This is a genomic window from Shewanella sp. 5S214, assembly GCF_041439795.1.
GTDB classification, from domain to species: Bacteria; Pseudomonadota; Gammaproteobacteria; order Enterobacterales; family Shewanellaceae; genus Shewanella; species Shewanella vesiculosa.
The window spans coordinates 1-115,343 of sequence record NZ_JBGOOV010000007.1 but is presented as its reverse complement, the minus strand read 5'-3'; the positions used below and the strand labels follow the sequence as shown (position 1 = coordinate 115,343).

Here is a 115,343-nt window from a genome sequence, read left to right as displayed (position 1 = left end):
TTTGGTTGGCGCTGTTGTTATTGATAACCATTGGCGGCAATTGTAACTTGTTGGCGTGTTCGTCGGTTAAGCATAAACACACAATGCCGCTGCATTCGCGGATCATTAATGCCATTTGGGCTGTGGTTAAGTGCTCGACAGAATAAATAATGTCGCCTTCATTTTCGCGGTCTTCATCATCGAGTAGTAATACGCCTCGGCCTTCTCTAAGCGCTGCTAATGCATTTTCTACACGGGTGATTGGTTCGCCAAATTCGGCAAGTAGTGATAACTGATTCATGGTTGTACTCCTAAAATGACCAGAATCAGGGCTTGTAAAGAGGGATCTAAATCCAAAACAAATTGCATCAATAGCCTAGGCTAATTGATGTATCTCTATTCTCTCTCATCCGGACTATAACCGTCGGCTCTGGACTGTTAGACATTACTAATGAGTAAATACCTAAGTCACCAGATCTGCTGACCTCGACGAATCGAGCGCTCGCGGGCTCACTTTTTCAAGTATACCGCCGGTGGGGAATTGCGCCCCGCCCTGAGAATTAAAAACAATATGTGTGTGTTAAACATCTAAGCTCAGACTGCTGGCTCAGCAAAACACGCAACTATGTTAATCAGTTAAGATTAAGATGAAAAGGGATATCGGTCTCATTAATGTAATAAAGCATTACTAATGCTCATTTTACAGCGTAGCAATACCTAGGTTCAGTTATCTTAATCACTGGATGCAAATATCTATTGTTTAATGAGTTGAACGAGCTTGCTCACTGGTATGACCTTTGTTAGCCTGATGCGTTTATATCAGGAGTCACAGTTAATGAATTTGTATTTTCGTTTTATTTGGTTGTTTATATGGCGGATAGGACATTGTAAACGCATCGGTTTTTTAGGTACTAGCCGGATTGATTATCGTGTGTTGCCATTAGATTGTGACATCAATTTACACCTGACTAACTCCCGCTATCCAGCCTTTATGGATCTAGCCCGCACTTATTTGATAGCCGAAATGGGCTTGATGAAGGCATTTTTAAAAAACAGATGGTTACCCATTGTGAATGCTGCTGAGTTTACTTATATCCGCGATATTAAGCCATTTGAAAAATTTACCATAAACACCAAAATTGTCGGCTGGGATGAAAAGTATTTTTATATTGAGCATCGGATGCACACCGAGCGCGGCTTACATTGTATTGCTCATGTACGCGGTGTATTTATGTGTCGCGGTAAACAAGTGCCGATAGAAACCTTAATTGCGGCAGCCGGTTTCACTGGCGATGTGCCAGAGATGCCAGCGGAAGTGGTTAAATGGAAACAGTTTTTACAGCTTAAAAAACAACGTAATATTTAATTATCATTATGTGAATAACATTCTAAAGTAAACTGGATGGTACCAGATTACGTACCAGTGATGAGTGTTTATATAATTGATATTGTAGTGAGGGTGAAGCGTGGCAAGGTTAGAAAAATTCAGCGATATTTGGGCTCGAGCCTGTGAGCGTAAAGGCGGACCTGCAGTAGTGAAGTCGATGTTACCGGATACTCTCGATATTGACGAAATCAGCCAATATACTGATGCTCAATTGCTGTCTGTGATGAGCAAGCGGGTGTTTCAAAGTGGATTTGTGTGGCGAGTGGTTGATAACAAATGGCCTGCCTATGAGAAAGCTTTTTTTGGTTTTGAGCCGATGAAGGTACTGATGCTGTCACCTGATCAAATTCAACAGCGTGCAACCGACCCTGAGCTTATTCGTCATCAAAAGAAAACACAGGCGATTGTTGATAATGCCTATATGATCCAACATATTAACCAAGAGCATGGAAGTTTTGCGGAGTTTATTGCTCATTGGCCAAGCGATGATATTACCGGTTTATGGCAAGTGCTTAAAAAGCGCGGCACTCGTTTAGGCGGTAATACAGGGCCCTATTTTTTACGGGCAATTGGTAAAGATACCTTTTTATTAAGCCAAGATGTTCAAGCCTATTTAACTGGCCATAACGTGGTTGATGCTGGCTTTACATCGCAAACGGCTTTACGCCAAACCCAAGCGGCTTTTAATCATTGGCAACAAGAATCTGGCATGACATTAGCTCAAATAAGCCGAATTATTTCACTCGGCGTCGGCGATAACTATGTGTAGAAGTGATAATCAAGTGCTCTAAAAAATAACTTTCGTGGTCGGGCAATGCCAAAATATTATTGAGACTTTACTTGCTGTGAATTAAATCATACCCTACTACTCATGGAGTCTTAAATTAACGTTATAAGGAAATAACGATGTCCTGGTCTCAACTGAATAAATCAATCAATGCTCACTCGGTAATGGCGCTCGATGCCCATTCTTGTCGCGATTATGGCATTAGCCTTTCTTTTACCTTTCCGTTTGATAAAGTTAGATTTACCTGCCAAGCATTAGCCATGCTGTCTCAGTTAAATGATTTCGACCAAAAAATGGTTGAGAAGGATATTAAACAGATTTGCCATCACCCAAACGCTAAAAATGCCTTAAAGCATAGCCGCAATCCATTTAAACGCATTTGGCGTACTCAATATCCATTCCGGAACTATCATTTTTTAATTAGATATGACATACAACCAAGTGCAATCAGCATTACCGACATTTTATTTGACAAACAGCTTAGCGGCCCAAAAGGTAATTTTGCAGCAGAACGGTCTATGTTGTACCAAGTTAATAGAAAAACAATCGCTAACTATAACAAAGCGCTGGATAAAGATAAAATTGGTGAATTAGAAGGAGCTTGGGATGATGACCCTCAACCAAGCGCTCAAGTAAGAACCAGCCATGCTGCTGTTAATGGCATGCAGAATCAGTTAACCAAAGCTGCATGGTTAATGGGCACTCATCTAGACGCTGCTTATCAAACTGATACTATTAAAGCCTACACGTTATTTCATAACCCGACCGACAATATCGCTTTAGATGGAATTGAATGTGTATTTGACAAACGGCTTGGACAAAAATCACACAACGCCCAACATTTAGCCGCCGTATTAGCACAAAATAACCAACAAGGTAAACAAGTCAAATGGGTTGCCCACAGCCAAGGGGCTATAATTTTTTGCGCCGCCCTTGAGCATTATCGGATTAAATATGGCAAACCGTTAACCACCCAACAATTAGCCGTTCATGGTTCAGGCGCTAATTTAGACAGATTAAAGCAGGTAGCCCAAAATACAGGGTTAACCATTAACAGTGTCCGTAATAACCCCTATGATTTAGTGCCTAGTGTCGCGGGCCGAAATGACCTTTCAGCCAGTAGTTTAGCGCGGGCTTATAAATTTAGAGGGTTAGTATTTGGCGATGAGGTTGGTGCAAGCCCACATACCTTACCCTTTTTGGGGTTAGAAACCTATGCCGACCAGTTACAACTGCTAGGGGAAGATAAAAAAGCCATTATTGTTAGAAGATTTATCAAATCTTTGCCAGCAGGTGATAGTAGAATATGATTAAACTGATTAGCGCCTATTGGCGCGGCTTTGTCGGTGGCCCTGATTTTACCCGAAGCATCAACTATAGATTCATTTTAGAAGATAAATTACTGAGCGTGAGCATACCCGACAGTAATGTGGCGGCGGTGCCCAGTGTGATTGATGTGAGCTTTCCACATACTTCTACTAGTTGGTTTAAGCAACATACAAAAATTTACGACCAGCATCAATTTGTGCGGATCATCACCGAGAACTGGATGTACATGCCGCCGATTGCCTTTGCCCCGAGCAGTGAATATGGCATGTTAACTTGTCAACTTCGAATTAAGCAGACCGACAAAATTAATGTGCAAGATAAACACGCCTTAGCCGAATTTGTCATTCAACAATATGATGACTTTCATAACGGACCGGAGGGTAAAAACACCCAAATTCGTCAAGAAATTACTGAGCAGTCCGCAAAAATGGCCGTACCATTTGATCCTGATGAACTAGAAGAAGAAATAGCCGGGTGGATTGAAAATAGAGGAAAACCCCCTATACCACAGGCTCAAATAAAACGCTTTAATCACACTGACTGGGTATTTTACCAAGAAAGTAAAAGTAATAGGCGCACTCATATTAATTATTATTGCTTACCACTCAGTCCCACAAGCTTTTTAGAAGTGAAATTTAATTGTCGAGTGGATTTAAATCATAAATTTAAAAAGTGGTCGCAACATGCACAGGAGTCACAAGAACGTATTATGGCCTCGATTCAGTTAACTGAAATAGAAGCGGAACAAGACCATTTATTACATGACTTAGATACAATATAAATATGATCCATTTACCACTGAACATGACCTATTATATAGACGAAGCATTACAGCAGATATCAGTAATTAACTACACATGAGCATGACGATACTCAAAGAATTGCTGAGGTTGAAAAGTACAGTCTATTACCTTTGAAAGACAAAGATACTCTTTTATTGTTTTATGCGTTTATTTGATAGCGACATAAAAACACTTTAACGATTTCGGCAGCGTGCTGATCTTTCTCTTCATCAGTTAAAGGCTCAATAATTTGGAAGATTAACGGCCAAAAGCATTGGCCTTTAATTAAACTATGGACTTGGTCTTGGGCCTGCTCAATATTATCAACATTAATTCGACCATCTTTGTTAGCCGCTTTAATCCAACGTAAAATCGCGGTTTCTTGTTTAATTATTTTTTTGATTTCTTGCTGCATTTCAGTGGTATAGAACAAATGACCAATTAACATACGCGACACTTCAATGTGTTCTTTTGATTGTAAGTAGTCCATATCGTCACGTACTAACTGCTGTAATTGTGCTTCTAAAGGTTGATGCGCGTCATACGCTACAGTGGGTTGAGATAATGCTTGCTCCCACAAATCAGTCATTAAAGTCATGACTAACGCTTCTTTAGTCGCAAAGTGATTATAGACTGTTCGTTTAGACACCCCAGCCACTTCGGCTAACTTATCCATACTGGTAGCCGTAACCCCTAATGATTTAAAGGTTGTTCTGGCGGCCTCTATAATCGCAGCACGTTTTAATTGGCTACGTGTTTGTTTTTCTGAGTTCATTGGTTTCATCTAAGCGATCTTATTATAATATTTTACACTGAGCAGTTTACTTTTCAATAATGGATTATTAAACTACACTGTGTAGTTTACTTTTAGAAGCAATAGCTAAAAATAGTTGCAGATTTAATGGTGATAAACACTATCATTATGTTCCACAAACTTTTAATCAGACTGCTTTGAGCTATTGGTGGTGGCAGAGGATCATCTTAGTCAGTCGCAAAGGGATTGAAATTAAATCGCCTGATGGCATGTAAGGCTAATGGCATAATGTATTGTTTAACAGTGGCTATTTTAATGGCTTTTACAAATTGATGACTCTTTTTGGCTGTTTGACTCAGCATGTTTGCTATGGGCGCCTATAATAAATTACCACGCGATATCTAGATGTTGTCATTGCCATGCTCACAGACGCATATTGATGTTAACGCTAAGGTGATAAAGTCAGTAAAATAGCCAGTTTAATTTACCATTACATGATTGGTTTGAGTCTTTTGGGCGTATCAGTCAATTAACTAAATATAATATGAGCTTGCTGACTTTTAATGATGCTCAAATGGTTGGCTAATTATCAAGCTGGCGAGTAATGCTGGCTATAGTATGCTTGCAGTATAAAAGATTGATGGTTTAAATAAGCTTGTCATCAACAACCACTAGGTTAGTGTATTACTGGTGAACATTGGTGCGGTTGTTAACCCACAAATTGATCCTGCTGAGATGTTAATAAATAGTGTTAAGAATGAAATAATTGATCGAGCTTGTTTTATTACTCACTCGAATAGCACAATTTGTTAACTTTTTAAGTATATATAACGTAAGCTTATTATTTATTTACAATTTATTCGCATCAGCTAAGTTGTTTGAATTTTATACCTATGCGATAAAGTACACAGAAAATTTTAAAGTTTAATATTAGCTATTTTCAAATCGGCTACTCAAGATCGAGTGGCGCATATTGAAAATAAATTGGAGTAGGAGCACTCATGCACAAAGCATTGAAAGTCGCCGCAGTTATTTCTGCTGCATTATGGATTACCGCTTGTGGTAAAGGGGATGAAAATGCCCAGTCACAACAACCGCGGCCACCTACACCTGTTGGCGTGATGACCGTTGAAGCGATTTCGCAAGCGATTCAAGTTGAGCTACCTGGCCGCAGTCGTGCGTATTTAGAAGCCGAAGTACGACCGCAAGTCACAGGTATTATCACTAAACGTGCCTTTACTGAAGGGACTGAAGTTAAGCAAGGTCAATCACTGTATCAAATTGACGCCGCAACCTATAAAGCAGCACTGGTAAGTGCGCAAGCCGATCTTGCGAGTGCCAATGCTGGTTTAGCTTCCGCTAAAGCCAAAGCAGCGCGTTATGACAAGTTAGTTAAAACCAATGCGATCAGTAAGCAAGATTTTGACGAGACTGAAGCGGCATATAAAGAAGCACAAGCTGCGGTTGTGGTTGCTAAAGCCGCGATTAATACTGCGACAATTAACACTGAATATACTGAAGTTAAAGCACCGATTTCTGGTCGTATTGGCAAATCATCAGTGACTGCCGGCGCCTTGGTTACGGCAAACCAAAGCAATACGTTAGCGACAATTCAACAGCTTGATCCCATTAATATCGACATAGTGCAGTCAAGTGCGCAGCTGTTACGTTTAAAAGCTAACTTACGTTCTGGGCAGTTACTGGAAAGTGAAAATGCTAAAGTAACCTTAATCCTTGAAGATGGTAGCACCTACGAACAACAAGGCATTCTACAATTTGCTGAAGTTAACGTTGATGAAACGACTGGCTCTGTAACCCTTCGCGCTGAGTTTCCTAACCCAGACGGAATACTGTTACCGGGTATGTATGTTCGTGCATTGCTCAATGCTGGCCAAGATCCACAAGCGATTTTAGTGCCACAACGTGCCATTACACGTAACTCTAAAGGTGAAGCTGTCGCAATGATAGTTAATCAAGACAGTAATGTTGAAATGCGCGTGGTAAAAACAGCTGAAGTGATTGGTAATCAATGGCGCATCGTTGATGGTTTGTCTGTTGGCGATAAATTAATTGTCGAAGGATTACAAAAAATTCGTCCTGGTGCACCTGTTTCAGCTCAGGCGTTAACGGCTGACCAACCACAAAAATAGGGAATCATTATGGCTCGCTTTTTTATTGATCGCCCTATTTTTGCTTGGGTGATTGCATTATTAATTATGCTCGCGGGTGTGTTAGCCATTAAAGGCTTGCCCATTGCACAGTATCCGAGTATTGCACCGCCAACAGTGGTGATCAGTGCTTTCTATCCAGGTGCTTCGGCTAAAACCATGGAAGACACGGTTACTCAGGTGATTGAGCAGCGCATGACCGGGCTGGATCACTTACGTTATATCTCATCGACCAGTGACAGTTTTGGTAATGCGAAGATTACCCTGACGTTTAATGCTGAGGCCGATCCTGATATTGCTCAAGTACAAGTTCAGAATAAGCTGCAAGCGGCTACTCCGTTATTACCCACTGAAGTTCAGCAACAAGGTGTACAAGTTAACAAGTCCAGCTCGGGCTTTTTAATGGTGCTTGGCTTTGTGTCTGCTGATGGTTCAATGGGGAAAAGCGATATTGCCGATTATGTTGCTGCCAACGTACAAGACCCAATGAGCCGTGTACCTGGTGTGGGTGAACTGACACTTTTTGGTGCGCAGTACGCAATGCGTATTTGGTTAGACCCGCTTAAGTTAACCCAATACAAACTAACCAGTATTGATGTCATTGCTGCAATACGTGAGCAAAATGCTCAGATATCAGCGGGTCAATTAGGTGGTGCGCCTTCGGTTCCGGGTCAAGAGCTTAACGCGACGGTATCAGCACAAAGCCGCTTACAAACACCTGAGCAGTTTAAGAAAATTATTGTTAAATCTGATTCGTCGGGCGCCAACGTTTTTCTAGCCGATGTTGCCAGAGTGGAATTAGGCGCAGAAAGCTACGCGGTAGACTCATATTATAATGGTAAACCCGCATCTGGTTTGGCGTTTAAATTAGCCACCGGTGCGAATGCGTTAGACACTGCAGAGGGTATTAAAGCCAAAGTTAATGAGATGAAAGAGTTTTTCCCTCAAGGGCTTGAGGTGGTTTATCCCTATGATACAACGCCGTTCGTTGAGCAATCAATCGAAGGTGTGGTGCACACATTGATAGAAGCCATAGTGTTGGTGTTCTTGATCATGTACCTGTTTTTACAAAATTTTAGAGCAACACTTATTCCAACAATCGCTGTGCCTGTGGTGTTATTAGGAACATTTGCTGTGTTATCTGCAGCCGGTTTTACCATTAATACCTTAACCATGTTTGCCATGGTATTGGCGATTGGTTTGCTAGTAGATGATGCGATTGTTGTGGTTGAAAACGTTGAACGCGTAATGTCTGAAGAAGGCTTAAGTCCGCTTGAGGCAACCCGAAAATCAATGGATCAAATTACCAGTGCCTTAGTCGGTATCGGTTTGACCTTGTCGGCGGTGTTCGTACCAATGGCGTTTATGTCTGGCTCCACCGGGGTCATTTATCGTCAGTTCTCTATTACTATTGTTTCAGCGATGGCTTTATCGGTGTTTGTCGCCATCGTGTTAACGCCGGCATTATGTGCCACCATGTTAAAACCGATCGAAAAAGGTCATTCCTACGCAGATACAGGGTTCTTTGGCTGGTTTAACCGTAAGTTTGATGCAATGACATCGCGTTATGAATCAAGTGTCGGCAGTATTCTTAAGCGTTCTTTTAGAGTCATGCTGATTTATGTTGGTTTAGTTATTGCTGTGGGTTGGATTTTCTTACGCATGCCAACGGCATTCTTACCCGATGAAGACCAAGGTATCTTGTTTACACAAGCGATTTTGCCAACTAACTCCACCCAAGAAAGCACGGTTAAGGTATTAAAAGACGTTTCTAATTATTATCTTACTGAAGAAAAAGACATTGTGAGATCAGTCTTTACCGTTTCAGGTTTCAGTTTTGCTGGTTCTGGGCAAAATATGGGACTTGCGTTTGTGGGTTTAAAAGATTGGTCTGAACGTGAAGCACCGGGTGAAGATGTTAAGTCATTGGCAGGACGAGCCATGGGTCACTTTGCGCAAATTAAAGAGGCGTTAGTGTTTGCCTTTGTGCCGCCATCAGTGATTGAGCTTGGTACTGCAAATGGTTTCGATGTTTACCTGAAAGACTTAAATGGTCAAGGACACGCCAAGTTAATTGAAGCGCGTAATCAATTATTAGGCATGGCTTCACAAAACTCGAATCTTGTTGGGGTTCGTCCAAATGGTCAGGAAGATGCGCCGATATACAAAATTAATATTGATCACGCTAAATTACGTGCTTTAGATATTGATATTAATAGCGTCAACAGCGTGCTGGGTACAGCATGGGGTGGGTCATATGTGAATGACTTTATTGACCGTGGCCGAGTTAAAAAGGTTTATGTTCAGGGGGACGCTAAATATCGTATGCAACCTGGTGATTTAGACTCTTGGTATGTACGTAACAATAATGGTGAAATGGTACCGTTTTCGGCATTTGCATCCGGTACTTGGGAATTTGGCTCACCACAATTACAGCGCTTTAACGGTGTCCCCGCAGTCAATATTCAAGGCTCAACAGCACCGGGTTATAGCACTGGTGACGCGATGGATGCATTAGAGGAGATGGCCAAGCAGCTTCCTCCAGGGTACGGCTTAGAGTGGAATGGTTTGTCGTACGAAGAACGTTTGTCGGGTAATCAAGCACCTAGTTTGTATGCTTTATCTATCCTAATTGTGTTCTTGGTATTGGCTGCTCTGTATGAAAGCTGGTCAGTGCCTTTATCGGTGATTTTAGTGGTACCACTAGGGATTATTGGGGCGCTATTGGCAATGAATGGTCGCGGTTTACCTAACGACGTATTCTTCCAAGTCGGTCTGTTAACCACGGTGGGCCTGGCGACTAAAAACGCCATTCTAATTGTCGAGTTTGCCAAGGAATATTACGAAAAAGGATCTGGGCTAATTGAGGCAACATTACATGCGGTACGTGTGCGTTTACGCCCAATTCTAATGACTTCATTAGCATTTGGTTTAGGTGTTGTGCCATTAGCGATTAGTTCTGGAGTTGGCTCTGGTAGTCAAAATGCCATCGGTACTGCGGTATTGGGCGGTATGATGACCTCCACCTTCTTAGGTATCTTCTTTGTGCCGTTATTCTTTGTGGTGGTTGAGCGCATTTTCAGTAAGCGTGAAAAACCAACGGAAGAGGAAGATGAACAAGTCGATAACGATAGAAAAAATATTTAATTTTTTACATTATTGATTGTAAAAAGCCCAGTTTAACTGGGCTTTTTTATGACTATTGTTTTTAAAAGATACAGAGAGTGAAAACTGACTCAAAAGGTATTAAGTCGGCATTATTAAACGGTATTTTGATTTATATTCAATAGAAAACTGAAAATGTGTTTAAAAAACACTCTGCTTAAAATTATATTAGGTATCTGATAAAGTTAGCTATTTAATTTTAAATGGTACAGTTTTAGGTCACATATGTGCAGATTTGTTGTGTTATAGTCAAAATGTTAATTAAAACCGCTTATTAACATCTATTCGTGCTTTACTGATACTTTAATGGTTATTTTTTAGCTAAGCTATCATCGATAAAGATGAACTTTTGATTAAATTATGATTATGATAGTGAATAACAATAATAAAGGATGTCACCATGCAGGCGCTATTTATTAGCCTCACTTTAGCCGCTATTCTGGCTTATCTTTGGTATGCCAGTTTACTTAAAAAGCGCACTTCAGCCATTGAAGCGCTGAAAGTGATCGACGCAAAAATTGATAAAAGATTAATGTTGTTCACTGAACTGTGCCAGGAAAAAAAGTCGTATCAACACCCCCTAACTGATGATCAACAAGCTCAATTGTTGCAACTTAAACAAATGCAGCCCCAACATGATTGGGAACAACCCATAGAAGAATCAAACGTAGCGGGCGGTTCCTTGTCGGTATCTATTGCTGCGTGGCAACAGATTGATCAAGGTTTAGAGGCGTTATTATCAACGGTAAATAAAGACAAACTGTGTGCTGACCAGCTTGCCGAGTATTTACAGTTAGAACTCGATTTTGTCCATGCAGAGGATTTTTACCGCAAAGCCGTCGACGAGTTAAACAGCGGTGTTAAAATTTTTCCTGGATCTGCTGTGGCTAAATTTGCGCGTATCGCGCCGATGCCAATATTCGATCAAGTGCAGGACTAACCCAATGATATGGGGTAATCGACAGACGCTATTGGGTATCATGGGATTGTTGGCTTGCGCTGGTTTACACATGCAGGTGCAAGCCAAACAAGTGATTTATCCCGCCGTAGAAGAAGTTGACAAGCCACAACTCAAAGCTAAGTACTTGCCTGAACAAGCCGCAGTTAAAAAACAGTTATCGTTACAACCTACACAACCTGCACCCGTTGCAGAAAACACCGCTCCGGCATCAGAAATGGATAAGATGACGAGTCGAAGCAAGGTTGATTCAATCAAAGATCCATTGTCATTAACAGCAGGCTATGTCGATGAAAAACCGCAGCCGCGCACCTTAACGAATGACTACCCGTTAAAGCCGTCGGCCAGTGTACCGAGTAAGCAGCGCATTAAGGCGAGTTATTCCGACAATGGTATCGTGAGTGATTTAGGCGTTGAAAAACGTAAAGTTTACCAATATAAGCAAACCAATGGCGTGATGGTATTTAGCGATGTACAACCGCAGGGTGATGACTACCAAGTGCTGTTGTATGAATGTTTTGCATGTCGTGTCGACTCGGTTATCGATTGGTATAAAATTCCATTATTTACTTCACCTTTTGCTGCTGATGTTGCTTTAGCAGCGCGCCAATATCAGCTGGATCCTGCACTTATTCGGGCCGTTATTCATGCTGAGTCGGCTTTCAAAATGGGTGCACTATCAAAAGCGGGTGCCAAAGGCTTGATGCAGTTAATGCCTGCGACCGCTAGCGATATGGGCGTTGATGATCCTTTTAATGCTCAGCAAAATATTCGCGGTGGCAGTCGTTATCTTGCACAGTTACTCAGCCAATTCAACGGCGACATTGACCTTGCGTGTGCAGCATACAATGCTGGCCCGACTACTGTGATGCAATACCGCGGCATACCGCCCTATCCTGAAACACAAGCTTATGTAAAGCGTGTAAAAATATTATTAAAACGCTATCAAAAGGCATTAGCCAGTTAATTTAAGGTAATTATTAATGAATCATTTACTTGATAAACTTCACTCCAAGCGTATCCCGTTCCGTCGCACTCAGGGCTATGGCCTTGCTAGTATGGCCGGATTACTGATATTGGGCGCTGTAGCTGTCCCCGCCGTTGCTGCCGATAAATCATCAGCTGCGCCATCGCAAGAAGATGTGCGTTTATACGACATCGCGACTGCACCACAAGCCCAGCGGATTGAGCAAGATATTCGCACTTTAGTCGGTTTCGGAACCCGCCATACCTTGTCTGATACTCAATCTGATACCCAGGGTATTGGTGCTGCAAGACGTTGGATTGAAGCTGAATTTAATCGTATATCTAAAGAGTGTGGCGGCTGTTTAGAAGTGGTGACTGTGGCTGATACCGTTCAAGGTAAACGAATTGCGAACCCAACCGAAGTGGTTAATGTTATTGCTATTCAACGTGGTCAAACAGATCCTAAGCGCGTAGTGATGATGAGCGGTGATATTGATTCACGTGTCAGTGATGTATTAGATGCCAGCTCAATTTCTCCTGGCGCTAATGACAATGCGTCGGGGGTTGCGGGAGCGCTAGAAGCTGCTCGCGTATTATCAAAATATCAATTTAACGGCACTATCGTTTATGCTGCGTTGTCGGGCGAAGAGCAAGGCCTGTATGGCGGTAATATTTTAGCTGACTATGCTAAAGCGCAAAATTGGCAGGTTCAAGCAGTATTAAATAATGACATGATTGGCAATATATCAGGCATTAATGGCGTGGTGAATAACAGTAGTGTGCGGGTGTTTTCTGAAGGTGTACGTATTGCCGAAACCGCAGATGAAGCCAAAGAACGCTATTTTAGTGGCGGCGAAAATGATTCTGCTTCACGTAATTTAGCCCGTAAAATTAAATCGTTAGCAGACCAGTACATGACTAATTTAGAGGTGATGCTAGTGTATCGCCTCGACCGTTTTGGTCGTGGTGGACATCATTTACCGTTTAATCAGGCTGGCTTGCCTGCCGTACGGATTATGGAAACCAACGAGAACTATAATCGTCAGCATCAAGATATTCGCGTTGAAGATGGCATTGCGTATGGTGATGTGATTGAAGGTGTCGATTTTGACTTTACAGCCAAATCGACTGCACTTAATGCACTGAGCTTAGCGTCACAAGCGTGGGCACCAGCACCGCCAACCAAGGTTACCATTGCAGGGCAAGTATCACCGAGTACCACCTTAAGTTGGGCAAAAAGTGATGATAAAACTGTTGTTGGATATCGCGTCTATTGGCGTTTAACCACAGTGCCAGAATGGACTCACAGTCGCTATGTCGGCAAGGTTAATCAGTTCACGTTGGATAATATGGTTATCGATAATTACTTATATGGCGTGGCCAGCGTTGCCGCGAATGGCAATGTCAGCCCAGTGGTGTTTCCGGGTGCAGCAGGTACATTCTTTAAATAACGCTCAGTAACAGCTTTGAAGATAAAAACAAAAATGCCCAAACCGTTGCTGCGGTTTGGGCATTTTCTATTATCTACCATCAGTAATCAGTAATCAGTATTCACATTGCACTGCAACATAAACCCTGCAGAGGCTAAATTATTCACCGACTTCCCACTTCACAGTCGTATGGCCATCGGCATGACCTAATAATGGGGTTAAATAATCTAATGCTTCTTTAGCTAACACATCTAATTGCCAAGGTGGGTTAATGACCCATAAGCCAGCAGCTGTCATGCCAAACTCGTCACTGTCAGCGCTAACGGCTTGCTCAATACGCAACTGTTTTTTAATTCCGCTGTTTTTTAGCAAGGTTAACATAGCTTCTGTTTGCTCACGTTTTACCACTGGATACCATAAAACAAATGTTCCAGTCGCAAAACGTTTATGAGCTTTAATAATGGTTTCAGCCACATCCTGATAGTCAGTTTTCATTTCATAGCTTGGATCAATTAATATGACTCCACGGCGCTCTAATGGAGGAACCGCGGCAATTAATCCTTTTAAACCATCTCCTCGAATGACTTTTACTTGCTTGTCGTCAATGAAATAATTTTCCAGTAACTCGTGGTCTGTAACATGCAGTTCGTGCAATACCATACGATCTTGCGGACGCAGTTCGACATCGACAATCGCCGGAGAACCAGGGTAAACCGTTAATTCACCATCAAATTCAGCGTTAAAGTGCTTTACTGTCTCAACGTAATCAGCCAATGCTGTAGGTAAATTTGCGTGGTCCCATAATTTAGCCACGCCGTCTAAATACTCGCCCGTTTTCTGAGCAAACTCATCGGTTAATGAGTAGGCGCCGGCACCTGCATGAGTATCGATATACACATAAGGTTTATCTTTTTTCTGCATCGCTTTTAATACTTGAATAAGCATTGAGTGCTTAAGCACATCGGCATAATTGCCTGCATGATAACCGTGGCGATAACTGAGCATGGGCATTTCCATTTACTAAATGAGACAGCAAAAACTGTGTAATAACGACATTATAAGTTTTCTAGCGCGCGAGGTATAGGTGTTCACTGGTGATGGCTTTTGGCATAATGGCGTAGTTTCTTATATTGGCATGGTAATCATCTTGTTGCAGACACCTATCTTCTTTAATCAGCAGTATCCTTCATTAGTCGATATTGCCCAGCGCTGGCAGCTTGTGTGGGACCAGCATGCTGCTTTTGAATTGCGCTTTGAGCAAAACTGCCTAAGTTTGCATAAACGAGATGAGCCTAAACTAGACGGCATTAGTGTTGATTTTGTTTCTGGTGCGGTTGCTCATCGGCGTAAGTTTGGTGGCGGGCGAGGTCAATCTATCGCCAAAGCGGTTGGATTAAAACAAGGCTTAACGCCAACGGTTGTGGATGGAACTGCCGGCTTAGGCCGTGATGCATTTGTATTGGCCAGCCTAGGTTGTAAAGTCATTATGATTGAACGAAACCCTGTGGTTGCCGCGCTACTCGAAGACGGTTTACGCCGCGCGTATGATGATGCTGAAATTGGCCAATGGATGCATGAGCGTATGAGCTTGTTCCATGGTTCCAGCCTCAATGCATTAGCCGATGCGGTGAAAACGAGCACTAACGTCGGCGAGATTGATGTGGTTTACCTTGATCCCATGTACCCACACCGTGAAAAGTCAGCGCTGGTAAAAAAAGAGATGCGAGTATTCCAAACCTTAGTTGGGGCTGATCTTGATGCCGATGGATTACTGGCACCTGCTATCGCATTAGCCACCAAGCGTGTTGTTGTAAAACGCCCTGATTACGCTGAGGATTTAGACGGTGTAAAGCCGCATTCTGTGATTGAAACTAAAAAAAATCGCTTCGATTTATACATCAAATCCGCGATGAAATAGCATCAAGTCGAGCATCGAATATTAGTGTTTTAGGTTATTACTATTGGCTTTAGATTACGAATCTTGATTTTGTTGAGCCTTTGAGGAAAGCTAACTGGCTTTTACCTCAAAAGACTCATCCCAATGTCGTTGGAACTCGGCAGGATATTCTTGCTTAGCAATATGCCTGCACCAGACTAATAAATCATGGTTACAAAATAAAGGTGGCGACTTTGTTACTCAAATCTGTCGCACGGTCTTTGAGCATTGTCGCTTGGTCTAAATGAGTCATCGCCGATGAGGTGATCTCATCGGTGACATCTTTTATCGCGACAGTATTCTTAGTTATTTCGTTCGTCACCTGTGTTTGCTCTTCTGCTGCTATGGCTATTTGACCCGCCATATCAGAAATCATATTGACCGCTTCAGTGATTTCTTCCAGAGCGTTTGCCGCAGCGTTAACATCATCAACACTGTTATTGGCTAATGTTTTACTACTGTCCATCAAGCAAACAGCTTGTTTGGTTGTGCTTTGTAAGGTTTCGATAGTGGTATAAATCTCTGCCGTTGAGTCTTGAGTCCGACGAGATAATACTCGCACTTCATCAGCCACTACGGCAAAACCACGACCTTGTTCACCCGCACGAGCAGCCTCAATGGCTGCATTTAATGCCAATAAGTTAGTTTGCTCAGCAATCCCTTGAATTGTTGTCAAAATGCTAGAGATGGCTTGTGCATGTAGGCTTAATTTACCAATGACGGTAGTGGTTTCATCTATTTCTGTTGCTAACGAATTAATGGTCGTGCGAGTTTTATCAACTAAACCTTTACCTTGAATACTGCTTTGGGTTGACTGTTGTGCCGCCGCAGCAGTACTTTCAGCATTGGCTGCAATTTCATGGGTTGCGCATGACATTTCCGTCACTGCAGTCGCAACCATTGCGACTTCTTGCTGTTGGCGTTGCAACTCATCAACACTTGTTTGATTTGTAAGTAAACTCTGCTCTGCATCTAAATGCAGTTCGTGCGCCAGATGACGAATATGGCTGATCAGCTGATGTTGACTACTCACAAAGCGGTTAAAGTTATCGGCTAGCACCCCGACTTCATCCTGACTGTCGACAGTGATGCGTTGGGTTAAATCACCATTGCCGTCAGCGATACGGGATAATGCTTGTGATACACGGCTTAATGGTGCAAGTAACAGGCTTAATAACCATGAAATTGATAACACACTGATAATCAATACTAATACAGCCAATCCTAGTTGGGTAAACATTAAACTGGCAAGTGGTGCTTCTAGGGTTTGTTGGTCGAGTACAAAAACCAGTTGCCAATCAGTATTCGGTATCTCTTCGCTCCAGAGTAATTTATCTCTGCCTTCAGTATCAAAATAGACAGGTACTAATTTGCCTGTTTGACGACTTGATTGGATCAATTGACTGCTTAACTTATTATCAATAGACGTAATTTTGCCCATCAATTTATTTGCGTCTTTATAAGCAATCACAGTGCCGTCTTTATGCATCATGATGGCATAACCGTTGGCTGGCAGGGACATACTGTTGACGCTATCGACTAAGCTAGCAATTGAAACATCGCCAGCAACTACGCCATTGCTGGTTGGTTTAGCGATAGTGACGACCAATACATTAAAGGCGACATCTACGTAAGGTTTGGTAATAATTGTTTTACGTGCTTGTTGCGATTGATGGTACCAAGGACGCGATCTAGGATCATAGCCGGTACGATCAATACTCGGGTCTGAATCAATCATTATGCCATTATTGTTACCGAAATAGGTTAGCTGAAAATCGCCGGAGATTTTTGCTTGTTGCAAAGCATTAAGCGTATCACCTTCGACCTTAGTGGCAACTGAGCTGATGATCCGTTTACGATCAGACAACCATCCTTCAATTAGTTTTGCCTGTTGTTTACCAGATTCACTTACCTGATTAACACTACTTTGCAGTAACGAGCTTTTTTGGGTTGAATAGCTGTGCCACGATAATAGTCCAATGACAACCGCAAGGGCGAGGACAACCGATAGTAATATCTTTTGCTTTAGTGAATATGACTTCATATGGGATGTTAATACTGTTTATTTAAATTGAGATACGAAAATAAATACAGCTTTGTGGTTGCTGAATTTAGAATATGAATTGAGATAAGGGAGAGTCATCTCAATCTTGCTTTTATTTTCGCACACATAATAAAGCAACAAAATTAAAATCAATGTATAACAATATTAATGTCGTTTTTGTCATGTTTATAAAATATTCACTGATTCTGAATGTTAATTTTTAATTTAAAATTCTATTAATGTAAATATAAAAAGACATATAAATCCAACTTGTATTTTTTTTGTTTAAAGTATTCACACCTAGTGTATTTATACTAAAAAGGCTTTAAATCTGTTTATCAGGATAGATTGATATTTATCCATTACTGTAGCTTGCGGTCATAAGCATACTGTTACATATTGCTATTAATCGCTAAGTCTAGCAAAAGCTACTTATTGCTGAACACAGCACAGTCACGACCTTGTCCTTTTGCGAGATAAAGTGCCTCATCTGCGCGTTGAAGCCAAGTATCAGCCGTTGTACCCGGTACCCATGGGGCAACGCCAAATGACACGGTTATTTCTTTGCCATCTGGTGTTTTCAACTCTTGCTTAATCGCCGTTTTAAGATTATCAATAAACACATGTTGATCACTCATATTGGGAATTAATAATACAAACTCTTCGCCCCCGAACCGATAAAGTCGATCGTATTTACCAATATGTGAGGTGGTGATAGTTACAAAATCTTTTAGTACTTGGTCTCCAACAGCATGGCCGAACTTGTCATTGACTGTCTTAAAGTAATCTAAATCTAGAATAGCCAATAATTGCTCAATACCATTATTTTCTGCATTAGATAAAGCCGCTTTTATATCTGAGCTCATGGCGCGGCGATTAAATGCGCCAGTGAGTTCATCAATAGTGTTGAGCTTTTTTAGTAAGAGAAACTGCTTCACGCCATGACTGGCATGAATAAATGCACTCATTGATAACATCAAGATTGTTATAACAAAGGAGTTTAATGAAATTGTATTAAAAATATCAGACATGGCCACCATAGCAACGCCAGCGACGAAATTAATACATAAGGCCTCAAGCGGTCTGACTAGAATAAAAGTACTTGCGAAGACAGGATAAACCCACAAAAAACTGTCGATTCCATTTGCTATCACTATGGCTACAACACCGGTATTAATAAATACCGCTGCTATTGCGCTTACTATGCGGATTTTTTTAGAGAAATATGCATAAGCGACCAATGCGACTATGCCTAGTATGAGCGTTATATCAATACCAGCAGCAATAAAGTTACCATCGAGGTAACGTATTACTACAAATGGAAAAACACCCATTATAGCCACAGTACCTAGTAGCAAAAATAATGACAGTTGATATTTTTGCTGTAGTTGATTGATCATAATGCTCTCGCAGTAAAATGAATGATTATTCTTATCAGGCTACATATTACCAAGTGGAAACCTTTTTTACTTGAAAATATGTCAGCAGCAATCTGTTTACATAAAAATGCTATCCAATTGAGATTCAATGCTGATGCCTAGATACATGTCTGTTTCTGTCACTTTACTGTTCGGTGAGGTTAGCAACGTCATTGGTTATTCCATGCAGCCTAAAGCGTCATTATGTTGGAGCAACGTGCAGATAGAGCAAACCCTAGTAGGGCGATAAAATGGAGCGAAGCAGAAAATAGTCTGGCAAACACTGGATGTTTTGACCAATTACCGCCATTATTTCTGGGTACTTTTTACTGTTTAACCAAGTTATAGCATTGTTTATTCTGTAAAAAAGCCAATGAGGTTTGATGCAAGCTTATATTACACGCGTCAAATAACGCCCAAGGAAGATCTGCATTGCAGACAAGATAAAAATGGATACACAATGAAAAAGATATTACTCTTCGCGACTATTAGTTTAGCCGTTTCGATTCCCGCTATTGCCCATGACAATCATACAAATAACCCCTTAGCCACTAACAAACTAGACCTAAACCCACCACAAGCTCAACCTTCGCCACGACCGCCTTCGGCGCCCATTAGCCAAATTGAATCCCATAGAGCGCTGCTGCGGGAGACGCCATTGATGGCATCACCAAATGAGCCCACCCCAATAGATTCACTTGAGGTACATTCGCGTCAAAAACGTCATATAGATGTCTCGGAGCAACCGCCACTTAAGTTACAGAGTCGCAGCGCCGCACTGCAAAGTGATGACTGCAGTGACTTTTCGGGCCAAGCCCTAGTGGATCAATTGAGCCAATCGACACCCGAGTGCGTCGGTAAGCTCTATAGCCTCAAAGGCAGTAGCGCCACCGCGCTATTTAGCGAGGCCAATGTGGTCAGTGTGGCTAACGCCATTGCCACTAAAGCCAAGGACTACACTGGGGTCGATGTTCAGCATCTCGAATCGCATATTTACTTTGTCCGCGCTGCCCTCTATGTGCAGTTTTACAGCCCAAATGATGTACCCGCTTACAGCAGCGCCGCTAAGGCCAGCTTAAAATCGGCCCTCAACGCTTTATTTGCGAACGCTGCGATTTGGACTGTTTCCGATGACAATGCTGGCGTGTTGAAAGAAGCCTTAATCCTGATTGACTCTGCCGAGCTCGGCGCCGATTTTAATCATGTCACCATAAAAGTGCTAACGGACTACGACGCTAACTGGCAAGCCAGTTTCGCCATGAACGCCGCAGCAAACTCAGTGTTTACCACCTTATTCCGCGCCCAGTGGAATGATGACATGCAGGCGCTGTTCGCACGTGACCAAGGCATTTTAGATGCGCTAAATAACTTCCAGCTCGAACACCGCGACTTGTTAGGCACCAATGCAGAGTATCTGTTAGTCAACTCAGTCAAAGAGTTATCTAGACTGTATTACATTGATGCCATGCGCCCGCGAGTGACTCAGCTGGTTAAAAACATCCTCAGCAGCACCAGTAAAAGCGAACCGAGCAAAGTGCTTTGGTACGCGGCGGCAGAAATGGCCGACTATTACGATCGCAGTCATTGTAACGATTACAATATCTGTGGTTTTAAGGCGCAATTAGAGGCCGATGCCTTACCTTTTAATTGGAAATGCTCCGACAGTCTCAAGATCCGCGCCCAAGATCTCTATCAAGATCAAGCCAAGTGGGCCTGTGATGTGCTGACCAGCCAAGAAAGCTATTTCCACAGCAAACTTGAAACGGGCATGCAACCTGTAGGGCAAGATAACAACGATGATTTAGAGCTAGTGATATTTGGCAGCTCGTCTAAGTATAAATCCTTAGCCAACAGTATCTTTGGCATCAATACCGACAACGGCGGCATGTACCTTGAAGGCTCGCCCGCCGGACTCAAAAATCAGGCGCGTTTTATCGCCTATGAAGCCGAATGGCGTACGCCGGATTTCCATGTCTGGAACCTGCAACACGAATATGTGCACTACCTAGACGGGCGCTATAACCTGTTTGGTGACTTTAGCCGCGGCACATCGGCCAATACTATTTGGTGGATTGAAGGTCTAGCGGAATACATTTCTTACCGTGACGCCAATACCGCGGCCATTGCCATGGGCGAAACCGGTGAATTTATGTTGTCGACCATATTCAAAAACAACTATGAATCGGGCCAAGACCGTATCTACCGTTGGGGTTATCTGGCGGTGCGCTTTATGTTTGAGCATCACAGGGACGATGTAAGACAGATTCTCGCCTACCTACGTAACGACCAATACGCGGAATATCAAACCTTTATGGATGGTATCGGTACACGTTACGACAACGAGTGGCAAGGTTGGCTCGCCAGCGGCTTGAGCACGGCTGACGATGGCATTGTCGATAAAGGCCCAAGTGATGTCGATGCTGAGCCCAGTGGCCGTGAAGGTAACTGGGCTGGTCCTGCGGGCACTATCAGTAAGGATTACTCGCCTTGCCAAGTGACGAACGAAGCCTACCGTTACACAGAATCGGCCAGCCTTAAAATCGATGTGCCGATGGAATGTATTGATTCCAAACTCGGCCGCGCCAGTTTTACTTTCACTAATACCGAGCGCTCGGCCCAAGATCTGTGGATCAAGATTGGCGGCGGTTGGGGTGATGCCGACATTTATTTCAATTCTAAAGGTTGGGCAAGCTCAGAGCAAAACCAAGGCGCGGGGATCGGCAACGGTAACTATCAAGTCATTAAAGTGCAGTTAAACCCTGACGAATATTGGCACTACATTACCTTGTCGGGAGATTTTGGCGGCGTTGATATGCAAGTTAGCACCACTGAGCTGTTCGCTGATGTTGATCCCGATCTGGGAGATGGCGGCGTGGATCCTGAGCCACCAGCAAATTGCGGTGCAGTGACCTTAGATTACGGCCAGCTCACACTGGGCAAAAACGAGTGTATCAGTGGTGGACGCAACAGCTTCTACTTCTGGGTTGAGGAAGATAATACTCAGTTCACCGTCACCACTAAGGGCGGTTCTGGGGATGCCAATCTTTACTTCAATGCCAGTCAGTGGGCCGACGCCGAAAATGCCGATGCCAAGAGCACTCAAGCAGGTAATCAAGAGTCGCTAAGTTTTAGTGCCAATCGCGGCTGGCGTTATATCACAGTTGATACTGCCACTGAGTTTAGCGGCGTAACACTCACCCTCAATACAGGCGCGAGCAATACGCCTACGCCAGCTCTAATCGCTAATGCCTGCACGACGCAATCGCCCTTGAGTCATGGTGAGCTGAGTTCAGGCAAAGCCATCTGCACCGCCGATGGCCGCAGCGATTACTATCTTTGGGTGCCAGAAGGTACGAGTCAGTTAAGCATCAACTCGGCCCATGGCAGTGGTGATGTGAGCCTGTTTTCGGGGACAACTTGGGCCAATGCTCAACACTTCGATGCAGCGTCTGTCACGCCTGCTAACACTCAAGAAAGTATCACAGTCGATGCACCAAGCCTGGGTTGGTATTACATCACAGTGCAGAGTGAACCCCAGAGTTCAGGTGTCGCACTGCAGGTTGATTTACGTTAAAACTAATCAATGCTATTTCGTTAGTTTACTGACGTAAAAAGTGGTTTTGGCTTGGCCTGATGCTAACGGCAGCGTTGGCTAGATGTATCGACTTAATGCGCGTAGCATTGAGATAAATAATTGGCCATAACGACAGTTATGGCCAATTATTAAGCCTATATTTGAGCGGTTGCTCGCCAACTATTATCGACATTGTCTATCAGAATGCTTGTTCTATATTGTCGGTATAAATACCACCTGAATGTCATCTGGGCGGTATTTGGCCACAATTAAATTACAGCTATGAATAATAGTTAAAATGGATGATTATCGTTTATTCAAGCCGACATTTTGAGCATAATCGTGCAGAGTGAAATCGGATAAAGACTTTTATAGTGACGAATAAACGTGCGCTAAAGCGGCAAATGTTTAGTGAAAAAAATACCGTCTACTTCAATCAGAAATAGTCGGTATTTTTTACTTCTCGTTTAAGGTTATTTACTCATAGTTTGCTACTAGGTTTACCCCCGAATAGTTAGTATAACCTCTTAGCATCACATGATAAGTCGTTTCAACCGTTGGGGTGAAAGAACAGCTTTCATTGTTACCATTTTTGTAAGGACGACAATCAAAACTGCCTGTGGTCGGTTGTGTGCCGGCTTTGACGTATATATCGGCATCACCGCTACCACCACTCATGGTCACATTGAGAGTGTTATTAGCTGGTACGACGACCTTATAAAAGGTTTGTGAACTGCTTGCACCGCTTAATCCTGTTCTTGGAACACCATTAGCAAGACAATCACTGTCTGTACAACTACTTCCGCCACCTAGATTGTAGTCCGCAGTAAGGTTAGCATTAGCGAAGGCTGAGTAACCTTGGATCATAACGTACCATTTACCAGCAGCAGGATTAGTGAAGTCGCAGCTTTCATTATTACCATTTTGAAATGGACGACATTGATAGCTGTTAATGGTCGGTTTAACCCCTTGGCTGACATACATATCGGCATCACCAGAACCACCTGCTAAGGTAACCGCAAGGCTGGTTGCATTGGTTGGCACATCAATGAAATAGTAACTTGTTGAGCCCTGACCCCCGCTTGTTGCAATAGCTTGACCATCAAGAAGTTCAGTATCAGAAGGCGGCGGAGGACAGTTATCGCCACAACCACCATCGCTATCCAGTGAGAACAGCAGTGAATTTGGCGATCCAGTTTTTGCATCAGATACCTTACCGCTACTTGCTCTTGTCGCCAGCAAGTTAGTCACTTGTGTTGGAGTCATACTGGGGGTTTCATTAAGATATAGCGCAGCAACCCCCGCAACATGTGGCGCGGCCATTGAAGTACCACTAATGGTGTTAGTTGCACTGTTTGAAGTGTACCAAGCCGAGGTGATGCTTGAGCCTGGGGCATAAATATCAAGACAAGTACCATAGTTTGAAAAGCTTGATCGTGAATCAGAGCTGGTTGTTGATCCCACAGTAATCGCATCGGCGGCACGAGCTGGAGAGTAATTACAAGCATTGCTATTATCATTACCTGCAGCAACCACAAAACTAATCCCTGCAGCAACCGCGGCATTAACAGCATCATCTGTTGCTTGTGATGCACCACCACCTAGGCTCATGTTGGCTACAGAAGGACCAGAGGCATTATTTTTGACCCAATTAATGCCTGCAATCACTCCAGAGTTACTGCCTGAACCACTACAACTGAGTACCCGTACCCCAACAATATTGACATTTTTTGCAACCCCATAGCTGGCACCACCGATTGTGCCCGCAACATGAGTACCATGGCCATTACAGTCTGTGGTATCTGAGTCGTTATCGATAAAGTCATATCCACTGGTGGCTCGTCCACCAAATTCATTATGGCTATTGAGTACCCCTGTATCGATAATATAGGCGGTGACCCCCGTACCATCATAATCGTAATGGTAGTTGTTATCGAAAGGCAGATCTCGCTGATCTATTCTGTCTAAGCCCCACGTTGGACTGCCTTGATCGCTACTGGCAGACATAATAGGGGAGATCGACATCATTTGATCTTGTTCTATGTATTTAATTTTAGGGTCATCTTGAAGTTCAGCGATCTGCTTGGCATTGGCTTTAATCAATACGCCATTTAGTGCGTTACCGAAGTTTTTCACCACGCTAATATTGTAATCATTAGCGAGAATGTTGGCTTGTTGAGTGGAAAAATTAGCCAACGCGGATGTATCTTGTAGATTTAAAATACTCGGGGTATTAAAGACCACTATATAGGTATCTTTAATGGCTTTGTTACTGTTCACAGGAAGTAATTGTGCTGCTTGGGATTGCATTGGAAGTGTGCTCAGGGCTGCCAATACTGCGAGGGCTATTTTATGTTTGTGTTCCATACGATTCTCCATTTTTTTTATAGTCTCCATAAACGACGAGACCTCTAAAAAGTAGGATATGCAGCCATATTTTTATTAAAAATGGTTTGATTAGGAAATGACAAACGATTATCAATTGTAACTATTTAGTTACATCTCGAGCTTAAAATACCTTATTAGGATAAACGCTGTAAAAAAAGTCTTAGTACAAAAGTAGGTGGCAACGAAATACTTAAAAAATATCAATAATGACAATGAATTGCTTATTATGGTTTAGTATTCTGATGTTAAATTTTTTCAGTTAGCTTGAAATTTGTCAGCCTTTAGATTGAGTAAATTTTTGTGCCGTCATACATAAGTTGTAAATGTATCGTTTTGTGAAATCTTTTACACTTAATAACATAACGTCGCCTGCTTACTCTCAAATTTGTCATCCTAAAGTTGTGGACTTAGTGATACTCAGTCGGTAACTTTCAGCCCGAATCATTTTTATCTAGGCTTAACTTATCACTTTGATTTTATATTAAGCGGATCGTATAAAAGTTTACTGACTTTATTGAGTAACTAACTTATGCAGGAATAACTGCTAAAGAAAAGCTACTCGAATGAGTAGCTTTTTTGTAACGCATTGACTAGGTAAAAGTATAAGGTACTTTAATTATTTAACATGACTTGGTTTGATTTCGAAATATTCAGATTTCTGATTAAACCGTCGTAGTCATCATTTTGGATGTCACCGACAGTCATCTGAATATTGCTATTAAGTCCTGATCTTTGTAAATTTTCGGGACGGTTAGCGATATCTTCAGCTGTTAGTGGATATGCTTCACTAGCATCAATATTAAATTGACTCGAATCGATAGCGGTAAACTTACCACTAATAGGCGCACCATGTTGTCTACTAATATTAGCCAATATCCATTCGAAATTGTTTTTACTGTTTGCGGAGTTAACTGCAGTAGGCCAATCCCATACACCGTAACCGTTAATATCCTGATGAAGATATTGATCAACTAAGGCTTCTGGCCCATTAAGATTATTCGCATTCGCTCCACCAAAAGTATAAGGGAAGTTAGGTCTATTTGTCGGATGATCAATATGCGCATTACCACCCCATTTTAAGAAATTCTCATATTTTATATCGTACATCATAAATAAACTGGAGGTATAAGGAACATCTGCCTTCTGTTTAAATAGGGTGATTGATATATAACGTTTACTACGAGGCGGCATCATTGCTCGATATTGTGCTTGGCTAGAAATCGTTGTACTTTTGCCGTCGGTTTCACTCCAGCCTTGGCTGGCAGAAAATTCGGCACTGATTTCTGAACTCGCTCCGCCAATTCCAGGAATACCCACTTCGTATTTATTGGTGACACCAATTTTTTCGGAGAAGGAGAAATTATCGGTTTTGGACCAGCTAGTGGTGTAGTCATAATTTAGGGTGGCTACACCGGTATCTTCGGTGTCTCCCCAGTTATAGATCACCACGGGAGCAGTATAAATAGCTTCGCGATCATAAACTTGAGGAGAACCTAACCGTAAGTCTTGAGGGTTAGTTACAAAATGTATATTTTGTAAATTAACCTTCAAACGCTCACTTGAGCGGTAGCCGCCAGCATGTGGATCATTGCTATTATAGCGTGCTTTGAGACTATACTCGTTGCCCGATTCTCTTCTTACTTCTATATCCTGACCAACATACTGTGATGCGGTACCACCAGCCCAAGCATACCCCAGGTGATGACCTAGGGAGAATAGTGAGCTGATAAACGATGGGTTAGAAATAACATCATTTTTAAGTGAATCAAGATCAGGGGCGGCGTGCTCTACCATAGACAGTTTTGGAATAGTATTAGGGATAGCAGCTTCCACAAAGTAAGAGGTTGCTCCTAAAGCAGTTAAACAGGATAAGGTTAATATTTTTATATTTGATTTTGTTCTCATGATTATTCCTTTATTTTAATTAAAAGTGTCCTTCATTGAGCGCGCAAATAGATATTATATGTACTCAGGAAACATATAATTAATCATTACTACTATGCGCATTTAAAAGCTAACACTTTTATATTTTTTAAACAAAATAAAAATATATTAAATCTAAAGTTGTTTTGTTATTGTTAAATTTGTTAATTAGTGTGGTTTTTAAATTGATCCCGCTTTATTTTAATAGTGTATTTACTTTATTTTTAATGATTTGTTTACGCTGTAATTAGTATGTTTACTTTAAAGTAAATTTTATTCTATATTAAATAATACGGCGTGCTTAATATCTTAGGTAATATAATCGATTTAACTCATTAAACAATATGATGTGTTATATGAATTTAATAGCATGGCATACTTAATATGTTAATTGTCATGGTTTACTTATCTATTTTAAGAGAAGGCTATAGTAGTAGCATAATTAGGGTAATATATTGATAGGTTTTCTAATATTATCTAAATAAGTCTTTTATTATTTATCTTCGTTTAGTGACTAAAATTTATAAGAGTATACATTGTCGTCGAAAATCGCAGCGACGATAGCTAATAGGTCACTGCGAATTATAATAATCCAATACCTTGCCCTAAAATACCTACCACATTAATAAACAGCTTGATCCACACAGCCATAACCGCTGAGCTAGCAACCTAATGTTATTCGCTGTCACTTTCAACACAGTTATCTGGCTGACAATGCTGATGTGCTAAGGTTATAAACGCCTTCGCCGCCGCGGTTTGGTAGGCTCCTTTTCGCTGGAGCAATACTGCTGTACGTTGCAGTAAAGAGGGGGTTAGTGTGATAGCGACGAGTTCATCTCGCTCGCCAGTAATGTTTGACGGCAGCAAAGTGGCAAGCTGAGTATTGCGCACAATCTCAATAACTGCACTGAGTGAGTTAGCCTCCATCAACACCTTTGGTTGTACTTGATGCTGACGGCAATAACGTTCAATTTGTTCACGGGTAGCAAATTCATTACTTAATAATACCATTGACTGCTGGTTTAATATTTGCAGATTAACGACTGACTCTTGCGCAAGAGGGTGATCTTTTCTCACGACTAATGCCAAGGTTTCTACCAGAAGAGTCTGCGATTCAATATCCGCAGAATGGACATTTTCAAATGCGATACCGACATCAAATTCGTCGTCCAGCAATCGCTGTTCCATTTGCTCCTGTGACATTTCCTTCACGCTCAGTGTCACCTTGGGGTAACGCTCATGAAATACTTTTATCAAAGGACCGATAAGGTAGGTCGTAAAAGTTGGTGTAATAGCAATACGCAGTTCTCCACTACTGAGGTTTTTCACATCATTAATCGCTCGCTTGCCTTCTTGTAGATCCTGGAGGGCGTTACGCGCATAGCGGGCATACATTTCTCCTGCATCTGTTAGACGTACGCTGCGTCCTGAACGATCAAATAGCTGGCAACCTAATTGTTCTTCTAATTGTTTGATCTGCTGAGATAACGCCGGTTGTGAAACATACAGTGAAGTTGCAGCCCGAGTGAAGCTGCGATATTCCGCCACCGCGAGAAAATAGTTGATGTGTCGTAATAGCATATGCGATCCGATGTATAAGTATTGCTTATCGATATCATAATAAACCAGTATTTTACCTTATTCTAGTGTGGGCGTAGCATTCACTGTATTGCAAGGCAGAGGTCACTATGATGAAAAATATTATTGAAGGTTTTTTAAAGTTTAAAACTGACGTATTCCCCGAACGTGCAGAGATGTTCAAGAGTTTGGCTACCAGCCAACATCCACGCACATTATTCATTTCTTGCTCGGACAGTCGCTTAGTGCCTGAGTTGGTGACCCAGCATGAACCGGGTGGCCTGTTTGTTATTCGTAACGCCGGTAATATTGTACCGTCTTATGGGCCTGAACCCGGCGGTGTTTCGGCATCGGTGGAGTACGCCGTAACCGCATTGCAAGTCACCGACGTTGTTATCTGTGGACATTCTGATTGTGGAGCGATGACCGCGATTGCCACCTGCAAGTGTATGGATCACATGCCTGCGGTGGGCAGTTGGCTGCGCTATGCCGACTCTGCTCGTATCGTCAATGAAGCCCGCCAGCACACAAGTGAACGCGCACGGATTGAAGCTATGGTGCGAGAAAATGTCATCGCCCAGCTTGATAATATTAGAACGCATCCCTCGGTCCGCCTCGCGTTAGGAGAAGGCCGTCTGGCTTTGCACGGCTGGGTCTACGATATCGAGTCAGGCAGTATTGATGCCTTGGACTACCACACCAATACTTTCGTTTCCCTTGCGGACTATCCTGATGTCCGCGCAACCCACACACAGCTAAAGGTTGCTGTGTAAATAAAACACAATAGAGGTATTATTATGATCCAATCACAAATTAGCCATACTGCTCGCCAAGCATTAACCGATCTCATTATTGCAGCCAAAGCAGAAAAGAATCTTTCGTTTGAACAAATCGCCCAGGGTACAGGCTTAAGTGATGTATTCGTTACAGCGGCTTTGCTAGGTCAGCAGCCTTTACCCGCCGACGCCGCTAAGCAAGTTGGCGAAACGCTTGGTCTTGATGCCAGTGCGATTACGTTGCTGCAAGCTATTCCATTACGTGGCAGTGTTGAAAATAGTATCCCTACAGATCCGACGATTTATCGTTTCTACGAGATGATGCAAGTATACGGCACGACCTTAAAATCCTTAGTGCACGAACAGTTCGGTGATGGGATAATTAGCGCAATCAATTTTAAAATGGATATTAAGAAGGTTGAAGATCCTGAAGGTGGCTCGCGCGCAGTGATTACCCTTGATGGTAAATTTTTACCCTATAAGCCTTTTTAAAACCAAATCATTTCACCATAGTCGGCACTTAGTGCCGATTATTTTTTTCACCAATAGGATTATCCATTACTCATGAGTGAAGATCATACTAACGCTGCACACCAGTCGGTATTATCCATGTTGTGGCCGATGCTCATTATTGCTGGGATGGCAATCAATTTACGGCCGACACTTACCGCCATAGGCCCTTTGCTGGACGACATTACTGCCACTACCGGTTTAGGCTTACAAGCCGCATCCTTACTTACAGTGTTACCTATGTTATGTATGGGGATATTTGCCTTATTGCTGCCTTGGTTGGGCAGATTATTTAGCGAGAGTGTGTGGATAACTGCAGGCCTTGTTGCAATTGCTTTGGCGAGTTTTTGGCGTTTATGGCTCAACGATAGTGGCGCGCTGATTGCCAGTGCATTGCTGGCGGGTACAGGCATCGCAATTGTACAGGCGATACTTCCTGGTTTAGTTAAACGCTGGTATCCACAACGTGTGCCACTAGCAATGGGAGGATATTCTGCCTCACTTATGGCTGGTGGAGGTATAGCCGCAGTCATTAGCCCGCTAGTGGCTAACCATCAAGGTCATTGGCAATCTGGGCTTGGTATTTGGCTAATACCGGCCTTGATAGCACTGTTATTGTGGTGGACAAGGCCCAGAGAAAATCTACATATTAGCGACAATAGCGTTAAGATTAATTTTTTTACTAATCGCCGTGCATGGTTACTGGCTTGCTACTTTGGGCTGGCTAACGGCGGTTACGCCTGCATGATTGCATGGTTACCAAGTTATGCTCAGGAATTAGGTTGGAGCGCTCAAGATAGCGGTGAACTCATTGGGATTATGACGATATTTCAAGTAGTTGGTGCTCTGGCAGCTCCGGCATTATCTGCTGGTCGTCTTGATAGACGTCCTTGGTTATTTTTTGCGGTCGGTATTCAGCTAGTTGGATTTTGCGGATTAATGTTAGCGCCTGAGTTAATGTTAACCTCATGGGTTGCGATGATCGGCTACGGCCTTGGTGGCTGCTTTGCGCTGACTCTGACCGTAACGCTTGACCACTTATCTTCACCTAAACTGGCCGGAGCATTAACCGCTTTTGTCCAAGGTGTTGGTTTTATCGTGACAGCGGTTATCCCTTATATCGCTGGAGCCCTTCGCCAATGGAGTGGCAGTTTTCAAACTTCCTGGCTTATGGTGATAGTGACCCTTACATTTATGTTTTTGGTTACCATAACGTTTTCGCCTAGCAGATATGCTAAGGCAATGAATTTAACCGCCGCTTAAAGGCTTATGGTTAGAGTTACATACTATAGGGATGCTTTGAGCGCGCCAATTAAAGCTGCTGAGCTTGGGCAGAGCGATGCTCAATATGTTTTGGGAACACGATTAATTGCCAACCAAGATCAAGCTGAGGGTGATAAATGGATAAAACAAAGTGCTGAATTAGGCAATAAAAAAGCGCTTAAATATCTCAACCGCAGTGTGTAATATTTGCTAATAACATAACGGCTATAACGATGTTGTAATAGCCGCTTGGTGGTTTTTTATCCGCGAACTGACTTGCTTAAGGTGGTGTTTCTGCCACCACCTAAACCGCATAAAGCACACAATACGCCTGCAATCGCACATAACCATAATGGAACATCCCAACTGCCGGTTGCAGTGTGTAGCGCGCCTGCGACCATAGGTCCAACGGCTGCCAGTAAATAGCCGACACTTTGTGACATACCAGAAAGTGATGCGGCTTGGTGCGGGTTATCGGTGCGCAAACTAATAAACGATAAGCCTAAAATAAAACAAGCCCCAGAGCAAAAGCCCAGCATTAGTGTCCACACAAAAGCAAAGTGAGGCATATACAGCAGACCAAGGGCACTGAGCGCACTGAGTAGTGCCAGAATAAAGCTCAGCGCACTTTGATCTTTTAACTTAGCCAGTAACGGAATTAATACTAAGCCTGGCAGTGCTGTCGCAATTTGAAAAGCGCCATGATACGCCCCGGCTTCAACGGCTGAGTGGCCAGTATCAGTCAGTATGCTTGGCAACCAAGTAATAATGATGTAATTCAGAAATGAGTTTAGGCCTAATAACAAACTAATTTGCCAGGCTAAAAGATAACGCCAAACACTTTTTGAGGCAGCCGATTGATGTGCACAATAGCTTGGTTTAGTGTGTTTACCCAGCTGAGCTGTCCAGACGATTAAGCTGGCAATTGTAATGATGGCTGCCGAGCCCAGAGCAAATTGCCAGCCTAAACCATTGAGTTGGCTAAGGGGAAATACCAAGGTTGAAAACCCACCAGAGGTGACTCCCATAGTCAGCACGTAGGCTGAGGTCATCAGTGCTACTTTCGTGGCAAAATCACGTTTAATCAGACTGGGTAATAACACGTTGGCAATCGCGATTCCGACACCAATAATAGCGGTACCGATAAAGAGCATGGTTGAGGAGTCGATAAACCGAGCGGCAATACCTAAGAAGATCAAGATTAACGCGGTAAATAATGCGTGTTCTAAACCTTGTTTTCTAGCAAACACTGCCGCCATCGGTGAAATAACGGCAAAGGCAATTAACGGTAATGTCGTTAAAAAGCCTGCTTGCGATCCGGTCAGGCCAAAGTGACTAATAATTTGCTCCAGTACTGGGGCAATCCCAGTAAAAGGCGCGCGTAAATTTGCTGCAATAAGCAAAATGCCCAGCACCAGTAATATGCCTGAGAAGCGCGATTTCGGTTTGTTATGTAAGATAGCTGAAGTCATACCGTTTTTTTGTTTTTAACGTCAATAATGGTCGCTAGTATAAAGATTTGCCGGACGTTATAATTTAGAAATAGTGACATTTAATGATTGAAAACTGACAAAACGATGTTTGATGCAATTGGCTGGGATGAAATCAAGAATTTTGAAGATATGCCGCAAGCTATTATCGCCAAAATTGAGCATACCTGTGCCAGCCACGAAATTCCGTTACACACTCACCCTAAAGGGCAGTTGATTTTAGCTTTGCATGGTTATGTCACCTGTGAGGTGTCTGCAAAAATGTGGATGGTGCCAACCCATAGTGCCATTTGGATCCCGGCAAATAAAGTCCACAGTAACCGCGCATCAGACAATGCCCAGTTATGTCACTTATTTATTGACAATACGATGTTCAAAATGCCGCTCAATACTTGTACTTTGGCGATTACGCCCTTAGTAAAAGAGCTGATGTGTGAGCTTGCAGGGCGTGATCAGCATTATGATTTATCCAGTAACACGGCACGATTAGCGCAGGTTTTATTGGATCAACTGATTGAGATGCCTATTCAGCATTTAGATGTTGCCTTGTCTAAACATGTTGTTATTCAGGCGATGAGTCAACAATTGATAAGCCAACCTAGCGACAGAAAAACACTACCACAATGGGCCGAACAATTTGCATTAACCGAGCGCACATTAGCGCGGCTGATCAAAAAAGAAACCGGTATGACATTTGGAAAGTGGCGCACCCAAATTCATATTATTACCTCACTGCAAGCGCTATCAGATAAGCACAGTGTGCAGCATGTTTCTGAGTTATTAGGCTATGAGTCGGTCAGTGCTTTTATTACCATGTTTAAAAAAGTCATGAAAAAATCGCCGATGAAATACATGAGCGAATTAAAGGCTTACTAGCCTCAATCTAGGCTTATCAAACAAGCAACTCGGCTGCAATTTATTGGTGATATTTTAGCATAAAATGGTATTTGAATAACGGATAAAAAAGCCCCAACATTTGTGTTGAGGCTGTGTTTTATATAGCAGTTTGGTATGCGATGAATATGCTCGTTGAGCTGACAATACTCATCTTAGCAACCTTGCTTGATTAGAAGGTATAACCAACATCTAAGCTAAGTGAGCGACCTGCCGCGGCAACTCGTCCAGCGGGAGAAACATCTAAGCCTCTAAAGTAATACTGGTTATCAAATAGATTGTTAACCGATAAACCGACTTTTAAGCCGTGATTATCTTGTTTGAAAAACTCAGTGCCAATATTGAAGTTAACCACGGTATAAGCAGGCACTTCGCCTGCTGTGCCTGAAACATTTTCTTCTACTGTGTTAGCCAGATCAGAAAATGACTTGCTGTAGTAGAACGCCATCAAGCCTAAATCTATCTCGTTGATGCTATACATAGCACTGGCAGACAGTTGATGTTTAGACACATATGCTAATTCGTTCCCCGCAAATTCGCCGTCAAGTTGTTCGGTATCTAAATAATTATAGCTGCCACTTAATATCAAATCTGGAAGAGCCATTGGTGAATATGTGCCTTCTAATTCAATACCTTGGTTACGCGTTTGGCCAATATTCACAAACATTCTGATATCGTTGTCGTATTCAATTTTGTTTTCAAAATCGATACGGTATGCCGCAATACTTAAGTTACTTCTTGGTGTGGGGGTAAAGCGCACACCGGCTTCATAGTTCCAAGATAGCTCTGACTCCAGAGTTTGATCTTTAGGCCATAACTGTGAAATTTGTGGTGTTCTAAGTGAACGTTGCGCATTGGTATAAGCAAACCAATTTGAACTGAATTCATAACCTAAGGTGATCCCAGGTAGCCATTCGGTAACATGGTTATCTTGGCTATAGTCTTGACCAAGATTGCTAAAGGTCATATGAACATCTTCATATCTCAGGCCTGGGGTAATCGATAATGTATCATCAAAAAAGCCCAGTTTGTTGCTGACATAGTAAGCCATGGCATTGGTATCCATCTGCCAGTCACGTGGTCGAGTTGCGACTTGTGACGATTTGTCTATGTGGTTAAGTTGATAACTAATGTCTTCATTAACGTAACGTACACCAGCAATAATATGCTGACTGATATCGCCATCAATAAGAAGACTTGTCGTGGGTTCGATACCAAACACGGTAAAGTCTCGTGGGGAGTTACGCAAATGAGTGGCTTCTTGTGTGGTATCACTCCAGCTTGTTCCTAGATTGCCGTCTGTGTCTTGGCTGGCATCATAAAAGTCCCACTGGAAATTACGTGAGCTTTTATTACCAAATACGCTGAGATCAACTTCGCCATAGTCGATGATGCTCGAATCATCGAGAACATGATTGTATTTTAATGCGACTCGTTTAGTGTCTGCGTTAAATTCATCATTAGGACGTAAAGATTGCTCTCGATCGGCTTCATAGGCTGGTGTGTTCAGTGCACCTGGTAGTTCAGAAAATGCATCGTAGTATTGTAATGTCGCATCTAAGCTATTTTGCTCATCGATATTCCATACGGTTTTTAACATCAGGTTTTTAATATCGGTTTCTGAGTGTTCACGAAACGATTCGCCCTTGGTTATGTTGCCATCAAAACGCATTGAAAAGTCATCATTAACGGCACCGCCAGTACTAATGTTGGTATCAAATAGGTTACGGCTGTCACCAAAGAAGGTCACCCGTTCATTGACGCTAGTTTCCCAGTCAGTTGGGATCGACTTTGAAATAAGATTAATGACTCCACCGACGTTGTTCGGGCCATATTGGATTGATGCGCCACCGCGAGCAACATCGATTCTATCGATCATAAATAAGGTTGCCGGGAATAATGACTGTCCAGTGTGGCCATATGGCGCCAGTGTCATTGGAATGCCATCCAGTAATACTTGGGCGTAGCCGCTGCGGCTGCTATCTAAGCCACGTACAGAGATATTAGGCAGAATACCGGTTCCGGTTTCATCCTTAATTTTGATCCCCGGGACTTGTTGTAATGCGGTATCGATTGAACGTGCCGCCGTTCGTGATATTTGATCCGCTGTAATGATGGAGCGGTTACCGGTATAGGTTTTTAAATCTGCTACTTCAGAATTGCCTAGCAGGCTGCCTGTTACCACAATCACTTCAGGCTTGGTTTTAGGCTGACTTTTGTCAGCAAACGCTGAAGAACTGGCAAGACTGGCAGTGATTGCGACAGCAATGGTGGTCAAAGTAAATCTGGTTTTTTCAGTTAACATGCATATTCCCTATGTATCATTTAGTCTGTTTTAATGTGTCAAGTTGGTGCTTAAACGTTTTGAAAATCATGCCGCGGTCTTCACCGATTAAAAATGCTTTTGTGCCTTTTTCATGCCAGCTCGCTTGTTGTTCTGGAGTGCGAGGAATGGCGCAAAAGGTGACATTTTGGGCTTGGCAAAGGTGGGCCATTTTATGGATTTGGGCTTGAACATCGGCGTGGGTAACTTGTGTGCCATAACCTAGAGATAAGCTGAGATCTAATGCGCCTTCGATAATCATATCGACTTGCGCTAGCTTGACGATGTCAGGTAATGCCGCCATGCCATTGATGCATTCAATCATCAGAACACACCACCACTTCTCGATTCGCTAAATCGATATAGTCTTGGAGGGCAAGGGTGCCAAAACCGGTATTACGTCCTCCCGAAATACCTCGAGTACCCAAGGGGGGATATTTAGCGGCTGCAATCGCATTGTTTGCCATTGCCAGGCTAGATATTCTCGACACCACAATTCCAGCCGCTCCAGCATCTAAAACTCTACCTATGGTTGCGGCGTTGTCGTCTGGCACTCTGACTAGCAGTGGCAGCCCTGAGCAATTTGCTGCACGAATGCAGTGTGCCAAAGTGTCATCTGAGATAAGCACATGCTCAGTATCTAGAACGGCAAAATCAAATCCTGCATAAGCAAACATTTCACATATGACTGGAGAGGGAACTGAATTTAAGATCCCAAAAACCGTTTCTTGGTTGCTTAGTTTTGATTTGAGCGAGTGGAAGAACAGCATAATGGTCAAAATATTTTTTTGTTAATGATTTCGATAAGTATTCTCATTTGCGTTTGCCGGGTCAAGTAGTTTATGACGACTTGCTTACGATGCCGTTACTCAATTTCCTGTCTTAGTAATATTTTTCCTTATTTTCCAATTAGTTTAAGCCAAGTAGTCATTTTTTATTAATGTCATTTTCGAATGTAAATTTTATTTAAATAGTAATGATTATCATTTACATTGTTTCGGTGCAGCGAGAATCCTCATCCTAGTTACCGTGATTGAGGACCATATTGCCGTTAAATAGCGTTAGTATTTTTTGAGTATAGGAATGTAAGTTATGCAACCTAAATTAGTTTTGATTACACATGTGGAAAATCGAGCTGTGGTGGAAGGTTTTGTACCAGCAGCACTCAATTTAGGCTACGAAATATGGTTACTGACCGATCATGGTTTAGCACATAAACAATATTTTGTCGGCCAAACACAGTCTCCAGATCATATTATCGAATGTGATGTATTCAACCCTCTTGCCATTATCGATTGCTTACATACTTTAGGTGTTTCACCCGATATCGTTTTTTCTAATAGTGATCACTTGCAAACATCAACTGCGATGGTGGCTGATTATTTTGCTTGCGCAGCGAAAAATTGGCATGTGTGTTACCAAGCTAAAAATAAAGCGGCGATGCGCGCTAAGTTATTGGCGCTTGGTTTACCCAGCACATGGGCTTTTAGTTGGTCTGTAGGGCATGACTTACCTAGTAATATGCCATTTCCTTTAGTCGCGAAACCTCGTGAAGGTGTTGCGAGTATGGGAGTGGCTTTATGCCAAAATACTGAAGAATTAATGGCGTATGCGGCCAACATCGGTTGTTCAGAGAGTGTGATTTTGCTTGAGTCTTATTTGCAAGGGCCACTATTTACATTAGAAACCCTAGGCGATGGCCAGACCTTGCATGCCATAGGTGGGTTTGATGTGTCTTTATCGCCCCCACCTTATTTTATTGAAACTCAAGCCTGTTGGAATGGGGCAATTTGCACGCAATATCGTCAACAAGCATTGGCTCAGATTAGCGCTTTTGGGATTAATTTTGGGGTGTGCCACAGTGAATTTATATTGACAGACAGCGGACCGGTTTTAGTTGAAATGAATTACCGTAGTATCGGCGATGGTCGCGAGTTTCTTCTTAATGATGTGCTTAATTTTAACTGGTTTGAAACGATTTTATTAGTCCACGCAGGTAAGGAGTTAGCTGAATTAGATACCGACACCAGTGATGCCTTAATCCGCTATTTCCCGGCTAACGAAGAGGGCAGTCTTAGTGCGTGTCCTATGCCATTAGCGGTGGATCATTCAACCCATCATGCACACTATTTGCCTATTAAGTCGATAGGCGATGAAATTCGACTCAGTCATTCCAATAAAGATTACCTTGGCGTGCTTACGGTTTGGGGGCGGGATTTTTTGAGTCTTCAGGCCACGGCTGATGTGTTATCGCAAGATTTAACCTGGGAGTTTAACTAATGACCACGGATAAACAGTATATCGGCCAACGTATTATCGATGCCTGCCTCAGAGAAAATGTCTGTGAACTGATGTCTAAAGGCGAGATTGTTGCGGCAATACCGCCAGCATTGAACCGACACTGGCCCGACGCTATGCCTGCCGCTTGGCTTAAGGTCAGTCATTTTTCGCAGCGAGTTATCTATGTGCCAGTGATCGCCAGTCAATATATGCAGACATGGCGAGCCGTCTCTGATACTTGGCTAAGCCACAAGCTGACTAACAAAAATGATACCCCATTGTACCAACAAGGTTATCGAGCTTGGCTTACGGAATTGGCCGCAGATTTACCGCCAGAATCTAACGCCCTGTTCCTCGACTATATTGCAGAAGCGGACTGTGCGGTATCCCATAGGGCGCTTTGTCGACAAGCATTTAACGCTAGGAAAGAGGCATTAAGTGTCCCATTGAGCACCATGAAAGATTGGCATAAAAGTATGCTGTTCAGCGATCAGGTCGCATCGTATTTAGACCATCCTTATTATCCAACCGCACGAGCCAAAGTCGGTTTTGACTCTCAAGCGATGACATTATTTGCACCAGAGTTTGCCGCCCAATTTGAGCTTTATTGGTTAGCGATTTCTAAAGAGTTAGTGACGTTAACCTCGTTAGTGCCAGAGTGTTGGCCAAGTATGACTGAGGTTGGTTTAGATGAGTCGCTCACAGACACACATTGTTTATTTCCGTTACATCCGTTAACGGCTCTCAGTTTGGATGTCTTGCCAGAGGGAGTGCTTCTTGCTCCTCAATCGGCGCTTACGGTGCAGGCCAGTTTATCCGTTCGAACATTAGCTGTGGTCAATACTCCAGGCGTGCATATTAAGGTGCCATTATTGATGGCGACCTTAGGGGCTAAGAATATTCGCTCCATAAAACCGAGTACTTTATATGACGGACATTGGTTTGAACGCACGTTGACAGCATTGGCGCAACGCGATGGTGTATTAGGTGAGAGCATTGAGCATGTGGATGAACAACATGGTGGTCACTTAGGCGACCATAAATTGTTTGCTTATATTGTGCGTCGTTATCCACCAACCATGCAAGATAAGCAGTTAGTTCCAGTTGCTGCACTTGCCAGTGTCATGCCTGACGGACGCCTATATTTAGCGCATTTAGCGGATCGATATTACCAAGGCCATTGGGATGTTTGGTTTAGCCAATATTTACAGCTTATGCTCAAGGTGCATTTACGTTTGTGGTTAAAGTATGGCATCGCATTAGAGTCAAACCAGCAAAATGCTATTTTGGCCTATCATCAAGATTCACGCTTATCCTTAGTGATGAAAGACAATGACTCAGCCAGATTGCTGGTGAGTCGTTATCAAGCGAGTTTGTCAAAAGCCGAAGCGCTTGAACATGATGCAGCACAACTTATCGATCGCAGGATCATAGTTAATGATGATCAAGCCTTAGCACAAATGTTTACCACGATTACCTTGCAGCTTGATATAGCCGCCATTATTGAAGCGATTGCCGAAGCGGGAATGGCACCAGCATGGCAGCTTTATCGTCAATTGCGTGATTGCTTAATCGACCAATTAGCGTCGCTCCAGGCACAGGGAATAGAGACTGACTATGCTCGGAATTATTTGCTAAATCAACCCATGCTGCCAGTTAAATACCTGCTTTGCTCTGGCAGCTTGCTGAGTAAAGCGCAATCAGGCGCGACCGATGTCAATAAATTTTATGGCCAAAGTGCGCCAAACTTTTTACGTGCCTCGCGAGAGCAATCTCAGCTTGAACAGCACGATGAAGACGTTTTTGCATTGGGTGAGGCCGTGGTATGAGAGTGATTTCAGTTGTACTGTTTTGTCACTTTCTCACGGCATTTACCGCTCTGGGCATGCCTCTTTTTCTCCCTCGGATGCTGGCGAGTTTAGGGGGAGATGAATCAGGTTATCTGGTGGGGCTAATGTTTATTGTGCCGACGATCTGCACCGCATTATCGGCACCTTGGTGGGGCAAGTTTGCCGATAGGTATGGCAAGAAGACTTCATTGTTGCGGGCTCAAATCGGTTTGGTGTTGGGGTTCTTGTTATCCGGTTTTGCTGATTCCGTATCTATGTTTGCTATCGGCTTAGTCGTACAAGGGATCAGTGGCGGTACGCTTGCAGCGTCGAATGCTTATTTGAGTCGCTTTTATCAAGGTAAGGCTTTAGCTAATAACCTTAATCTGACTCAAAGTTCTGCACGATTAGCTTTAGTGAGTGCACCAATCATCTTAGGTCTATTTACTCATATTGATGATCCATTAATGATTTATCGTGTGCTGGCATTACTGCCTTTGCTGGCATTGTTTATTTGCATCGGCTTACCAAAAGATGACGTGGCCGTCAGTCAGGCTGTTGCGGCTAGATCAATCATTGCCCCACCGACAAGCGCTCAGAGTCAGACCTTCTATAAGGTACTTTGGTTACAGTTTTTCTTCTGTTTTGCCATGGTTGTGACCTTTCCCTACTTTCTGCCATACAGTGAACAGCTGGGCATTGAGGGGGATGCATTAAGTGGTTTTTACTATAGCCTGCCACACCTTATCTATTTGTTATTGGCCTTTAATATTAAATCCATAACCTTGTCTGCTAAGTCGCAAACTCAACTTGGACTCGTCCTGTTTGCTGGGGCGTGTTTAGGGCAATTTTTATTGCATAACAGCACTGGCTTATGGGCTCTGCGGGTTTTGTTTGGATTAGGTATGGTGCTTATTTTCAATGGTCTGCATCTCATTGTCAGCCGCAGTATTGAGCAAGGTAGCGCCGGACTTTCCTTTGGTCGTTTCGATGCTTGGGGCAAATGGGCCGGTGTGATTGCAGGAATTGGTGCGAGCAGCGTGACTCAAGTAGCCGGGTTGCAGTTTCCTTTTTTACTCGCAGCATTGAGCTGTGGTTGTGCACTAGTAGGGCTTAAGTTTTTTTACAAGGAGGTAGAGCAACATGTTTATGCAATCCAAGAGTGATATTAAGCCAGTGCAGGCTAAATATAGCCTGCAGATTTACCGCGAACAGGCCGAATTTAATGCAATAAGCTGTTTGCTTAATTGCTACTTACGCGAGTTTGCCATTGTACGTCAAGAGGTTGATTTTGATGATACTCATCCAGATTGCCCACTTTCCTTGTCGCAGTGTTTAACGCGCGACCAGCAAAAAGTTCGTCTCAAGCTTCCTGAGTCGAACGCCACATTGCTGTTCGTTGCCGACAGAGTGAGCTTGCTTGGTCGAATTCGTTTTACCCCTCAGCTCTATTTAAAAAAGTTAGGCTGTGTTTGGCAACTCAGTAGTGCTGAACAGATAACACAACTGCTGTTAGCGCACCTGGCCAAGATCACCTGTACTGAGTTTAATCATGAGTTATTAGCCCAAATAGGCAACAGTATTGCGGTAACCCAAGCATTTTTGCAGCGGTTATCGCAACAGGCTCCCACTGAAAATCAGCTGTTAAGCTATGCTGGCGCGGGGCTTATTGCCTCTGAGCAAAGCTTGCTTTGGGGGCATGCTATGCATCCGACCCCAAAAAGTCGTCATGGTGTGGCGTTCGATGACATGTTGGCTTGTTCGCCAGAGATTAAGGCTAATTTTTGCTTATATTGGTTTAAAGTTGATCCCAGTTTGGTTAAGCAGTTGTACTGCACCGAAGTAAAACCGATGGACTGGATTAACAAAATAAAGCCACAAAAAGCTTGCTTATACCCTTGTCACCCCTGGGAAGTTAACACCATCTTTGAGCAGCCGTTAGTGCGCAAAGCCATCGCCGCAGGCTTAATTGAACCCTTAGGGCAAATCGGCACAGAGGTGTATCCAACCTCATCGGTAAGAACCACTTATTTACCCGACATCAATCAGTTTATGAAGTTTTCTATTCATGTCCGCTTAACCAATTGCGTGCGTAAAAATGCTTGGTATGAACTTGAAAGTGCAGTGATCTTAAGCAAAATCTTGATGACAGTGGCCGCAGAGGCCCGTATGCATTGCCCGCATTTTACTTTGATGGCAGAGCCGGGTGCCAGCACATTAGATTTAAGCGGATTGGCGAATGAAGACAAGGATATGCACAGCAATCGGGCCCAAAGTCTTATGGTGTCGGAGTGTTTCGGTATTCTTTACCGTGAGGGTATAGAAAATCACTTGCTTGAACGATATAAGCCATTGATGGCTGGTGCATTATTTGCTTGGGATCATCAAGGAAAGAGTGTGTGCGAAATGCGCCTTATGGCACTATCTAAGCGCAGACATCAAACTTATCAGCAAACCGTTATTCAATGGTTTAGCGCCTATGTTGACGTGTTACTCCCCGGGATATTTTACTTTTTCTTTAAGCGAGGCGTGGCATTTGAACCTCATTTACAAAACACAGTCGTAGGGTTTGAAGAGGGAATACCAGCCTATATTTGGCTGCGAGATCTTGAAGGAACCAAACTCGTGCCTGAGTTTTGGCCGAGCGAGTCGCTTGAAGGATTATCACAAGAAGCCAAGGCTTCTGTTTACTACAGCCGAGACCAGGGCTGGAACCGAATAGCTTATTGCAGCTTGATTAATAATGTCAGCGAAGCAATATTTCATTTAGCTGCTGGCAGCCAGCAATTAGAAGCTAAATTGTGGCAGGTCGTCGCCAATGTGATACGTCAGTGGCAGCACATCGAAGGTAATAAACCTGAGCTGGCAGGTTTATTACAAGGTGATCCGATTCCCTCAAAAAATAACTTGAGTACCCGTCTATTTATGCAGGCCGATCGGTTATCGGGTTATACCCGCTTGCCTAATCCAATGGTTCATCGTCGAGATGATAACGCAGAGGCAACGACATCCGAGCCAGTCGACATTGCAGCATCAGAGATAGCCACATCCCAACTACTGCCTGGAGTTTATTGTGGATAAAATCATTAATGCGATTTCGACTTTAACGTCACAACAAGATCCGCACGCTCCTTTGTGTGCTTATATTTACGATCTCGAACAACTAAAGTCCCATGCCAATGCGATGGTAAAAGCGTTACCGAGTAATTGTGAGCTTTACTATGCCGCTAAAGCTAACCCTGAAGCCGAAGTATTGGCTGCATTAGCACCGATAGTTCATGGTTTTGAAGCGGCTTCAGGTGGCGAGCTAAATTGGTTGCATCAATGTCAGCCGCAGATGCCGTTGATTTTCGGTGGCCCAGGTAAATTAATATCAGAGCTCTCTCAGGCAATCGATCTAAAGGTTGATGCTATTCATGTTGAGAGTCTGACCGAGCTGCGACGTATCATTGCCCTTTGTCTGCAAAAACAATGTCACTGTCGCATTTTATTACGGATGAATATTGCATTAGAGGGCATCGCCGAAACTCGTCTCACGATGGGCGGTAAACCCACGCCATTTGGTATCGACGTGAGTGAACTCGATACCGCCATGGATCTTTTACGTGACCAGCCCAAATTATCTGGCATACCTTTAGTCGAGCTGGTGGGCTTTCATTTTCATTTAATGTCACATCAGTTGGATGTTGAGCGCCATCTGGCTTTGATGGCATTGTATTTTTCAACCTTTAAAACATGGTGCCATCAATATGGTTTGCGTTTACCGTTACTGAATGTCGGTGGCGGTATAGGCATTAATTATGCCGATCCTCAGCAAGTATTCGACTGGTCGTCTTTTTGTGTTGGACTGGCTCATTTGATTGCCGAGTTGAACATGGAAGAGGTGAAGATTAGGTTTGAGTGTGGCCGATTTGTCAGCGCCGCAATGGGATACTATGTCATGCAAGTATTAGACATTAAACACAATCATGGTCAATGGTTTGCCATTGGTCATGGTGGTACTCATCACTTTAGAACTCCAGCAGCCCAAGATCATAACCATCCTTTTTTTGTACTGAACCAAGATGGATTGTCGGCGCATAAGAGACAGCGTGTTGTCACTGAATTGGCTTTGGATGCATCGATAACGCCGGTGCTGAGCAATCAGCTGGTGACGCTTGTTGGGCAACTGTGTACTCCTAAAGATGTGCTGGCGAAACAGCAGTATGTTAAATCATTAGCCGTGGGTGATTACCTAGTATTTACTCATGCTGGTGCGTATGCATGGAATATCTCACATCAACACTTTTTGATGCATGCCGCGCCTAGGCGGTTATTTATGTAAACAAGATACCCGTTCAGGCTATGTTATTTTCGGTTATGGTAGCTAGCCTAAACGGGTCAATGGCACAGCGATTAGTTAATCGATTGGATAGTAGATTAAGGCTTGATTAACTCAGGATGATTAACAAATACCATTAAGCGTTTTTGTTCATTCGGGGTAAATTGCTGTTGTTGATATTGTGCTAAAGCCTGTTGCTGTTCAGTGTCTGGCAAATGGGCTATTTGTTGTTGATAATTCTGGTACAAGGTCACTTTATTTTGCCAATTTAGATTAGTTTTTTGAGTTGCTTGTACTCGTTCAAGCACTTCTTGGCTCATGTCTGCGTTTATCCCTGTAATTAGGTCGCTGTGTGGTGATGTGCCCTCTAAATAAGCGCTGATATCATTGGCCATCAGTGTTGGTGTAATGGCTCGGCGTTCTTCTTCATCCAGTTGGCTGATTTGATGCGCGAGTAACTCCGCTTTTTGTTCTCTGGTCAAACTGCTATCTTGTCGAATTTTCAGCCGCTCAAATGCTTGTTGATCATATTTGTTGTCCTTGGCAAAAAATGCATCTATTTCGAGTGCCGAAAAATAGCGTTGCTGCAATAGATGGGCCTGCTCGATAAAATCAAATGTCATGGTTAAATCAATATCGCCGTCTATTGCAGGACTGGCGTCCTTTAAAGAAGCTATCGCGATTTTATAGTCACGGTAACGCTGAAACAATGCGGCAAGTTTAGCGTGCGCAGCGTCACTAAGGTCAAGTGTACTGGCTAATGTAGACAGTAGGTTTTCCAGTGCGGTTGCTTTATCTTGATGCTGCAAAATAATGTCGTCAAAATCCCAGCGAAGTGCTTGAGATAACCGCAGTGGCTGACCTAATGTGTTTTTGCCAATAGGCGCAGTTTTCACTGTAGTTTCTGGTGTGAATAATGTTGAGTTAGACTCAAAGGTAGGTAATTTATCAGAGGCCAATAGCTCTGCTTGGTGTTTATGCATCAATGATGCGGTCAATAGCACGATAAAAAGGGCGAGCAAAAGTATGCCCACCCATAATCGCGGATTTTGAGCGAGTGAAAATCCACTTTTCATCTTGTTTATAAACCTAATTGCTGTAAACGATTAAGATGCTGGCGATATAAGGTTTCTGGATTAGTTTCAAACCAACTAACTAGCCCCAAGGTTTGGTTTACTTCATCTAAGTGGTTCATTTTATAATTGTCTTTAATCACTTTACCTAGATGAGAACTACAGCCAGAGACAAGGCCGTCGTTAGGTTCACCAAAAACTAAGCTGGTTAAGCTCAGTGGGTAATCCGATGGATCAACAACATGCGTTAATGGGCTGGTACCTGACCAAGAAAAATAATACACACCATTGTTTGCTCGTTGTCGGCCCTGACCACAATATTGGCTCGGAATACCTTCAGGATAAGCTTGGTTAAATGCAATAGAGCCCCGGGTGGTGAGTGATGTCATCGCTGCGATGCTATCCGACGGTAGGCCGTTATTACCTGAGATGCCAGAAATAATACCTGCTAATAAGTTAATGCCTTGTTGTGCAAGGTATTCTGTATTGGAGTTTACGGGAATTATCCCACGTGCTAAGTCGGCCACACGGCTACCCCAGTTAACACCCCCAATTGACGTTACCGAAGCCACCATTTCTGGACTGACACTGGCGACATAGCGAATTGTTGGACCGCCATGGCTATGGCCAATCAAGTTAACTTTTTTTGCCCCTGTTTGTGCTAGTACGGCTTGAACAAAAGTACGTAACTGCTCCCCTCTGACTTCGCTTGAGTTGGCGGGTGACACGCTAGCAACAAAAACTTGAGCGCCTCGCTGACGTAAGGTTTGCGGTATTCTGTAAAAATAATCTACCCCCCAAATATCATCAAAACCAAATAAACCGTGAACGAGCACCACAGGGTATTTTGTTCCTTGAGCATAGGCTTGCTGTGGTGCAAGTGACAATAGCGTAATACCGGCTAAAAATAATGCGCTAAGTGTTGCGGATTTAACCTGAGATACCTTTATTAATATTTTTAACACACTGGTTTTCATCATTTATCCTCCCCAAAGGTGCAATGATGTATTGCATAAAATGTTTAAGTCTTGTTGGATCCCGATTCTATGTAATGCTTGATCGAGTAAATTAGTATTAACGTATGTTTAACAACTAAACAAGGGTTAACATTTGTACAGCCGGGCAAGGGAGCCCAGGTTTTTTGCTGTTTAAAACAAGGCTATGGGTTGGTTCCTATGTGTCATCTTCATTATTGATGTTTTTAATACGACAGTATGCTGGGGTTACTTTTTTTGATAATTCGAAATAAAAATCTAATGAGTATGCAGGCATTTTTGAGACGGCAATATTCGATGGGATTAACAAAACCCAGTCTTATGTTGTGAAGTAATAAGGGCTATTTTTGCGAAACCTCGCACTTTATCGCTGATAAATGAATGAATTGGCTAAGCTATCGCTCTGCTGTATCGGGCCTCATAATAAAAACGCAGCCTATATGGCTGCGCTTAATCATTTACCTATAATGGCTAATACCTACTGGCACGATGCGCCATATAGCTCACTTGCCCAGCCGCTATTATCAATAAAAGGATTACGATTTTTCTGCCATTCGAAGATACGGTTATTTCGGCGGCGTTCCCAGTCACTGACGGGATCTTGCAGGTGCCAACTTAACAAGGTACACAGATCGCCCAATAATGCAGCGCCAGTATTGGTTGTGCCATTTGCGATGCTTAAATCAGGCGTGCCGCTGTTATCATTGCCTTCATAACGTACATCCATATAAAAGATCATTCGCGCCACATCGCCTTTCACTTCATCCATTGGCTCAAAGCTATCAGCATCGGTATGGTTGCCTGGTGCTTCTGATATTTCGCTGCCACCCACATCAAAATCTTTGTTACCACGGCTGCTGTTAACAGAGACATCGGCTGGTCGAAGATGATGTAAATCTGTATAGGCATACTGACTGCTGTCAGGAAATCCATGACTTTTAGCCCAAACGTGTTCACGATTCCATGCATCTTGTGAGTTACTCATACCCGCACGATTGGTTTTGGGTTCTGAACGGCCGGTATACAATAAAATGACATTGTTACTATTGGCTGGGTCTTCGTCGGCATAACCCAATCCATCCCATACTTGACTATAACTAAAGCGCGTATGGCCTTTAATTATCTGATTCAGACTCGCTTTAAGTGCTGCACCAGATTGGCCAATGGCAGCTGCATAGTAGGTGTTGAACGCATAACTGCCGTTATCTCCAGCGGATCCGTCTCCCTCACCAGTGCCTGTGCCACCACCCGTATCCGTGTTAACGGTATAATTAAGTACAAGGCTGACACCACTAAAGGCAGCATAAGATTGAAGGTTAATGTAGTAACGTCCTGCAACAGGGTTACTAATAGGGCATTGCTCATTATTACCTGACATATAAGGCGCGCAATCATATTCACTTGATGTCGGTTCACTACCTTGGCGCACATATAGATCGGCATCTCCACTGCCGCCGCTCATGGTCACCGTCACTTGAGTGGCATTAGCAGGAAGGTCGGCAAGGTATTTTAGTGTTTGGCCTGTACTGGCAGTTAAATTAGTTTTAGCTTGACCATTACCGAGTTGATTATCGCTAACGCCGCCAGTACCACCACAATTAGTGGTCAGTGAACCTGTGCTTGGTGTCCCTGGGGTATTACTTGCGTTCCAATCGGCTGCTGATTTAGTGTTGAGTACCGTGGTGCGATATAACGACACATCTTGAACATTTAAAGACCACCCAGAAATGCCGCCTTCCCAAGCCACGACATCTATTTCTTGGGCACCTTTATTTAAGCGCACAAAATCGCCAGAGTTACCTAATGCTAAGGGCATCCCAGACAGATCGGGTAATAGATTAAATAAGTTATTAAAACCGGCAGAGTTTGCTGCTACGGTGAAGTACTCTCCAGAGGCTAAACTGCCTTGCAAGTTATAGCTGCTGCCGTTATCGCTAATTTGATATTGGCTCAGGTCGATAACATCACATCCAGCATTAAACAGCTCAACATACTCTTCAGTGCTGTCATTATTAGGTGTGTCATACAGAACTTCACTAATGAGCAAGTTAGCATTTACATTGAATGCTAATCCTGTCAAAAGTGCAGCGATAGATAGTTTTGATATTGTCATTACTCATGTGCTCTTATGTTTATAGTTTTATTCAGCGCTTAAATGAACTGACCCCCAAAGATTTAATTCATCTTGATGAATTAAATCACACTTATAAAGTATGATAATAAACTGTTGTTACAGTTTAAATTCTTTTAAATACAATATTGTAACAATTAGGGTGGGTCAATGAACGGATCCAATTGTATGGACAACAGTCTTACTTGAGCCTAATGGCTGCAATGTGCAATTGTGGATTACACGGGCGCTGTACTTGATAATTATGGGGGGATGCATGCGTATTCGGATGGATCATTGAGTGCAGGTTTACAGTTATCTATTGCAGTAATATCACTTGTTTTGTCGCATTTCTTGTAGCGAAGCGTCCAAAACAGCTTGAGGATTAAACTTAGATAGACCGTTATTAAGAATCTCTAACCACTTTTTTCCTTGCTGATTATTCTCGAATGCAACATGCAAGCTCTTAGATTCTAATATTTTTTCATTAATTTGCAGCAGATCCGCAATTTCTGCAATTTGAGGGTCTGACTTTAGAAAATCGTACACATTAACGTCAATTATAATCGCGTTAATACGACCCGCAGCGAGTTTCAAGATGTTTTGTTTATCATTTCTTGCGGTTTCAATTTTTTGACTGCCATCTAATATCATCGCATCAATTTCAACCGTATTGAGATAGCCAGTGATGACACCTAAGGTGTAATTATTTAAGTCACTCACGTTATGCCAAGCTATGGGATCCGTTTTTCGTTCAAGTAACCCTAACGAACTATGTCCTAAAGAGTCAGACAGCAAAAATTCATCTGTGGCCGTATCATATTCAGGAAAGTATCCTGCGGCATAGCCCATCTTCACCATTCTTATAGCCCGATTCCAAGGTAAAACCGTGATCCTAAGTTTATGACCTTCATTGTTTAATGCATGTTCTACTATCTGGCTCGTAATGCCTTTATTGATTAAACGAGATCCCGTGAATGGCGGCCATTCAAGAGTTGAGAGTTCAAGGGTGTCTGATATAGCGTTATACGACATGACTAACGTGAGTAATGTACTTAAGCATAATATGTTTCGCCTAGCTTTTAACACAGAGATCATGTTTTCCATTTTATTTCTTATTTTTATTAATCAATACTTTAGAGTATTTTTTTGGAGTCTGCAAAACAGTTAATACAAGCAGTAGAGTAAAGTATAGACGTGGATAGTGACTGGAGTATGAAATATGGCGCAATTAACTATCACAATAATGCATATTTACATTTTATTGGCTAGCCTATATTTCTTTTAGGTATATGGTTATATTTAAATGTTATTGACTTGGTGTGACTTTTTATACTAAAGCAAGTGCAAAATTAAGCCGTTCTGATATCTTTCGCGCCACAGAAGTAGGTGATTGTATGGCAGATATTGTGCAGCAATTACCGCTTTGAAAAATGCACTTTAACGCTTTTTATTTTGGGTTGCCTATCTATGGTTAGCTTACTGAGTTGTCGCACTTCGGTCTCTTCTCACACTGTAATAAAAGGGCTGACGCGTTTGTCGTTAGCCATTGCCGCAGGGCTTTGTTTTACCCTTGCTGCACAAGAATCAAACTCGCCTACTACTGTCCCTTCATCATCTAGCGTGACCATACCGCTTCAGACTTACACAGATGAAACGGTGACCGTTAAACCACAAAATACCTTAGATACACAAACTAAAGTGCGTTTTGCGAAAACGGCTAATTTTGATGCCGATTCTGTGGTTAAAATCGCCCGCCGATTATCCCAAACTGCCTATGTGGATCTTAACGATCCACTGCCAGCTGGTTTAGCTAAAATTTCTTACGATGAATATCGAGATATTCGTTTTAAGCCAGAAGCGTCTATTTGGAAAGCCGAAGGCTTACCCTATCAAATGCAATTATTTCATCGGGGCTTTTATTTCCAAGATTTGATTGAAATTGCCTTAGTTGAAGGCAATCAAGCCACTCATTTAGCCTATAACTCAGAATTTTTTAGTGCAGGCGACGTGCTTAGCCAAAAATTACCCACCCAAGATATTGGCTATTCAGGTTTACGTATCCATTATCCGCTGAATAACCCGGCATATTTCGACGAGCTTATGGTATTTCAAGGCGCGAGTTATTTCCGTGCATTGGGTAAAGGCAGCGATTACGGCTTGTCTTCAAGAGGTTTAGCGTTAAATACAGCTGAGCCTGAAGGTGAAGAGTTTCCGATATTTCGCGCTTTTTGGGTTGAACGCCCAAACACCGACAGTAACTTAATCGTGGTACATGCCTTGCTGGACAGTCCTAGCGTGGCAGGGGCATATCGCTTTTCAGTTAGACCGGGCGATAACACCCATATCGATGTGGAAGCGACTTTATTTCCTCGAGTCGATTTAGTTAAAGTCGGCTTAGCGCCTAGTACCAGTATGTTTTTACATTCTATGAATGGTCGTCAAAACACCGATGATTTTAGACCTGAAGTGCATGATTCTGATGCGCTATTAATCTTAAATGGTCGCGGTGAGCGTTTATGGCGTCCGCTAGCCAATCCAAAGCAATTGCAGGTGAGTGCTTTTATGGACAACTCGCCGCAAGGGTTTGGTTTAATTCAGCGTGAACGTAGTTTTGATGCCTACCAAGATCTCGAAGCCCATTATGAGCGTCGCCCAAGTTTATGGGTTGAGCCGGTCGGTAATTGGGGCGCGGGTGAGGTGGTGTTAACCGAAATTCCAACCGACTCTGAAATTCATGACAACATCGTCAGCTACTGGAAGCCTAAACAACCTATCGCAGCCGGTAGTGAGTTTCATTTTACCTATCGGTTAATTTGGGGTAACGAGCCTGAAGTTGACGATGGCACTGTAATTGTGGCGCGTACCGCCAGTGGCCGCGCTGAAATTGCGAAAGCCACACCGAGACGTTTGTTTGTTATCGACTATCAAGTAAAAGAAGGTAATAACGATGAAATCCCAGTGGCACAAGTGCAGAGTTCTGCAGGCGTAGTCACCAATGTGGTGGTGTCTCGTCAGCCTAAAACCAACGGTTACCGTTTAGCCTTTGAAATGGACCCACAAGATGCTGAATTGATTGAGCTTCGTGCTGAGCTGAAGTTTACTGGCCCACGTGATGTCGAAACTTGGCTTTATCGTTGGACTCTTTAAATATGAACATGATGCAAGCAGAGGCTGATATTAGCGCCGTCGACCCTATATTGGTCGGTGGTGCTGCCATGCCGCTAGAGCGACCAAGCCCAATGGAAGCGCAAAGTTTACGTGCGTTGTCCGACGGTATGCCACGTAAAAGTATAATTGCCAATGGCGTAAAGTCAGTCACTTTACGTCGCCTGTTAGTGGTTGGCAGCGCTTTTATCATGTCGATAATGGCTATTTACGAGATGGTATCGGTATTTAATGTCGGCGGAGTAACGCCGCTGGAATACATTGTTTTGGTCTTGTTTGCGGTTAACTTTTGTTGGATTGCTTTGGCATTTAGCGGCGGCATAGCTGGCTTTATTATACTACTCAAAAAACCGTCTACAAAAACTGCAGAAAGTATAAAACTGCATACTCGCACCGCAATATTAATGCCGACTTATAACGAGTCACCCGATCGCGTTTTTGCCGCAGTTGAAGTGATGGCCATGGCCTTGGTTGCGTCGGGCGAAAGCCATGCATTTGATTGGTTTATATTAAGCGACACTACTGACCCTGATATTGCGTTGGCAGAAGAACAGGCATTTTTAATCTTGCGCCAGCAAGTGAGCAAAGATGCGCGGGTGTATTACCGCCGTCGGCGTAAAAATGATGCCCGTAAAGCCGGTAATGTGGCCGATTTTTGCAAACGCTGGGGCGCCAGATACGACCATCTTTTGGTGTTAGATGCTGACAGCTTAATGGAAACCCACACTATCGTCAGTTTGGCGAGACGTATGCAGGCAGACCCTGATGCTGGGCTTATCCAAACCATTCCGTATTTAATCAATGGCAATACCCTAATGGCGCGATTACAGCAATTTGCTGCGCGTATTTATGGCCCGGTTATTGGTACGGGTTTATCTTGGTGGACCCATAAAGAAGGCAACTTTTGGGGCCACAATGCCATCATTCGTACTCAGGCTTTTATGAGCGCCGCTGGGTTGCCCAATCTTGCAGGAAGACCACCATTTGGTGGTCATATCATGAGCCACGACTTTGTTGAAGCGGCTTTGATTCGACGGGCTGGTTGGAGCGTGGTCATCGCCGCAGATCTTCCTGGCTCTTATGAAGAATGCCCACCGTCTATTGTCGATTTAGCCGTGCGCGACCGCCGTTGGTGCCAAGGTAATTTACAGCACTCGCGAGTGTTGTTTAGTAAAGGGTTACATTGGGTGAGCCGTTTACATTTACTCACAGGGATCATGGCGTATTTGTCATCGCCTTTTTGGTTAATGTTGATTTTGTCAGGCTTAATGTTGGCATTACAAGCGCACTTTATTCGGCCCGAGTACTTTACGGATCAATTCTCCTTATTTCCCACTTGGCCGGTGATGGACTCAGACCGTGCACTGCGGTTATTTTATATCACCATGGGCATATTGTTTGGTCCTAAAATTCTTGGGATCATATTGTTACTGAAAAATAGCTCCATGAGTAAGCAGCTCGGTGGTAGAGGTAAAGCCATGATTAGCGTCGTGGTTGAAGTGATATTGTCGGCACTGATTGCGCCGATAATGATGCTGATCCACTGCGGTGCGGTAATGTCTATTTTAGCCGGACGCGACAGCGGTTGGGCACCACAACGACGTGATGATGGCAGTTTACCTTGGCTAACACTTATTTACCGCCATCGTTGGCACATGTTAATTGGAGCGCTATTAGGTTATGCCGCTGTGCTCGATTCGCTGACCTTGTTAGCTTGGATGAGCCCTGCGTTAATTGGTTTGTGGCTGGCGGTTCCGCTGTCGGCCATGACAGGCTCTGAAGGTTTTGGTTTATGGGTAAAGCGTTTAGCCATACTGGCAACACCTGAAGAAGTGTGTGCCCCCAAGCTAAGCCTAGATTCACAACTACGCCGTAGCGAATACGTTAGCGCTATTGCGCAGCCGTGGACCTTATCAAAACTGCTGCAAGACCCAGAATTAATGGATCTTCATTTAGCCATTATTGATAAAAGGCCTCATCGTTTACCTGGTTCTGCGGTTGAATCGCTGGAAGCGATTACCCGGGTTAAGGTGCAAGAAGCGCAATGTCAGCACAACATTGCCAGTCTGTTTACCCGTCAGGAATTGGCGTATTTACTGGGCAATCCTTTATTGCTTAAACAGTTACAAAAGCTACCAGATCAGTATGTCACCGAAGGAATCGTGTCTTTCTGTTAGGTGAGAGTGTGATTTACGGTTGATGTGAAAAAGCCCTGCCGGTTTATATCGACAGGGCTTTGGTGTATAAAGTGTTTTGATCGTAATTAGTCTTGCGGTGCTTGGCAGCCAAGATATTGATTGAGTGTTGCACTAAACAAGGTCGCTGCTATGTTTGCAGACAAGTCTGTCGGTTGAGGCGTGCCGTCTTGAGGTAAATGCTGCAACATGTACTGTGGCGCATAGTCTGGTGCATCCATCGACTTTACCCATTCACAAGTTTGTTGTTTTTGTTCTGAGGCAAGATACTCTGCCAGTTTTTGTTCAAAGTTTTGTTGCTCAAGTGCAGATAACGTCCAAATAGAATCTTTTTTGATTAACTCTACAATGGCATGCGATGGCTTGTTAGGAACTCGCAAAGAGTCAAAATAGGCATAAGCACCTGCTAAAAAGTAACCGTTAATTGCTGAGTTGTAATCTTGAGATTTTATGCATGCTGCAACCGAATGAAATAGCACTACAGGAGTCGTTTGATTCGTGAGCTGCTCTTGAGTTAAGCAGCTAATGTTACTTGTGGGTTTAGCATAATCAGGGATCACGACTGCAACCTCTGGTTCAGCGGATGAAGGTGTGCATGCTGGAATCAGTCTTTCATCTAATACTCTAATTTCCCAGTCATCTTTATTGCCCGGTCCATGTTGGGCGGATACGACGTAACGCATGCACTCTTTAGCTAATAGAGGATAAACTAAGGTTGAAGTGGCTTTTTTGCTGCGCAGCGGTCCTGTGGTGCTTAGGTGTACTGTGTGATATCCAGGTTTAATATTTTTTGTCAGCTTACCGGTTTGAAAAGCACCATCAATGGCGACAATCTCCACGTTATAATTGTCAGCATCCGACACCTTACTTTGACTGCCATCAACCATGGCGTAAGGTGTTGACTGGCATCCTGCGAGAAAAAAACAACTGATAATTAACGGTAATTTCATTATATTTTTGCTTTTATATTAATAAAAAAATACACACACCAAAAAGATATCAGCATGTAGCTTATTGATTTTGTTGAGTACTTTCGGAAGGTCATAGCGCAATTGGCGTTATTAAGCTGAACAGCGAAGCTTTAAAATATGGCTTTAATTAGCGAAGCACTTTCCGTAGCACTAATCAGGCTACTAATGTAAATTTTTTGTTTCATTTTAGTCAAGGTAATTGTTGGGTTAGACAAGGTGCGTCGTTAACGAAATAAGTTGATGATTCATTCATGAGTCTATTTTAAACATACAATAATAGATGATTATGTGATCGTTATAGATTGTGAGCTGATTATTTATCAGTCATAATTTTAGTCACTAACGTTAACCCGTGACTTTCATCCGTGACGTTAATCCGTAATCATAATCAATTACTTATCAATGGTGTGCACTTATATAGCTTATGGCTTTTGATCCTTCATCAAGTCCACATAATCCATGCTCACGCAGTCGCGATAGATTGTCGTGGCTGAGGTGTACCTTGCGCCGCAGCCAGCAAGAGGCGGTGGCATCGTCAACCATGACAGCCACCAGTGACAATTTTTTTAATGCGTATGCGATTTTCTTAGGGGCAAGCCTAGGGCAAATGGGTTGGGTAACCGGTTTACCTCAGCTGTTTGGCGCGATAGCACAACTGTTATCAGTGTGGTTAGCGAGTCATTTTAGTCGCCGACAATTCATTGTTGTGTGTGCAGTATTGCAAGCGGTAGTGGTGTTAGGCATGGGCGCGCTCGCGGCGTTTAGACCTGAGAATGCGGTGTGGTTATTCATTGGCTTAGCGGTGTTCTATCAAGGGTTTATTAATCTGATTCAGCCACATTGGCGTGCTTGGATGGGCATGATAGTGCCACAGCGTCGTCGCGGCGCCTTTTTTGCTTCGCGCACCCGCTTAACCATGATGGCGTCACTAAGCATATTTTTTGTTGGCGGCGGCATCTTAACCTTAACCGACTCAGTGCAGATGGCATGGCTTGGTTTTAGTTTACTGTTTTCGATTGCGGCTATGGGGCGGTTTGTATCGGCGTGGTTATTGTTGCAAATGCACGACCCAGAACCGAGGGTGGCAAAAGCATCTGGGGTATTTACCCAAACCTTGTATAACTTTGGTCAAGCATGGAAAGATAAAACCTTTAGGCATTACAGTTTATTTGTTGCTGGTATGCAGTGCATGGTCGCGATATCAGCACCGTTTTTTGCGGTATATATGCTCGAAGGCTTGCACTTTACCTATTTCGAATTTGTGTTAAGCAGCGTAGCGTCTATTTTGACTCAGTTCATCACCTTGCGCTTTTGGGGGCGCTTTAGCGACCTATATGGCAATCGTCTGGTGATGATCATTACCAGCTGCTTAATTCCCAGTTTGCCGTTGCTGTGGTTATTCTCGGAAAATTATTTATACATTCTCGCCATTCAAGCTTTTTCGGGTTTTGCTTGGAGTGGCTTTACTTTAAGCACTGCTAATTACCTTTACGATATTCGACCCTTTCGCAGTGACTTTGCCATCTATGCCGCCTTACAAGCTGCATTAAGCGCCGGATTTGTGTTTGTGGGAGCCATGGTCGGCGGCTCCATTGCCTCATATTCGGAAGTGTTTTTAGTTTGGTCTGGTTTGGATACTTGGTTAAGCAGCCCAATATTTGTGGTGTTTATCGTATCAACTACCATGCGATCGCTGGTGGCATTGTGGTTTATTCCGCGCTCGGTCGAGCCCAAAATTCGCCCTAGACCTCAACTGCTGACACTGATTTTCCGTATCCGTGGTTTTAATGCCATATCGGGTGTGAGCTTAGATTGGCTAACCGTTGCCAAGAAAAAGCGCGATAAAGAGAAGTAATGACCAGCCGCAAACGGTTATAAAACCGTGGTTGATACGCGAGTGGATCAGAGTGTATTGACGCGCTCACTTTTAATCGACAGCGTTACAGTCGGTAATCAAAAAACTTGCGCTTATCAGGCCCAGAAGCGTTAGCACTAATTTTATTTGGGTGTTTATACTCATCCCAACTGGCCACATTACGGCCCATATTTAACTGTGGAAAATTCAACTGTGGAAAATTCAACTGTGGAGTGCTCAGTTGCGGAAAGTTCAACTGTGGAAATTCAGTGGTATTTGGCTTAGGTAAACCGATAAATTGCAATAGCGCAGTAAAGCTACCAGTCACACTAATATCAAGAGCCATAAAGTTATCTCGCCCAGTAAAATAGTCCAGCACTTGCTGCTGGTGGCGCAGATAGCAGGCTGTTAAATGGTTATCATCAAACACATCCTCAACCTGCCATATATCAAAGCAATGATTAAAGCTGCGTTTCATCACCGGATGAAAACGGCCCTTGTCTTTGTCTAAATGCACTAGCATTCTGCCCAGTAACATTTGCATTGACGGCAACCACTTATCTAACGGCCTATCTAAATAAACAAACTTAGCGTTGGGAAATAACCTATCTAACTGCTGATAGTCACTAAAACACGGCGCATCAGACACCGCATCGGCCAACATAAACGCCTGCTTAGTAAAGGCTTGGTGGGCAACCGTTAACCCTTGCTCAAGTAAGGCCACACTCACACTGGTTGTGCCGGTACGCGGCAAACCAATAATAAACACTTTACTAGCCAGCTCATTTGCCAAAGTCGATTTAGGCATAGCGGCTTGTAGTGGTGTCGATACTTCAGTCAGCTTAGATGTCATTAATTACAGTCGCATTGGGTTATATAAATTAAAGGTTATAGAGACAGTAAACGATTATACCGAAATGCCTGCCAAGGTGTTATCGAGCTTGCTAATGGGAGCCATGAGGCAATTAACCACTCTATTCGACTCATGTTGTGAGGCGAATAAGTTGCTATTTGCCTCATGTTGTAAGTAGAATAGCTGGGTATGTGCATCAATACAGCATTTTAGTCAGCTAAACAGGAGTTAATATGTGGATTTGGCAACAGCAAGAATGGCCAGAGTTTGTATGGGATAATACTCGTATAAGTGCACTATTGAGGCAAATTCAATTTAACCAGGGTTTGCTGCTGGGTAAAATGGGTTCTGAATCCGCGAGTCAATGGACACTCGATACCATGCTAGCCAATATCGTTCATTCAAGTGCTATTGAAGGAGAAAAGCTTAACGCATTTTCTGTACGTTCCTCTTTGGCGAATAAGCTTGGCGTGAGTGAAGAAAAACCTTATCCCACCACGACGCAAACTGATGGTTTAGCAGATATCACCTTAGATGTGCTACAAAACTGGCAACATCCGCTGAGTTTAACGCGGATTCTAGGTTGGCATTCCATGTTATTTCCAGAAAACCAAACGGGGTTTAATCCTGCTGTTGGCGGTAAGTTACGTGGTAATGAACCTATGCAAGTAGTATCTGGCCGTTTAGACAAACCTACAGTGCATTTTGAAGCGCCTCCACGCAATACACTAGATCTTAACTTAACGCAGTTTTTTGAGTGGTTTAATCAATCGCGAAATCAACCTAATGTCGACCCGCTAGTGCGCGCAGCCATCACCCATTTGTGGTTTGTCACCTTGCACCCGCTTGATGATGGTAACGGACGTATAACGCGTTTACTCACCGACTTAGCACTCGCGCAAGCTGAGCATCGCTCGATTCATTTTTACGCCATGTCAGTTAGTATTCTTGAGCGACGCAAAGCCTATTTCGCAATATTAGAGTCTACCCAGCAAGGTGGCTTAGATATCACACCTTGGCTGCTGTGGTTTTTAGACACCTTAAATGACGCTATTCAACACACGCTCAATAGCATTGAGCAAACTACTGCTAAAACCCAATTTTGGCGTCGAGTGAACCAACGCTTACTCACTCCAGCGTTAACCACAGAACAAGTGAAAGTGCTAAATAGATTACTTGATGGTGACTTTAATGATGGGATCAGTAGTAGCCAGTATCAAAAAGTCGCTAAAGTCAGCCGCGCAACCGCAACCCGTCATTTGGCTCAACTTGTGGATCAACAGTGTTTAGCCAAAACTGGCGCAGGCGGTAGAAGCACAAGGTATGTGTTGGTGCGCTAATTTAATCGTTTTTCTGTAAGCATTTTATTGATAAATAATATTATTCTTAGTCGTAATATGCACTTATTGCTATGGTATATTCTTAGTGTTTTCACTTTCAAAAGGCCTATCCGACATGGAACAAGTTGGTATTTATGAAAAGCTTATTACTCAGCTGATAGATAAAAGCATTAATCGTGATGTGTTCTATTTAGGTGAACGGCCATTAGAGAGCGCTGAGGCTAGTGTTTGGCTGTCGAGGTTTTTGACCAAGATAATGGAGTATGCCATTGGTGCAATCCCCAGCGGAGACAACCAACTTACCGAGCAAATCAGCTTGGCAAATAAGTTAGTGCTTTGGTTAAAAGATCATGTTCAAGATGATCAATTGATCACTGAAAACTTGCTCGATAGTAAAGGCCGTATATTGACGGCACTATTTGATAAAACAAATCCTATAGCTACAGACTTCCCAGCGTTTACTAAAGCTATCTACCCGCTAACAGGGTTAAGCCAAAGCGAACTTTTTTGTGGTAGCAATGCCGGAATTTCTTTAGATACCGAATTAAAGCGCGAGATCCGCTCAGCAGACAAAATTTATTGGTTAGTGTCTTTTATTAAGTGGGCTGGCATTCGCATTTTTAAAAATGAACTTGAAGAGTTCACTCGAAGCGGCAAAACGCTGCGGATCATTACGACATCTTATATGGGGGCGACCGATGCTAAAGCAGTCGAGTTTTTAGCTAGCCTTCCTAACACCGAAGTTAAGTTGAGTTACAACACCAAGCGAGAGCGCTTGCATGCGAAATCTTATTTATTTCTGCGTGATACAGGATTTCACACTGGATATATCGGTTCATCCAACTTGTCCCATTCTGCGCTGACTAGTGGTCTTGAGTGGAATTTAAAAATAACCACCCAAGAAATCCCCCACATTATCGATAAATCCCTCAACACCTTTGAATCATATTGGCAATCAAGTGAATTTGAATCGTTTAATGGCGATATCGAAGCTAAAAACAAGCTTCATGAAGCATTACGTGAGGCTAAAGGTAGTTATACCGAAAGCAGCACCTTTCATTTTGATATCAAACCCTTTGCACATCAGCGAGAAATTCTTGAGCAGTTAAATGTTGAGCGTAGTATTCATCAGCGGTATAAAAATCTAGTCGTTGCGGCAACCGGCACCGGTAAAACGCTTATTTCAGCGTGTGATTTTGCACGTTTTTATAAACAGCATCCAGAAGCTAATTTCTTATTTGTGGCTCATCGACAAGAGATCCTTAAGCAAGCTTTATCTGCCTATCGTGGAGTATTGAAGAATAATCAGTTTGGTGAATTGTGGGTTGCTGAGCACAAACCTAATAGCTACCAGCATTTGTTTGCTTCGATACAAAGCTTAAATTTACAATTATCAAGTTTACCGCTCACCGCTGATTTCTATGATTATATTGTGATAGATGAAGTACATCATATTGCCGCTAATAGTTATCGAGGTTTGTTAGAACATTTCTCACCCAAGATTTTATTGGGGTTAACTGCCACACCAGAGCGCCATGACGGGCAAAATATTCTCGATGATTTTTGTGGGGTTATAGCCGCAGAAATTCGTTTGCCTGAAGCCATCAATCAGCGCTATTTATGCCCTTTTCAGTATTTTGCAATTGATGATGATACCGACCTTCGTAACATTAAATGGCATCAAGGGCGATATGATATCGCAGAGCTAAGCCATCTTTATACTCATAATGAACAGCGAGTTGCTCGCATTATTAGCAGCCTTAATGACACAGTCACTGACATTGGTCAGATAAAAGCTTTGGCGTTTTGTGTCAGTAAAGAACATGCAGAATACATGGCAAAGAAGTTTAACTTAGCCGGTATTAGCGCAGATGTTCTTACTAGTGATAATAGTCATGAGAGGCAACAAAAACGCCAAAGTTTAATCAGCGGTCATGTGAACATTTTATGTGTTGTGGATATTTTTAATGAAGGTGTCGATATTCCAGACGTCGATACGCTTTTGTTTTTACGTCCAACAGAAAGCTTAACTATCTTTTTACAGCAATTAGGTCGTGGGTTGCGGTTAACTGATGACAAACAGTGCTGTACCGTATTAGATTTTGTGGGTAATTCACGTGATGAATATGACTTTTCGCAAAAGTTTAGGGCGCTGGTTGGTAAAACGAATCAATCGATTAAAGACGAGATCAACAATGACTTCCCGCATTTGCCATTAGGGTGTCGGATTGAGTTAGAAGAGCAGACTCAGGCAATGATTTTGCGAAATATTAGCCGTGCAACCATGAATGCTAGCAGGTTGCGACAGCTCATTAATAATTTTCAGCACCAAAGTACATTAACCTTAACCTTGGCTCATTTTTTACGCTTTAACCCGAATGTTAATTTAGAGGATATCTATAAGCTAAAAATGAGCTGGCTAGAACTAGTTGATAGTGCAAATAAAAATCAAATTAATGAGCCAAATTTAGATGTTAGTCTGGCTAAAGCTTACTATCGTGCGATAAATAATCACTTGCTCGGCTGCAGTTCTATCTCATATTTACAGTTTTTAAAGCAGTTAATTATTGATAACTTCAGTTTTGAAGAAAATGATGCTACCCAGTGCCAATTTGCACTAATGTGCCATTACAATTTTTGGGATAAGTCGGGCACCGAGCTAGGCTTTACAAACCTTAAGCAAAGCTTAGTTGCGTTGAGGAATACTCAATTACAAGCAGAGCTGCTAGATGTCATATCGTTACTTATCGATCGCATTCATCATCGCGAATTTGAAATGAATATCCCCGCACTAGAAGCCTTAAAAGTGCATTCAAGATATACCAGAGAGCAGATCCTAGCCGCCAGTGGTGCAAGTTCTTTTGAGAGAAAATCAACCGCAAGGGAAGGTGTTTTAGTTCTTAACGATCTTAATGTTGAATTACTTTTTGTTACTTTGAAAAAGTCAGTCAAACAATTTTCACCAACGACTATGTATCATGATTATGCGATTAATGAATCACTATTTCATTGGCAATCTCAAAATAGTGCAAGACCAGAGTATGGCAGGGGCTTAGGCTATATTGAGCAAGCAAAAATGGGTCGTAAGTTAATCTTGTTTGTGCGTGAGCAAGCGAAAGATGAGAACGGTCGCACCATGGGCTTTGTTAATTTTGGTGAGGTGGTTTATATGGCTCACACTGGGGCACAACCCATGAATATCACCTGGAAATTAATGACGCCCATACCTGATGCAATGTGGCATGAAGCTGCAAAATTAGCAGTAGGATAAGCCGATCATATCGGTATCGGCAGCTGTTGAAAACAGGATGTTTTCTCCAAGTCACATGGATGGGTTTACTGTGTATCGTTTTAGGAAGTATGTTGATATTTGGGATATTTCGTTTTAATAACTTCAACAGTATTTAAGTCTTATTAACTTAGAGCGAAACTGTTTGGGGTTATTATTTGGGGTGTATTCAGTCATGCTTCATCATTATTGAGGATTATATACTCAAATGTAATCCTGTCGTATCTTATTTAAATTAAAGTGGGTTTAAAAATTATATGTAAATAGTCAGTACAAAAGGAATTGATGATGTCTATATATAAGTCTTCAAATAGAGTTAAAAATCAAACTCTGAGTTTATCGCACCTTAGAAAAATTTGGGGAAGCGAACAAAATGTAAGCGACAAACTATTAAGTGAAGTGGCTGAAGAGTTGAATTCTAACGTTAATATGTGTCAACTCAATACAGAATTAAGAATGTGTCACTTTATCGCTCAAGTGATGCATGAAGTTGGAGGTAAATTCAACTTAGAGGAGAATCTTAATTATAGTGAAATGGCTTTGATATCTACATTCTCACACTATGGACGAACTCCTTCAGATGCAAAAAATCACGCATATAACAGGGCTACTAATAAAAAAGCAGATATCGAAGCAATTGCAAATCATGCATATGCGAACCGAATGGGTAATGGCAGTGTAGAGTCTGGTGACGGCTGGAAATATAGAGGTAGAGGTATGCTTCAATTAACCGGAAAATCCAATTATATTTCAATGAAAACAAAACATAATAACTTGTGGAGTGCAAGTGTCGATTTTGTTGCTAACCCCGATTTATTGCTACAACCCAAGTTTGCAGTAAGATCTGCTCTAATATTCTGGCTTGAACATCAGCTTTATAAAAAAGCAGATATAGGGGCAAGTCGAATGGTTACGGATAGTATAACTAAAGTCATTAATAATAAGACAACAAGTTACAGCGAGCGTCATGATAATTTAACTGATTTATTAAAAAGGAAGGTATTTAAAGATGTTTTTTAATAAAGCTCTCTGTTCTTTTATAGTTTTTTTAACTTCCTTCTCACTAAATGCAAATGAGTTCAGATTATCTGAGTGGACTGACCAAGAGTATTTATTACATTCTCCCACAGAAGGAGCTGCTGAAGTAATCATAGACCGCCAGGCGTCAAACGATTTGCAGTTAATTGCTGTTCTACATGTTAGATGCGGAGGAATAGATTTCAGAGTGCCAGTCATTAAGGGGAATTTTGAAACAGGAGTTAGTAGTGCGGAATATTTGGAGTATGTCATCTTTAAATATGAAAATAAGATATATTCACCAATAAAATCAATTAGTTCATACTATGTTATCCCAAGTGATAAAAATGAGTCTGTAAAACCTCATTTTTTAGAGTTTGAAACACAGAATACGACAAGCGGTTTTTGTAAATATATAAATAACAAGAGCGAATATGACAATCCTATTTATATTCAAAGCGATAAGTGACATTTTCTGCATTTTTCTATTCAAATTATAGCTCAAATGCTCACTTTTTTTGTGGGGGATGTTTGGCATTAAATTCAGTTTTGCTTTAAAGCAGACTTGTACTAGCCTAGATATATTCGCTTTTGCGATTGGTCAAGACCGGATGTTTTCATCAAGCCCCCATGGATGGGTTTACTGCGTGCTGCAGAGGATGATCTGGTTGACGGATTAACCCATAAACCTGTCCATAATCGACTTGCTCATCTTTGTTTTGGTCTAAGCAAATTTGGTTTTAATATTTAAGGTCTTAGCGTTTTAAGTCTGGCACTTTAAGTCTTAGCGCTTTTAGATTCTTAATGATTAAATACAACAATGGCAGCCATATTGGCTGCCATTTTTTGTTGATGCTAGCGACTTGTTTTGGTCAATTCATTAGCGATTAATCGCGTTGTTGTTGGCCCAAAGCTCAAAGTCAAAATGTTCGCTGAGATTAGTTAATAGCCATCGATATAAAGTAACCAACAAATGTGGCGGTTACGACACCAATAAAGCCTGGAATAATAAAGCTGTGGTTGAGTACGTATTTACCAATATGGGTGGTGCCTGTTCTGTCAAAACTAATTGCGGCTAAATCGCTTGGGTAGAATGGGAAAAAGAAGTAGGCATAACACGCGGGCAGCACGCCGATTAATACCGGTGCAGGGATGCCAAGTGAAAAACCTAATGGCAGCATAATGGTTAATACCGCAGCCTGGCTTTTTAAGAAGATCGATGACACAAACATCGCGATAGCAAATGTCCATGGATACACGCTGACAATGTCGCTTACCGCGCTCACCAAATAGGTTTTATGGTGCTCAATAATGGTGTCACTCATCCATGCGATACCAAAAATGATAATGACCGCTGTCATACCCGCGGTGAACACGTTACTGGTGACAATTTTTTTCGGTGATATATTGGTGGCGAGTAAAATTATCCCACCGACAGACAGCATCATAAACTGAATTGCTACCGACATTTTTACGCCCGCTGGTAGTATTTGCTTACTAAACATTGCCACCATGATAACGGCAAAGATACCGAGTAAAAATACTGTTAAGCCTTTCTTTGCCGTTGATTCTGCTTGTGGCGTTTGCACTTCATCCGCTTTTGGATCGGTTAATGATTCACGAAACTCATCATCTGTTAAACGTGCCTGAAACTCTTCATCTTTATCTAAATCTTTACCGCGCTTTAAGCTCCAAGTACACGCCACTAGCAAGCCTGTTAGTGTGGCGGGAATGGTCACCATGAGTACATCAAGTAAATTAATATCTAGATTGTTATCAACGGCGGTGGCAAGTACTACTGCAGCGGCAGCAGCAATAGGGCTGGCGGTTATACCCATTTGTGATGCCACAGTTGCCATGGCTAATGGGCGTTCAGGGCGGATACCTTTCTTGTATGAAACATCATAAATAACAGGAAGCAGGGGATAAACTGAGTGGCCAGTGCCGACCAGTACGGTTAACGAATAGGTACACAGTGGGCCTAGAAAAACGATGTGTTCAGGGTGTTTGCGTAACAGCTTTTCAGCAAATTTGACCAACAGCTTTAAACCGCCAGTGGCCTCTAATGTTGCAGAGGCTGCGACTACGGCCAGAATTATTAACATGACGCTGACTGGTGGTGAGCCTGGGGCAATGCCAAATACAAAAGCGAGTACCGAAACACCTAACCCGCCCAATAAACCAAAGGCGATTCCGCCGTGGCGAATACCAACAAATATCACCGCTAATAACAGCAGCATGTGTACATAAAACATCGTGTTCTCCCCCATGTAGGTCGTTATTATTTTTAGCCTTTTGAAGTTATCTCACTCTCTCTTTGAGGTTCGTGATTTAACTCAAGCTATTGAATGGGATGTGAAGATAAATGTTTAAAACGTGAACAACATTCTATACAAGCGCATATATTGAGTTGTGGCACTTCTGTTGGGGAGGGAAAATGGAATTGGCCGTGCAGGTTATTCTGCTACATGCCCTGTTTACTTGTGTTGAGTACATGTTGAGGCATTACTGCTAATGCGACATCAGCAGCCAGCCTCTGATGTCAAAAGATCATTATTTGATAAGGCTTTGGAAGGTGTAGTAAAAGGCGGTAAGTCAAATATGTCGAGAAGCCCCCCGTGATCACAGTGAAGTCACGGGGGGAAGTTACTATTGTTTAATTGCTTGATGTTCGACCATTTGGTTGTAGTTAAAGCCAGTGATTTGATTTTTATTATTACGGGTAAATTTAAGAATTAAATCTTGATGCTGCTTTATAACATATCCGTCAATGAGTAACTTATCACCCTCTATGCTGAGCAGTTTAGATGTAAAACCATTCTCTTCTTTGGGGATTGGTGAGGAGTTTTGAATGCCTTTAATTTTTCCATCTTTATCGAAAAAGACCGTCATATCTACAATGCCTTTTTCAAAAATTAGTCGCTGCTGGATCTCATCATTATCAATACTTTTTGAAAAGCTATAGTGATTTTCTAAAGCGCCAAGTTCTGCTTCTAATTGCTGCCAAAACCCTTGAAAAACATCGAGCGGTGCAGAGGCCATTTGTTCATCAAAAATTTCAGCTAATTTAGTTAACTCATTGGTATTAAGCAGGTTAAATAATTTTGTGGCTGTGTCAGTGAGTTGATCTGGTGGTAGGTGAGTCACTTGCGCTAAGTTATATAATGTCCAATTTTTTAAGCCAATGGTGTTAATTTTCAAAGTATTATCTTTGAGTGTTATCGCTATTTGATGGTCATCATCAAACGCATAACGGCCTACATATTGCTGTAAATCTATGGTGTTATTGCTTACTAAAGACACTATGTCGGGCGTTTTATGGGCTAACAAAATGCCTGAAACTTGTTGAATAATTTTTTTTCTCATATCAATTGAGAGGTCAATATTACTAACATTATGTACATGATTCATATATATAATAATGGTTATATTTTGCTCTGGAAGGTAAATAAAATCTGCTACTGTGCCTGCAGTTGCACCATCATGGCGATAGGCTTTTTGACCCCATAATGTTGTCATTTCCATGCCATAACCATAAAACTCATTATTTCTTCTCAAATCCACAGGGTTAGAGAGTAAATAATCAAACTTCTTGTCTTTGAATATTTTATGGGCATTCATTGCATCTACCCATTTGAACAAATCTCCTGTGGATGAATAAAGGCTTGCTGCACCGACTAACCAACTGTTGTCTATTTTAGTGGTGTGTACTTTGTCGGAACCTATGCCGCTATAGCTCTCGACTAACAGCGGGCTATTGTCAGGTCTGGATGCACTAGTATTTTTCATGCCAGCAGGTTGGAAAAGGTAGGTTTTTAGGTAATCAGCGTAAGTTTTTCCTGATGTTCGCTCAATAATGTCAGCTAATAAAATATAGCCGGTATTGGTGTATTCATAACGGCTGCCTGGTTCAAATGAGTTAGGCAGATCTTTAAAGCTATCAATTAATGATTTCTTTGTTACAGGTAAGGTTTTCTCGTGCATGAGTGGATCATTATCACCGTCAATACCTTTACCCGTATCCATAGGATCTGGAATACCAGCAGTATGAGTTAACAGTTGGTAAATAGTCGCTTTTTGACCCACTTCATTTTGATAATAGGGTAGGTATGTCGCTATGGGGTCTGCTAATGATAACTTACCTTGTTGTGCTAATAATAATATGGCGCTAGCGGTAAATTGCTTTGAAATTGAACCTATTGCAAATACTTTATCACTATCATTGTTAACCTCAGTTTTTACATTCGCGGATCCATAACCCCGGCTATAAATAATTTTATCGTCTTTTTTAATCGTTATTGCACCATTAAAACGACCAAGTTGCTCATATGAAGCCATTAATTTTGATATTTCGGTTACGTCATATTCATTTTCGTTAGCTTGGACATGGCTTATTAAACCCAAGGTTAGAATTATAATGGCTATATTTTTAATATTCATTTGATCACCTAAAACCCATACTATGTACATTGCATTGCTAGGTAGTCTAGTTCAATAAATTATACATAGCAATACAATGTACGTAGTTAAATTTATTTGGCATAGTAATCATGGAGTTTAGATGATATGTTTATCAAGTGACCTAGGTTGTCTTCGACTAATAACAACATTTTTAAAGTAATACCGAACAGAAATTGCAATGGTATGTATATCGTTTTACTATGTAGGCATGATTACATTATTAAAGATAACTATGCCATGCTTTCTGATCAGATCATTGACCGATGGTTGCCTCAATTTCGTAAAGGTTTACTAGAATTTATTATCTTATTAAAGTTAAAACAAAACATGAGTTATGGTTACGAAATAGCGTCGGAGATTAAAAATCTTACTTCAATAGAAGTCGCCGAAGGAACGCTTTATCCGTTACTTAACCGTTTAAAGCGTGATGGATTAGTTCAAACAGAATGGAAAACAGCCGAGGTTGGTACACCACGTAAGTATTACCAAATTACCGACGCTGGTATTGAGACTTTAGATAAAATGAAAGTAATTTGGACTAATACGCATAGCTCAGTGCTAAAAATGGTGATGCAATCATGACACATCAATTTCCTATTAAAAGTGAAACATCTAAAAAATTATGGAGTAACTTTGAGCGCGAACTTAATCACAAGTTAGCACCTTTATCGGTAAGTGAAAAAGATGATATTAAGATGGAAATTTTAAGCCATCTATATGAGTCAGCTTTAAATGATGGCGCTGAAAGTGAAGAAAAAAGAATTATTAATGCTATTGACCGTTTAGGTGAGCCTGATTTATACCTGACACCATTAATTTCAGATATTTTGCATGCGCAAAGTGTCGCTAAAGGGCACCCCAAAGCGATATTAAAAAGCTTATTACAAATTACTCAAAAAAGCTTATTACACTTGTCTTTAACTGCTATTTTTGGCTTTGGATATTTTATTTCATTTATCTTTTTTATTATGGGAATAATGCATATATTCAACCCTGAAGTTGGCATTTGGCTGGATAATAATGGCGGGCTGCTATCCCTCTCTTTTTCTCATCAAGATAATGCAACTCAATGGCTGCCTGCGCAGTTTTCATTTATCGCCATTTTAGCTAGTGTTTTTGCCTATTGGGGATTAAGTAAACTATTGTATCTGTTGTTTTTTAAACCTAATCTTAATAAACAGAGCTCCTATTAGTGCGCCTGCGCGTTTTTCAAGGCTATTATCTAAAAACAATAACCTTTAAGTGATTAATTTTAATCGGCTGTAGCTTAAGCGTTGGTCATCAACACGTAGAAAAATGAGGTGAAGGTAAAGTGTCATCTAGAGTGCGTTGCGATCAAACTTTTTGGTTGTAGCGCCAACGGATGGACAAGTAGGGGAAAATGCTTCCCAGATTTATTTGTAGTGCAGATCCAAGCTTAATTTAGTCACCAATTTTGACGTAACAATAGTAAACCATCAAGCTCCTGCAAAAACATAAAACCCAGCAAATGCTGGGTTTTATTGGTCATTTTTAACCCGTTAAAACAGGCTAAAACATTATTCTACATTTTGGATCTGCTCGCGCATTTGCTCAATCAATACTTTTAATTCTACAGCGGCAGAAGTGATTTCTGCACTGATTGATTTAGACGCCAGGGTGTTTGATTCGCGGTTAAACTCTTGCATCATAAAGTCTAAACGGCGACCTTCGCTGCCACCTTTTTTAAGGATGCGGCGAGCTTCTGCTACGTGAGCTTCAAGGCGGTCCATTTCTTCGGCGACATCTTGTTTTTGCGCCAATAACACCATTTCTTGTTCGATACGGGCTGGATCTAATTCGCCTGCGATATCGGCTAAGCGGTTAGTCAGTTTGTCGCGTTGATACTGCATGACGGTTGGCATGTGGTCACGCACAACCTTTACTTGCTCCATTACGCCGTCTAAACGGGTTAGTAGCATGTCTTTAATGGCTTCACCTTCACGGCCGCGCGCTTCGATAAACTGATCGATAGCACTGTCAAACGCGATCATTAAATCGGCACCGATGCTATCCATATCTTGTTCTGCAGCGGACAGCACGCCAGGCCAACGCAGCACATCAGTTAAGCTGAGTTCGCCTTGTCCTGCTTCTTGTTTTAACCAATTTGCAGCACTTAACAACTGCTTTGCTAGCGCTTGGTTTAGCTGTAATTCATTACTGCTGTTGTCGGCAAGTTCATAACGTAAATTAACTTCGATTTTGCCACGATTCAGGCGTTTACGTAAGCGGTCACGTAAGACAGGTTCAAAGCTGCGAAACTGCTCAGGTAGGCGCAGGTAGGTTTCTAGGTAGCGCTGGTTGACTGAGCGGATTTCCCATGAGGCGGTGCCCCATTGTGCTTTGTGCTCGATACGAGCGTAGGCTGTCATGCTTTGGATCATGGAGTGTCCTGTTATGTTATTACGCGAATGTGGAGTGATTATAGCCGTTTTAGCCAACCGGATTAAAGGATTAGTCGATAGATTTGTGGCTTATCGCTGCTTAGCATGGCATCTAACGGCGTGAAGCTCTATAATATGGGCTCAAATCTGATATGAATTCGACTACAGGACTTTTCATGCGCCCAAGTAACCGTACACCAGCTCAAACTCGCCCTATCACTATTACGCGTTCTTTTACTGCACATGCTGAAGGCTCTGTTTTAGTTGAGTTTGGCGACACAAAAGTATTATGTACTGCCAGTTTCACTGAAGGCGTTCCGCGTTTTCTTAAAGGCCAAGGCCAAGGTTGGGTAACTGCTGAATATGGTATGTTACCGCGTTCAACTCATAGCCGTATGGACCGTGAAGCGGCTCGTGGTAAGCAGTCTGGCCGTACCCAAGAAATTCAACGTTTAATTGGTCGTGCATTACGTGCCGCTGTAGACATGAAGTTGTTAGGTGAAAACACCATCGTTATCGATTGTGACGTTATTCAAGCTGATGGTGGTACGCGTACTGCGGCTATTACTGGTGCTTGTGTCGCATTAGTTGACGCACTTAATTGGGCTCGTGGTAAAGGCATTATTAAAGCTAACCCACTTAAGTTTTTAATTGCTGCTGTTAGTGTGGGCATTTATAAAGGCGAAGCGATCAGTGATTTAGAATACATTGAAGACAGCGCTGCAGAAACTGACATGAACGTTGTGATGACTGAAACGGGTAAAATTATTGAAATTCAAGGTACTGCAGAAGGCGAGCCATTTAGCCATGAAGAGTTACTTGAGTTGTTAGTGTTAGCTAAAAACAGTATTCGCGAAATTGTCGATGTGCAAAAAGCTGCGTTAAGTTAATATGCTGTTGAAAAATGAGGACCGATTACGGTCCTTTTTTTTAGTCTAAAATTTGATGAAAGAGGAATAACCGTGAAAGCCTATCAACGCGAATTTATTGAGTTTGCTTTAGCCCGCCAAGTATTACGTTTTGGTGAGTTTACCCTTAAATCTGGCCGTACGAGCCCGTACTTTTTTAATGCTGGATTATTCAATACGGGTAAAGACTTAGCGCGTTTAGGCCGCTTTTATGCTGCGGCGTTAATGGACTCGGGTATTGAATTCGATTTGTTATTTGGCCCAGCGTATAAAGGTATTCCGATTGCGACAACCACAGCGGTTGCCTTGTGCGATCATCACGATGTAGATATTCCTTATTGCTTTAACCGTAAAGAAGCCAAAACCCACGGCGAAGGTGGCAGTTTGGTGGGCAGCGAGCTAAAAGGCAAAGTGATGTTGGTGGACGATGTGATCACTGCTGGTACGGCTATTCGTGAATCGATGGAGATTATTAATGCCCACAATGCCCAACTTGCGGGCGTGTTGATTGCACTTGATCGCCAAGAGAAAGGCAAAGGCGAGTTGTCGGCGATTCAAGAAGTTGAACGCGATTTTGGCTGCCAGATTGTGTCGATAATTACGCTTGCTGATTTAATCAGTTACTTATCTGAAAAGCCGGGTATGGAAGCAGAACTTGGTTCAGTTAGCGCTTATCGTGAGCAATACGGGATTTAGTCTTTTTAACCATGAATACAAAAACGCAGCCCCTAGATTATTAAATTAGGTGGCTGCGTTTTTATTGGCGTTTTGTTTACACACATTATTTTACTTGGTGTAAAAACTCGGCGCGGGTTGCAGGGTTTGATTTAAAAATACCACCCAATGCAGTGGTCGTGGTCGAGCTGGTTGAGTCCATTACGCCGCGAGATTTTACGCAGTAATGTACCGCATCCATTTTTACTGCTACGTCTTTGGTTTCAAGTAATGTTTGCAGCGCCACTAACACTTGTTGGGTTAGGCGCTCTTGCACTTGTGGGCGCTGGGCAAAAAATCGCACGATACGATTGATTTTAGACAAGCCAATAATTTTGCTACGGGGCAAATAGGCCACAGTGGCAAAGCCATCAATGGTCACTAGGTGATGTTCGCAGGTGCTGGTAAGACTGATGTCTTGTACGCGGACCATTTCATCAACACCCATTTTGTTTTCGATAACCGTGATCTTAGGGAAGTTTTCGTAATCAAGCCCCGAGAAGATTTCGTCGACATACATTTTAGCAATGCGGCGTGGAGTATCAGCCAAGCTGTCGTCGGTTAAGTCGAGTGACATTAAGGTCAAAATTTCACGCATATGGTGTTCAATTTTGACTTTACGTTGTTCAGGCGTGGAAGTTTTTGGCAACATCGGGGTTTCTAGCCCACGGTCTTTTAGTGCTGCTTGTACTTTTATTGCGGCTTCACTGAGTGCCATATATCCTCCAACTACTCAATATCACTGTTTATATGAGTGTACGTTAATACCCACTTGGGTGCCCGTTAAGGGACGAGGAGAATAACGCGATTTGCGCTAAATTAATACTACGGGTAACAAAAAAGCCGACCCTTTTAGTCAGGTATCGGCCTTTTGTGGTTAAACGTTTAAGCGATAACTACTTTACGTTTAGGTTTTCTTTGATGAATTTGAGTGTGATTTCGTAATATTTTGCTCGGTTTTCGGCGTTGTACAAACCGCGTTATCGATTGCGAGTACGGTTAACTTCTCAACAACTGTTGCTGAATAAAGGTCCACTGTTCATCAAAGTGTTGGGTTGGCTTTTGTTTAAATTCACTGCGGACAAATTGTGAAATTCTGCCTTCGGCAAAGGCGAGTAACAAGTTAGCCAGAATGGCTTCATCGATATTAAAGCCTACGCCTTCACGTAAGGTTTTTTCTCGTAAAATTTGTTTGATTTGGGTTTCTATTTTTGCAAAAAGCACATCGATACGACTGCGTAAACGTTCGTTTTCACCCAACAACGCATCGCCATTTAATACTCGCGAGATCCCTGGGTTACGTTCAGAAAATACCAATAATAAGTGCAGCACTAATTGGCAGCGAACCATAGTGTCTTTTTCTTCGTCCATGATGATGTTTAAACGCGATAATATAGCATCTTCAATAAACTCAATTAAGCCTTCGAACATCCGTGCTTTGCTAGGAAAGTGTCGATAAAGTGCGGCTTCAGATACACCCACTTCTGCGGCCAGTTTGGCTGTAGTTATACGTTGACCAGGGCTGGTTTCGAGCATTTGTGCTAAGCATTGTAAAATATGCTCACGGCGATTTATTTTAGGGCTTTCAGCCATTATCTGTTCCTTGGCTCAGTGACTACTTGAAAAGGTTATTTGGTGCCTGAGTGACCAAATCCGCCTTCTCCACGATCTGAGCTATTAAACTCATCCACTAGTGTAAATGCTGCCTGTACAACGGGTACAAACATCAATTGGGCTAAACGGTCGCCTATTTCGAGTGTGAATGGTTTATCACTTCGGTTCCAACATGACACCATTAATTGCCCTTGATAATCGGAGTCTATTAATCCGATTAAATTGCCTAAAACGATACCATGCTTGTGGCCCATGCCTGAGCGCGGCAAAATTACCGCCGCAAGGCTGGGGTCGGCAATATGAATAGCGATACCGGTTGGAATTAATACCGTTTGACCAGGTTCAATCACCATAGTCGCGTCGGTCATGGCGCGTAAGTCCATGCCTGCACTACCTGAAGTTGCGTAGGCGGGTAATGGAAACTCACTGCCAATACGCGAGTCGATAATTTTTAGTTCAATGGGTGTTTTCATGATTTTTTTAGTTGTTGTTCTATCAATGTAAGTAATTGGCGCGCTAGGGTCAGTTTATCTGTTGCCGGCAGTTGTTGGCTGCCATCTTGCCAGAATACCTGTAGTGCATTGCTATCGGCATTAAAGCCTAAGCCTTGAATAGAAACATCGTTGGCGGCAATCATATCAAGCTTTTTGCGCTGTAGTTTGCCGCGAGCGTATTGTTCGACATCGTTTGTTTCAGCAGCAAAACCGACCGTAAAAGGTCGGATAGCGTGCTGAGCTACCGCGGCTAAGATATCAGGATTTCGTACCAGCGCAAGTTGCATTTGTTCAGCCGATTTTTTGATTTTTTGATCCGCGACAGCAGCAATTCGATAATCAGCCACTGCGGCACAGCCGATAAAAATATCATGTTGTTCAACTTGGCCCATTACAGCTTCGAGCATCTGCTGCGCTGAATCAACATCAATACGCGTGACGCCTGAAGGCGTGGCTAAATTGACTGGACCAGAGACTAATGTCACCTTGGCGCCCATTTCAGCCGCTGCTTGCGCTAATGCATAACCCATTTTCCCTGAGCTGTGATTCGAGATATATCGCACTGGATCTATGGCTTCACGTGTTGGGCCCGCAGTTATAAGCACGTTATGGCCGCAGAGTGATTTAGGGCCAAAAAATTGCACTAATTGTTCTGCCATCGCAGTGGGTTCTTGCATTCTGCCTGGGCCGACTTCACCACAGGCTTGATTACCAGATGCTGGCTGCCAGATGATGAGGCCTTTACGGGCTAAATTGGCTAGGTTTTCTTGAGTGGTGATGTTTTGGTACATCTGTTGATTCATTGCTGGGCATACAATAACAGGCGCACTGGTGGCTAAACAGGTGGTGGTTAGTAAGTCATTCGCCATACCTGCATTGATACGTGCAATTAAATTAGCTGTAGCAGGTGCTAATAGAACAACGTCAGCCCAACGAGCGAGTTCGATATGACCCATAGCCGCTTCTGCTGCGGGATCGAGTAAATCAGAGGCTACTGGGTTGCCAGAGAGCGCTTGTATGGTCAATGGGGTAATAAACTCCATGGCGCTTTGGGTCATAATGACACGTACGTCTGCGCCACGCTCTTTCAAGCGGCGAATAAGGTCTGCACTTTTGTAAGCGGCAATACCGCCACCAATTCCGAGTAATACTTTTTTATTTGTCAGCATGATGCACATTATCCGACTCAAATCTAATTTCGGCTAACAATATCACAAACCTGTGACAAGTTACGTAGATCCAATCTCAAAAATATCGACCATACTGTGTAATTGATTCGAACTCTTTTTGAAAATGACAGTGACCGCTTATTGATGCTGTGATGGGTGATTGTTTTGTGACTAGAGTCGATTGAGTACGCGAAGTGTAATGCCACATTGAATATAAGGGACATTCATGGGAATTAAAGATTGGCCACAAGGAGAAGGGCCGCGAGAAAAATTATTGCTTAAGGGTGCAGGACATCTTTCGGATGCAGAATTGCTCGCGGTAATATTACGTAATGGTCTGGCAGGTCAAAATGCGGTGGATTTAGCCCGAAACATGATTCATCAGTTTGGTGGTTTGCGCAGTTTATTGAGTGCACCTAAAAGCCAAGTCTGTAAATTAGCCGGTGTTGGACCGGTAAAATATGCTCAATTACAGGCTGCAGCGGAAATTTCTAAGCGAATTGCGCATGAAAATCTACAAAGAGGACAAATTTTGACAAATCCTGATTTAACTCGGGACTATTTAATGAGACAATTGGCAGACCGATCCTATGAAGTGTTCGCCTTACTATTGTTGGATACCCAACATAGAGTCATTCAATTTGTAGAATTATTTCGTGGCACCATCGATTCTGCTTCTGTTTATCCTCGCGAGGTTGTAAGCCTTGTTTTGGAGAAAAAAGCGGCAGCGGTAATTGTGTGTCACAATCACCCGTCTGGCATTGCTGAGCCAAGTCAGGCAGATCGGCGAATAACTGAGCGAATAAAAAATGCATTGGCAACCATAGATGTTTCTTTGTTAGATCATATGGTTGTAGGTGATCAGGAGATAGTCTCCTTTGCCGAGCGAGGGTGGATTGTATAAACACTGCTTGATCTTATATGGTCAATCGTGTATAAAATGCGCCCTCTTTGTGCCTCGGGCGACGGCCATACGAGGCACATTAATGCTCGAGCGTTAAAAATTTGTTTTGGAGAAGATTGACATGTCAAGAGTATGCCAAGTAACTGGCAAGAAGCCAATGGTTGGTAACAACCGTTCGCACGCAAAAAATTCGACTCGTCGTCGTTTTTTACCTAACCTACAAAACCACCGTTTTTGGTTAGAAGAAGAAAAGCGTTTCGTGCAATTACGTGTATCTACTAAAGGTATCCGTATTATCGACAAGAAAGGTATCGAAGTGATTGTTAAAGAACTTCGTGCCCGTGGCGAGAAGGTATAATAGAAAATGGCTAAATCTAAAGGTAATCGTGAGAAGATCAAATTAGTATCTACTGCTAAAACTGGTCACTTCTACACTACTGAAAAGAACAAGCGTAACATGCCTGAAAAAATGGAAATCAAGAAATTTGATCCAGTCATTCGTCAGCACGTTATGTACAAAGAAGCTAAAATCAAGTAATTGATTTTTGATTCTTAAAAAAGCCCCTTAATTGGGGCTTTTTTTATGGCCGTTTGAAAATAGTCTATACTAAACTGTTGCATAAGCAGGTGAACTCAAATGGTGACTAAGCTGCTGAGTTGTCTGTACTGCGTAGTTGTTTACTATGTATGGTGCATGATTAATCTTATGGTATTGAATCAAGCTCTGTGGTCATTATTATTATGTGATGATGTTTGAGGATTGTTATTAAAGTTTAATGTAATGTTATAAATATATGCGTAAAGTATTATTCACAGTAAAAATAAGCTAACTTTTTGGCTGTAATGATTTTTTCATATAAATTTGAGACACTCTGTTTTACTTTAAGTGAAATAAAATGCTTTAAAAGTGAATTAAAATGCAATACCATTCCCTTTTGGCACTACAAATCATTGTGTGACATTTTTTGTCATAATCATTAATGCACATCAAATTTATACCGAGGTGAATTTGCCCGTGAGAACCACTGAATTAGTTGATGGATTTCGTCATTCTGCTCCTTATGTTAATGCGCATAGAGGTAAAACTTTTGTCGTCATGTTGGGTGGCGAAGCATTAGCGCATCCACAATTCCGCGGTATTTTGAATGATGTGGCTTTGTTGCACTCGCTTGGGATTGAAGTGGTATTAGTCTATGGTGCAAGACCACAGATAGATGCCGGCTTAAAGGCTGCTGGAATTGAGCCTGCATACCATAATGGTATTCGTATTACTGATGATGAAACCTTAAAGATTATCAAGCAGGTTGCAGGGGCTACTCAATTTGATATTACCGCTAGGCTGTCGATGAGCTTAGGTAATACGCCAATGCAGAATGCACAAATTAACTTAGTCAGTGGTAATTTTGTTATTGCGCAACCGCTGGGTGTTGATGACGGTGTCGACTTTTGTTTAAGTGGCAAAGTACGTCGTATTGATGCACAAGGGTTACGCCGCCAATTAGATAACAACGGTATTGTATTAATGGGGCCGATTGCGGCTTCTGTTACTGGAGAAAGCTTTAACCTGACCGCTGAAGAGGTGGCGACCCAAGTCGCGATTAAGTTAAAGGCGGATAAGATTATTGGTTTTAGTGATAGCCACGGTATTTTAGGCGCAAATGGCGAAGTGATTGCCGAACTTATGCCAGATGATATCGAAGAAATGCTCAAGACAATGTCTGAGGATGATCATACTTCAGTGGGGACTATCGCTTTCTTAAAAGCCAGTGTTGAAGCGTGCCGCCGAGGCGTACCACGTTGTCATTTAGTGAGTTATTTAGAAGATGGCGCCTTGTTACAAGAGTTATTCTCGCGCGAAGGCATAGGTACGCAAATTGTTACTCAAAGTGCTGAGCGTTTACGCCGCGCAACCATTAGCGATATCGGTGGCATTTTAAACCTGATTCGACCTTTAGAAGAGCAAGGTATCTTGGTACGTCGCTCTCGTGAGCAACTTGAAATGGAAATAGAGCAATTTATGCTTGTTGAGCGTGACAATTTAGTCATCGGCTGCGCGGCACTGTATCCATTTGAAGAAGATAATGCCGGTGAGTTTGCCTGTCTTGTGGTGCACCCTGATTATCGTGATGCAGACCGTGGTAGCTTGTTACTCAATAATATTATTGGTCAGGCACGCGTGCGCGGTTATTCCCGTTTATTTGCGTTAACCACTCGTAGCATTCATTGGTTTTTAGAGCATGGTTTTAGTATTGTCGATGTTGAAGAACTGCCGAACAAGAAAAAGCAGCTTTATAACTATCAGCGTCGCTCGAAGATCCTTGCTTTAGATTTATAGTGACGACGATAGGATAAACAGCTAAAAAAATGCCGGATAAATCCGGCATTTTTTTGATTCAATTTTGTACATTGCTAATGTGATTAACTCGTTACGTTAAGCCATTCAATCAATCTTTTTTGCATTAGCCGTGTTCAGCATACTCAATTTTGTGACTTGCCATTAAATGGTTATAAATGGCCTATTATGCTTGGGCTTTTGCTACGGTATTGCGTCGTTGACGTTGCAGTAGCATATCGCCGATAAAGATAATCAATGCCCCCCAAATAAAGCCAAAGGTAATACCTTTCTCAATATCAAACGGTTCATTAAATAATTTCACCGCCAAGATAAACATGATGCTGGGGCCAATATATTGAAAGAAACCCAAAATTGAAAAGGGAATTCTGACCGCCGCTCCAGCAAAACATAGTAATGGGATAGTGGTAATAATGCCGGCAGCGACTAAAAGTAAATTGAGGTCGAGAGTGTTGGCCAGCATGCTTGTTGTCGAGCTGTCTAAAGTGATGAATAGATAACCTAGGGCGATAGGTAATAAGATGGCTGTTTCGACCAATAATCCTGATTTAGCATCGATATTTACTTTTTTTCGTAATAAACCATAAAAGCCGAAGCTGGCAGCCAATGCCAATGATAGCAATGGAATTGATCCAAAAGATATTAATTGAACCAGTACGCCAATACTGGCTAAACTGACTGCAACCCATTGTAATTTACGCAGACGTTCACCTAAAAATACCATACCAAGCAATACGTTAAAAAGCGGATTGATAAAATATCCCAAACTGGCATCAAGCATATGGTCATTGTTGACCGCCCAGATAAAAATAAGCCAATTAGCTGCAATTAGCACTGAAGTGACAAACAGTACTAAAAGTTGTTTAGGTTGTTTGAGGATCAGGCGTAGACGGCCAAAACCACCAATAAACTGCATCATGATAATCATAAAAATGAATGACCAAATTACACGGTGCATTAATATTTCTGTCGCGGGGACATGATGTAAAAGTTTAAAATACAGTGGTGCGACACCCCAAATGGTGTAAGCGCAAACTGCCAGTAAAACTCCTTTACGGTATTCTAAATCAGGCATAGTGAGTCAATAATGGGCAGGAAAATAATAGATGGCGATTGTAGGTCGCCATTTTGGATGACACAAGTGATTAAGCTAATTCTTTTATAAGGTGGTTGTTTGGTTTATATAGTGCGCTTATCCCACCATATAAGTACCAGTGCCAAAGGCGATATGAACTCCTTGCTCATTATGTAATTCCATCCGACATACGGATACTCGGTTACCTGAACGGATAACCGCTCCAGTACCAGTGAAGACTTCACCGCGACCTGGACGTAAAAAGTCGACTCGCATATCTATGGTACCTAAGGTGGTTAAACGTTGTTGCAGTTCTTCAAGAGTCCAATCCTCTTTACTCGCTACTAGAGCCGCAAATACTGTTAGCCCGCCGACAACATCAAGCAATGTTGCAGTAACCCCACCATGAAGAATGTTTTGATGAATATTACCAATTAGCTCGGGCTTCATTTTTATTACGACTTCAACCCCATTGATGTCGTAATGTTTAATGTCTAACCCGAGTAGATTATGGAATGGGACATGTTGATCAAAAATATCAGCAACTTGCTGTAAAGCCTGAGTTTGAATAGAGGTGGTCATGAGCAATCCTTGTCGATTTATTATTATTATAGTGAACGTTGGTTTGAAAAACGTACTGTCATAGAGTATTTAATCTAACCCTAAAGTGACCTTGACTCAATCATCTATCTTGTTTGAAAACAGACAAAGGTGTTTTGGCCCAAGACTTCTGCGGCTGAGTGCTTTAAAATGAGAGCCCCTTTAATGATGATGTTGTGTGAATGGATACTCCGATTTCGACCAATATTGCGTCCTCAGATGTGTTGACGACAGAGCAAGATGTACTTGCTGCAAGCTTACAGCAAGTTTTTGGTTATCGTGCCTTTCGTGAAGGGCAGCGAGAAGTCATTGAGCAAAGTATACAAGGCCAAGATACGCTTGTGATTATGCCTACCGGTGGCGGCAAAAGTATGTGTTATCAATTGCCTGCTATTGTATTGCCTGGTGTGACTATCGTGGTATCGCCGTTAATTTCGTTGATGAAAGACCAAGTCGACAGTTTAATGCAAAGTGGTGTATCCGCCGCCTATCTCAATTCATCTTTACCGCGTGAACAAAGTGCTGAGGTATTACGTAAACTTCATTCTGGCGAGATTAAATTACTGTATGTGTCGCCTGAACGTTTGTTGCGTCCTGATTTTATTGAGCGTCTTCAATCAGTGAATATTTCCATGTTTGCTGTAGATGAAGCGCATTGTATTAGCCAGTGGGGTCATGATTTTAGGCCTGAATACGCTGCATTAGGTCAGTTAAAAGAATATTTTCCTTATTTACCTTTAATGGCCTTAACTGCAACCGCAGATCATGCCACGCGTTTGAGCATTTGCGAGCGCTTAAGGGTGACGCCTTATACCTTATTATCGAGTTTCGATCGCCCTAATATTCGTTATACCGTGGCAGAAAAACTCAATGCAACCAATCAGCTGCGTCAGTTCTTAACCATTCAAAATGGCACCAATGGTATTGTGTATTGCAGTAGTCGTCGCCGAGTAGATGAAGTGGCTGAACGTTTACGCTTGCAAGGGTTTAATGCTCAAGCTTATCACGCCGGATTAAGTCAAGAAGAGCGCAGTAACGTTCAAGATAAATTTCTCAAAGATCAAATTGATATTGTGGTCGCGACGGTTGCTTTTGGTATGGGGATTAATAAATCTAACGTACGCTTTGTGGTGCACTACGATATTCCTAAAAGCATTGAAGCCTATTATCAAGAGACAGGTCGAGCTGGCCGTGATGGTTTAGATGCTGAAGCTTATATGCTGTTTGATCCAGCAGATATAGGCCGAGTCAGGCATTTAATTGAGCAATCTGAACCAGGCCCACAGCAGCAGGTCGAATTTCATAAATTACATACAATGGCTGCATTTGCTGAAGCGCAAACGTGTCGCCGCCAAGTATTACTAAATTATTTTGATGAAGTCGCCTCTGAGCCTTGTGGTAACTGTGACATTTGTCTGGCACCGCCGAAACGATACGATGGCACTGAAGATGCGCAAAAAGTGCTGTCTTGTATTTACCGTTTGCAGCAACGCTTTGGCATTCACCATGTTATTGAAGTATTACGCGGTTCTAAAGCGGCTAACATTGTCGATAGAGGCCATGATAAATTATCGACGTGGGGTATTGGTAAAGATAAATCAACTGAGTTTTGGCTCAGTGTTATTCGTCAGTTAATCCATTTGGGTTTGATGAGTCAGGATATTACCCGCGGCTCTGCGATTAAGCTCAATCCTGCCGCCAGACCAGTGTTAAAAGCTGAGCTATCGCTCATGTTAGCGGAACCAAGGATTCAATTACTTGATGTTAAGCGTAAGCCTAATTCACGCGCTCCACAGCAATATGATCGTAAATTATTTGCTCGGTTAAAATTATTGCGCCGAGAACTGGCTGAGAAAAATGACATTCCTCCATACCTAGTCTTTAACGATGCCACACTGGCTGAAATGTGCGCCATGCTGCCAACCAGTCCAGGAGAAATGTTGGCGGTAAACGGCATTGGTCAAATAAAGCTTGATCGCTTTGGCGGCGAGTTTTTAGATGAAATCACTGAATATTTGACCCAAGGTTAAGCGGTTAATTTTCGTCATGAGAATAAGACGTTTCCTGAGACTTTATTTTATTCAGTTGATTAATTACCGCTTTTTTTACTAGTACGTCAAAAGTATCGAGTTGTTGTAAACCCGCTATGCCGATATTCACTTTGAGCGCCGTTTTCCATTCGCTGAGGACTTGTTCAATTTGGGTTGCCACTCTTGCAGCCCCGGCGGGGGATGTGTGTGGCAGTATGATGATGATTTCATCAGTATTATGACGAAACAATTTATCTTGCTCTCTGAGTGTATGTTTGAGGCGTGGGATGATAAATGCCAAGTCCATGGTATTTATATGATTGATATTGAGTAGTAATAACGTCAGTTGATAGTGCCCTTGCTTGGCACTATTTAACATATTATCGATACATTGTTGTTGGCTTTCTTCTTGCTCCTCAATATTAAGATGCTTTGGTTTTCTGACTAAAAACAGTACTAGCCCAACGGATAAGAATAAAATAATTAGCACTGCAATGGTTAAATTTTGATTGATATTATTGAGCGGTTTTTCTGGTATTGTGCTGGCTTCACTTTGCGCGGTGATTCTGGCTTTATACTGCATAAAATGAGCATTGTTTAACTTAGCTGCAGCTTGTTTGGCGGCATCAAAACGCTGCACTTGAAACAGGTAAGCGGATTCGAACTGCTTTTGTTCAGCGTAGTATTGACTGATAATTTGGTTAAATTCTTCTAAATCAGAAAATTGTTTAAGTTCAGTTGCTTGTTCAATAATTTCATTGAGTAGCGACAATGCTTGAATATCTTTATGTTGTGCAAAATACACTTTGGCTAAGGTGCGCTTGATGCGCATGACATTGATCTGTTCTTGGTATTTTGTGAATAACTTGATGCTTGATAGTGCGAGTTGTTCAGCAATATCATAATCGTCAACGTATAAATGAATTATCGCAAGTCTAGCATCCTGGTCTGCCGCATCTATCTCAGAGCCTATGTTTATATTTTTACTGAAATCTTCTGCTTTATTTAAATAATACAGCACTTTGGATTTATCATTTAGCGCGATATGCATAATTGCTAAATTGATAGCCACTGTCGATTTTATTTTTCCGAATAAAGAAATATCTTTATAAGCTGCTTCGGAAAAATGCAGTGCCTCTACATAATCACCCATAGAGAAAAAAACGTTTGAAATTTCCGATTGGATGAATGATTTTGGCAATAAGTACCAATGCTGAAATTGGTTTTGTGCTTCATTATAAATATCTAACGCAAAACGCAAGTCTTCAATGGCCGAATTATAATTTTCTAGGCTAGTATTTTGTCTACTTCTGGCATAAAGGCTATTTACAATTGCTTGCTTCTCAGAGTAACGCTTGGCTAAACGAAGCGCTTCTTCGGTGAGTTGTTGTTCTTGTAGCGTATTGCCAAGGCTTTGGTGTGCATCGGCTTGGCATTGAATGAAATAAGGGCGAGCGGTATCGTATTTAAACTGTCTGGCCTTCATTTCCCCTTGTTTTGCCAAGGTGATTGCCTGATTAAACTCACCAAATTCCAGCAAATTAAAGCAATGAAGTAGCGTTAAGCGCAGTGCGTTGATATTGGCTAATGGTTGCTGACTATGTTGTTGCTCAAGTGACTCAATGAGTGCTTTTGCTTCCGCGGAACGTTGAGAATTAATATTACTGATTACATTGAGCTGCTCACGAACACTCAACTGTTGAGTTTGGCTAATAATATCGCCGGAGAGTAATAAAGATTGCGATGGTTGTGCTAAGGCTGGTGTTGCGACTAAATGCAGAGTTAGGCCGAAGATTAAAGCAAAAATGCGACTACCATGATATTCAATACTCTTTCTTGATAACGTCATCGTCATATATCAATTTTATATGGGGTACGTGCAGTATACGATTATTTATCTTGAGAAACATAAAAATATAATTGATGCAGCCACTTAGCTTGATGTTTATTTGTACTTTGAGAGGTAAGTTCATTAATTGAAAGCAAATCAATATTGGCTGATCACGTCGTTGTTTAACTGTAATGAGGCACTAGTACGCTATCATCTTTTTCACGTTAGTTAAATTAGGGTTGACACAGAAGGCTGGTCGCGTTACATATTAGGTATAGACATAATTGTATGTCGCACAATTAGCATATTTAGTTATTAAAAGTGAATATTAACGGCATGAACACACAATCAACTTTACTCGGACTCCTTCTCCTCTCACGCATACCCTGCGCGGAGTCCTTTGTGTTACATGCAAAATAATTCATTAAGCATACACAAACCCCGCGCTAACAGCCGCGGGGTTTTTTGTTTCTAGCCCTTTTGAAATGTACTAGTTGTGATGTTTGCAGTTAGGTAAATATACATGATGGTCGATGGAGAAATTCGATGTCCAATAGAGTCATAATTTTTGATACTACCCTACGTGATGGTGAGCAAGCACTAGCAGCAAGTTTAACCGTTAAAGAAAAGCTGCAAATTGCCTTGGCGCTTGAACGTTTAGGTGTTGATGTGATGGAAGTGGGTTTCCCTGTTTCTTCTCCTGGTGATTTCCACTCGGTGCAGACCATTGCTAAGACCATCAAAAATAGCCGAGTGTGTGCATTGTCTCGTGCACTTGAAAAGGACATTGATGCTGCCGCCCAGGCATTATCGGTTGCCGATCAATTTCGAATTCATACCTTTATTTCAACTTCGACCATTCATGTTGAAAGCAAATTAAAGCGCTCGTTTGACGATGTACTTGAGATGGCGGTCAATGCGGTAAAGTATGCTAGACGTTTTACTGATGACGTTGAGTTCTCCTGTGAAGATGCCGGCCGAACCCCAATCGATAATTTGTGCCGAATGGTAGAGGCAGCGATTAAAGCGGGTGCTCGTACGATCAATATTCCCGATACAGTGGGTTATACCGTGCCAAGTGAGTTTGGTGGCATTATTCAAACCTTATTTAATCGAGTACCGAATATCGACCAAGCGGTGATTTCGGTTCATTGTCATGATGATTTAGGTTTATCGGTTGCTAATTCTATTGCCGCAGTTGAAATGGGGGCACGCCAAGTAGAATGTACTATCAATGGTATTGGTGAGCGCGCCGGGAACTGTTCGTTAGAAGAAATAGCTATGATTTTAGCGACCCGTAAAGATTTGCTTAATGTTGAGTGTGGTATTAACGCCAAAGAAATTCACCGAACCTCATCGCTCGTCAGTCAATTATGTAATATGCCCATTCAAGCTAATAAAGCTATTGTGGGAACCAATGCGTTTTCTCACTCATCGGGTATTCATCAAGATGGCATGTTAAAAGCTAAAAATACTTACGAAATTATGACGCCAGAAAGCATTGGCTTGAATCGTAACAATATGAACATGACCTCACGCTCTGGCCGCCATGTGATTAAACATCGTATGGAAGAAATGGGTTATCAGCCAAGTGATTATGATATGGATAGCCTGTACGAGCAGTTTTTAACCTTGGCGGATAAAAAAGGTCAGGTATTTGATTACGATCTGGAAGCATTGGTATTTATGGAGTCGCAAGCACAAGACGATGATAAGTATCAGCTACAGCATATGATGGTGCATTCAGATTCGACTGAAGGGGTTGCCACCGCGACAGTGCGTATTGCGGTAGATGGTCAAGATATTACCGAAGCATCGACAGGAAACGGACCAGTCGATGCGGCTTATAATGCCATTGCACGGGCCACCGGTCGTCAGATCAATATTACTAACTATAAATTAAGTGCCAAAGGCGAAGGTCAAAATGCGCTTGGGCAAGTCGATATTACTGCCAAATATAGCGAGCAGATGTTCCACGGTGTTGGTTTAGCCACCGACGTGGTTGAAGCGTCAGCTAAAGCGTTAGTCCATGTGATGAACTTAGTATACCGCGCAGATAAGGTTGCTGATTTTAAACAACAGATCCATAAAGAAAGGGAGTTAGGTAGCGTATGAGTTATCAAATAGCAGTTTTGTCGGGTGATGGTATTGGTCCTGAAGTGATGGCTGAAGCGCGTAAAGTGCTTAGTGCAGTAGAAGCGCGTTTTGGGTTAGACATTAACTATACCGAATATGATGTTGGCGGCATTGCCATTGATAACCATGGTTGTCCTTTACCTGACGCTACTTTAAAAGGCTGCGAAGCCGCGGATGCGATTCTATTTGGTAGTGTGGGTGGCCCTAAGTGGGAGCACTTACCGCCAAATGATCAACCTGAACGCGGCGCATTATTACCGTTACGTGGTCACTTTGAGCTATTTTGTAATTTACGCCCAGCTAAATTACATGACGGCTTAGAGCACATGTCACCTTTGCGTAGTGATATTTCCGCCCGTGGTTTTGATGTCTTGTGTGTGCGTGAGTTAACCGGTGGCATTTATTTTGGTAAACCCAAAGGACGCCAAGGAGAGGGGGAGGATGAGGAAGCCTTCGACACTATGCGTTATAGCCGTCGTGAAATTAGCCGAATTGCCCGTATTGCTTTTGAAGCCGCCCGTGGACGTAAACACAAGGTCACTTCAGTAGATAAAGCCAATGTGTTGGCCTGCTCAGTATTATGGCGTCAAGTTGTTGAGGAAGTGGCTAAAGATTTTCCTGACGTTACCTTAGAGCACATCTATATTGATAACGCGACTATGCAGTTATTACGTCGACCTGATGAATTTGATGTGATGTTATGTTCTAATTTATTTGGTGATATTTTATCTGATGAAATTGCCATGTTAACGGGCTCTATGGGGCTACTGTCATCAGCCAGCATGAACAGTAGCGGCTTTGGTTTGTTTGAACCCGCAGGTGGCAGTGCGCCTGATATTGCTGGTAAAGGCATTGCGAACCCAGTGGCGCAGATTTTATCTGCCGCATTGATGTTGCGTCATAGCTTAAAGCAAGAAGATGCCGCAAACGCTATTGAACGTGCAGTAACAAAAGCACTAGCAAGTGGTTATTTAACTGGGGAACTACTTTCTGCCGATAAGCGCAGCGAAGCAAAGTCGACAGCTCAAATGGGTGACTTTATCACTCAGGCAATTAAGGATGGTGTGTAATGGCCCAAGTGACCGGTAAAACCTTATATGAAAAAGTGTGGGATGCTCATATTGTTGCTAGCCCAGAAGGTGAAGCGCCAATAGTGTATGTTGATCGCCATTTAGTCCATGAAGTGACATCTCCACAAGCCTTTAGTGGTTTAAAAGTGGCTGGACGTAAGCTACGTGCGCCACAAAAAACCTTTGCGACAATGGATCACAACACCTCGACCCGCAGTGCCAGTCTTGATGCGCTTAGCCCTATGGCACGCACTCAAGTTGACACTCTAGCGCAAAATTGTAAAGAGTTTGGCGTGCGCTTATATGATATTCATCACCCAAATCAAGGTATTGTCCATGTAATGGGTCCCGAGTTAGGGATTACTCTGCCTGGTACTGTGATTGTTTGTGGCGATTCACACACTGCGACTCACGGTGCATTTGGTGCATTGGCATTTGGTATTGGCACCTCAGAAGTTGAGCACGTGCTTGCAACGCAGACTTTACGTCAGTTAAAAGCCAAAACCATGAAGATTGAAGTTCGCGGTAAAGTGACCGATGGTGTAACAGCTAAAGACATCGTATTAGCGATTATCGGCACCTTAGGTATGGATGGTGGTACAGGTTATGTGGTTGAGTTTTGTGGTGAAGCTATTGAAGCATTAACCATGGAAGGACGGATGACCTTGTGTAATATGGCCATCGAAATGGGCGCGAAAGCCGGTATGGTAGCACCTGATGAAACCACTTTTGATTACCTTAAAGGGCGTGAGTTTGCACCTAAAGACGCCATGTGGGAGCAAGCCGTTGCAGCCTGGTCGCAATTGAAGACTGATGCTGATGCGGTATTTGATGCTGAGGTGGTGCTTTACGCTAACGATATTGCACCGCAGTTAACTTGGGGTACTAACCCTGGGCAAGTGGTGGCGATTGATGGCGTAGTACCTAACCCTGAGCAAGAAAGCAATGTAACTAATCGAACCAGTATGGTGAAAGCATTAGAGTATATCGGTCTTACGCCGGGTACCAAGATGACAGATATCAGCATTAATAAGGTCTTTATTGGTTCTTGTACTAACTCACGTATTGAAGATTTACGCTCAGCTGCTGCGCATGCTAAAAATCGTAAAGTGGCAGAAGGCGTAGTCGCGATTGTTGTGCCAGGGTCTGGCCAGGTGAAGTTACAGGCAGAAGCGGAAGGCTTAGATAAGATTTTTATTGAAGCAGGTTTTGAATGGCGTTTACCGGGCTGCTCTATGTGTTTAGCGATGAATGATGACCGCTTAGAGGCGGGTGATCGCTGTGCATCAACCAGTAACCGTAACTTTGAAGGTCGACAAGGCCGTGGCAGTCGCACCCATTTAGTGAGTCCTGCTATGGCTGCTGCTGCAGCTGTTGCTGGGCACTTTGTTGATATTCGTCAACCTTATTAACGAGCTAAACAAGGATTTTTTATGCAAGCTTTTACAGCACATACCGGTTTAGCGGTAGCCATTGATAGCGCTAATGTTGATACCGACCAAATTATTCCCAAGCAATTTTTGTCTAAAGTTACTCGTGACGGTTTTGGGGTTCATTTATTTCATGATTGGCGTTATTTAGACGATGCCGGTGATAAGCCAAATCCTGAATTCGTATTAAACCAGCCTCGTTATCAAGGTGCTTCAATTTTAATCGCCCAGGAAAACTTTGGTTGTGGATCATCTCGTGAGCATGCGCCTTGGGCGTTAGCGGATTTTGGCCTTAGAGTGATCATTGCGCCGACATTTGCGGACATTTTTTACGGTAATTCGATCAATAATGGCTTATTACCGGTTAAGTTAACATCCACAGAAGTACAGCAATTGATTGATGAAGTGTCTGCCACACAAGGTGCGAAAATTACTGTAGATTTACAAGCGCTAACGGTGACGTCACCTTCTAGTTGTGTATTCAGTTTTACTATTGTGGAGTCTGCACGGCATAAGTTGCTTAATGGGTTAGACGCAATCGGATTAACACTGTCATTTGAGCAACAGATTAGTGACTACGAAGCGCATATACCGGCTTGGTACGCATAATCTGTTATTACAGAGTGTGTTAGGGTGTATTTATATCTGATGAATCACTGATTAAAAACCTCTTCATTACATCATGAAGAGGTTTTTTACTTTTTAATTGTAAAAAGTTTTATGTAACCATTTTGTGTCACAATTTTTTTAGCGTCAGAGTTTAGATCAATACGGTTAATTATTTTAGCTTACCTCTGTACGATATATTTTTTATAAGATACTGATTTTTAATTTTAAAATTTTAGCGATTCGCATCATTGATGAATTAAGTGTACAGCCATACCGTTTTATCCTTCCCCGAAAAATCATTAAATCAAAAGTTTGATCACGATCACAATTTGAAATTCAATCACTCACTTCTTGTTCGGTCTCTTTGTGCTGTTGCAAAGCTTTTTTGGATCAGTACACTGACGACTTCATTTAAATCGAGCTTTTGCTCTATATCAGTCGATTTATGCAGTTTGAATCTAAACACAGAGAATCATAATGAAAAAAACAGTGTTAACACTGGCGATAAGCGCCATTGTATTTGGGGCAACAACTCAAGTGAACGCCGCAGGTTTCCAACTTGCAGAATATTCAGCAACAGGTTTAGGCCGTGCATTTGCTGGTGAAGCTGCTATTGCAGACAATGCGTCAACTCAAGCGCGTAATCCAGCCATGCTGGCTTATCTAGAAGGCCGCCAAGTGTCAGCGGGTGGCATCTATGTTATGCCGAATGTTGATGTTGTTGGTGATGTGGCTATTTCTTCACCATTATTAGGTTCAGAGCCATTAGTCATAGGTGCTGACGCATATGATGTTGCCGACAATGCCCTAGTACCGAACTTTTATTATTCAAATCAGTTGAATGATCAATGGACTTGGGGTCTAGCGATTAATTCTAACTATGGTTTAGCCACCGATATTCCGGTAGCGGATGCGGCGGCTATTTTTGGCAGTAAAACCTCAATTACTACGGTCGAATTTAATCCTAATATAGCCTACCGTGTAGATGAATCATTTACCGTTGGCGCAGGTCTTCGAGTGGTATATGGCGAAGGTGAAGTTGGTGCAACCGCTCCTGGTTGGATTGATGCGATTAAAGCTAACCCTAACTTACCTGCAAGTATTGGTGCGCGCTTACCTTCTGGTGGAACCGAGTTAAAGTCAATGAAAGGTGATGATGTTGGCTATGGCTGGAAAGCGGGCGCGAGCTGGCAAATTAACTCAGCTAACCGCATCGGTTTGGCTTATCACAGTAGTGTCGATCTTAAATTAGACGGTCATGTGTCTGGTGTAATTTATAATGGCGGCCAAAACATTGAAATCGAAGGTTACTTACCGGTTGAATTGCCTGCATTTGCAGAGCTTGCTTCTTATCATCAGTTAACTAAAAACTGGGCTATGCATGCCAGTGTGAATTGGACTGAATGGAGCGTATTCGAGCAATTGGTGGCGTATTTTCCTGGTGATGTTAAGCCTGTAGGTAACCTAGAGTCAGACGTAGTTAAAGAAGAGAACTTTAAAGACAACTGGCGTTATGCCCTTGGTACTACTTATACCCTTAATGACCAATGGACATTACGTGCTGGTATGGCGCTAGATAAAACGGCGGTTGATGATCAACACCGTACTACAACCATTCCTGATTCTGACCGTTTATGGTTCAGTGTGGGTACTGGTTACCAAGTGTCTAAAAATCTGAATGTTGATCTGGGTGTGACTTACATTCGCACATATGGTGATGCACCGATTACTGAGAACCAAGATCTAGTAGGCCTTGCTGCAGTGAACTTTACTGGTGAAGCAACTGGCGATGTATGGTTAACCGGTATTCAGTTAAACTATAAGATGTAATCAGCTCTGCTAGTGTTGATAGTTAAGGCCTCGCAGTTGCGAGGCCTTTTTATTAGTTAAATAGTGATAAAACGTAAGATTATTTTTATCGTAATAACAGTGATAACTTGAGTCGCGCGGTACTATGCTTTCAAACCATGCTCATCGTAATTTACATTCCTGCGGGTGTGACTAGATAATTAACCCCTTGGATATTAATAAAGGCAATTGCCTGCAATAATTATATTTGTCGATCTAGTATGTGATATGGGTTTATTAAATAGACAAATAATACAAAAATAATCATATTAAAATGATATAGGAACTCAGATGGCTGCCAAAAAATACATTGTCGCATTAGATCAAGGCACGACAAGTTCTCGTGCCCTTGTGTTTGATCATCAAGCAAATATTGTCGCCGTTGCGCATCGTGAATTTACTCAACATTATCCGCAAGCTGGTTGGGTAGAGCATGATCCTATGGAGATATGGTCTTCACAAAGTTCAGTGCTGGTGGAAGTACTGACTCGAGCAGGAATTAGTCGTCATGATGTCGCTGCAATAGGGATTACTAATCAACGTGAAACCACTATAGTCTGGAACAAGCATACTGGTAAGCCGGTATGTAATGCGATTGTATGGCAATGTCGCCGCAGCCAGGCAATATGTCAGCATCATAAGGCCCTAGGGGCTGAAGATATGGTGCGCCAAAAAACTGGACTAGTACTAGACCCATACTTTTCGGCGTCAAAAATTGAGTGGATTTTAGATAATGTTGACGGGGCCCGTGAACAAGCTGAAGCCGGTGATCTATTGTTTGGCACGGTTGATACTTGGCTGGTGTGGAAACTCACCCAAGGTGAAGTTCATGTGACCGAACCAACCAATGCATCTAGAACCATGTTATTTAATATTCACACTAAACAGTGGGACCAAGAGTTACTCAATCTGTTTAATATCCCTCGTTCGATGTTACCTGAAGTGAAACCCTCATGTGCCATTTATGGCTATACCGAACTTGCAGGCAACTCAGTTCCTGTCGCTGGGATGGCTGGCGATCAGCAGTCGGCATTATTTGGCCAATTGTGTATTGAGCCCGGTATGGCAAAAAATACCTATGGTACTGGCTGCTTTTTGTTAATGAATACCGGTGACAAAGCTGTTGAGTCAACTCATGGTTTATTAACGACCATTGCGATTGGGGCTGACACAAAAGTGAATTATGCCCTAGAGGGTTCGGTATTTATGGGGGGCGCTATTATTCAATGGCTCCGTGATGAGTTAGGTCTTATTGCCGATGCGTGTGACACCCAATATTTTGCCGACAAAGTGGATGACACGAATGGCGTCTACTTGGTGCCAGCATTTGTGGGTTTAGGAGCCCCTTATTGGGATGCTGATGCCCGAGGTGCCATCATAGGCTTAACCCGCGGCGCTAATCGAAACCATATTATTCGTGCCGCATTAGAAGCCATTGCATATCAGTCTCGTGACGTGCTGGATGCCATGAGTAAAGATTCTAATGTGCCGTTAACACAAATTCGAGTCGATGGTGGTGCGGTGTCAAATGACTTTTTAATGCAATTTCAAGCTGATATTACAGGTGCAACGGTTATTCGTCCTCTGGTCACTGAAACGACTGCTATGGGGGCTGCATTTCTAGCGGGTTTAGCTGTTGGGGTATGGCAGTCGACTGATGAGTTGCAGATTATGTTGTCTACTGAGCGCGAGTTTACGTCAACTATGGACGAAGCTACTCGAGCAAAGTTGTACCAGGGGTGGAAGCAGGCTGTGTCGCAAGTCAGCCCAAACGGTAACTTTGCTTAACGAAGTAAACATTAGACTTCAATATCAATATGCTGGCTGGTGGTTTCTCCACGGGTGGAGAATCGCTTATCCGTTTTCATTGGTCTAATTCGGCTAGCGCCATTTTTTTTCTCATTAACGGTTCTCGGTTTAGAACGCCTTTCTTGACGAGGGGCCTCTTGGCGTTGAATCGGGACTTTATGAGCAATATTAGGTGGCAATTGTGACTGTGGCGCCTCGTGGCTGTCGGCGCTGATAGCACTGGTATGTTTGACGTTTTCAACAATCCGTTTACGCTCACTTACCGCCTGTACTGGCCTAGCCAACATGGCATAAATGCTATCGATACTCATGATGCTCTCCCATATTGGTTAAATGAATGTGATTATTAACCACCTAAACTGTTTATCGGCACAAATTGATTAAAATGTAATCTTTTAGATAGAAGCTCATTTAGGAAGCGCTTTTATAAGGTGGATCATTGGCGTTATCGCTACCCACTGCCGAAAGTAGATATGATGAGCCATGTTAATCTTCAATTGCTTTAAATTTGTTCAACCATCACCCCACGCTAGCAGAATAATACCAACATCGCGACACTTTCCTACTTCAACTCAGCCAGGTATTAAGCGCGATCTGGATGTAGTCTTTGCGCATTCACCTTGTCGTTCACTTGCATTCATGAGCGCTTTTTACCATTTATCCATTGAGCTAATTCAACCTTGTACCTTTTGAGGCATTAAGAAAAATTAACTGTGATTACGAGATTAATTGATAAAATGCTTGCCCTTAGCATCGGGCCTTTAATGTCCAACATTGTGATATTTAACCGTAGATGTTAACCATAATTTGATGATGATTAATTGCTTAAGTATTGCGACCCTGCTTATTTAAGCAAAATGTCTATTAAGGTTAATCATGAGTTTGTGTGCTTTACAAACTGCGCGTTACATACTGCTATCGAGAGCAATGGATAAACATAAAGGTAAGATTAAGTGGTTTTTTTGCCGTATAAAGTAGACCCAGTCGACTATTTGTTAATTTTTAATGAACTTAAAACCGAGTAGCTGAGCAGTATTACGATATAAAGATGGAGTATTCGAACCATAAAGTAAGTTTAATAAAAAAGATCTCCAGTCTATTTTTGCCGATAAAGTGACCGTTATGTCTCTGGTTTAACTCATTTACCCTGATTTTTAGCTGTTTTCTTCAGACGGCTCTGTCATTCATCCCGCTTGATATTAATTTGCTGCTAACCCGCTTGGGGTATGGATTTAATATATCTGTCCATTGCTTGACAACACTTGCATAGAGTCCCTAAACTTAGCATTTGTGGGAAGAAGTGGATCATTGTGGATCAAATGATAACAATAAGGGCTAAATAACGTGTTTCGTGGCACCAGTGCAATCAACATGGATGCAAAAGGACGGATCGCTATTCCAGCGAGATACCGTGATGCGTTACGTGTGGAGCATGCCGGCACTGTGATTATGACCGTTGATATTGATGCCGCTTGTTTGTTGATTTATCCGTTACACGAATGGGAGCAGATTGAAGCAAAGTTAAGACTGCTTTCTGACACTGATCCACTTGAGCGATCCTTTAAACGAAAATTACTAGGTCATGCACAAGATTGTGAACTAGACAGCCACGGACGTATTGTGATCCCGCCGGCATTGCGAAGTTTCGCCAGCTTAGAAAAGAAAACCATGCTGGTGGGCTTACTGAATAAATTTGAATTATGGGAAGAGTCAGCTTGGCAACAACAAATGGATGATGGCAATACGCTCATTCAAAGCCAAGATTTAGCCAGCAATGAACGCTTGGCACACTTTTCACTGTAGTTATCTAAAAGGTTAGAAGAACCCAATGAGCCAAGAGTTTGCCCATTTATCTGTATTACTTAATGAGACCGTAGACGGACTCAACATCCAAAGTGATGGCATCTACATTGATGGCACCTTTGGCCGTGGTGGGCATTCGCGTCATGTGTTAAGTCATTTGGGTGAAAACGGTCGCCTAATTGCGATTGACAGAGATCCGCAAGCGATTGAGGCAGCTAAACAGTTTGCTGATGATCCACGCTTTCAAATTGTTCACGGTGGCTTTGGTCAAGTAGCTGAATATGTCGAAGAACTTGGTCTGACGGGCAAAATCAATGGTGTATTGCTTGATCTTGGCGTGTCGTCGCCACAATTAGACGATGCAGAACGCGGCTTTAGTTTTTTACGCGATGGCCCGCTCGATATGCGTATGGACAATAGCCAAGGTCAAACTGCAGCCCAGTGGATAGCACGTGCAGAAATTGAAGACATGGCATGGGTATTTAAAACTTATGGTGAAGAAAAAAATTCGCGCCATATTGCACGATGCATTGCAGCCGATCGTGAAAAAACGCCTTTTTTACGCACGAAAGACTTAGCTGATTTGATCGCGCGGATCACCAAAAATAAAGAGCGAAATAAGCATCCTGCCACGCGAGTGTTTCAAGCTATCCGCATTTATATCAACAGTGAATTAGAGCAAATAGATCAAGCGCTTGAAGGTGCTTTAGCTGTGCTAGCTCCCCAAGGTCGCTTATCAGTGATCAGTTTTCATTCTTTAGAAGATCGTATGGTTAAGCGTTTTATACGCCGCCATAGTCAAGGTGAAAGCGTGCCACATGGATTACCTATCATGGAGGCCGAGCTTAATAAATCGCGTAAATTAAAGGCGGTGAGTAAAGCACTAAAGCCTTCTGATGCAGAATTAGAGTTAAATCCACGCGCGCGCAGCTCAGTGTTACGAGTTGCAGAGCGTCTGGATTACTAACTATCGAGGGTAATGTGAGCCAATCACCATTAAATTTACCTCGAATTGTATTACTCGATATGTGGCAGCACAAATGGGTGTTGCTTCTTATTCTATTAATTGTAATCAATGGTGTAGCCGTTGTTTATACCAGTCATGTAACACGTAAATTGATCACTCAGTGGGATCAATTGTTGCAAGAGCAAGATCGCTTAGATATTGAATGGCGAAACTTATTATTAGAAGAACAATCGCAATCAGAGCACAGTCGTGTGACTCGAATTGCAACCAAAGAACTAAACATGTCTCGGCCGCTTCCTAAGGAGGAAGTTATCATTCGAGTCCAGTGAGCATAGGGAATATGGCTAGACAAGCGAAGCAGAAATTAGGTCACGAACTCATCCCATGGCGTTTATACGTTGTGGTGGGATTCGTATTGCTATTATTTTGCAGTTTAGTTGCCCGTGCAGCCTATATTCAAATTATTGAGCCAGATAAACTCCGTCACGAAAGTGATATGCGCACCTTACGCACAACCAGTAACCAAGTTCAGCGAGGTTTAATCACTGATCGCAATGGTGATATGCTCGCAGTCAGTGTGCCTGTGCAAGCGGTGTGGGCCGATCCTAAACACGCTCATGACCAAGATGCATTTAAAGATATGCGCCGTTGGCAAGCTCTTGCCGATGTACTTCAAGAGCCAGTCGATGAGCTGGTGGATAAAGTTAAAAATCACCCGAATAAGCGCTTTGTATACTTAAAACGTCAGGTAACCTCCGCCGTTGCAGACTACATTGAGCAGTTGAAAATCGGTGGCATTTACCTTAAAGCAGAATCTCGCCGTTATTATCCTTCAGGTGAAATTGCCGCTCAGTTAATCGGTATTACCAATATCGACGATGTCGGCATTGAAGGCATTGAAAATACTTATAATACCTGGTTAACAGGCACACCCTCTAAGCAAAAAGTCCGTAAATCTCGCGATGGCAGCGTGGTTGAGCGTTTAGATATGGTCCAAGAGGGCGAAAGCTCTAACGATTTAGTGCTCAGTATTGATCAGCGTATTCAGCAATTAGCCTACCGTGAATTAAAGCGTGCAACAGAAGTATACCAAGCGACATCTGGCTCTGTGGTGGTGATAGACGTCAATACGGGTGAAGTGTTGGCGATGGTCAATACTCCCTCATATAACCCTAATGCCCGTGATAATTTGCAGCCACACCGCATGCGTAATCGTGCCTTAACTGACACATTTGAGCCAGGGTCAACAATTAAACCTTTTGTTGTCGCGGCCGCGCTTGAAGCTGGCACAGTGAAAGTCAATGAATTGATATCGACATCGCCTGGTTGGATGCGCATTGGCGGGCGTCAAGTGCGTGACTCGAGTAATTATGGTGACATGACCTTAGCCAAAATTTTGGTGAAGTCGAGTAACGTAGGAATTAGTAAGCTGTCCTTGTCTATGCCCATTGAGCAATTATTAGGCACTTACCAATCTATGGGAGTCGGCAATTATTCAGGGATCAATTTAACCGGTGAAAGTGCTGGGTTAATTCATAATCGTCATCGTTGGTCTGACTTTGAGCGTGCCACTCTGTCTTTTGGTTATGGTTTTACTGCCACTCCGTTACAAATTGCCCGTATGTACGCCACCTTAGGCAGTGGTGGAATACTGTATCCTGTGTCTATTTTAAAACTGAAACAGGCGCCCGAAGGTAAGCAGGTTATTTCACGTAAAGTCGCCTATGACGTTATGGAAATGCTCGTTGGGGTTACTGAAACGGGAGGTACGGGAACTAAAGCTCATATTGATGGCTACCCTGTAGCCGGTAAGTCCGGTACTAGCCGTAAAGCGGTAGCGGGTGGTTATGGCGATGATTATGTTGCTTTATTTGCCGGTGTGGCTCCAGTTCATAACCCTCGTTTAGCGATTTCTGTGGTCATTAATGAACCAAAAGGTGACAAGTATTACGGTGGCGACGTAGCGGGTCCCGCCTTTGCTAAAATTATGTCTGGTGCTTTACAAATGCTTAATGTTGAACCTATTTCAGAGCAGGAAGCCGTTCATTTGGCTACTGCGCGAGGAGCGCAGACCAATGTTATTAAATGATTTATTAGCGCCATGGTTCCATTACTCTGGTCGCGAATCGATTAGTGGTTTGACCCTAAATAGCCGTGAAGTGCAAGCTGGCAGTTTATTTGTGGCCCTGCCTGGCTATAAAGTTGATGGTCGATCATTCATTTCTCAAGCGGTTCAAGCAGGCGCTACAGCAATACTTATCCATACTGATAATCCAGATGAACATGGCTTAGTCGATCGCATTCAGTATAACGTGCCATTAGTGTATTTTTTCCAATTAGGTCGGCAGTTATCGGCCGTTGCCGCGCAGTTTTATTTGTCCAACCGTCAGTCGTTGTCATTAATTGGTATCACAGGAACTAATGGCAAAACTTCAGTCAGCCAAATTATCGCGCAAATAGTTGCCTTACTTGGTCATCAAGCCGCTGTTATGGGCACATTAGGCAATGGTTTGTGGGGGCAACTTGTTGACAGCGGTAATACCACTGCCGATGCGATCACCATTATGCGTCAGCTTGGTGAATTTATTGCTCAAGGCACAGAAGTGTGTGCCATGGAAGTCTCAAGCCATGGCTTAGTCCAAGGGCGTGTCGAAGCGGCGCCGTTTGAGATTGCTGTGTTTACTAACCTAAGCCGTGATCACCTAGATTATCACGGTGATATGGACTCTTACGCCGCGGCTAAAAAACGCCTATTTCAATTTCCTAGTGTCCAACACGGGGTGATTAATATTGATGATGCTGTTGGCGCAAAATGGCTGACTGAACTGGCAAATGATAAGCATAAATCTTTCAGTATTAAGGGTAATACTACAGCCGACTTTTACTGTGACGCTATTGAATATCATGATGCTGGTGTTACTGCAACGCTACATTTTGTCGAGATCGATAGCGGCCAACGAGTAAGTACGCCGTTTAGTTCACCGTTATTAGGTGCCTTTAATTTATCGAATCTTTTGGCCGCGATCTCTGCTTTGTACCTTCAAGGAATGGCAATGGCATCGATATTGGCCGTCATTCCAAAACTGGTGCCTGTGGCTGGTCGTATGGAGCGTTTTGCCTCAATGAATAAGGCTACTTTAGTGGTCGATTACGCTCATACTCCAGATGCCATTGAACAAGCACTAAAAGCGTTAAGACTGCACTGCAAAGGCACATTATGGTGTGTATTTGGTTGTGGCGGCGATCGTGATAAAGGTAAACGGCCTTTAATGGCACAAGCCGCAGAACAGTATGCAGATAAAGTTATGATCACTAGCGATAATGCCCGCAGTGAAGATCCGCAAACTATTATCGATGATATTTTGCAGGGCATTAGTCAACCGCAAAATGTGCTTAGCCAGGTTGACCGTATTGAAGCGATTACCCGTGTAGTGTCATTGGCACAAGCTGACGATATTGTACTGCTTGCTGGAAAAGGCCATGAAACCTATCAAGAAGTGGCTGGTGAGCGAATTGACTACGATGAACGTGCGTTAGCATTAACCTTGTCTCAGGAGGCATCATGATTAGCGTCACTTTGTCGGAATTGGCTCAGCATCTTAATGGCATGTTAACAGGCCAAGATAGGTTGATTAACAATGTCAGTACTGACAGTCGTAATATTAGCGCGCAATGCTTATTTGTTGCTTTAAAAGGCGAGCGTTTTGATGGCCATGATTTTGTCACAACAGCCATAAACAATGGTGCAGAAGCGCTTTTGGTTGATCATTTATTAGTGGATCATCCTTTTGGCGCCGATATCCCGCAAATTGTGGTCGCCGATACCCAAAAGGCGCTGGGTCAGATAGGCATGTTTGTTCGTCAAGCTGTGGCACCTATTTGCGTGGCATTGACCGGATCAAACGGTAAAACCAGTGTTAAAGAAATGCTAGCCACTATTTTAGCTCAGCACCATAAAGTGTTATTTACTGCAGGTAATTTTAATAACGAAATTGGCGTGCCATTAACCTTGATGCGTTTAAGTGAAGGCGACGAATACGGGGTCTTTGAGCTTGGTGCAAATCATAGTGGTGAGATTGATTACACCTCATCATTAGTCCATCCACGAGTCGCACTGGTGAATAATGTCGGCAGTGCTCACCTTGAAGGATTTGGGTCGCTTGAAGGAGTTGCACAGGCAAAATCGGAGATATTTAATCATCTTTCACAAGATGGCACAGCGATTATTAATGCTGACGATAAGTTTGCCGATTTTATGCTGCAACGCTCCAAAGACCATAAACAATTACGTTTTTCATGTGACATGAATGTAGATGCAGACGTTACCGCGACAAATATCGTGGCCGATGCCAATGGTTGTTATCAATTTACATTGACGTTTAACGGCCAGCATGTGCAGGTACATTTGCCATTGGCTGGAATGCATCAAGTGAGCAATGCTCTTGCCGCGGCATCAATGTCGATTGCGTTGGGATTATCGCTTACGAACATTGCCCAAGGCTTTAATTTACTCATACCCGTAAAAGGGCGCATGCAGCCACATGAACTTGGCCGAGTGTTATTAATTGATGATAGTTATAACGCTAATCCAACATCCGTGAGTGCAGCAATTGATTGGTTGCAACAACGTGATGGATATCGTTGTTTAGTGCTGGGAGATTTAGGCGAATTAGGCGACAATGCCGCCCCTTTGCACGCTAGCATTGGAACGCAGGCTAAAAATGCAACAATCGAGGCGCTGTTTTGTTGTGGTCAGTTATCGGCCAATACCAGTGAAGCATTCGGTAGTGAGCATTTTCCAGCTCAAGAAGCATTGATCGTGGCATTAAAAAAACAGTTAGCAAGCACCACAGGTCATATCACAGTTTTAGTTAAAGGTTCCCGCAGCGCCGCCATGGAGCGAGTTGTGGACAGTTTATTAGATGCCTATGGGCGTGGGGAGTTAGTGTAAATGCTGGTTTATCTAGCCGAGTATTTAACCCAGTTTTATTCTGGGTTTAACGTTTTTTCATATGTAACGTTTCGGGCTATTTTAGGCTTGTTAACCGCATTGGTGTTTAGTTTGTGGTGGGGGCCGATACTAATTAAGCGCCTGCAAATGCTGCAAATTGGCCAAGTGGTTCGAAGTGATGGCCCTGAGTCACACTTTAGCAAACGTGGTACGCCGACCATGGGCGGCATAATGATCCTTGCGGGTATTTTTATCAGCGTGCTGTTATGGGGTGATTTATCTAACCGTTACGTGTTAGTTACCTTATTCGTATTAGCCACTTTTGGTGCGATTGGCTTTATTGATGATTACCGTAAAGTGGTAAAAAAAGATACTAAAGGCCTGATTGCTCGTTGGAAATATGCTCTACAGTCTATCGCTGCGTTAGTGGTGGCAGTGTTTTTATATAGCTCCTCGACCATGGGTGGGGAAACCCAATTAGTGGTACCGTTTTTTAAAGATATTATGCCTCAGTTAGGCATGATGTTTATTGTTTTAGCGTACTTCACCATTGTCGGTGCGAGTAATGCGGTGAATTTAACAGATGGCTTAGATGGCCTGGCGATTATGCCAACCGTAATGGTCGCCGCAGCTTTTGCATTAATCGCTTACTTATCTGGTCATGCTCAGTTTGCCAGTTATTTGCATATCCCTCATTTACCTTTAGCGGGTGAGTTAGTGATTGTGTGTACCGCAATGGTAGGTGCAGGTTTAGGTTTTTTATGGTTTAACACTTATCCAGCGCAAGTGTTTATGGGCGATGTGGGTTCATTAGCTCTGGGCGCAGCTTTAGGTGTGATTGCCATTTTAGTTCGCCAAGAAATTTTGCTGGTGATTATGGGCGGCGTTTTTGTTATGGAAACCGTATCGGTGATCCTGCAGGTGGGCTCATATAAATTACGCGGCCAACGCATTTTTCGTATGGCGCCGATCCATCATCATTATGAGTTAAAAGGGTGGCCAGAGCCGCGGGTGATTGTGCGTTTTTGGATTATCTCGTTGTTTTTAGTGTTACTAGGTCTTGCGACGTTAAAATTACGCTAAGCAATTAATAAAGGTCAGTATTATGCAAACTCAATACACGCACATTGTTTTAGGCTTGGGGGCTACAGGGCTCTCGGTCGTGCGTTTTTTAGCGACTAAAGGCATCAAACCTTTAGTGATGGACAGTCGTCGTCATCCGCCCGGTGCAGATACCTTGGCGCAAGAGTTTGCCGATATTGAGTTATTAGCCGGTGGGTTTGATTGTCGCTATTTAGTTCAGGCTAGCCAAATTATCATTAGCCCAGGTGTGCCTGTTGATACGCCTGAAGTGCGTGCGGCATTAGATATGGGCATTGAAGTAATTGGTGATATTGAGTTATTTGCCCGAGAGATAGCGGATAGAAAACCGTGTGTTGTTGGCATCACTGGGTCAAATGGTAAATCTACAGTAACGACCTTAGTATATGACATGCTGCTAACGGCCGGTAAGTCGGTGGCTATTGGCGGCAATATTGGTACGCCAGCGCTGGATTTATTGCCTCAAAATGCTGATTTTTTTGTACTTGAACTGTCGAGTTTTCAACTTGAAACCACTGCTTCGTTACATTGTATTGCGGCTACATGCCTTAATATTAGCGAAGATCATATGGATCGCTATAGCGACCTAAACTCCTACCGCGAAGCAAAGTTACGTTTATATCCACAAAGCCGTTTTGTCATGTATAACCGCGATGATGAATTAACTTATCCAATTGAACCAATGAATCAAAATAATTTTGGTTTAGGCGTGCCTGAAGGTGATGCGTGGGGCTTAAGTGATGGCAAGATTTTTCATGGTGATAGCGAAATTATGAATCTAAATGAAGTGACCTTAATTGGCAGTCATAATCACGCTAACTTATTAGCCGCAATGTCATTAGCGGATGCTTGCGGGGTTGGTAAAGAGTCCATGATTGAAGTGGCTAAAACCTTTGCTGGTTTAAGCCATCGTTGTGAGCTTGTCGGTGTGAAACAAGGTGTGACGTACATCAATGACTCCAAAGCGACTAATGTTGGCGCAACAGTTGCCGCACTGGAAGGGCTTAACTCGCATTTAGGCGATTTATACTTGATCGCTGGCGGCGATGGTAAAGGCAGCGATTTTCGTCCCCTTGCAGAACCGCTTTCCAATATTACTCAATTGATTACCTTGGGCCGAGATGGGCGCAAAATAGCCAAATTAAAATCAGGAGCTATTGAGGTCACATCGATGGCTGAGGCCGTTGCAAAAGCCGCTGAGTTAGCATCGTCTGGTGATATCGTATTATTGTCTCCGGCGTGTGCCAGTCTAGATATGTATAAGAATTTTATGGCTCGCGGTGATGATTTTAGACAATGTGTGGAGTCATTAGCCGATGGCGAATAACGAGCAGCAACTGAGCTTGTTTAAACGAGGCCTTAATTGGACTTTACCCTCGTTATTATCAGGTGAACAAACACCTGATATGCCATTGTACGACCGTAGTTTTCTCGTCGCGATAGTCGGTTTGATGTGTTTTGGCTTTGTCATGGTGATGTCCGCGTCAATGCCTGAAGCAACTAAGCTGACAGGCGATCCATTTTATTTTATGTACCGCCATGTGCTCTATCTTGTTGGCTGTGTGGTGATTGCATTTGTGGTGCTTAAGTTCGAAGTCAGCTATTGGGAAAAAAATAGCGGCATGTTGATGCTTGGAGTACTGGTCTTATTGATCGCTGTGCTGTTTATTGGCACATCGGTAAATGGTGCGCGTCGATGGTTGTCTATTGGTCCTATTAGGATCCAAGTCGCCGAAATGGCCAAGTTTGTGTTTATTGTTTATATGGCGGGTTACTTAGTTCGTCGTCATGGTGAATTGCGTGAAAACCGTAAAGGCTTTTACAAACCGATTGGCGTTTACGGTTTGTTCGCTGTGTTGATCCTATTACAGCCCGATTTGGGTACTGTGGTCGTGTTGTTCGTGTGTACTGTAAGCCTACTTTTTTTGGCTGGTGCTCGCATTACTGACTTTATGGTGTTGGTGTTACTAGGCGTAGCGACATTCGTATTGCTGGTGTTATTTGAGCCTTATCGTATGCGACGAGTGACTTCGTTTATGGATCCATGGGAAGATCCTTTCGGCAGTGGTTATCAGTTAACGCAATCGTTGATGGCTTACGGTCGGGGTGATTGGTTTGGTCAGGGGCTAGGTAACAGTATTCAGAAGCTTGCTTATTTACCAGAAGCGCATACTGACTTTATCTTTGCGGTGATCGGTGAAGAACTCGGGTTTATCGGTATTATTATGGTGTTATGCGCACTGTTTTTCATTGCTATTCGTGCGATTAGATTGGGTAATTTATGTTTAAAAATGCAACGTCCTTTTGAAAGTTATGTCGCCTATGGTGTAGGCATTTGGGTGTGTTTTCAGACAGTCGTTAATGTGGGAGCCAGTATTGGTATGTTACCAACCAAGGGGCTTACGCTGCCGTTTATTAGTTATGGTGGCAGTAGTTTGTGGATTATGACCGCTGCGGTGATGTTGCTCATTAGGATCGATCATGAACGTCGAGTTAGTTTGGTACAAGCTGTAAAAGGGAGAACAAGTTAATGAACAGTAATATTGGCAGTTCTCCTAAGATATTGATTATGGCTGGCGGTACGGGTGGGCATGTTTTCCCGGCACTAGCAGTAGCAAAGTACTTAGCTGACAAAGGTTGGCAAGTACGTTGGTTAGGTACAGCCGATCGTATGGAGGCTCGACTCGTGCCACAGCATGGATTTGATATTGAATTTATCGATATTAAAGGTGTGCGAGGTAATGGGCTCATACGTAAGTTAGCGGCTCCGTTTAAAATTATACGTTCAATTATTCAAGCTAAAGCTGTGATTGATGACTTTCAGCCCGACGTCATTCTAGGGATGGGCGGGTTTGCCAGTGGCCCTGGTGGCGTGGCGGGTAAATTAGCTGGTATTCCGCTGGTGTTGCATGAGCAAAATGCCATTCCAGGATTAACCAACAAATTGCTGTCTAAGATTGCCAAAAAGGTTTTGTGTGCATTTCCTAACACCTTTGCCAGTAATGTGGCCAATGTTGAGGTAGTAGGTAATCCCATTCGCCAAGAGCTGATTGAGTTAGGCGAACACATTAAAACCCCACAAGCAGATGCGTTAAGGGTGCTAGTGGTGGGTGGCAGTTTAGGCGCAAAAGTATTGAATGACGTTATGCCAGCGGTGGTGGCTCATTTATGCAAATATCATTCACTGACAGTTTGGCACCAAGTGGGCAAAAACAACCAAGCAAGTGTCAAGGCTAACTACCAACAGCTTGGGCAGTCCGACAGTGTCAATGTTGCTGAATTTATTGATGATATGGAAGCCGCTTATCGTTGGGCTGATGTCGTAGTCTGTCGTTCAGGTGCTCTTACTGTATCAGAACTGGCTGCTGTGGGCTTACCGAGTATTTTAGTGCCATATCCACATGCAGTGGATGATCACCAAACCGTAAATGCATCGGTACTTGTTGATGCTGGCGCAGGATTTTTATTACCACAAACCATTTTAAATGCAGATAATCTTGCGGAAAAGTTGCAGTTATTTGCTGAGAATAGACAAGAACTAGCCCAGATGGGGCTTAAAGCAAGAGGTGTAGCAGTATTAGATGCCACTGAACGAGTAGCAGATATTTGTGCCTCATTTGCGAGAAAGGGTTGAAATGACAAAGACAGAAAAATACGCACAGCTTCGTAGCATGATCCCTGAGATGAGACGGATCAAACGCATTCATTTTGTTGGCATTGGTGGTGCTGGCATGGGTGGGATTGCGGAAGTGCTAGTGAATGAAGGCTATCAAGTGAGCGGTTCGGATATTGCCATCAATAGTGTGACTGAACGTTTAGTCAGTTTGGGTGCGAAAATCATTATTGGCCATCAGGCCCAAAGTGTTGAGCAGGTTGATGTCGTCGTGGTTTCAACAGCGATTAACCAGCAAAATCCTGAGATTATCGCTGCCAAAGAATTACGTATTCCGATTGTACGTCGTGCAGAGATGCTAGCCGAGTTAATGCGCTATCGCCATGGTGTTGCCATTGCAGGTACTCACGGTAAAACCACCACTACCAGCTTAATTGCAAGTGTATATGGTCAAGCTGAACGCGACCCAACATTTGTCATCGGTGGTTTACTCAATAGTGCAGGTACCAATGCACGCTTAGGCACTAGTCGATACCTTATTGCTGAAGCAGACGAAAGTGATGCAAGCTTTTTACATTTGCAACCAATGGTGAGTGTGGTCACCAATATTGAAGCCGATCACATGGATACCTATGGTGGTGATTTTGAAAAGTTGAAAACCACCTTTATTGATTTTTTACATAACCTGCCGTTTTATGGTGTAGCCGTTATGTGCATTGATGATGAGGTTATTCGCGAAATCATGCCGCGTATTGGCCGACAAGTTGTGACCTATGGTTTTAGTGACGATGCCGATGTACAGGCGATTAATTTTTCTCAAAACGGCCATCAGTCAAGCTTTACGGTGAAACGTCACAATAAAGAGAATCTCGATATTGTGCTTAATTTGCCAGGCGAGCATAACGTACTTAATGCATTAGCTGCGATTGCTGTTGCCAGTGAAGACGACATTGATGATAGCGCTATTGTGCAAGCGCTTGCACAATTTGAAGGTATTGGTCGACGTTTTCAGCATTTAGGTGAATTTGAAACACCTAATGGCAATGTGATGCTAGTGGATGATTACGGTCATCATCCAAGTGAAGTATTAGCAACGATTAAAGCGGCTAGGGCTGGTTGGCCAGATAAGCGCCTAGTTATGGCATATCAGCCGCATCGATACAGCCGTACCCGTGATTTATATGAAGATTTTGTCGATGTGTTGTCGCAAGTAGATTGTTTATTATTATTAGATGTTTATGCCGCTGGTGAAGCGCCTATTCCCGGTGCGGACGGACGTGCTTTATGTCGCTCGATTCGCTTACGTGGCCAGATAGACCCTATTTTTATTGCCAGTCCAGATCAGCTAGCCGCGGTATTGCCTGATGTATTGCAACATGGTGATTTATTCATGACCCAGGGGGCAGGTAATATTGGTAGTTTATCGAAAGAATTAGCTCAGAATAATCTGGGTTGTAAAGTACTTGCTGAAGAGTAATAAAGTGATTGATTTTTCACCAATTATTGCGTGTAAAAATCGAGCTTTAAACCTTCTGGATTGGTCTATATAATGACCGATCTTTTGGGATTAACTCCGGAACAATATCAGAGGCGGATTTAAGGTGTCGTGGAGCGATAAAGGGCGGCAACTAAAACATAAACTGGCTCGTGTTAATTGGTATTTTTGCACTGGCGTACTGTTTTTATGCAGTGTACTTGGCACCGTAGTATGGGGTGGGGTGAAATTGCATGATCTGCTCAATGATGCAGATGCATTACCAATTGAAGCGGTTGCCATTAAAGGCGAGCGAATTTATACCACCGATGACGAGATAAAGAACGCCTTGCAATCATTAATGCAAAGTAGTTTTTTTAGTGCCGATGTTGCGGATGTTCAAAAAGCATTAGAAGCTTTGCCGTGGGTTTATCATGCATCTGTTAGGCGTGAATGGCCGGCAAAGTTTAAGATCACTTTACAAGAGCAGCAAGCTGTAGCGCATTGGAATGAAGTGTCTTGGCTCAATACTAATGGTGAGGTTTTTGATGCGTTAGCGCATGCAGAACATGATACGTTACCTAAGTTATATGGCCCTGAAGGGGCTGAAATGGAAGTCTTGACCAGCTATAAGCAGTTAGATGAGTTATTGACGATAAACCAGTTTAAGTTGGCCAGTTTACGCCTAAGTCCACGTCATGCTTGGCATGCAGTATTGGCTAATGGGATTCAAATTGAACTTGGTCGAGAAGATAAAATGGCAAGGATACAACGCTTTATAAATGTGTATCCTACTTTGAAGCAGAGTGATAAACCCGTTGCAACCGTTGATTTACGTTACGATACCGGGTTCGCCGTAGGTTGGGATGATTCAGAAAAAGAGAGTCGACAATAAATGACCAAAAATCAGGAAAGAAACCTCATCGTGGGGTTAGATATAGGGACATCCAAAGTCGCAGTGATCATTGGCGAAGTATTACCTGATGGTGAAATTAGTGTCATTGGTTTAGGTAATCATCCTTCTCGCGGTATGGACAAAGGCGGCGTAAATGACCTCGACTCTATCGTACGCAGCGTGCAGCGAGCGTTAGATCAAGCAGAGCTTATGGCAGATTGTCAGGTTGCCTCTGTGTATTTAAGCATTTCGGGTAAGCACATTGCTTGTCAAAATGAAAATGGCATGGTGTCGATTAACGACGAAGAAGTGACTCAGGAAGATGTTGACAACGTTATTCATACCGCGCGCTCGGTTAAGATCCCGACAGAACGTCGTATTTTACACGTATTGCCACAAGAATATTCTATCGATGTTCAAGACGGGATTAAGAGCCCAATTGGCATGTCGGGCATGCGTATGGAAGCGAAAGCGCATATCGTGACCTGTGCCAATGATATGGCCAAAAATATTACTAAAAGTGTTGAACGCTGTGGGCTAAAAGTTGACGATTTAGTGTTTTCTGGTATCGCCTCCGCAGATTCAGTGCTCACAAATGATGAGAAAGATTTAGGTGTGTGTATTGTTGATATTGGTGGTGGAACAACCGATATTGCTGTATATACCAACGGCGCATTACGGCATTGTGCGGTGATCCCAGTAGCGGGTAACCAAGTTACCAGTGACATTGCCAAGATATTCAGAACGCCCTTAACGCATGCAGAACAAATTAAGGTGCAATTTGCCAGTGCCAGAAGTTCAACCGTCAGTCGTGAAGACAGTATTGAAGTACCATCAGTAGGTGGTCGACCTTCACGCAGCATGTCACGTCATACGTTGGCAGAAGTGGTAGAGCCAAGATACCAAGAATTGTTTGAGCTTGTGCTTAAGCAGTTACAAGATAGCGGATTAGAAGATCAAATTGCTGCAGGGATTGTACTTACCGGAGGAACGTCATCGATATCGGGTGCCGTTGAAATTGCAGAAGCAACCTTTGGTATGCCAGTTCGTGTTGCCTCTCCGCTACCAGTTAAAGGATTATACGAATATGTGGATCAACCAATCTATTCTACCGGAATAGGGTTGCTTCATTATGGCGCAAGGCGAGTTATCGAACGACAGTTCGAGCGACCTGAGCGACAAGGGGTTACCAGCTTTTTGAATCGGGTCAAAAGTTGGTTTAAAGGTGAATTTTAATAACGCAGACAAACGGAGATCAGACAATGTTTGAGATCATGGATACACATTCAGACGAAGCGGTGATTAAAGTCATCGGCGTCGGTGGCGGCGGCGGAAATGCTGTCGAACATATGGTAAAACACAGCATCGAAGGTGTTGAATTTATCGTCACAAATACAGATGCACAAGCACTACGTAAATCAAGTGCAGGTTCAACTATCCAGCTAGGGCGCGATGTTACTAAAGGCCTTGGTGCTGGCGCAAATCCTGATGTCGGTCGTCAAGCTGCAGAAGAAGATCGCGAGAACATTCGTGCAGCAATAAAAGGGTCTGACATGATCTTTATCGCTGCAGGCATGGGCGGTGGTACTGGTACCGGTGCTGCACCAGTCGTGGCTGAAATTGCGCGTGAAGAAGGTATTCTAACGGTTGCTGTTGTGACTAAGCCTTTTCCTTTTGAAGGGAAAAAGCGTATGGCATATGCAGAACTTGGTATTGCTGAATTAGCTAAACATGTGGATTCGTTAATTACGATCCCAAATGAAAAGTTATTAAAAGTATTGGGTCGTGGTACATCACTACTTGATGCCTTTGCTGCAGCTAACAACGTATTACTGGGTGCCGTTCAAGGTATTGCAGAGCTTATTACTCGCCCAGGTCTTATCAACGTCGATTTCGCCGATGTGAAAACCGTGATGTCTGAAATGGGTAATGCCATGATGGGTACTGGTGTTGCTCGTGGTGATGATCGTGCAGAAGAAGCAGCTGAAGCTGCTGTTGCCAGTCCATTACTAGAAGATATCGATTTAGCCGGTGCTCGTGGCGTGCTAGTTAATATTACTGCTGGTATGGATATCACCATTGAAGAGCTTGAAACAGTGGGTAACCATGTTAAAGCTTATGCATCTGATAACGCTACTGTTGTTGTTGGTGCTGTGATTGATCCTGAAATGAGTGATGAATTACGTGTAACTGTTGTTGCTACTGGTATTGGCGCTGAGAAAAAGCCAGACATTCAGCTAGTGTCTAAGCCTGTTGCTCGTCCAGAACCTGTTGCGATAGAACCTCGTCCAGAACCCGTTGATGAAGTTGTATCACAACAAAGCTATGCTGCGCCAAAAGGTAATGCTGTACCGCAGCCTCAACCAGCGCAACGTACTGATGCTGATTATCTTGATATTCCAGCATTCTTACGTAAGCAAGCGGATTAATAGACGGATAAAACGCAATGTTTAGCGTGACTAATGAGCGCGATGTGCTGATAAAGGTTATTTTGTAAACAGGTTTACAATTTGCAACGTATTTGGCGTTTTTTTTGTGAAAAACTAAATTTATGGTAGCATGTTGTACCAGTTATGCATGATAGCCTGAGGCTATTATTGCAACTATTTGTTTAATATTGATATTTATGGGCTACTGAATGATTTTTCAAAGAACTGTTCAAAAGATGGTGAAGAGCACTGGTGTCGGATTACATTCTGGCAACAAGGTGACTCTGTGCATTAAGCCCGCACCAGTGAATTCAGGGATTGTACTCAAGCGTACCGATCTTAGCCCTGCTGTGTCTATTCCAGCCAAGGCAGATATGGTTCGTGAAACCACAATGTGTACTGCCCTTGTCAATGATGCTGGTATTCGAATATCAACTATTGAGCATTTGTTTGCAGCACTTGCTGGCTTAGGCATCGATAATGCTATTATCGAAGTCGATGCACCAGAAATCCCGATTATGGATGGCAGTGCAAGCCCTTTTGTGTTCTTACTGCAAAGCGCAGGTATTAAAGAACAAGCTGCAGCGAAAAAATATATAAAAATTACTAAGCCTATACGTGTTGAAGATGGTGATAAATGGGCCGAGTTAAAACCTTTTAAAGGCTTTAGAGTTGATTTTAAAATTGACTTTGCTCACCCTGAAATTGCCCGCAGTCAACAACACATGGTGATGGATTTTTCGACATCAGCGTTTGTAAAAGACATTAGTCGTGCCAGAACATTTGGTTTTATGCGGGATATTGAATACCTACGTGCAAATAATCTTGCATTAGGTGGCAGCATGGAAAATGCCGTTGTACTTGACGAATATCGTGTATTAAACCCTGATGGTCTGCGTTATGAAGACGAATTCGTTAAGCATAAAATTCTCGATGCATTTGGTGACTTATATGTTGCTGGTCATGCAATTGTCGGTGAATTTTCGGCTTACAAAACGGGTCATGCGTTAAACAACCAACTTGTGCGTGCATTGCTTGCTCAGCAAGAAGCATGGGAGTTAGTCAGCTTTGACAAAGAGGCTGATGTGCCTGTCAGCTTCATGGTTCCAGGTGCGTTGGCGCACGTTTAACCCGTTAAGATTGCCTATTACGGCTGGCTAATGCAGCCAGCCGTTTTAGTTTTTCACCTAGAGAACCATCGACATGTTCTGCTAATGCTTCAATATGCTGTGCTGCAGTGGTGCTGATCACATTTTGATTAGTTTGAGATTGTGGTTTTGCTAAGGCAAGCCCAGGATTGACTTTCACCTCAATAGCAGTAAGCATCGGAAGTGTGTCAGTTTGAAGCTGTTTTAATAGCTTCTGCTTTTGAAAGTTTATTCTAGCAGCCCATGCTGCGGATGTCGTTTCAATAACAAGAACACCCTGGCGGAGATTAGCGACTTTTAGCTGCTCAGCCACAGGGCCACTTAATGTCTGTTTTACATAACGATTCAGATTATTAAGTAGTTCTGCTTTCTCGGCCAGTTCAGGCAGTCTCCCAGACAAATGGACTAAATTGCTGAGATCTTGAGGGGGCTTTTTCATATGATAATAAGATGGCTGAATTAGGCTATGAGTGTAACAGTTTTTATCCAAAGTCGAAATGGTGTAACGCGCTGGCAACCAAGTAAGCGTTGGTTACTCCTACCTATTATTCTAATGGCCACCGGCACAGGAATATATCAATACAGCACTGAGCGTTTTGCTAACCAACAAGCGAAAGTTGATGAAAATAAGCAACTGCGCCAACAGCAAAAGCAACAAGTGGTAGAACTCAAAACTGCAACTGAAACCCAGCTAGCATCTTTAGTCACTCACGTGGCAAAATTGCAGGCCAAAATCACCCGACTTGAAGCCCTTGGGCAGCAAGTAGCGCAAAATAACCTCCTTGATGACCAATTTGATTTCTCTACAGAAGTCGGTATCGGTGGATTGAGCGAAATCGGCAATGGTATCGAATTAAGTCAGCTTATCGATGAAATGAATAAGCTGGCATCTAGAATTGATAATAATAACGTTCAGCTATCCCTACTTGAAACAGTAGCATCTAATCTCCATATAGATGAAGAGCGTTATATATCAGGGCGGCCAATCGATAAAGGTTGGTTATCTTCGCCCTATGGTTTACGAAATGACCCTTTTAGCGGCCGACGAACGATGCATAAAGGCATTGATTTTGCCGGCAAAGAAGGGGCGGATGTTACAGCTACTGCTGCAGGCGTTGTAACATGGTCAGGAAGAATGCTTGGATATGGTGAGTTAGTCGAAATAGATCATGGTAATGGTCTTCGCACTCGCTATGGACATAATAAATCTCTGTCAGTAAACGTAGGTGACGTGGTTGCCAAAGGCGATAAAATTGCCAGTATGGGAAGCACAGGCCGTTCAACCGGCCCCCATGTGCATTACGAAGTGCTGCGTGGTAAACAACAAATAGATCCACAGAAATACGTTTACCGCAAAGCAAGTTAATAATATTAACGGTTAATGCGCTCAAATGAGCCAAACCTACAACAGATAAGTGATTAAGATGTTAGGCAAACTACTGACAAAAGTATTCGGAAGTCGCAACGACCGCACCCTGAAAAGTCTTGGAAAAATTGTTGTTCAAATTAATGCATTAGAAGCAGATTACGAAAAGCTTTCTGATGAAGAACTGAAAGCGAAAACGGCAGAGTTCCGTGCACGTTTAGAAAATGGCGAAACGTTAGATGACATCATGGCAGAAGCATTTGCTGTTGTTCGTGAAGCATCTAAGCGTGTGTTTGATATGCGCCATTTTGACGTGCAGTTACTTGGCGGCATGGTACTCGACAGTAATCGCATTGCTGAAATGCGAACCGGTGAAGGTAAAACACTTACGGCAACTTTGCCTGCTTACCTTAACGGCATATCGGGCAAAGGTGTTCACGTTATTACCGTGAACGATTACTTGGCAACCCGTGATGCTGAGAATAACCGTCCACTGTTTGAGTTTTTAGGATTAAGCGTCGGTATAAACATCGCGGGTTTAGGTTCATTCGAAAAGAAAGAAGCTTACAACGCAGATATTACCTACGGTACCAATAATGAATTCGGTTTCGACTATCTTCGCGACAACATGGCATTTTCGCCACAAGAGCGTGTTCAGCGACCATTGCACTATGCCCTTATTGATGAAGTCGATTCAATTTTAATTGATGAAGCGCGTACACCATTGATTATTTCCGGTGCCGCAGAAGACAGCTCTGAACTTTACGCTAAAATTAATTTATTGATCCCAAGTCTCATTGCTCAAGATAAAGAAGACACCGAAGATTATGTTGGCGAAGGTGACTACAGTATTGATGAAAAAGGCAAACAGGTTCATTTAACTGAACGTGGTCAAGAGAAAGTTGAACTGCTTTTAATTGAAAAAGGTATGTTAGCCGAAGGCGACTCGCTTTACTCTGCGACGAATATTTCGCTATTGCATCATGTTCATGCAGCACTTCGTGCACATACCTTGTTTGAAAAAGATGTCGATTATATTGTTCAAGATGATGAAGTCATCATTGTCGACGAACATACAGGCCGTACTATGCCTGGACGTCGCTGGTCTGAAGGCTTACATCAAGCAGTGGAAGCTAAAGAAGGCGCTAAAATCCAGAATGAAAACCAAACTCTGGCTTCTATCACTTTCCAAAACTATTTCAGACAGTATGAAAAACTTGCCGGTATGACCGGTACCGCTGACACTGAAGCATTTGAATTTCAGCATATCTATGGCTTAGACACGGTTGTTGTTCCGACAAACCGTCCAATGGTTCGTAATGATATGGCCGATTTGGTCTATCTTACTGCGCCAGAGAAATATGCCGCCATTATTAAAGATATCGAAAGTTGCCGCGAACGTGGTCAACCAGTATTGGTGGGTACGGTATCTATTGAGCAATCAGAACTGCTTAATACGTTATTGAAAAAAGCCAAAATCCCTCATAGCGTGCTCAATGCTAAATTCCATGAAAAAGAAGCTGAGATCGTTGCTCAAGCGGGTAGTTTAGGTGCAGTAACAATTGCAACTAACATGGCTGGTCGTGGTACAGATATCGTATTAGGCGGTAACTGGAACATGGAAATTGAAGCACTAGATAATCCTACCGCAGAACAGAAAGCCAAGATTAAAGCTGATTGGAAGATTCGTCATGATGAAGTGGTTGCTGCAGGTGGTTTACACATCCTAGGGACAGAACGTCACGAATCTCGTCGTATCGATAATCAGTTACGAGGTCGTGCTGGTCGTCAAGGTGATGCGGGTTCTTCACGTTTCTATTTGTCGATGGAAGATAGCTTGATGCGTATATTCGCATCTGACCGTGTATCAGGCATGATGAAGAAGCTTGGCATGGAAGAAGGTGAAGCCATCGAACATCCATGGGTATCACGTGCTATTGAAAATGCGCAGCGTAAAGTAGAAGCGCGTAACTTTGATATTCGTAAGCAGCTACTTGAATATGATGATGTGGCTAATGATCAACGCCAAGTTGTCTATGCACAACGTAATGAGTTAATGGATGCTGAGAGTATCCAAGATACAATTCAGAATATTGAACAAGATGTGATCAGCGGAATCGTCGATCAATATATTCCACCGCAATCACTTGAAGAACTGTGGGATGTATCAGGACTTGAACAACGCCTTGGTAACGAGTTTGGTCTAAAGCTAACGATTCAAAAATGGTTAGATGAAGATGACAATCTGCATGAAGAGACGCTACGCGAACGGATCTTATCTTCATGGAGTGATTTATATAAAGCTAAAGAAGAAATGGTCGGTGCACAAGTATTACGTCAATTTGAAAAAGCGGTAATGCTACAAACGCTAGATGGCCTTTGGAAAGAACACTTAGCGGCTATGGATCATTTGCGCCAAGGTATTCATTTACGTGGCTATGCACAAAAAAATCCAAAGCAAGAATATAAGCGTGAATCGTTTGAGTTATTTCAACAACTGCTTGAAACACTAAAAAATGACGTGATAAGTGTATTGTCTAAAGTACAAGTCCAAGCACAATCAGATGTTGATGAAATGGAGCAACGTCGCCGTGATGAAGAAGCAAAGATTAAACTGGCTTATCAACACGCATCAGCAGAAGCATTAAGTGATACTGCAGAGCAGCAAGTCGAGGCTCCTAGAACAGTGATCCGTGAAGGCGAGAAAATAGGCCGTAACGATCCATGCCCATGTGGTTCAGGACAAAAGTACAAACAATGTCACGGTAAACTCAGTTAACTCTCGGTTCACTATTGATGTTAGATAAAAAAGGTAGCGATTATTCGCTACCTTTTTTTTGTTTCTAGTTTCATAAAATACACTGCAAAATTAGCCTTCTGTGGATAACTTTGGGGGTAAATAGTGGGTATCATGTAGTTAAGTCGTCAAATGGAAAAAAGATCATAAAAAGATCATTTTTTTGCACAAAAGCGCTTGCACTAAATCTTAAGCTGCCTATAATGCGCATCCACTGACACGGC

At 42.7% G+C, this 115,343-nt stretch carries 89 protein-coding genes, 1 pseudogene and 1 riboswitch (1 of these 91 running past the window's edge); of the genes and pseudogenes, 60 read left to right on the top strand and 30 right to left on the bottom strand.

The window, feature by feature from the left end:
- Positions 1-280, bottom strand: the beginning of a protein-coding gene (gene ribB / locus ACED29_RS06720) for a 3,4-dihydroxy-2-butanone-4-phosphate synthase (RefSeq protein ID WP_011639277.1). It extends 377 nt beyond the left edge of the window; 280 of the gene's 657 nt are visible here — the first part of the coding sequence; the start codon lies at positions 278-280; the stop codon falls past the left edge of the window.
- A 93-nt stretch (positions 281-373) separates the two neighbouring features.
- Positions 374-544, bottom strand: a riboswitch (FMN riboswitch).
- Positions 545-814: 270 nt separating this feature from the next.
- Between ribB and ACED29_RS06715 the strand changes: the two genes are divergently transcribed.
- The 4 genes from ACED29_RS06715 (at position 815) to ACED29_RS06700 (ending at position 4,263) form a co-directional block, all read left to right on the top strand.
- The gene (locus ACED29_RS06715) at positions 815-1,345 is read left to right on the top strand and encodes a thioesterase family protein (protein WP_182741126.1); all 531 of its coding nucleotides are present in this window, start codon (positions 815-817) and stop codon (positions 1,343-1,345) included.
- A gap of 100 nt (positions 1,346-1,445) precedes the next feature.
- On the top strand, positions 1,446-2,135 hold the full coding sequence (locus tag ACED29_RS06710; RefSeq protein WP_371697321.1) for a DNA-3-methyladenine glycosylase I: 690 nt from the start codon (positions 1,446-1,448) through the stop codon (positions 2,133-2,135).
- Between the two features lie 137 nt (positions 2,136-2,272).
- The gene (locus ACED29_RS06705; RefSeq protein ID WP_371697320.1) at positions 2,273-3,463 is read left to right on the top strand and encodes a hypothetical protein; all 1,191 of its coding nucleotides are present in this window, start codon (positions 2,273-2,275) and stop codon (positions 3,461-3,463) included.
- Complete coding sequence (locus ACED29_RS06700) at positions 3,460-4,263, top strand: hypothetical protein (RefSeq protein ID WP_371697319.1); 804 nt, start codon at positions 3,460-3,462, stop codon at positions 4,261-4,263. The genes ACED29_RS06705 and ACED29_RS06700 overlap by 4 nt, the downstream gene beginning before the upstream one ends.
- Before the next feature lie 161 nt (positions 4,264-4,424).
- Here the strand turns inward: ACED29_RS06700 and ACED29_RS06695 are convergent, their stop codons facing one another.
- Entirely contained in the window at positions 4,425-5,048 is a 624-nt protein-coding gene (locus tag ACED29_RS06695; RefSeq protein ID WP_371697318.1) for a TetR/AcrR family transcriptional regulator C-terminal domain-containing protein, read from the bottom strand.
- A 971-nt stretch (positions 5,049-6,019) separates the two neighbouring features.
- On the opposite strand from ACED29_RS06695, the gene ACED29_RS06690 reads away from it, so the two are divergent.
- The 5 genes and pseudogenes from ACED29_RS06690 to ACED29_RS06670 all read left to right on the top strand — a co-directional run bounded on the left by ACED29_RS06690 (position 6,020) and on the right by ACED29_RS06670 (position 13,726).
- Positions 6,020-7,168, top strand: a complete 1,149-nt coding sequence (locus ACED29_RS06690; protein ID WP_124016742.1) for an efflux RND transporter periplasmic adaptor subunit — start codon at positions 6,020-6,022, stop codon at positions 7,166-7,168.
- Positions 7,169-7,177: 9 nt separating this feature from the next.
- The gene (locus ACED29_RS06685) at positions 7,178-10,333 is read left to right on the top strand and encodes an efflux RND transporter permease subunit (RefSeq protein ID WP_371697317.1); all 3,156 of its coding nucleotides are present in this window, start codon (positions 7,178-7,180) and stop codon (positions 10,331-10,333) included.
- A gap of 418 nt (positions 10,334-10,751) precedes the next feature.
- The gene (locus ACED29_RS06680; RefSeq protein WP_124016744.1) at positions 10,752-11,291 is read left to right on the top strand and encodes a hypothetical protein; all 540 of its coding nucleotides are present in this window, start codon (positions 10,752-10,754) and stop codon (positions 11,289-11,291) included.
- A gap of 361 nt (positions 11,292-11,652) precedes the next feature.
- Positions 11,653-12,276 (top strand): annotated as a pseudogene (locus tag ACED29_RS06675) (lytic transglycosylase domain-containing protein); the annotation flags it as partial.
- 91 nt (positions 12,277-12,367) lie between these two features.
- A complete protein-coding gene (locus tag ACED29_RS06670; protein ID WP_371697348.1) occupies positions 12,368-13,726 on the top strand; it encodes a M28 family peptidase in 1,359 nt (452 codons plus the stop codon).
- Positions 13,727-13,864: 138 nt separating this feature from the next.
- On the opposite strand, the gene ACED29_RS06665 is transcribed toward ACED29_RS06670, so the two are convergent.
- Positions 13,865-14,710: a 23S rRNA (adenine(2030)-N(6))-methyltransferase RlmJ gene (locus ACED29_RS06665; RefSeq protein ID WP_124016746.1), complete on the bottom strand. Its 846-nt coding sequence runs from the start codon at positions 14,708-14,710 to the stop codon at positions 13,865-13,867.
- Positions 14,711-14,840: 130 nt separating this feature from the next.
- Here ACED29_RS06665 and ACED29_RS06660 point away from each other — a divergent pair, with 130 nt between their 5' ends.
- The gene (locus ACED29_RS06660) at positions 14,841-15,623 is read left to right on the top strand and encodes a class I SAM-dependent methyltransferase (protein ID WP_371697347.1); all 783 of its coding nucleotides are present in this window, start codon (positions 14,841-14,843) and stop codon (positions 15,621-15,623) included.
- Between the two features lie 190 nt (positions 15,624-15,813).
- Here the strand turns inward: ACED29_RS06660 and ACED29_RS06655 are convergent, their stop codons facing one another.
- Together ACED29_RS06655 and ACED29_RS06650 are read right to left on the bottom strand one after the other, a co-directional pair.
- Positions 15,814-17,685 (bottom strand): methyl-accepting chemotaxis protein, encoded by a 1,872-nt coding sequence (locus ACED29_RS06655; RefSeq protein ID WP_371697316.1) that lies wholly within the window; start codon positions 17,683-17,685, stop codon positions 15,814-15,816.
- Between the two features lie 428 nt (positions 17,686-18,113).
- Entirely contained in the window at positions 18,114-19,085 is a 972-nt protein-coding gene (locus ACED29_RS06650; RefSeq protein WP_124016748.1) for a GGDEF domain-containing protein, read from the bottom strand.
- Between the two features lie 478 nt (positions 19,086-19,563).
- On the opposite strand from ACED29_RS06650, the gene ACED29_RS06645 reads away from it, so the two are divergent.
- Positions 19,564-22,677: a M9 family metallopeptidase gene (locus ACED29_RS06645; protein WP_371697315.1), complete on the top strand. Its 3,114-nt coding sequence runs from the start codon at positions 19,564-19,566 to the stop codon at positions 22,675-22,677.
- A gap of 477 nt (positions 22,678-23,154) precedes the next feature.
- On the opposite strand, the gene ACED29_RS06640 is transcribed toward ACED29_RS06645, so the two are convergent.
- From ACED29_RS06640 to cynR, 3 genes are all read right to left on the bottom strand, one after another.
- Complete coding sequence (locus ACED29_RS06640) at positions 23,155-25,044, bottom strand: S8 family peptidase (protein WP_371697314.1); 1,890 nt, start codon at positions 25,042-25,044, stop codon at positions 23,155-23,157.
- 633 nt (positions 25,045-25,677) lie between these two features.
- Positions 25,678-26,970 carry an aerolysin family beta-barrel pore-forming toxin gene (locus ACED29_RS06635; protein WP_182756813.1) on the bottom strand — a complete coding sequence of 431 codons (1,293 nt, stop codon included), beginning with the start codon at positions 26,968-26,970 and terminating at the stop codon, positions 25,678-25,680.
- A gap of 693 nt (positions 26,971-27,663) precedes the next feature.
- Positions 27,664-28,569 carry a transcriptional regulator CynR gene (gene cynR, locus ACED29_RS06630; RefSeq protein WP_371697313.1) on the bottom strand — a complete coding sequence of 302 codons (906 nt, stop codon included), beginning with the start codon at positions 28,567-28,569 and terminating at the stop codon, positions 27,664-27,666.
- Between the two features lie 107 nt (positions 28,570-28,676).
- Here cynR and ACED29_RS06625 point away from each other — a divergent pair, with 107 nt between their 5' ends.
- The 4 genes from ACED29_RS06625 (at position 28,677) to ACED29_RS06610 (ending at position 31,319) form a co-directional block, all read left to right on the top strand.
- On the top strand, positions 28,677-29,339 hold the full coding sequence (locus ACED29_RS06625) for a carbonic anhydrase (RefSeq protein ID WP_273698276.1): 663 nt from the start codon (positions 28,677-28,679) through the stop codon (positions 29,337-29,339).
- Between the two features lie 24 nt (positions 29,340-29,363).
- Complete coding sequence (cynS, locus tag ACED29_RS06620; protein WP_182698273.1) at positions 29,364-29,834, top strand: cyanase; 471 nt, start codon at positions 29,364-29,366, stop codon at positions 29,832-29,834.
- A 72-nt stretch (positions 29,835-29,906) separates the two neighbouring features.
- Positions 29,907-31,115, top strand: coding sequence for a CynX/NimT family MFS transporter (locus tag ACED29_RS06615; protein ID WP_371697312.1), 1,209 nt, complete (start codon positions 29,907-29,909; stop codon positions 31,113-31,115).
- A gap of 36 nt (positions 31,116-31,151) precedes the next feature.
- Positions 31,152-31,319, top strand: coding sequence for a hypothetical protein (locus tag ACED29_RS06610; RefSeq protein WP_182698275.1), 168 nt, complete (start codon positions 31,152-31,154; stop codon positions 31,317-31,319).
- A 56-nt stretch (positions 31,320-31,375) separates the two neighbouring features.
- Here the strand turns inward: ACED29_RS06610 and ACED29_RS06605 are convergent, their stop codons facing one another.
- Positions 31,376-32,575 carry an MFS transporter gene (locus ACED29_RS06605; protein WP_310736142.1) on the bottom strand — a complete coding sequence of 400 codons (1,200 nt, stop codon included), beginning with the start codon at positions 32,573-32,575 and terminating at the stop codon, positions 31,376-31,378.
- A gap of 117 nt (positions 32,576-32,692) precedes the next feature.
- Here ACED29_RS06605 and ACED29_RS06600 point away from each other — a divergent pair, with 117 nt between their 5' ends.
- Positions 32,693-33,481, top strand: coding sequence for a helix-turn-helix domain-containing protein (locus tag ACED29_RS06600; protein WP_182698277.1), 789 nt, complete (start codon positions 32,693-32,695; stop codon positions 33,479-33,481).
- A 190-nt stretch (positions 33,482-33,671) separates the two neighbouring features.
- Here ACED29_RS06600 and ACED29_RS06595 read toward each other — a convergent pair whose 3' ends face one another.
- The 3 genes from ACED29_RS06595 to ACED29_RS06585 are packed head-to-tail and all read right to left on the bottom strand — an operon-like array spanning position 33,672 to position 36,592.
- Positions 33,672-35,804, bottom strand: a complete 2,133-nt coding sequence (locus ACED29_RS06595) for a TonB-dependent siderophore receptor (RefSeq protein ID WP_182698278.1) — start codon at positions 35,802-35,804, stop codon at positions 33,672-33,674.
- Between the two features lie 16 nt (positions 35,805-35,820).
- Positions 35,821-36,147 (bottom strand): aldolase/citrate lyase family protein, encoded by a 327-nt coding sequence (locus ACED29_RS06590; RefSeq protein WP_371697311.1) that lies wholly within the window; start codon positions 36,145-36,147, stop codon positions 35,821-35,823.
- A complete protein-coding gene (locus ACED29_RS06585; RefSeq protein ID WP_371697346.1) occupies positions 36,140-36,592 on the bottom strand; it encodes an HpcH/HpaI aldolase/citrate lyase family protein in 453 nt (150 codons plus the stop codon). Before ACED29_RS06585 ends, ACED29_RS06590 begins: the two co-directional genes overlap by 8 nt.
- Positions 36,593-36,914: 322 nt before the next feature.
- Here ACED29_RS06585 and ACED29_RS06580 point away from each other — a divergent pair, with 322 nt between their 5' ends.
- The 5 genes from ACED29_RS06580 to ACED29_RS06560 are packed head-to-tail and all read left to right on the top strand — an operon-like array spanning position 36,915 to position 44,255.
- Positions 36,915-38,102: an acetyl-CoA carboxylase biotin carboxylase subunit family protein gene (locus ACED29_RS06580; RefSeq protein ID WP_371697310.1), complete on the top strand. Its 1,188-nt coding sequence runs from the start codon at positions 36,915-36,917 to the stop codon at positions 38,100-38,102.
- Positions 38,102-39,931: an IucA/IucC family protein gene (locus ACED29_RS06575; protein ID WP_371697309.1), complete on the top strand. Its 1,830-nt coding sequence runs from the start codon at positions 38,102-38,104 to the stop codon at positions 39,929-39,931. The genes ACED29_RS06580 and ACED29_RS06575 overlap by 1 nt, the downstream gene beginning before the upstream one ends.
- The gene (locus tag ACED29_RS06570) at positions 39,928-41,097 is read left to right on the top strand and encodes an MFS transporter (protein ID WP_182756799.1); all 1,170 of its coding nucleotides are present in this window, start codon (positions 39,928-39,930) and stop codon (positions 41,095-41,097) included. Before ACED29_RS06575 ends, ACED29_RS06570 begins: the two co-directional genes overlap by 4 nt.
- Complete coding sequence (locus ACED29_RS06565) at positions 41,075-43,012, top strand: IucA/IucC family siderophore biosynthesis protein (RefSeq protein ID WP_371697308.1); 1,938 nt, start codon at positions 41,075-41,077, stop codon at positions 43,010-43,012. Before ACED29_RS06570 ends, ACED29_RS06565 begins: the two co-directional genes overlap by 23 nt.
- Complete coding sequence (locus tag ACED29_RS06560; protein ID WP_371697307.1) at positions 43,005-44,255, top strand: type III PLP-dependent enzyme; 1,251 nt, start codon at positions 43,005-43,007, stop codon at positions 44,253-44,255. The genes ACED29_RS06565 and ACED29_RS06560 overlap by 8 nt, the downstream gene beginning before the upstream one ends.
- A gap of 95 nt (positions 44,256-44,350) precedes the next feature.
- Here the strand turns inward: ACED29_RS06560 and ACED29_RS06555 are convergent, their stop codons facing one another.
- The 4 genes from ACED29_RS06555 to ACED29_RS06540 all read right to left on the bottom strand — a co-directional run bounded on the left by ACED29_RS06555 (position 44,351) and on the right by ACED29_RS06540 (position 49,537).
- Positions 44,351-45,328, bottom strand: a complete 978-nt coding sequence (locus tag ACED29_RS06555) for a lipase chaperone family protein (RefSeq protein ID WP_371697306.1) — start codon at positions 45,326-45,328, stop codon at positions 44,351-44,353.
- Between the two features lie 5 nt (positions 45,329-45,333).
- On the bottom strand, positions 45,334-46,305 hold the full coding sequence (locus tag ACED29_RS06550) for an esterase/lipase family protein (protein WP_371697305.1): 972 nt from the start codon (positions 46,303-46,305) through the stop codon (positions 45,334-45,336).
- A 493-nt stretch (positions 46,306-46,798) separates the two neighbouring features.
- Positions 46,799-48,433: an endonuclease gene (locus tag ACED29_RS06545; protein WP_124016763.1), complete on the bottom strand. Its 1,635-nt coding sequence runs from the start codon at positions 48,431-48,433 to the stop codon at positions 46,799-46,801.
- A 330-nt stretch (positions 48,434-48,763) separates the two neighbouring features.
- The gene (locus ACED29_RS06540) at positions 48,764-49,537 is read right to left on the bottom strand and encodes a substrate-binding periplasmic protein (RefSeq protein WP_371697304.1); all 774 of its coding nucleotides are present in this window, start codon (positions 49,535-49,537) and stop codon (positions 48,764-48,766) included.
- A gap of 363 nt (positions 49,538-49,900) precedes the next feature.
- Here ACED29_RS06540 and ACED29_RS06535 point away from each other — a divergent pair, with 363 nt between their 5' ends.
- A complete protein-coding gene (locus tag ACED29_RS06535) occupies positions 49,901-51,580 on the top strand; it encodes a glucan biosynthesis protein G (RefSeq protein ID WP_273058056.1) in 1,680 nt (559 codons plus the stop codon).
- Positions 51,581-51,591: 11 nt separating this feature from the next.
- Positions 51,592-53,775 (top strand): glucans biosynthesis glucosyltransferase MdoH, encoded by a 2,184-nt coding sequence (gene mdoH, locus ACED29_RS06530; RefSeq protein WP_371697345.1) that lies wholly within the window; start codon positions 51,592-51,594, stop codon positions 53,773-53,775.
- 86 nt (positions 53,776-53,861) lie between these two features.
- Here the strand turns inward: mdoH and ACED29_RS06525 are convergent, their stop codons facing one another.
- Complete coding sequence (locus ACED29_RS06525) at positions 53,862-54,743, bottom strand: hypothetical protein (protein ID WP_371697303.1); 882 nt, start codon at positions 54,741-54,743, stop codon at positions 53,862-53,864.
- A gap of 445 nt (positions 54,744-55,188) precedes the next feature.
- On the opposite strand from ACED29_RS06525, the gene ACED29_RS06520 reads away from it, so the two are divergent.
- Complete coding sequence (locus ACED29_RS06520) at positions 55,189-56,619, top strand: MFS transporter (protein WP_182741707.1); 1,431 nt, start codon at positions 55,189-55,191, stop codon at positions 56,617-56,619.
- 85 nt (positions 56,620-56,704) lie between these two features.
- Here the strand turns inward: ACED29_RS06520 and ACED29_RS06515 are convergent, their stop codons facing one another.
- On the bottom strand, positions 56,705-57,472 hold the full coding sequence (locus tag ACED29_RS06515; RefSeq protein ID WP_371697302.1) for a sulfotransferase family protein: 768 nt from the start codon (positions 57,470-57,472) through the stop codon (positions 56,705-56,707).
- A 233-nt stretch (positions 57,473-57,705) separates the two neighbouring features.
- On the opposite strand from ACED29_RS06515, the gene ACED29_RS06510 reads away from it, so the two are divergent.
- The 4 genes from ACED29_RS06510 (at position 57,706) to ACED29_RS06495 (ending at position 63,587) form a co-directional block, all read left to right on the top strand.
- Positions 57,706-58,812 carry a Fic family protein gene (locus ACED29_RS06510; RefSeq protein WP_371697301.1) on the top strand — a complete coding sequence of 369 codons (1,107 nt, stop codon included), beginning with the start codon at positions 57,706-57,708 and terminating at the stop codon, positions 58,810-58,812.
- A 115-nt stretch (positions 58,813-58,927) separates the two neighbouring features.
- Complete coding sequence (locus tag ACED29_RS06505) at positions 58,928-62,083, top strand: DUF3427 domain-containing protein (RefSeq protein ID WP_371697300.1); 3,156 nt, start codon at positions 58,928-58,930, stop codon at positions 62,081-62,083.
- Positions 62,084-62,389: 306 nt separating this feature from the next.
- Positions 62,390-63,121, top strand: a complete 732-nt coding sequence (locus ACED29_RS06500; protein WP_182741710.1) for a glycoside hydrolase family 19 protein — start codon at positions 62,390-62,392, stop codon at positions 63,119-63,121.
- On the top strand, positions 63,111-63,587 hold the full coding sequence (locus tag ACED29_RS06495; protein ID WP_182756782.1) for a hypothetical protein: 477 nt from the start codon (positions 63,111-63,113) through the stop codon (positions 63,585-63,587). The genes ACED29_RS06500 and ACED29_RS06495 overlap by 11 nt, the downstream gene beginning before the upstream one ends.
- Positions 63,588-64,056: 469 nt before the next feature.
- Here ACED29_RS06495 and ACED29_RS06490 read toward each other — a convergent pair whose 3' ends face one another.
- Positions 64,057-65,373: an anaerobic C4-dicarboxylate transporter gene (locus tag ACED29_RS06490; protein ID WP_124018416.1), complete on the bottom strand. Its 1,317-nt coding sequence runs from the start codon at positions 65,371-65,373 to the stop codon at positions 64,057-64,059.
- A 394-nt stretch (positions 65,374-65,767) separates the two neighbouring features.
- The gene (locus tag ACED29_RS06485) at positions 65,768-67,558 is read right to left on the bottom strand and encodes a serine hydrolase (RefSeq protein WP_371697299.1); all 1,791 of its coding nucleotides are present in this window, start codon (positions 67,556-67,558) and stop codon (positions 65,768-65,770) included.
- A gap of 258 nt (positions 67,559-67,816) precedes the next feature.
- Between ACED29_RS06485 and ACED29_RS06480 the strand changes: the two genes are divergently transcribed.
- Positions 67,817-68,161: a PadR family transcriptional regulator gene (locus tag ACED29_RS06480; protein WP_124018348.1), complete on the top strand. Its 345-nt coding sequence runs from the start codon at positions 67,817-67,819 to the stop codon at positions 68,159-68,161.
- Positions 68,158-68,772 carry a hypothetical protein gene (locus ACED29_RS06475; protein WP_371697298.1) on the top strand — a complete coding sequence of 205 codons (615 nt, stop codon included), beginning with the start codon at positions 68,158-68,160 and terminating at the stop codon, positions 68,770-68,772. Before ACED29_RS06480 ends, ACED29_RS06475 begins: the two co-directional genes overlap by 4 nt.
- Positions 68,773-69,117: 345 nt before the next feature.
- Here the strand turns inward: ACED29_RS06475 and ACED29_RS06470 are convergent, their stop codons facing one another.
- Positions 69,118-69,981 carry a YicC/YloC family endoribonuclease gene (locus ACED29_RS06470; protein ID WP_124018350.1) on the bottom strand — a complete coding sequence of 288 codons (864 nt, stop codon included), beginning with the start codon at positions 69,979-69,981 and terminating at the stop codon, positions 69,118-69,120.
- 176 nt (positions 69,982-70,157) lie between these two features.
- On the opposite strand from ACED29_RS06470, the gene rph reads away from it, so the two are divergent.
- The gene (gene rph / locus ACED29_RS06465) at positions 70,158-70,871 is read left to right on the top strand and encodes a ribonuclease PH (protein WP_011639245.1); all 714 of its coding nucleotides are present in this window, start codon (positions 70,158-70,160) and stop codon (positions 70,869-70,871) included.
- Between the two features lie 72 nt (positions 70,872-70,943).
- Positions 70,944-71,585 carry an orotate phosphoribosyltransferase gene (pyrE, locus tag ACED29_RS06460; protein WP_371697297.1) on the top strand — a complete coding sequence of 214 codons (642 nt, stop codon included), beginning with the start codon at positions 70,944-70,946 and terminating at the stop codon, positions 71,583-71,585.
- An 85-nt stretch (positions 71,586-71,670) separates the two neighbouring features.
- Here the strand turns inward: pyrE and folE are convergent, their stop codons facing one another.
- The 4 genes from folE to coaBC all read right to left on the bottom strand — a co-directional run bounded on the left by folE (position 71,671) and on the right by coaBC (position 74,889).
- Positions 71,671-72,321: a GTP cyclohydrolase I FolE gene (folE, locus tag ACED29_RS06455; protein WP_124018352.1), complete on the bottom strand. Its 651-nt coding sequence runs from the start codon at positions 72,319-72,321 to the stop codon at positions 71,671-71,673.
- Positions 72,322-72,602: 281 nt separating this feature from the next.
- Positions 72,603-73,196 (bottom strand): nucleoid occlusion factor SlmA, encoded by a 594-nt coding sequence (slmA, locus tag ACED29_RS06450; RefSeq protein ID WP_182698906.1) that lies wholly within the window; start codon positions 73,194-73,196, stop codon positions 72,603-72,605.
- 35 nt (positions 73,197-73,231) lie between these two features.
- Positions 73,232-73,690, bottom strand: coding sequence for a dUTP diphosphatase (dut, locus tag ACED29_RS06445; protein WP_371697296.1), 459 nt, complete (start codon positions 73,688-73,690; stop codon positions 73,232-73,234).
- A complete protein-coding gene (gene coaBC, locus ACED29_RS06440) occupies positions 73,687-74,889 on the bottom strand; it encodes a bifunctional phosphopantothenoylcysteine decarboxylase/phosphopantothenate--cysteine ligase CoaBC (RefSeq protein ID WP_371697295.1) in 1,203 nt (400 codons plus the stop codon). Before coaBC ends, dut begins: the two co-directional genes overlap by 4 nt.
- Before the next feature lie 217 nt (positions 74,890-75,106).
- On the opposite strand from coaBC, the gene radC reads away from it, so the two are divergent.
- From radC to argA, 4 genes are all read left to right on the top strand, one after another.
- Positions 75,107-75,784, top strand: coding sequence for a DNA repair protein RadC (gene radC, locus ACED29_RS06435; protein ID WP_124018356.1), 678 nt, complete (start codon positions 75,107-75,109; stop codon positions 75,782-75,784).
- Between the two features lie 121 nt (positions 75,785-75,905).
- Positions 75,906-76,142 (top strand): 50S ribosomal protein L28, encoded by a 237-nt coding sequence (gene rpmB / locus ACED29_RS06430; protein WP_011639236.1) that lies wholly within the window; start codon positions 75,906-75,908, stop codon positions 76,140-76,142.
- A gap of 6 nt (positions 76,143-76,148) precedes the next feature.
- The gene (gene rpmG / locus ACED29_RS06425; protein ID WP_124018357.1) at positions 76,149-76,322 is read left to right on the top strand and encodes a 50S ribosomal protein L33; all 174 of its coding nucleotides are present in this window, start codon (positions 76,149-76,151) and stop codon (positions 76,320-76,322) included.
- A gap of 477 nt (positions 76,323-76,799) precedes the next feature.
- The gene (argA, locus tag ACED29_RS06420; RefSeq protein WP_124018358.1) at positions 76,800-78,119 is read left to right on the top strand and encodes an amino-acid N-acetyltransferase; all 1,320 of its coding nucleotides are present in this window, start codon (positions 76,800-76,802) and stop codon (positions 78,117-78,119) included.
- A 184-nt stretch (positions 78,120-78,303) separates the two neighbouring features.
- On the opposite strand, the gene rarD is transcribed toward argA, so the two are convergent.
- Entirely contained in the window at positions 78,304-79,212 is a 909-nt protein-coding gene (gene rarD / locus ACED29_RS06415) for an EamA family transporter RarD (protein WP_182698908.1), read from the bottom strand.
- 117 nt (positions 79,213-79,329) lie between these two features.
- Positions 79,330-79,794, bottom strand: coding sequence for a thioesterase family protein (locus tag ACED29_RS06410; RefSeq protein WP_124018360.1), 465 nt, complete (start codon positions 79,792-79,794; stop codon positions 79,330-79,332).
- Positions 79,795-79,994: 200 nt separating this feature from the next.
- Between ACED29_RS06410 and recQ the strand changes: the two genes are divergently transcribed.
- Positions 79,995-81,842: a DNA helicase RecQ gene (recQ, locus tag ACED29_RS06405; protein WP_371697294.1), complete on the top strand. Its 1,848-nt coding sequence runs from the start codon at positions 79,995-79,997 to the stop codon at positions 81,840-81,842.
- A gap of 4 nt (positions 81,843-81,846) precedes the next feature.
- Here the strand turns inward: recQ and ACED29_RS06400 are convergent, their stop codons facing one another.
- Positions 81,847-83,691, bottom strand: a complete 1,845-nt coding sequence (locus ACED29_RS06400) for a diguanylate cyclase domain-containing protein (RefSeq protein WP_371697293.1) — start codon at positions 83,689-83,691, stop codon at positions 81,847-81,849.
- A gap of 528 nt (positions 83,692-84,219) precedes the next feature.
- On the opposite strand from ACED29_RS06400, the gene leuA reads away from it, so the two are divergent.
- The 6 genes from leuA (at position 84,220) to glpK (ending at position 92,554) form a co-directional block, all read left to right on the top strand.
- Positions 84,220-85,788 (top strand): 2-isopropylmalate synthase, encoded by a 1,569-nt coding sequence (gene leuA, locus ACED29_RS06395; RefSeq protein ID WP_124018362.1) that lies wholly within the window; start codon positions 84,220-84,222, stop codon positions 85,786-85,788.
- Positions 85,785-86,879, top strand: coding sequence for a 3-isopropylmalate dehydrogenase (gene leuB, locus ACED29_RS06390; RefSeq protein ID WP_371697292.1), 1,095 nt, complete (start codon positions 85,785-85,787; stop codon positions 86,877-86,879). The genes leuA and leuB overlap by 4 nt, the downstream gene beginning before the upstream one ends.
- Positions 86,879-88,291: a 3-isopropylmalate dehydratase large subunit gene (leuC, locus tag ACED29_RS06385; RefSeq protein WP_182741715.1), complete on the top strand. Its 1,413-nt coding sequence runs from the start codon at positions 86,879-86,881 to the stop codon at positions 88,289-88,291. The genes leuB and leuC overlap by 1 nt, the downstream gene beginning before the upstream one ends.
- Before the next feature lie 21 nt (positions 88,292-88,312).
- The gene (leuD, locus tag ACED29_RS06380) at positions 88,313-88,918 is read left to right on the top strand and encodes a 3-isopropylmalate dehydratase small subunit (protein ID WP_182723221.1); all 606 of its coding nucleotides are present in this window, start codon (positions 88,313-88,315) and stop codon (positions 88,916-88,918) included.
- A 477-nt stretch (positions 88,919-89,395) separates the two neighbouring features.
- Positions 89,396-90,748, top strand: coding sequence for an outer membrane protein transport protein (locus ACED29_RS06375; RefSeq protein WP_182698913.1), 1,353 nt, complete (start codon positions 89,396-89,398; stop codon positions 90,746-90,748).
- A gap of 309 nt (positions 90,749-91,057) precedes the next feature.
- Positions 91,058-92,554, top strand: coding sequence for a glycerol kinase GlpK (gene glpK / locus ACED29_RS06370; protein ID WP_371697291.1), 1,497 nt, complete (start codon positions 91,058-91,060; stop codon positions 92,552-92,554).
- An 11-nt stretch (positions 92,555-92,565) separates the two neighbouring features.
- Here glpK and ACED29_RS06365 read toward each other — a convergent pair whose 3' ends face one another.
- Positions 92,566-92,886, bottom strand: coding sequence for a hypothetical protein (locus tag ACED29_RS06365; RefSeq protein WP_124018368.1), 321 nt, complete (start codon positions 92,884-92,886; stop codon positions 92,566-92,568).
- A gap of 1,033 nt (positions 92,887-93,919) precedes the next feature.
- Between ACED29_RS06365 and mraZ the strand changes: the two genes are divergently transcribed.
- The 15 genes from mraZ (at position 93,920) to lpxC (ending at position 110,938) form a co-directional block, all read left to right on the top strand.
- Positions 93,920-94,378 carry a division/cell wall cluster transcriptional repressor MraZ gene (mraZ, locus tag ACED29_RS06360; protein ID WP_371697290.1) on the top strand — a complete coding sequence of 153 codons (459 nt, stop codon included), beginning with the start codon at positions 93,920-93,922 and terminating at the stop codon, positions 94,376-94,378.
- Between the two features lie 25 nt (positions 94,379-94,403).
- Entirely contained in the window at positions 94,404-95,345 is a 942-nt protein-coding gene (gene rsmH, locus ACED29_RS06355; protein WP_371697289.1) for a 16S rRNA (cytosine(1402)-N(4))-methyltransferase RsmH, read from the top strand.
- A gap of 14 nt (positions 95,346-95,359) precedes the next feature.
- Entirely contained in the window at positions 95,360-95,674 is a 315-nt protein-coding gene (gene ftsL / locus ACED29_RS06350) for a cell division protein FtsL (RefSeq protein WP_124018370.1), read from the top strand.
- 11 nt (positions 95,675-95,685) lie between these two features.
- Positions 95,686-97,434 (top strand): penicillin-binding transpeptidase domain-containing protein, encoded by a 1,749-nt coding sequence (locus ACED29_RS06345; RefSeq protein WP_124018371.1) that lies wholly within the window; start codon positions 95,686-95,688, stop codon positions 97,432-97,434.
- Positions 97,421-98,911 (top strand): UDP-N-acetylmuramoyl-L-alanyl-D-glutamate--2,6-diaminopimelate ligase, encoded by a 1,491-nt coding sequence (murE, locus tag ACED29_RS06340; protein ID WP_371697288.1) that lies wholly within the window; start codon positions 97,421-97,423, stop codon positions 98,909-98,911. Before ACED29_RS06345 ends, murE begins: the two co-directional genes overlap by 14 nt.
- A complete protein-coding gene (gene murF, locus ACED29_RS06335; RefSeq protein ID WP_371697287.1) occupies positions 98,908-100,296 on the top strand; it encodes a UDP-N-acetylmuramoyl-tripeptide--D-alanyl-D-alanine ligase in 1,389 nt (462 codons plus the stop codon). The genes murE and murF overlap by 4 nt, the downstream gene beginning before the upstream one ends.
- Positions 100,297-101,379: a phospho-N-acetylmuramoyl-pentapeptide-transferase gene (gene mraY, locus ACED29_RS06330; RefSeq protein WP_124018374.1), complete on the top strand. Its 1,083-nt coding sequence runs from the start codon at positions 100,297-100,299 to the stop codon at positions 101,377-101,379. It abuts the gene before it with no gap.
- Between the two features lie 22 nt (positions 101,380-101,401).
- Positions 101,402-102,724: a UDP-N-acetylmuramoyl-L-alanine--D-glutamate ligase gene (gene murD / locus ACED29_RS06325; RefSeq protein ID WP_371697286.1), complete on the top strand. Its 1,323-nt coding sequence runs from the start codon at positions 101,402-101,404 to the stop codon at positions 102,722-102,724.
- A complete protein-coding gene (ftsW, locus tag ACED29_RS06320) occupies positions 102,714-103,928 on the top strand; it encodes a cell division protein FtsW (RefSeq protein ID WP_124018376.1) in 1,215 nt (404 codons plus the stop codon). Before murD ends, ftsW begins: the two co-directional genes overlap by 11 nt.
- Positions 103,928-105,031: an undecaprenyldiphospho-muramoylpentapeptide beta-N-acetylglucosaminyltransferase gene (murG, locus tag ACED29_RS06315; protein ID WP_347690668.1), complete on the top strand. Its 1,104-nt coding sequence runs from the start codon at positions 103,928-103,930 to the stop codon at positions 105,029-105,031. Before ftsW ends, murG begins: the two co-directional genes overlap by 1 nt.
- A gap of 1 nt (position 105,032) precedes the next feature.
- Entirely contained in the window at positions 105,033-106,487 is a 1,455-nt protein-coding gene (murC, locus tag ACED29_RS06310) for a UDP-N-acetylmuramate--L-alanine ligase (RefSeq protein ID WP_124018378.1), read from the top strand.
- Between the two features lie 124 nt (positions 106,488-106,611).
- A complete protein-coding gene (locus ACED29_RS06305; protein WP_182698919.1) occupies positions 106,612-107,379 on the top strand; it encodes a cell division protein FtsQ/DivIB in 768 nt (255 codons plus the stop codon).
- Positions 107,380-108,615, top strand: a complete 1,236-nt coding sequence (ftsA, locus tag ACED29_RS06300; RefSeq protein WP_124018380.1) for a cell division protein FtsA — start codon at positions 107,380-107,382, stop codon at positions 108,613-108,615.
- Positions 108,616-108,641: 26 nt separating this feature from the next.
- Complete coding sequence (ftsZ, locus tag ACED29_RS06295; RefSeq protein WP_124018381.1) at positions 108,642-109,808, top strand: cell division protein FtsZ; 1,167 nt, start codon at positions 108,642-108,644, stop codon at positions 109,806-109,808.
- A 209-nt stretch (positions 109,809-110,017) separates the two neighbouring features.
- Positions 110,018-110,938, top strand: a complete 921-nt coding sequence (gene lpxC, locus ACED29_RS06290) for a UDP-3-O-acyl-N-acetylglucosamine deacetylase (protein WP_124018382.1) — start codon at positions 110,018-110,020, stop codon at positions 110,936-110,938.
- A gap of 4 nt (positions 110,939-110,942) precedes the next feature.
- On the opposite strand, the gene ACED29_RS06285 is transcribed toward lpxC, so the two are convergent.
- Positions 110,943-111,395, bottom strand: coding sequence for a DUF721 domain-containing protein (locus ACED29_RS06285; protein WP_124018383.1), 453 nt, complete (start codon positions 111,393-111,395; stop codon positions 110,943-110,945).
- Between the two features lie 27 nt (positions 111,396-111,422).
- Here ACED29_RS06285 and ACED29_RS06280 point away from each other — a divergent pair, with 27 nt between their 5' ends.
- Both ACED29_RS06280 and secA read left to right on the top strand, forming a co-directional pair.
- Positions 111,423-112,322, top strand: coding sequence for a M23 family metallopeptidase (locus tag ACED29_RS06280; protein WP_371697285.1), 900 nt, complete (start codon positions 111,423-111,425; stop codon positions 112,320-112,322).
- A gap of 58 nt (positions 112,323-112,380) precedes the next feature.
- On the top strand, positions 112,381-115,101 hold the full coding sequence (gene secA, locus ACED29_RS06275) for a preprotein translocase subunit SecA (protein ID WP_371697284.1): 2,721 nt from the start codon (positions 112,381-112,383) through the stop codon (positions 115,099-115,101).
- The last annotated feature ends 242 nt before the right edge of the window (positions 115,102-115,343 follow it).

Bases quoted from the DNA above. Each gene is read 5' to 3' on its own strand.
- ACED29_RS06715 (WP_182741126.1), top strand. From the start codon at position 815: ATGAATTTGTATTTTCGTTTTATTTGGTTGTTTATATGGCGGATAGGA.
- ACED29_RS06705 (WP_371697320.1), top strand. From the start codon at position 2,273: ATGTCCTGGTCTCAACTGAATAAATCAATCAATGCTCACTCGGTAATG.
- ACED29_RS06700 (WP_371697319.1), top strand. From the start codon at position 3,460: ATGATTAAACTGATTAGCGCCTATTGGCGCGGCTTTGTCGGTGGCCCT.
- ACED29_RS06695 (WP_371697318.1), bottom strand. From the start codon at position 5,048: ATGAAACCAATGAACTCAGAAAAACAAACACGTAGCCAATTAAAACGT.
- ACED29_RS06690 (WP_124016742.1), top strand. From the start codon at position 6,020: ATGCACAAAGCATTGAAAGTCGCCGCAGTTATTTCTGCTGCATTATGG.
- ACED29_RS06685 (WP_371697317.1), top strand. From the start codon at position 7,178: ATGGCTCGCTTTTTTATTGATCGCCCTATTTTTGCTTGGGTGATTGCA.
- ACED29_RS06680 (WP_124016744.1), top strand. From the start codon at position 10,752: ATGCAGGCGCTATTTATTAGCCTCACTTTAGCCGCTATTCTGGCTTAT.
- ACED29_RS06670 (WP_371697348.1), top strand. From the start codon at position 12,368: ATGGCCGGATTACTGATATTGGGCGCTGTAGCTGTCCCCGCCGTTGCT.
- ACED29_RS06665 (WP_124016746.1), bottom strand. From the start codon at position 14,710: ATGCTCAGTTATCGCCACGGTTATCATGCAGGCAATTATGCCGATGTG.
- ACED29_RS06660 (WP_371697347.1), top strand. From the start codon at position 14,841: ATGGTAATCATCTTGTTGCAGACACCTATCTTCTTTAATCAGCAGTAT.
- ACED29_RS06655 (WP_371697316.1), bottom strand. From the start codon at position 17,685: ATGAAGTCATATTCACTAAAGCAAAAGATATTACTATCGGTTGTCCTC.
- ACED29_RS06650 (WP_124016748.1), bottom strand. From the start codon at position 19,085: ATGATCAATCAACTACAGCAAAAATATCAACTGTCATTATTTTTGCTA.
- ACED29_RS06645 (WP_371697315.1), top strand. From the start codon at position 19,564: ATGAAAAAGATATTACTCTTCGCGACTATTAGTTTAGCCGTTTCGATT.
- ACED29_RS06640 (WP_371697314.1), bottom strand. From the start codon at position 25,044: ATGGAACACAAACATAAAATAGCCCTCGCAGTATTGGCAGCCCTGAGC.
- ACED29_RS06635 (WP_182756813.1), bottom strand. From the start codon at position 26,970: ATGAGAACAAAATCAAATATAAAAATATTAACCTTATCCTGTTTAACT.
- cynR (WP_371697313.1), bottom strand. From the start codon at position 28,569: ATGCTATTACGACACATCAACTATTTTCTCGCGGTGGCGGAATATCGC.
- ACED29_RS06625 (WP_273698276.1), top strand. From the start codon at position 28,677: ATGATGAAAAATATTATTGAAGGTTTTTTAAAGTTTAAAACTGACGTA.
- cynS (WP_182698273.1), top strand. From the start codon at position 29,364: ATGATCCAATCACAAATTAGCCATACTGCTCGCCAAGCATTAACCGAT.
- ACED29_RS06615 (WP_371697312.1), top strand. From the start codon at position 29,907: ATGAGTGAAGATCATACTAACGCTGCACACCAGTCGGTATTATCCATG.
- ACED29_RS06600 (WP_182698277.1), top strand. From the start codon at position 32,693: ATGTTTGATGCAATTGGCTGGGATGAAATCAAGAATTTTGAAGATATG.
- ACED29_RS06595 (WP_182698278.1), bottom strand. From the start codon at position 35,804: ATGTTAACTGAAAAAACCAGATTTACTTTGACCACCATTGCTGTCGCA.
- ACED29_RS06590 (WP_371697311.1), bottom strand. From the start codon at position 36,147: ATGATTGAATGCATCAATGGCATGGCGGCATTACCTGACATCGTCAAG.
- ACED29_RS06585 (WP_371697346.1), bottom strand. From the start codon at position 36,592: ATGCTGTTCTTCCACTCGCTCAAATCAAAACTAAGCAACCAAGAAACG.
- ACED29_RS06580 (WP_371697310.1), top strand. From the start codon at position 36,915: ATGCAACCTAAATTAGTTTTGATTACACATGTGGAAAATCGAGCTGTG.
- ACED29_RS06575 (WP_371697309.1), top strand. From the start codon at position 38,102: ATGACCACGGATAAACAGTATATCGGCCAACGTATTATCGATGCCTGC.
- ACED29_RS06570 (WP_182756799.1), top strand. From the start codon at position 39,928: ATGAGAGTGATTTCAGTTGTACTGTTTTGTCACTTTCTCACGGCATTT.
- ACED29_RS06565 (WP_371697308.1), top strand. From the start codon at position 41,075: ATGTTTATGCAATCCAAGAGTGATATTAAGCCAGTGCAGGCTAAATAT.
- ACED29_RS06555 (WP_371697306.1), bottom strand. From the start codon at position 45,328: ATGAAAAGTGGATTTTCACTCGCTCAAAATCCGCGATTATGGGTGGGC.
- ACED29_RS06550 (WP_371697305.1), bottom strand. From the start codon at position 46,305: ATGATGAAAACCAGTGTGTTAAAAATATTAATAAAGGTATCTCAGGTT.
- ACED29_RS06545 (WP_124016763.1), bottom strand. From the start codon at position 48,433: ATGACAATATCAAAACTATCTATCGCTGCACTTTTGACAGGATTAGCA.
- ACED29_RS06540 (WP_371697304.1), bottom strand. From the start codon at position 49,537: ATGGAAAACATGATCTCTGTGTTAAAAGCTAGGCGAAACATATTATGC.
- ACED29_RS06535 (WP_273058056.1), top strand. From the start codon at position 49,901: ATGGTTAGCTTACTGAGTTGTCGCACTTCGGTCTCTTCTCACACTGTA.
- mdoH (WP_371697345.1), top strand. From the start codon at position 51,592: ATGCAAGCAGAGGCTGATATTAGCGCCGTCGACCCTATATTGGTCGGT.
- ACED29_RS06525 (WP_371697303.1), bottom strand. From the start codon at position 54,743: ATGAAATTACCGTTAATTATCAGTTGTTTTTTTCTCGCAGGATGCCAG.
- ACED29_RS06520 (WP_182741707.1), top strand. From the start codon at position 55,189: ATGGCTTTTGATCCTTCATCAAGTCCACATAATCCATGCTCACGCAGT.
- ACED29_RS06515 (WP_371697302.1), bottom strand. From the start codon at position 57,472: ATGACATCTAAGCTGACTGAAGTATCGACACCACTACAAGCCGCTATG.
- ACED29_RS06510 (WP_371697301.1), top strand. From the start codon at position 57,706: ATGTGGATTTGGCAACAGCAAGAATGGCCAGAGTTTGTATGGGATAAT.
- ACED29_RS06505 (WP_371697300.1), top strand. From the start codon at position 58,928: ATGGAACAAGTTGGTATTTATGAAAAGCTTATTACTCAGCTGATAGAT.
- ACED29_RS06500 (WP_182741710.1), top strand. From the start codon at position 62,390: ATGTCTATATATAAGTCTTCAAATAGAGTTAAAAATCAAACTCTGAGT.
- ACED29_RS06495 (WP_182756782.1), top strand. From the start codon at position 63,111: ATGTTTTTTAATAAAGCTCTCTGTTCTTTTATAGTTTTTTTAACTTCC.
- ACED29_RS06490 (WP_124018416.1), bottom strand. From the start codon at position 65,373: ATGTTTTATGTACACATGCTGCTGTTATTAGCGGTGATATTTGTTGGT.
- ACED29_RS06485 (WP_371697299.1), bottom strand. From the start codon at position 67,558: ATGAATATTAAAAATATAGCCATTATAATTCTAACCTTGGGTTTAATA.
- ACED29_RS06480 (WP_124018348.1), top strand. From the start codon at position 67,817: ATGCTTTCTGATCAGATCATTGACCGATGGTTGCCTCAATTTCGTAAA.
- ACED29_RS06475 (WP_371697298.1), top strand. From the start codon at position 68,158: ATGACACATCAATTTCCTATTAAAAGTGAAACATCTAAAAAATTATGG.
- ACED29_RS06470 (WP_124018350.1), bottom strand. From the start codon at position 69,981: ATGATCCAAAGCATGACAGCCTACGCTCGTATCGAGCACAAAGCACAA.
- rph (WP_011639245.1), top strand. From the start codon at position 70,158: ATGCGCCCAAGTAACCGTACACCAGCTCAAACTCGCCCTATCACTATT.
- folE (WP_124018352.1), bottom strand. From the start codon at position 72,321: ATGGCACTCAGTGAAGCCGCAATAAAAGTACAAGCAGCACTAAAAGAC.
- slmA (WP_182698906.1), bottom strand. From the start codon at position 73,196: ATGGCTGAAAGCCCTAAAATAAATCGCCGTGAGCATATTTTACAATGC.
- dut (WP_371697296.1), bottom strand. From the start codon at position 73,690: ATGAAAACACCCATTGAACTAAAAATTATCGACTCGCGTATTGGCAGT.
- coaBC (WP_371697295.1), bottom strand. From the start codon at position 74,889: ATGTGCATCATGCTGACAAATAAAAAAGTATTACTCGGAATTGGTGGC.
- radC (WP_124018356.1), top strand. From the start codon at position 75,107: ATGGGAATTAAAGATTGGCCACAAGGAGAAGGGCCGCGAGAAAAATTA.
- rpmB (WP_011639236.1), top strand. From the start codon at position 75,906: ATGTCAAGAGTATGCCAAGTAACTGGCAAGAAGCCAATGGTTGGTAAC.
- rpmG (WP_124018357.1), top strand. From the start codon at position 76,149: ATGGCTAAATCTAAAGGTAATCGTGAGAAGATCAAATTAGTATCTACT.
- rarD (WP_182698908.1), bottom strand. From the start codon at position 79,212: ATGCCTGATTTAGAATACCGTAAAGGAGTTTTACTGGCAGTTTGCGCT.
- ACED29_RS06410 (WP_124018360.1), bottom strand. From the start codon at position 79,794: ATGACCACCTCTATTCAAACTCAGGCTTTACAGCAAGTTGCTGATATT.
- recQ (WP_371697294.1), top strand. From the start codon at position 79,995: ATGGATACTCCGATTTCGACCAATATTGCGTCCTCAGATGTGTTGACG.
- ACED29_RS06400 (WP_371697293.1), bottom strand. From the start codon at position 83,691: ATGACGTTATCAAGAAAGAGTATTGAATATCATGGTAGTCGCATTTTT.
- leuA (WP_124018362.1), top strand. From the start codon at position 84,220: ATGTCCAATAGAGTCATAATTTTTGATACTACCCTACGTGATGGTGAG.
- leuB (WP_371697292.1), top strand. From the start codon at position 85,785: ATGAGTTATCAAATAGCAGTTTTGTCGGGTGATGGTATTGGTCCTGAA.
- leuC (WP_182741715.1), top strand. From the start codon at position 86,879: ATGGCCCAAGTGACCGGTAAAACCTTATATGAAAAAGTGTGGGATGCT.
- leuD (WP_182723221.1), top strand. From the start codon at position 88,313: ATGCAAGCTTTTACAGCACATACCGGTTTAGCGGTAGCCATTGATAGC.
- ACED29_RS06375 (WP_182698913.1), top strand. From the start codon at position 89,396: ATGAAAAAAACAGTGTTAACACTGGCGATAAGCGCCATTGTATTTGGG.
- glpK (WP_371697291.1), top strand. From the start codon at position 91,058: ATGGCTGCCAAAAAATACATTGTCGCATTAGATCAAGGCACGACAAGT.
- ACED29_RS06365 (WP_124018368.1), bottom strand. From the start codon at position 92,886: ATGAGTATCGATAGCATTTATGCCATGTTGGCTAGGCCAGTACAGGCG.
- rsmH (WP_371697289.1), top strand. From the start codon at position 94,404: ATGAGCCAAGAGTTTGCCCATTTATCTGTATTACTTAATGAGACCGTA.
- ACED29_RS06345 (WP_124018371.1), top strand. From the start codon at position 95,686: ATGGCTAGACAAGCGAAGCAGAAATTAGGTCACGAACTCATCCCATGG.
- murE (WP_371697288.1), top strand. From the start codon at position 97,421: ATGTTATTAAATGATTTATTAGCGCCATGGTTCCATTACTCTGGTCGC.
- murF (WP_371697287.1), top strand. From the start codon at position 98,908: ATGATTAGCGTCACTTTGTCGGAATTGGCTCAGCATCTTAATGGCATG.
- mraY (WP_124018374.1), top strand. From the start codon at position 100,297: ATGCTGGTTTATCTAGCCGAGTATTTAACCCAGTTTTATTCTGGGTTT.
- murD (WP_371697286.1), top strand. From the start codon at position 101,402: ATGCAAACTCAATACACGCACATTGTTTTAGGCTTGGGGGCTACAGGG.
- ftsW (WP_124018376.1), top strand. From the start codon at position 102,714: ATGGCGAATAACGAGCAGCAACTGAGCTTGTTTAAACGAGGCCTTAAT.
- murG (WP_347690668.1), top strand. From the start codon at position 103,928: ATGAACAGTAATATTGGCAGTTCTCCTAAGATATTGATTATGGCTGGC.
- murC (WP_124018378.1), top strand. From the start codon at position 105,033: ATGACAAAGACAGAAAAATACGCACAGCTTCGTAGCATGATCCCTGAG.
- ftsA (WP_124018380.1), top strand. From the start codon at position 107,380: ATGACCAAAAATCAGGAAAGAAACCTCATCGTGGGGTTAGATATAGGG.
- ftsZ (WP_124018381.1), top strand. From the start codon at position 108,642: ATGTTTGAGATCATGGATACACATTCAGACGAAGCGGTGATTAAAGTC.
- lpxC (WP_124018382.1), top strand. From the start codon at position 110,018: ATGATTTTTCAAAGAACTGTTCAAAAGATGGTGAAGAGCACTGGTGTC.
- ACED29_RS06285 (WP_124018383.1), bottom strand. From the start codon at position 111,395: ATGAAAAAGCCCCCTCAAGATCTCAGCAATTTAGTCCATTTGTCTGGG.
- ACED29_RS06280 (WP_371697285.1), top strand. From the start codon at position 111,423: ATGAGTGTAACAGTTTTTATCCAAAGTCGAAATGGTGTAACGCGCTGG.
- secA (WP_371697284.1), top strand. From the start codon at position 112,381: ATGTTAGGCAAACTACTGACAAAAGTATTCGGAAGTCGCAACGACCGC.